This is a genomic window from Streptomyces sp. NPDC057617 (assembly GCF_042800555.1).
Classification (GTDB): Bacteria; Actinomycetota; Actinomycetes; order Streptomycetales; family Streptomycetaceae; genus Streptomyces.
Genome location: NZ_JBHVGV010000001.1, coordinates 619,801 through 732,279, shown reverse-complemented (window position 1 = coordinate 732,279; position 112,479 = coordinate 619,801). Strand labels below are relative to the sequence as shown.

Annotated in this window: 102 protein-coding genes and 1 pseudogene (1 of these 103 only partly in view); 60 read left to right on the top strand and 43 right to left on the bottom strand. The window is 71.3% G+C overall.

Annotation, left to right across the window (positions count from 1 at the left end; genetic code table 11):
* Window positions 1–233: the 5' end (the start) of a 4-hydroxy-3-methylbut-2-enyl diphosphate reductase gene (ispH, locus tag ACFU9P_RS03330; protein ID WP_384077511.1), read on the bottom strand. The gene continues 1,084 nt to the left of window position 1, outside the view; only the first 233 of its 1,317 coding nucleotides appear in the window; its start codon is at window positions 231–233; its stop codon lies off the left edge, out of view.
* Window positions 234–588: 355 nt separating this feature from the next.
* Here ispH and ACFU9P_RS03325 point away from each other — a divergent pair, with 355 nt between their 5' ends.
* Window positions 589–2,001: a tol-pal system YbgF family protein gene (locus tag ACFU9P_RS03325; protein ID WP_384077509.1), complete on the top strand. Its 1,413-nt coding sequence runs from the start codon at window positions 589–591 to the stop codon at window positions 1,999–2,001.
* Between the two features lie 82 nt (window positions 2,002–2,083).
* Here the strand turns inward: ACFU9P_RS03325 and ACFU9P_RS03320 are convergent, their stop codons facing one another.
* On the bottom strand, window positions 2,084–2,623 hold the full coding sequence (locus ACFU9P_RS03320; RefSeq protein ID WP_384077507.1) for a DUF4142 domain-containing protein: 540 nt from the start codon (window positions 2,621–2,623) through the stop codon (window positions 2,084–2,086).
* A gap of 324 nt (window positions 2,624–2,947) precedes the next feature.
* On the opposite strand from ACFU9P_RS03320, the gene ACFU9P_RS03315 reads away from it, so the two are divergent.
* The gene (locus ACFU9P_RS03315) at window positions 2,948–4,312 is read left to right on the top strand and encodes a cytochrome P450 (RefSeq protein WP_384077505.1); all 1,365 of its coding nucleotides are present in this window, start codon (window positions 2,948–2,950) and stop codon (window positions 4,310–4,312) included.
* A 33-nt stretch (window positions 4,313–4,345) separates the two neighbouring features.
* Window positions 4,346–5,434 (top strand): pentalenene synthase, encoded by a 1,089-nt coding sequence (locus tag ACFU9P_RS03310; RefSeq protein WP_384077503.1) that lies wholly within the window; start codon window positions 4,346–4,348, stop codon window positions 5,432–5,434.
* Between the two features lie 69 nt (window positions 5,435–5,503).
* Here ACFU9P_RS03310 and ACFU9P_RS03305 read toward each other — a convergent pair whose 3' ends face one another.
* Window positions 5,504–7,006, bottom strand: coding sequence for an aldehyde dehydrogenase family protein (locus tag ACFU9P_RS03305; RefSeq protein ID WP_384077501.1), 1,503 nt, complete (start codon window positions 7,004–7,006; stop codon window positions 5,504–5,506).
* Between the two features lie 117 nt (window positions 7,007–7,123).
* On the opposite strand from ACFU9P_RS03305, the gene ACFU9P_RS03300 reads away from it, so the two are divergent.
* Window positions 7,124–8,728 (top strand): GMC family oxidoreductase, encoded by a 1,605-nt coding sequence (locus tag ACFU9P_RS03300; protein WP_384077500.1) that lies wholly within the window; start codon window positions 7,124–7,126, stop codon window positions 8,726–8,728.
* Between the two features lie 28 nt (window positions 8,729–8,756).
* Here ACFU9P_RS03300 and pgm read toward each other — a convergent pair whose 3' ends face one another.
* Window positions 8,757–10,397 carry a phosphoglucomutase (alpha-D-glucose-1,6-bisphosphate-dependent) gene (pgm, locus tag ACFU9P_RS03295; RefSeq protein ID WP_384077498.1) on the bottom strand — a complete coding sequence of 547 codons (1,641 nt, stop codon included), beginning with the start codon at window positions 10,395–10,397 and terminating at the stop codon, window positions 8,757–8,759.
* A gap of 234 nt (window positions 10,398–10,631) precedes the next feature.
* Window positions 10,632–10,724: pseudogene (locus ACFU9P_RS03290) on the bottom strand (chitin-binding protein); the annotation flags it as partial.
* 518 nt (window positions 10,725–11,242) lie between these two features.
* On the opposite strand from ACFU9P_RS03290, the gene ACFU9P_RS03285 reads away from it, so the two are divergent.
* Window positions 11,243–12,823: a M1 family metallopeptidase gene (locus ACFU9P_RS03285; RefSeq protein WP_384077496.1), complete on the top strand. Its 1,581-nt coding sequence runs from the start codon at window positions 11,243–11,245 to the stop codon at window positions 12,821–12,823.
* Window positions 12,824–12,886: 63 nt separating this feature from the next.
* Here the strand turns inward: ACFU9P_RS03285 and ACFU9P_RS03280 are convergent, their stop codons facing one another.
* Window positions 12,887–13,453: an inositol oxygenase family protein gene (locus ACFU9P_RS03280; protein WP_376374669.1), complete on the bottom strand. Its 567-nt coding sequence runs from the start codon at window positions 13,451–13,453 to the stop codon at window positions 12,887–12,889.
* 223 nt (window positions 13,454–13,676) lie between these two features.
* Here ACFU9P_RS03280 and ACFU9P_RS03275 point away from each other — a divergent pair, with 223 nt between their 5' ends.
* Both ACFU9P_RS03275 and ACFU9P_RS03270 read left to right on the top strand, forming a co-directional pair.
* On the top strand, window positions 13,677–14,060 hold the full coding sequence (locus tag ACFU9P_RS03275; RefSeq protein WP_376374672.1) for a luciferase family protein: 384 nt from the start codon (window positions 13,677–13,679) through the stop codon (window positions 14,058–14,060).
* Window positions 14,061–14,186: 126 nt separating this feature from the next.
* Window positions 14,187–14,390: an antitoxin gene (locus ACFU9P_RS03270; RefSeq protein ID WP_376374675.1), complete on the top strand. Its 204-nt coding sequence runs from the start codon at window positions 14,187–14,189 to the stop codon at window positions 14,388–14,390.
* A 50-nt stretch (window positions 14,391–14,440) separates the two neighbouring features.
* Here ACFU9P_RS03270 and ACFU9P_RS03265 read toward each other — a convergent pair whose 3' ends face one another.
* Window positions 14,441–15,103, bottom strand: a complete 663-nt coding sequence (locus tag ACFU9P_RS03265) for an endonuclease (protein ID WP_384077494.1) — start codon at window positions 15,101–15,103, stop codon at window positions 14,441–14,443.
* Between the two features lie 250 nt (window positions 15,104–15,353).
* Between ACFU9P_RS03265 and ACFU9P_RS03260 the strand changes: the two genes are divergently transcribed.
* Entirely contained in the window at window positions 15,354–16,574 is a 1,221-nt protein-coding gene (locus tag ACFU9P_RS03260; RefSeq protein ID WP_384077492.1) for an SGNH/GDSL hydrolase family protein, read from the top strand.
* A gap of 80 nt (window positions 16,575–16,654) precedes the next feature.
* Here the strand turns inward: ACFU9P_RS03260 and ACFU9P_RS03255 are convergent, their stop codons facing one another.
* Both ACFU9P_RS03255 and ACFU9P_RS03250 read right to left on the bottom strand, forming a co-directional pair.
* Window positions 16,655–17,554, bottom strand: coding sequence for a hypothetical protein (locus tag ACFU9P_RS03255; RefSeq protein ID WP_384077490.1), 900 nt, complete (start codon window positions 17,552–17,554; stop codon window positions 16,655–16,657).
* Window positions 17,551–18,561, bottom strand: coding sequence for an SPFH domain-containing protein (locus ACFU9P_RS03250; RefSeq protein WP_384077488.1), 1,011 nt, complete (start codon window positions 18,559–18,561; stop codon window positions 17,551–17,553). The genes ACFU9P_RS03255 and ACFU9P_RS03250 overlap by 4 nt, the downstream gene beginning before the upstream one ends.
* Before the next feature lie 215 nt (window positions 18,562–18,776).
* On the opposite strand from ACFU9P_RS03250, the gene ACFU9P_RS03245 reads away from it, so the two are divergent.
* Window positions 18,777–19,325 (top strand): DoxX family protein, encoded by a 549-nt coding sequence (locus ACFU9P_RS03245; protein ID WP_384077486.1) that lies wholly within the window; start codon window positions 18,777–18,779, stop codon window positions 19,323–19,325.
* 18 nt (window positions 19,326–19,343) lie between these two features.
* Here ACFU9P_RS03245 and ACFU9P_RS03240 read toward each other — a convergent pair whose 3' ends face one another.
* Window positions 19,344–20,543: a PP2C family protein-serine/threonine phosphatase gene (locus ACFU9P_RS03240; protein ID WP_384077484.1), complete on the bottom strand. Its 1,200-nt coding sequence runs from the start codon at window positions 20,541–20,543 to the stop codon at window positions 19,344–19,346.
* A 226-nt stretch (window positions 20,544–20,769) separates the two neighbouring features.
* Between ACFU9P_RS03240 and ACFU9P_RS03235 the strand changes: the two genes are divergently transcribed.
* Together ACFU9P_RS03235 and ACFU9P_RS03230 are read left to right on the top strand one after the other, a co-directional pair.
* Window positions 20,770–21,156, top strand: a complete 387-nt coding sequence (locus tag ACFU9P_RS03235; protein ID WP_384077481.1) for a GNAT family N-acetyltransferase — start codon at window positions 20,770–20,772, stop codon at window positions 21,154–21,156.
* A gap of 76 nt (window positions 21,157–21,232) precedes the next feature.
* A complete protein-coding gene (locus ACFU9P_RS03230; RefSeq protein WP_384077479.1) occupies window positions 21,233–21,862 on the top strand; it encodes an aspartate/glutamate racemase family protein in 630 nt (209 codons plus the stop codon).
* A 483-nt stretch (window positions 21,863–22,345) separates the two neighbouring features.
* Here ACFU9P_RS03230 and gndA read toward each other — a convergent pair whose 3' ends face one another.
* On the bottom strand, window positions 22,346–23,785 hold the full coding sequence (gene gndA / locus ACFU9P_RS03225; protein ID WP_376374700.1) for an NADP-dependent phosphogluconate dehydrogenase: 1,440 nt from the start codon (window positions 23,783–23,785) through the stop codon (window positions 22,346–22,348).
* Window positions 23,786–24,247: 462 nt separating this feature from the next.
* Between gndA and ACFU9P_RS03220 the strand changes: the two genes are divergently transcribed.
* From ACFU9P_RS03220 to ACFU9P_RS03195, 6 genes are read left to right on the top strand one after another with little or no spacing between them, the layout of a single operon-like run.
* Window positions 24,248–25,009, top strand: coding sequence for a DeoR/GlpR family DNA-binding transcription regulator (locus ACFU9P_RS03220; RefSeq protein WP_046502102.1), 762 nt, complete (start codon window positions 24,248–24,250; stop codon window positions 25,007–25,009).
* 53 nt (window positions 25,010–25,062) lie between these two features.
* A complete protein-coding gene (locus ACFU9P_RS03215) occupies window positions 25,063–26,451 on the top strand; it encodes an ABC transporter substrate-binding protein (RefSeq protein WP_384077476.1) in 1,389 nt (462 codons plus the stop codon).
* Entirely contained in the window at window positions 26,448–27,431 is a 984-nt protein-coding gene (locus ACFU9P_RS03210) for a carbohydrate ABC transporter permease (RefSeq protein ID WP_376374707.1), read from the top strand. The genes ACFU9P_RS03215 and ACFU9P_RS03210 overlap by 4 nt, the downstream gene beginning before the upstream one ends.
* Window positions 27,428–28,327: a carbohydrate ABC transporter permease gene (locus tag ACFU9P_RS03205; protein WP_376374710.1), complete on the top strand. Its 900-nt coding sequence runs from the start codon at window positions 27,428–27,430 to the stop codon at window positions 28,325–28,327. Before ACFU9P_RS03210 ends, ACFU9P_RS03205 begins: the two co-directional genes overlap by 4 nt.
* Window positions 28,327–29,316, top strand: a complete 990-nt coding sequence (locus ACFU9P_RS03200) for a zinc-dependent alcohol dehydrogenase family protein (RefSeq protein WP_376374712.1) — start codon at window positions 28,327–28,329, stop codon at window positions 29,314–29,316. The genes ACFU9P_RS03205 and ACFU9P_RS03200 overlap by 1 nt, the downstream gene beginning before the upstream one ends.
* 35 nt (window positions 29,317–29,351) lie before the next feature.
* On the top strand, window positions 29,352–30,248 hold the full coding sequence (locus ACFU9P_RS03195) for a PfkB family carbohydrate kinase (RefSeq protein ID WP_384077907.1): 897 nt from the start codon (window positions 29,352–29,354) through the stop codon (window positions 30,246–30,248).
* An 87-nt stretch (window positions 30,249–30,335) separates the two neighbouring features.
* Here the strand turns inward: ACFU9P_RS03195 and ACFU9P_RS03190 are convergent, their stop codons facing one another.
* From ACFU9P_RS03190 to ACFU9P_RS03175, 4 genes are read right to left on the bottom strand one after another with little or no spacing between them, the layout of a single operon-like run.
* On the bottom strand, window positions 30,336–31,691 hold the full coding sequence (locus ACFU9P_RS03190; RefSeq protein WP_384077473.1) for a GH1 family beta-glucosidase: 1,356 nt from the start codon (window positions 31,689–31,691) through the stop codon (window positions 30,336–30,338).
* A 20-nt stretch (window positions 31,692–31,711) separates the two neighbouring features.
* Complete coding sequence (locus ACFU9P_RS03185) at window positions 31,712–32,572, bottom strand: carbohydrate ABC transporter permease (RefSeq protein WP_376374717.1); 861 nt, start codon at window positions 32,570–32,572, stop codon at window positions 31,712–31,714.
* Complete coding sequence (locus tag ACFU9P_RS03180) at window positions 32,565–33,575, bottom strand: carbohydrate ABC transporter permease (RefSeq protein WP_376374720.1); 1,011 nt, start codon at window positions 33,573–33,575, stop codon at window positions 32,565–32,567. Before ACFU9P_RS03180 ends, ACFU9P_RS03185 begins: the two co-directional genes overlap by 8 nt.
* 10 nt (window positions 33,576–33,585) lie before the next feature.
* Window positions 33,586–34,896, bottom strand: a complete 1,311-nt coding sequence (locus ACFU9P_RS03175) for an ABC transporter substrate-binding protein (RefSeq protein WP_376374723.1) — start codon at window positions 34,894–34,896, stop codon at window positions 33,586–33,588.
* A gap of 142 nt (window positions 34,897–35,038) precedes the next feature.
* On the opposite strand from ACFU9P_RS03175, the gene ACFU9P_RS03170 reads away from it, so the two are divergent.
* Entirely contained in the window at window positions 35,039–36,379 is a 1,341-nt protein-coding gene (locus ACFU9P_RS03170; protein WP_376374726.1) for an ROK family protein, read from the top strand.
* A gap of 183 nt (window positions 36,380–36,562) precedes the next feature.
* Here ACFU9P_RS03170 and ACFU9P_RS03165 read toward each other — a convergent pair whose 3' ends face one another.
* Complete coding sequence (locus ACFU9P_RS03165) at window positions 36,563–37,690, bottom strand: LacI family DNA-binding transcriptional regulator (protein ID WP_376374729.1); 1,128 nt, start codon at window positions 37,688–37,690, stop codon at window positions 36,563–36,565.
* Between the two features lie 182 nt (window positions 37,691–37,872).
* On the opposite strand from ACFU9P_RS03165, the gene ACFU9P_RS03160 reads away from it, so the two are divergent.
* Complete coding sequence (locus ACFU9P_RS03160; protein WP_384077470.1) at window positions 37,873–39,225, top strand: transglycosylase family protein; 1,353 nt, start codon at window positions 37,873–37,875, stop codon at window positions 39,223–39,225.
* Here ACFU9P_RS03160 and ACFU9P_RS03155 read toward each other — a convergent pair.
* Window positions 39,106–40,149 (bottom strand): DMT family transporter, encoded by a 1,044-nt coding sequence (locus tag ACFU9P_RS03155; protein ID WP_384077468.1) that lies wholly within the window; start codon window positions 40,147–40,149, stop codon window positions 39,106–39,108. The genes ACFU9P_RS03160 and ACFU9P_RS03155 overlap by 120 nt on opposite strands.
* Window positions 40,150–40,289: 140 nt before the next feature.
* Here ACFU9P_RS03155 and ACFU9P_RS03150 point away from each other — a divergent pair, with 140 nt between their 5' ends.
* The 3 genes from ACFU9P_RS03150 to glgC are packed head-to-tail and all read left to right on the top strand — an operon-like array spanning window position 40,290 to window position 43,574.
* Window positions 40,290–41,075, top strand: a complete 786-nt coding sequence (locus tag ACFU9P_RS03150; protein WP_384077466.1) for a (2Fe-2S)-binding protein — start codon at window positions 40,290–40,292, stop codon at window positions 41,073–41,075.
* A gap of 50 nt (window positions 41,076–41,125) precedes the next feature.
* On the top strand, window positions 41,126–42,310 hold the full coding sequence (gene glgA, locus ACFU9P_RS03145) for a glycogen synthase (protein WP_384077464.1): 1,185 nt from the start codon (window positions 41,126–41,128) through the stop codon (window positions 42,308–42,310).
* A 46-nt stretch (window positions 42,311–42,356) separates the two neighbouring features.
* Window positions 42,357–43,574, top strand: coding sequence for a glucose-1-phosphate adenylyltransferase (gene glgC / locus ACFU9P_RS03140; RefSeq protein WP_384077462.1), 1,218 nt, complete (start codon window positions 42,357–42,359; stop codon window positions 43,572–43,574).
* Between the two features lie 53 nt (window positions 43,575–43,627).
* On the opposite strand, the gene ACFU9P_RS03135 is transcribed toward glgC, so the two are convergent.
* From ACFU9P_RS03135 to ACFU9P_RS03115, 5 genes are all read right to left on the bottom strand, one after another.
* The gene (locus tag ACFU9P_RS03135) at window positions 43,628–44,608 is read right to left on the bottom strand and encodes an ABC transporter permease (RefSeq protein WP_384077906.1); all 981 of its coding nucleotides are present in this window, start codon (window positions 44,606–44,608) and stop codon (window positions 43,628–43,630) included.
* A 50-nt stretch (window positions 44,609–44,658) separates the two neighbouring features.
* Window positions 44,659–45,627: an ABC transporter permease gene (locus ACFU9P_RS03130; protein ID WP_384077460.1), complete on the bottom strand. Its 969-nt coding sequence runs from the start codon at window positions 45,625–45,627 to the stop codon at window positions 44,659–44,661.
* A complete protein-coding gene (locus ACFU9P_RS03125; RefSeq protein ID WP_384077459.1) occupies window positions 45,624–47,183 on the bottom strand; it encodes a sugar ABC transporter ATP-binding protein in 1,560 nt (519 codons plus the stop codon). The genes ACFU9P_RS03130 and ACFU9P_RS03125 overlap by 4 nt, the downstream gene beginning before the upstream one ends.
* A 1-nt stretch (window position 47,184) precedes the next feature.
* A complete protein-coding gene (locus ACFU9P_RS03120) occupies window positions 47,185–48,279 on the bottom strand; it encodes an ABC transporter substrate-binding protein (protein WP_384077457.1) in 1,095 nt (364 codons plus the stop codon).
* Window positions 48,280–48,480: 201 nt separating this feature from the next.
* Entirely contained in the window at window positions 48,481–49,506 is a 1,026-nt protein-coding gene (locus ACFU9P_RS03115; protein WP_384077456.1) for a LacI family DNA-binding transcriptional regulator, read from the bottom strand.
* Window positions 49,507–49,711: 205 nt separating this feature from the next.
* On the opposite strand from ACFU9P_RS03115, the gene ACFU9P_RS03110 reads away from it, so the two are divergent.
* From ACFU9P_RS03110 to ACFU9P_RS03090, 5 genes are all read left to right on the top strand, one after another.
* Window positions 49,712–52,303, top strand: a complete 2,592-nt coding sequence (locus ACFU9P_RS03110) for a PA14 domain-containing protein (RefSeq protein WP_384077454.1) — start codon at window positions 49,712–49,714, stop codon at window positions 52,301–52,303.
* A gap of 288 nt (window positions 52,304–52,591) precedes the next feature.
* Window positions 52,592–53,512 carry an NADP-dependent oxidoreductase gene (locus tag ACFU9P_RS03105; protein ID WP_376374870.1) on the top strand — a complete coding sequence of 307 codons (921 nt, stop codon included), beginning with the start codon at window positions 52,592–52,594 and terminating at the stop codon, window positions 53,510–53,512.
* Between the two features lie 29 nt (window positions 53,513–53,541).
* Entirely contained in the window at window positions 53,542–54,321 is a 780-nt protein-coding gene (locus tag ACFU9P_RS03100) for a GNAT family N-acetyltransferase (RefSeq protein ID WP_376374873.1), read from the top strand.
* A gap of 156 nt (window positions 54,322–54,477) precedes the next feature.
* Complete coding sequence (locus ACFU9P_RS03095; protein WP_384077452.1) at window positions 54,478–55,986, top strand: SDR family NAD(P)-dependent oxidoreductase; 1,509 nt, start codon at window positions 54,478–54,480, stop codon at window positions 55,984–55,986.
* Between the two features lie 281 nt (window positions 55,987–56,267).
* Window positions 56,268–56,438 carry a hypothetical protein gene (locus ACFU9P_RS03090; RefSeq protein WP_217305439.1) on the top strand — a complete coding sequence of 57 codons (171 nt, stop codon included), beginning with the start codon at window positions 56,268–56,270 and terminating at the stop codon, window positions 56,436–56,438.
* 49 nt (window positions 56,439–56,487) lie between these two features.
* Here the strand turns inward: ACFU9P_RS03090 and ACFU9P_RS03085 are convergent, their stop codons facing one another.
* Window positions 56,488–57,024: a DUF1990 family protein gene (locus ACFU9P_RS03085; protein ID WP_384077450.1), complete on the bottom strand. Its 537-nt coding sequence runs from the start codon at window positions 57,022–57,024 to the stop codon at window positions 56,488–56,490.
* Window positions 57,025–57,346: 322 nt separating this feature from the next.
* On the opposite strand from ACFU9P_RS03085, the gene ACFU9P_RS03080 reads away from it, so the two are divergent.
* The 6 genes from ACFU9P_RS03080 to ACFU9P_RS03055 all read left to right on the top strand — a co-directional run bounded on the left by ACFU9P_RS03080 (window position 57,347) and on the right by ACFU9P_RS03055 (window position 64,572).
* Entirely contained in the window at window positions 57,347–58,462 is a 1,116-nt protein-coding gene (locus ACFU9P_RS03080; RefSeq protein WP_376374767.1) for a DUF6777 domain-containing protein, read from the top strand.
* Between the two features lie 70 nt (window positions 58,463–58,532).
* Entirely contained in the window at window positions 58,533–60,605 is a 2,073-nt protein-coding gene (locus ACFU9P_RS03075; RefSeq protein ID WP_384077448.1) for a SpoIIE family protein phosphatase, read from the top strand.
* A gap of 153 nt (window positions 60,606–60,758) precedes the next feature.
* Entirely contained in the window at window positions 60,759–62,150 is a 1,392-nt protein-coding gene (locus tag ACFU9P_RS03070) for a wax ester/triacylglycerol synthase family O-acyltransferase (protein WP_376374773.1), read from the top strand.
* Between the two features lie 155 nt (window positions 62,151–62,305).
* Complete coding sequence (locus ACFU9P_RS03065) at window positions 62,306–63,325, top strand: aldo/keto reductase (protein ID WP_376374876.1); 1,020 nt, start codon at window positions 62,306–62,308, stop codon at window positions 63,323–63,325.
* Window positions 63,322–63,633, top strand: a complete 312-nt coding sequence (locus ACFU9P_RS03060) for an L-rhamnose mutarotase (protein ID WP_376374776.1) — start codon at window positions 63,322–63,324, stop codon at window positions 63,631–63,633. The genes ACFU9P_RS03065 and ACFU9P_RS03060 overlap by 4 nt, the downstream gene beginning before the upstream one ends.
* Window positions 63,634–63,639: 6 nt before the next feature.
* Window positions 63,640–64,572, top strand: a complete 933-nt coding sequence (locus ACFU9P_RS03055; protein WP_384077446.1) for an amidohydrolase family protein — start codon at window positions 63,640–63,642, stop codon at window positions 64,570–64,572.
* Between the two features lie 182 nt (window positions 64,573–64,754).
* On the opposite strand, the gene ACFU9P_RS03050 is transcribed toward ACFU9P_RS03055, so the two are convergent.
* Window positions 64,755–65,462, bottom strand: a complete 708-nt coding sequence (locus ACFU9P_RS03050; protein ID WP_376374781.1) for an alpha/beta hydrolase — start codon at window positions 65,460–65,462, stop codon at window positions 64,755–64,757.
* A gap of 116 nt (window positions 65,463–65,578) precedes the next feature.
* Between ACFU9P_RS03050 and ACFU9P_RS03045 the strand changes: the two genes are divergently transcribed.
* On the top strand, window positions 65,579–66,457 hold the full coding sequence (locus tag ACFU9P_RS03045; protein WP_384077444.1) for an Fpg/Nei family DNA glycosylase: 879 nt from the start codon (window positions 65,579–65,581) through the stop codon (window positions 66,455–66,457).
* Between the two features lie 90 nt (window positions 66,458–66,547).
* Here the strand turns inward: ACFU9P_RS03045 and ACFU9P_RS03040 are convergent, their stop codons facing one another.
* Window positions 66,548–67,252: a zf-HC2 domain-containing protein gene (locus ACFU9P_RS03040; RefSeq protein ID WP_384077442.1), complete on the bottom strand. Its 705-nt coding sequence runs from the start codon at window positions 67,250–67,252 to the stop codon at window positions 66,548–66,550.
* Window positions 67,253–67,508: 256 nt separating this feature from the next.
* Here ACFU9P_RS03040 and ACFU9P_RS03035 point away from each other — a divergent pair, with 256 nt between their 5' ends.
* From ACFU9P_RS03035 to ACFU9P_RS03020, 4 genes are all read left to right on the top strand, one after another.
* Entirely contained in the window at window positions 67,509–68,258 is a 750-nt protein-coding gene (locus ACFU9P_RS03035) for a LytR/AlgR family response regulator transcription factor (RefSeq protein ID WP_376374789.1), read from the top strand.
* 146 nt (window positions 68,259–68,404) lie between these two features.
* Window positions 68,405–68,776 carry a hypothetical protein gene (locus ACFU9P_RS03030; protein ID WP_376374792.1) on the top strand — a complete coding sequence of 124 codons (372 nt, stop codon included), beginning with the start codon at window positions 68,405–68,407 and terminating at the stop codon, window positions 68,774–68,776.
* Window positions 68,773–70,362 carry a cation acetate symporter gene (locus tag ACFU9P_RS03025; RefSeq protein ID WP_384077440.1) on the top strand — a complete coding sequence of 530 codons (1,590 nt, stop codon included), beginning with the start codon at window positions 68,773–68,775 and terminating at the stop codon, window positions 70,360–70,362. Before ACFU9P_RS03030 ends, ACFU9P_RS03025 begins: the two co-directional genes overlap by 4 nt.
* Window positions 70,359–71,549, top strand: a complete 1,191-nt coding sequence (locus tag ACFU9P_RS03020) for a sensor histidine kinase (protein WP_384077438.1) — start codon at window positions 70,359–70,361, stop codon at window positions 71,547–71,549. Before ACFU9P_RS03025 ends, ACFU9P_RS03020 begins: the two co-directional genes overlap by 4 nt.
* 29 nt (window positions 71,550–71,578) lie before the next feature.
* On the opposite strand, the gene ACFU9P_RS03015 is transcribed toward ACFU9P_RS03020, so the two are convergent.
* Window positions 71,579–72,109 carry a hypothetical protein gene (locus ACFU9P_RS03015; RefSeq protein ID WP_384077436.1) on the bottom strand — a complete coding sequence of 177 codons (531 nt, stop codon included), beginning with the start codon at window positions 72,107–72,109 and terminating at the stop codon, window positions 71,579–71,581.
* 109 nt (window positions 72,110–72,218) lie between these two features.
* Between ACFU9P_RS03015 and ACFU9P_RS03010 the strand changes: the two genes are divergently transcribed.
* A complete protein-coding gene (locus tag ACFU9P_RS03010) occupies window positions 72,219–72,536 on the top strand; it encodes a zf-HC2 domain-containing protein (RefSeq protein ID WP_384077434.1) in 318 nt (105 codons plus the stop codon).
* On the opposite strand, the gene ACFU9P_RS03005 is transcribed toward ACFU9P_RS03010, so the two are convergent.
* Window positions 72,473–73,051 (bottom strand): sigma-70 family RNA polymerase sigma factor, encoded by a 579-nt coding sequence (locus ACFU9P_RS03005; RefSeq protein WP_376374804.1) that lies wholly within the window; start codon window positions 73,049–73,051, stop codon window positions 72,473–72,475. The genes ACFU9P_RS03010 and ACFU9P_RS03005 overlap by 64 nt on opposite strands.
* A gap of 285 nt (window positions 73,052–73,336) precedes the next feature.
* On the opposite strand from ACFU9P_RS03005, the gene ACFU9P_RS03000 reads away from it, so the two are divergent.
* Window positions 73,337–74,521: a CapA family protein gene (locus tag ACFU9P_RS03000; RefSeq protein ID WP_384077433.1), complete on the top strand. Its 1,185-nt coding sequence runs from the start codon at window positions 73,337–73,339 to the stop codon at window positions 74,519–74,521.
* A gap of 140 nt (window positions 74,522–74,661) precedes the next feature.
* Here ACFU9P_RS03000 and ACFU9P_RS02995 read toward each other — a convergent pair whose 3' ends face one another.
* Window positions 74,662–75,120 (bottom strand): universal stress protein, encoded by a 459-nt coding sequence (locus ACFU9P_RS02995; protein WP_376374809.1) that lies wholly within the window; start codon window positions 75,118–75,120, stop codon window positions 74,662–74,664.
* Window positions 75,121–75,335: 215 nt separating this feature from the next.
* On the opposite strand from ACFU9P_RS02995, the gene ACFU9P_RS02990 reads away from it, so the two are divergent.
* Window positions 75,336–76,196, top strand: a complete 861-nt coding sequence (locus ACFU9P_RS02990; protein WP_376374812.1) for a polysaccharide deacetylase family protein — start codon at window positions 75,336–75,338, stop codon at window positions 76,194–76,196.
* Between the two features lie 117 nt (window positions 76,197–76,313).
* On the opposite strand, the gene ACFU9P_RS02985 is transcribed toward ACFU9P_RS02990, so the two are convergent.
* Window positions 76,314–76,973, bottom strand: a complete 660-nt coding sequence (locus ACFU9P_RS02985) for a class F sortase (protein ID WP_384077431.1) — start codon at window positions 76,971–76,973, stop codon at window positions 76,314–76,316.
* Window positions 76,974–77,284: 311 nt separating this feature from the next.
* Here ACFU9P_RS02985 and ACFU9P_RS02980 point away from each other — a divergent pair, with 311 nt between their 5' ends.
* Complete coding sequence (locus tag ACFU9P_RS02980) at window positions 77,285–77,770, top strand: hypothetical protein (RefSeq protein WP_376374818.1); 486 nt, start codon at window positions 77,285–77,287, stop codon at window positions 77,768–77,770.
* Window positions 77,771–77,916: 146 nt separating this feature from the next.
* Here ACFU9P_RS02980 and ACFU9P_RS02975 read toward each other — a convergent pair whose 3' ends face one another.
* From ACFU9P_RS02975 to ACFU9P_RS02965, 3 genes are all read right to left on the bottom strand, one after another.
* Complete coding sequence (locus ACFU9P_RS02975; protein WP_376374822.1) at window positions 77,917–78,474, bottom strand: hypothetical protein; 558 nt, start codon at window positions 78,472–78,474, stop codon at window positions 77,917–77,919.
* A gap of 190 nt (window positions 78,475–78,664) precedes the next feature.
* Complete coding sequence (locus ACFU9P_RS02970) at window positions 78,665–79,429, bottom strand: hypothetical protein (RefSeq protein WP_376374827.1); 765 nt, start codon at window positions 79,427–79,429, stop codon at window positions 78,665–78,667.
* Between the two features lie 111 nt (window positions 79,430–79,540).
* Window positions 79,541–79,909: a hypothetical protein gene (locus ACFU9P_RS02965; RefSeq protein WP_384077428.1), complete on the bottom strand. Its 369-nt coding sequence runs from the start codon at window positions 79,907–79,909 to the stop codon at window positions 79,541–79,543.
* A gap of 366 nt (window positions 79,910–80,275) precedes the next feature.
* Here ACFU9P_RS02965 and ACFU9P_RS02960 point away from each other — a divergent pair, with 366 nt between their 5' ends.
* The 3 genes from ACFU9P_RS02960 (at window position 80,276) to ACFU9P_RS02950 (ending at window position 84,579) form a co-directional block, all read left to right on the top strand.
* Window positions 80,276–81,226: an SCO0930 family lipoprotein gene (locus ACFU9P_RS02960; protein WP_376374832.1), complete on the top strand. Its 951-nt coding sequence runs from the start codon at window positions 80,276–80,278 to the stop codon at window positions 81,224–81,226.
* Between the two features lie 372 nt (window positions 81,227–81,598).
* Window positions 81,599–82,411 (top strand): SAM-dependent methyltransferase, encoded by an 813-nt coding sequence (locus ACFU9P_RS02955; RefSeq protein ID WP_384077426.1) that lies wholly within the window; start codon window positions 81,599–81,601, stop codon window positions 82,409–82,411.
* Window positions 82,408–84,579 carry a putative bifunctional diguanylate cyclase/phosphodiesterase gene (locus ACFU9P_RS02950; RefSeq protein ID WP_376384945.1) on the top strand — a complete coding sequence of 724 codons (2,172 nt, stop codon included), beginning with the start codon at window positions 82,408–82,410 and terminating at the stop codon, window positions 84,577–84,579. Before ACFU9P_RS02955 ends, ACFU9P_RS02950 begins: the two co-directional genes overlap by 4 nt.
* Here the strand turns inward: ACFU9P_RS02950 and ACFU9P_RS02945 are convergent.
* Window positions 84,549–85,541: a LysR family transcriptional regulator gene (locus tag ACFU9P_RS02945; protein ID WP_384077424.1), complete on the bottom strand. Its 993-nt coding sequence runs from the start codon at window positions 85,539–85,541 to the stop codon at window positions 84,549–84,551. The genes ACFU9P_RS02950 and ACFU9P_RS02945 overlap by 31 nt on opposite strands.
* Window positions 85,542–85,637: 96 nt before the next feature.
* Between ACFU9P_RS02945 and ACFU9P_RS02940 the strand changes: the two genes are divergently transcribed.
* From ACFU9P_RS02940 to ACFU9P_RS02930, 3 genes are read left to right on the top strand one after another with little or no spacing between them, the layout of a single operon-like run.
* The gene (locus ACFU9P_RS02940) at window positions 85,638–86,348 is read left to right on the top strand and encodes a succinate dehydrogenase (RefSeq protein ID WP_384077422.1); all 711 of its coding nucleotides are present in this window, start codon (window positions 85,638–85,640) and stop codon (window positions 86,346–86,348) included.
* 2 nt (window positions 86,349–86,350) lie between these two features.
* Window positions 86,351–88,387 (top strand): fumarate reductase/succinate dehydrogenase flavoprotein subunit, encoded by a 2,037-nt coding sequence (locus tag ACFU9P_RS02935; RefSeq protein ID WP_384077420.1) that lies wholly within the window; start codon window positions 86,351–86,353, stop codon window positions 88,385–88,387.
* On the top strand, window positions 88,384–89,130 hold the full coding sequence (locus tag ACFU9P_RS02930; protein ID WP_217305413.1) for a succinate dehydrogenase/fumarate reductase iron-sulfur subunit: 747 nt from the start codon (window positions 88,384–88,386) through the stop codon (window positions 89,128–89,130). The genes ACFU9P_RS02935 and ACFU9P_RS02930 overlap by 4 nt, the downstream gene beginning before the upstream one ends.
* A gap of 11 nt (window positions 89,131–89,141) precedes the next feature.
* Here the strand turns inward: ACFU9P_RS02930 and ACFU9P_RS02925 are convergent, their stop codons facing one another.
* From ACFU9P_RS02925 to ACFU9P_RS02910, 4 genes are all read right to left on the bottom strand, one after another.
* Window positions 89,142–90,164 (bottom strand): MsnO8 family LLM class oxidoreductase, encoded by a 1,023-nt coding sequence (locus ACFU9P_RS02925; RefSeq protein WP_384077418.1) that lies wholly within the window; start codon window positions 90,162–90,164, stop codon window positions 89,142–89,144.
* Window positions 90,165–90,280: 116 nt separating this feature from the next.
* The gene (locus tag ACFU9P_RS02920) at window positions 90,281–90,514 is read right to left on the bottom strand and encodes a dodecin (protein WP_376384931.1); all 234 of its coding nucleotides are present in this window, start codon (window positions 90,512–90,514) and stop codon (window positions 90,281–90,283) included.
* A gap of 17 nt (window positions 90,515–90,531) precedes the next feature.
* On the bottom strand, window positions 90,532–91,308 hold the full coding sequence (locus ACFU9P_RS02915) for a GntR family transcriptional regulator (protein ID WP_384077905.1): 777 nt from the start codon (window positions 91,306–91,308) through the stop codon (window positions 90,532–90,534).
* A gap of 95 nt (window positions 91,309–91,403) precedes the next feature.
* On the bottom strand, window positions 91,404–92,261 hold the full coding sequence (locus ACFU9P_RS02910; RefSeq protein ID WP_384077416.1) for a GntR family transcriptional regulator: 858 nt from the start codon (window positions 92,259–92,261) through the stop codon (window positions 91,404–91,406).
* Between the two features lie 247 nt (window positions 92,262–92,508).
* On the opposite strand from ACFU9P_RS02910, the gene ACFU9P_RS02905 reads away from it, so the two are divergent.
* The 8 genes from ACFU9P_RS02905 to ACFU9P_RS02870 all read left to right on the top strand — a co-directional run bounded on the left by ACFU9P_RS02905 (window position 92,509) and on the right by ACFU9P_RS02870 (window position 102,243).
* Window positions 92,509–93,756, top strand: coding sequence for an extracellular solute-binding protein (locus tag ACFU9P_RS02905; RefSeq protein ID WP_384077414.1), 1,248 nt, complete (start codon window positions 92,509–92,511; stop codon window positions 93,754–93,756).
* Entirely contained in the window at window positions 93,753–94,685 is a 933-nt protein-coding gene (locus ACFU9P_RS02900; protein WP_384077412.1) for a carbohydrate ABC transporter permease, read from the top strand. Before ACFU9P_RS02905 ends, ACFU9P_RS02900 begins: the two co-directional genes overlap by 4 nt.
* A 113-nt stretch (window positions 94,686–94,798) precedes the next feature.
* On the top strand, window positions 94,799–95,548 hold the full coding sequence (locus ACFU9P_RS02895; protein ID WP_376384957.1) for a carbohydrate ABC transporter permease: 750 nt from the start codon (window positions 94,799–94,801) through the stop codon (window positions 95,546–95,548).
* 13 nt (window positions 95,549–95,561) lie between these two features.
* On the top strand, window positions 95,562–97,169 hold the full coding sequence (locus tag ACFU9P_RS02890; RefSeq protein ID WP_384077410.1) for a beta-N-acetylhexosaminidase: 1,608 nt from the start codon (window positions 95,562–95,564) through the stop codon (window positions 97,167–97,169).
* Window positions 97,166–98,668: a cellulose binding domain-containing protein gene (locus ACFU9P_RS02885; RefSeq protein ID WP_384077408.1), complete on the top strand. Its 1,503-nt coding sequence runs from the start codon at window positions 97,166–97,168 to the stop codon at window positions 98,666–98,668. Before ACFU9P_RS02890 ends, ACFU9P_RS02885 begins: the two co-directional genes overlap by 4 nt.
* A 191-nt stretch (window positions 98,669–98,859) precedes the next feature.
* Complete coding sequence (locus ACFU9P_RS02880; RefSeq protein WP_376384917.1) at window positions 98,860–100,110, top strand: extracellular solute-binding protein; 1,251 nt, start codon at window positions 98,860–98,862, stop codon at window positions 100,108–100,110.
* Between the two features lie 247 nt (window positions 100,111–100,357).
* The gene (locus ACFU9P_RS02875; RefSeq protein WP_376384914.1) at window positions 100,358–101,170 is read left to right on the top strand and encodes a GNAT family N-acetyltransferase; all 813 of its coding nucleotides are present in this window, start codon (window positions 100,358–100,360) and stop codon (window positions 101,168–101,170) included.
* The gene (locus ACFU9P_RS02870) at window positions 101,167–102,243 is read left to right on the top strand and encodes a 1-acyl-sn-glycerol-3-phosphate acyltransferase (protein WP_384077406.1); all 1,077 of its coding nucleotides are present in this window, start codon (window positions 101,167–101,169) and stop codon (window positions 102,241–102,243) included. The genes ACFU9P_RS02875 and ACFU9P_RS02870 overlap by 4 nt, the downstream gene beginning before the upstream one ends.
* Here the strand turns inward: ACFU9P_RS02870 and egtD are convergent.
* Genes egtD through egtA form a run of 4 tightly spaced genes read right to left on the bottom strand, consistent with a single transcriptional unit; the run spans window position 102,138 to window position 106,579 of the window.
* Window positions 102,138–103,100, bottom strand: a complete 963-nt coding sequence (egtD, locus tag ACFU9P_RS02865; protein ID WP_384077405.1) for an L-histidine N(alpha)-methyltransferase — start codon at window positions 103,098–103,100, stop codon at window positions 102,138–102,140. The genes ACFU9P_RS02870 and egtD overlap by 106 nt on opposite strands.
* Window positions 103,097–103,852, bottom strand: coding sequence for an ergothioneine biosynthesis protein EgtC (gene egtC, locus ACFU9P_RS02860; RefSeq protein ID WP_376384906.1), 756 nt, complete (start codon window positions 103,850–103,852; stop codon window positions 103,097–103,099). The genes egtD and egtC overlap by 4 nt, the downstream gene beginning before the upstream one ends.
* The gene (gene egtB, locus ACFU9P_RS02855) at window positions 103,852–105,309 is read right to left on the bottom strand and encodes an ergothioneine biosynthesis protein EgtB (RefSeq protein WP_384077402.1); all 1,458 of its coding nucleotides are present in this window, start codon (window positions 105,307–105,309) and stop codon (window positions 103,852–103,854) included. The genes egtC and egtB overlap by 1 nt, the downstream gene beginning before the upstream one ends.
* Window positions 105,281–106,579 (bottom strand): ergothioneine biosynthesis glutamate--cysteine ligase EgtA, encoded by a 1,299-nt coding sequence (gene egtA, locus ACFU9P_RS02850; RefSeq protein WP_384077400.1) that lies wholly within the window; start codon window positions 106,577–106,579, stop codon window positions 105,281–105,283. Before egtA ends, egtB begins: the two co-directional genes overlap by 29 nt.
* Window positions 106,580–106,913: 334 nt before the next feature.
* On the opposite strand from egtA, the gene ACFU9P_RS02845 reads away from it, so the two are divergent.
* Complete coding sequence (locus ACFU9P_RS02845) at window positions 106,914–107,786, top strand: TIGR02452 family protein (RefSeq protein WP_384077398.1); 873 nt, start codon at window positions 106,914–106,916, stop codon at window positions 107,784–107,786.
* A 50-nt stretch (window positions 107,787–107,836) separates the two neighbouring features.
* Here the strand turns inward: ACFU9P_RS02845 and ACFU9P_RS02840 are convergent, their stop codons facing one another.
* Entirely contained in the window at window positions 107,837–108,304 is a 468-nt protein-coding gene (locus ACFU9P_RS02840; protein WP_384077396.1) for a type II toxin-antitoxin system PemK/MazF family toxin, read from the bottom strand.
* A 122-nt stretch (window positions 108,305–108,426) separates the two neighbouring features.
* Here ACFU9P_RS02840 and ACFU9P_RS02835 point away from each other — a divergent pair, with 122 nt between their 5' ends.
* Window positions 108,427–108,696, top strand: a complete 270-nt coding sequence (locus ACFU9P_RS02835) for a hypothetical protein (protein WP_376384891.1) — start codon at window positions 108,427–108,429, stop codon at window positions 108,694–108,696.
* A 201-nt stretch (window positions 108,697–108,897) separates the two neighbouring features.
* Entirely contained in the window at window positions 108,898–110,334 is a 1,437-nt protein-coding gene (locus ACFU9P_RS02830; RefSeq protein ID WP_384077394.1) for an aldehyde dehydrogenase family protein, read from the top strand.
* A gap of 52 nt (window positions 110,335–110,386) precedes the next feature.
* Here the strand turns inward: ACFU9P_RS02830 and trxA are convergent, their stop codons facing one another.
* A complete protein-coding gene (gene trxA, locus ACFU9P_RS02825) occupies window positions 110,387–110,773 on the bottom strand; it encodes a thioredoxin (protein WP_046494236.1) in 387 nt (128 codons plus the stop codon).
* 130 nt (window positions 110,774–110,903) lie between these two features.
* Here trxA and ACFU9P_RS02820 point away from each other — a divergent pair, with 130 nt between their 5' ends.
* Window positions 110,904–112,346 (top strand): dihydrolipoyl dehydrogenase family protein, encoded by a 1,443-nt coding sequence (locus ACFU9P_RS02820; RefSeq protein WP_384077392.1) that lies wholly within the window; start codon window positions 110,904–110,906, stop codon window positions 112,344–112,346.
* The last annotated feature ends 133 nt before the right edge of the window (window positions 112,347–112,479 follow it).

Here is a 112,479-nt window from a genome sequence, read left to right as displayed (position 1 = left end):
CCGGAAGCCCCGGAGCCGCCGCCGGTGTCGTCGGCGACGGTGAGTTCGGCCGTACGCGCCCGGATGCCCTTCCTGGTCAGGCTGCCCAGGAGCAGGGGCGCTCCGCGACAGGGCACCAACAGGCCGCCGTGCAGCCGGAGCCGGTCGGCCACCAGCACACCGCCGCCCGCGGGCCTGATCACATTCATCGGGTGGAAGTGCGGGACGCCGTCGCGCACAGCCGCTTCACTCATCTGCCTCTTCCGTCCGTCGAACGAATACATTCCGGATTGACATCACCGCAGGCCGGCGGCAGACGTCCCACCCAGGACCGCAGCGGTGGTACGACCAGGCGCCGGGCCAGGGCCAGTTGGTCCTCGGCGGACCGCCGCCCGGCCTTCGTCGCGCCGGTCACATCCGTCATCTCCGCGCCCCCTCGGGATCCACCGCCGGCCTGTCGCCGTCCGGTCCAGGTCCATTAACCGGCGTCCGGAAGGGTGTGAAGGGCCGTACGGGACGGCGGGTGCGTGAACGCGTTGCACGCGCCTGTACAGACGCTGGGCCACAGTGAACAATGCGACAGATCCACCTCCACGGACACTTGCCCCCATGAAGGAGATCGATGAGCAAATGCCGCGCAAAAGTCCCAATTCCCGGCTCGCGGCCCTGCTGACGGAGACGGGCATGAGCGGCGCGGAACTGGCCCGCGATGTGAACGCGCTGGGCGCCGCGCAGGGCCGGACCCTCCGTTACGACCGGACCTCGGTGGCCCACTGGCTCGGCGGGTCCCGGCCGCGCCCGCCGGTGCCCGATCTGGTGGCCCAGGCGCTGAGCCGTCGTACCGCCCGTCTGGTCACGGCCGAGGACACCGGTCTCGCCCAACCGGTGCCCGTCGCCCCCTGGTTCGCCCGCCTCGGCGCGGCCGGTCCCGATGCCCGGCTGGCCGTGCTCTGCCGCTCCGAGTCCGACCCCGGACGCCGTGGCCCGCTGCTGCGCTCGTCCTACGTACTGAGCGACCCCATGCCGGCCGACCGGACGTCACGGCGCCCCGACCGGGTGCCGCCGCGCCCCGCGCAGGCCACGGCCGGGGGCGGCGGGCGGACAGGTCCCCCGGCCACCGCGGCCACGGCGCAGACACTCGATGTCGTCGCCCGGCTGTTCACCTCGCTCTCCGGCGCGCACGGCGGCGGTCACGCCCGTACCGCCCTGGCCGCCTATCTCGCCGACGACGCGTGCGCCCTGCTGGCCGCGCCCGCCACCACCGCGGTCCACAGGGACCTGCTGGTCGGTACGGCGCGCCTGACCCACATCCTCGGCACCATGACCACCGACGCGGGCCACCACGGGCTGGCCCAGCGCTACTACCGGACCGCCATCGACCTCGCCCACGAGAGCGGCGAGAACACCACCGCCGCCATCACCCTGCGCGCCCTGAGCACCCAGGCGACGCTGCTCGGCCACCCGCACCACGCCCACCAGTTGGCCGAGGCCGCCATCGACACCGCGGGCCGTACCCCGGACCCCGCGGTACGCGCCTTCGTACACGCCCAGCGCGCCCTGACCCATGCCCATGAGCACCGGCGCCGGGAGGCGCTCGCGGATCTCACCGCGGCGGAGAGCGCCCATGACCGGGCGTCAAGTCCGCCGGGCCCGTTCACCGCCTATCCGCGTGCGGGGCTCGACTATCTGAAGGCCGAGGTGCTTCTGGCGCTGAAGGAGCCCGAGCAGGCACTGACCGCCCTGCGGGACGCCGTACGGCACCGCTCCGCGACCCAGCACAAGAGTTACGCCCTCACGCACGGACTGCTTGCTGAAACCTTACTGCGCATCGGTCATCTGGAGGCCGCCTGCACCCACTGGAACCAGTTCCTCGACCACTACCCCCATCTGCGCTCCGCCCAGGCCCGCCAGGCCCTCGACCGTCTCTCCGGCGCCCTCGCCCCGCACGGCGCCCAGCGACAGGCGGCGGCGGTCCGCAAGCGTGCGGGGGCATTTCTGAAGGCGGGCGACGGCATCTACTGAGCAGCTCGCCCAGCGCAGGTCAAAGGCGGTGCCGGCAGCCTCCGGCACCGCCTTTCCGCTGCGGCGGATCCACCAACGGGCGTTACGACGGGTCGATTTCGGCCTCGCAGGCGCGGATCAGCGCGAGGTGCGTGGCGACGACGGGACGCGCGGCCGCGGCCGCCGCTCGCACTTCGGCGTTCCCGCCCGTCTTGACCTCGGTGTCGATCAGGGCCAGCGCCCCGATGTGGCTGGTGGCCTGGTCGGCCAGCCAGGAGGTGTCGTACGCGTGTGTGCCCGCCTTGGCCTGTATGGCGGCAAGGTCCTCCTCCTGCGCCGCGGAGAGCCCGGCCGGGAGGGTGACGCCGAGTTTGCCCGCCAGCGCGATCACACCGGCGTCGAGCTTTCTGTGGTCGCGCACGATTCGCGCGCCGACGCTTTTCGTACAGGCCGCCCTGGCGTTCTTGCCCGCGTCCTCTCCTGCCGCGATCTCCGCCAGGTTCGCCTGGTGGATCGTCGTGAGAAAGGGCGCGTCGGTCGCGGCAGGGGTCTCGGCCGGGGCCGCCGCGAACGCGGACGGCGCGGATATGGCGGTCAGTGCCACGAGTATCGCGGCGGCGGCCATACGTCGTACAGCAGTCATCTGCGTCGCTCCCTTCGCCCGGTCCGGGGCACACGGAGATCGGCGTCGGACCGGTTTCTGAACGGGCACGCGAGTCGGTGTCCGGGTGATGATGCTTTCCCTCGCCACAGGGCGTGGTCACACAATCACTCTTTCCTCACACCAATGGCCGCCGCGTGTCGGCTTGCAAGCTCGGACGGTGGCGGTGGCGGAGCCGGTCAGGACAAGGCGTTCAACGCGTTCACTCCGTCGCGGCGGTCACGGGGTGGTGCTGTCCGTGGCCGCCGCGCAGCCTGCTGTACGGCTGCGGCGGGCCAGGGATCCGCCACCTACGGGAGGATGACCATGAGCAAGGAGACACGGGCTCTGCCGGTCCGGGCGGCCGGCCTGGCTTCCGTTCCCGTCGCACCGGGCGGGCTCCCGGTCCTCGGCCACGCGCTGTCCCTGTGGCGGCACCCACTGGAATTCCTGCGGGGCCTGTCATCGGCCGGCGACCTCGTCCGGATCGACATCGGAACCCTCCCGGTCTGCTGTGTCACACGTGCCGACCTGGTCCACGATCTCCTGGTCACCAAAGCACGCAGTTTCGAGAAGGGCCGGTTCTTCGACCGGCTCCGTCCGCTCGCCGGGGACGGTTTGGCGACCGCCTCCACGGAAGTCCACCGCTCGCACCGCGGACTTGTGCGGCCGAGCTTCCACCACGACCGGATCGCGGACTACACGGCCATCATGTCCCGGCGAACCGCGGCACTGACCGAATCATGGCGCCCGGGCGAGACCGTTGCGCTGGACGAGGTGTTCTGTGGCCTGGTCGGTGCCATCATGGCCGAGGCCATGTTCTCCGCGCCGCTCGGCCGGCAGGCCGAACTCGCCGTGCGCCGTGACGGCCCCGTCATCTTCGACAACCTGCTCGTCCGGACCCTGTTGCCACGCTTCCTGGACCGTGTCCCGGTCCCCGCCAACCGCAGGTTCAACGCCGCTTCCCGCCGTATGCGCACGGTCATCGACGAGGTGATCCGCGCCTACCGGGCCGACGGCCGCGATCACGGCGACCTGCTCTCCGCCCTGATGCTCGCGCGGGACGCCGATACCGGCCGGGCCCTCGACGACCTTGAGATCAGGGACGAACTCGTCACGATCCTGATCGGCGGAATCGAGGGGACCGCGGCCACCCTCGCCTGGATCTTCCACGAACTCGGCCGGCTGCCCGAGGCGGCGAGGCGGGTCCGGGAGGAGGCCCGGGAGGCCGCGCCTTCCGGGCTCATCCGCCATCAGGACCTGGGGCGTCTCGAATACACCGGCCGCGTCGTCGACGAGGCGCTGCGCTTGAAGGGAGTCCCTTTCCTGATGCGCCGCGCCGTCGAGCCCGTGGAGATCGACGGCGTCCGTCTCCCGGCCGGGACGGAGGTCGGGTTCAGCCTTCACGCCCTGCACCGGGACCCTCGTCTGTTTCCCGATCCCGAGCGCTTCGACCCCGACCGCTGGCTGCCGGAACGGCGGCACTCCCGCCCCCGGCACGTGTTCATGCCGTTCGGAGCGGGCAGCCGCAAATGCGTCGGTGACGTGTTCGCCCGTACGGAGATGATCACCGTTGCCGCCACCGTCCTCGCCCGCTGGGATGTCCGGCCCGTGCCCGGCCACACGGTCCGGGAGGTCACCTCGGCCGTGATCCGGCCCAACCGGTTGCCCGTGACGGTCGAGCCCGCCTGACCCGTATCCGGCGAAGAGAGAAGGCCGGTCCGTATGCAGGACAACAACAGCGTTTCCGCTGCCGGCGAATTTCCGTCCGAGGAGCGGCCGCCCGGCAGGATCGAGTTCGACATCCCGTTCCCGCCCCGGATGAATCCGCACCTGGCGCGGGCGAACACCCATCTCATCTCCTGGCTCACGGACTTCGACCTGCTGCGCAGTCCGGAGGCCACCGAGCATTTCCTGTCGTGGCGGCCCGCGGAACTGCCCGCCCGCTGGTATCCCGACGCGTTGGCGGACGATCTCGAATTCGCCACCGACCTGCTGGGCTGGCTCATGCTCCTGGACGATCAATTCGACGGGGACGTGGGTCACCGGCCCGACGCCGTCACCCGGATCCTGGCCCCCCTGACCGGAGTGTTCGACCGGCGTCAGGGCGACTGCCACGCTCCCCCTCCCGGCTCGTCGTCGGCCGCCAGGAACGCCCTGGCCGACCTGTGGGCCCGGGAACAGACAGGGATGAGCACCGAGTGGAAGGAGCGGGCGGCCCGGAACTGGCGCGATTACCTGATGTCCTTCGTCTCCGAGGCGGACAACCGCCGCAAGGGCCATGTCCCGGACACGGCCGAATACCTCGCGCTGAGAAACAGGACAGGCATCATGTATGTGCTGCTGGACGCGGCCGAGCGTACAGGCCGGTACGAGGTCCCCCCGCCGATCTACCACAGCGGGCCCTTCCAGGAGATGTACGGGTTGACCGTGCTGGTCGCCGGTATCGTCAACGACCTGCTGGGACTTGAGAAGGAAGAAGCGCGCGGCGATCCCCACAATCTCGTCCTCGTGCTCCAGCACCAGTGGTCCTGCCCCCGCCCGCAGGCCCTCGCGCGCGCCGTGCGCATGATCCGGGAGTGGACCGATCGGTTCCTGCGGCTCGAAGCGCGGATACCCGGCGTCTGCGACCGGTTGGGCATCGCTCCCGCTGATCGCACCGACGGATACAGGCTGATCGCGGACATGCGCGCCGCGATGCGTGCCAGCTACGACTGGTGCGCCGTCAGCAACCGCTACTCCGCGGAATCCATCGCCCTTCTGAGCGCATCGGGATGCCTCGACGACATCGTCACCGCCCCGCCCGCGCGATGACACCGCGGGGCCGGAAGATGAGCCCGTACGGCATCGCCGCCCGGCTCGTCAGCACCACCGGCCCGTCGGTCAGAAACGGAGATAGACGTTCTTGGGCTGGGTGTATTCGAGGAGTTCCTCGATGCCTTCCTCCCGGCCGACCCCCGAGTTCTTGACGCCGCCGAAGGCGGTGCCGGGCAGGTGCGCGGCGCTGGAGTTGACCCAGAGATAACCGGTCCGCAGATCGCGGGCCGCCGCCATGGCGGTACGGAGACTGGTCGTCCAGACCGCGGCCGTCAGCCCGTACGGCAGCGCGTTCGCCTGGGCGATCGCCTCGTCGTAGCTGTCGAACGGCGCCGCGACCAGCACCGGGCCGAAGATCTCCTCGCTGAACAGCGGGCCGGTCGCGCCCGAGGGCGCGGAGAAGAGCGTGGGCGGTACGAAGAAGCCCGGGCCGTCCGGGATCTTGCCGCCGGTGATCAGTTCCAGCGCGGGATCCGCCAGGCCCGCCCGGATATAGCCCGTCACCTTGCGGTACTGGTTCGCCGAGGCCAGCGGCCCCATCTCCGTGTCGGGCAGCCGCGGGTCGCCCATCCGGATCCGGTCCATCCGCCGGCCGACCTCGCCGACCACCCGGTCGTACACCGACCGGTGGACCAGCAGCCGTGACGTCGATCCGCAGGACTGGCCCTGCCAGGTGAAGTTCATTCCCCGTACGGCACTGTCGGCGGCCTCGTCCAGATCGGCGTCCGCGAAGACGATCAGCGGGTTCTTCCCGCCGAGTTCCAGCGTGACCTTCTTGACCGCGGTGCTCGCGGCCCTGGCCTGGATCCCGCGGCCGACCACGTCCGAGCCGGTGAAGGCGATACGCGGCACATCCGGATGGGTCACCAGCCGGTCCCCGGCCACCCCGCCCAGTCCGGTGACGACATTCAGCACACCGTCCGGCACGACGGCCGCCGCCAGTTCGCCCAGCCGCAGCGCCGACAGGGAGGTCGCCTCGGCCGGTTTCAGGACCACGGAGTTGCCGGCCAGCAGCGGGGCCGCGATCCTGGCCGCGGCGAACATCAGCGGATGGTTGAACGGTACGATCCGGCCCACCACCCCGAACGGATCCCGCAGCGTGAAGTCCATCGCGTTCCGGTCGGCCATCGGGATGGTCTCGCCGCGGAGCTGGAGCGCGAGGCCCGCGAAGTAGCGGAGCTGCGCCACCGCGATCCGGACATCGTTCCGCATCATCGTCACCGGACTGCCGTAGTCCATGGTGTCGATCCAGGCCAGCTCCTCACCGTTCGCCTCGATCGCGTCGGCGAAATCCCCCAGCACGCGCGCACGGTCCGTGATGGACATGGCCGCCCAGCCCGGCGCCGCCGCGCGCGCCGCGTCGACCGCGGCATCCACATCGGTTGCGTCACCCTGGGGGAAGCGGGCGATCGTGCTCGTGTCGGCCGGGTTCACGACATCGAGCGTCGCGCCCGAGGCGGCATCGGTGAGTTCGCCGCCGATCAGCATGCGCCAGTGGCGGTCGGCGATCTCGTCGACGCCGGGGATCGTGCCCGTACCGGAGGCTTCGCCGCGTGTTCGGGTGCTCATCGGCCGTTCCTCTCCCAGAGGAGGCGGTTAACCCATTTTGCCCCTTTTTAGTACCCTGCGGTTGATGGGGCGAACCGCAACCGCACGGGGAGCCGCAGTCGCGCAAGGGAATCCGCAGTGGACCTGTACGACGTCATCGTGGTGGGTGGGGGCACGGCCGGCTGTGTGCTGGCCGCGCGGCTGTCGGAGGACGCCGCTTGCCGCGTACTCCTGCTGGAGGCCGGCAGCCGAAGGCCGCTGGAGACCGCGCCGTCGACCTGGCCGGCGCTCCAGGGGACATCGGCGGACTGGGCCGGTGTCTCGGTGACGCAGTCCGCGACCGGCACGACCATTCCCTGGCCGCGCGGGCGTGGCCTCGGCGGATCCTCCGCCATCAACGGCATGTGCTTCCTCCGCGGTCACCGCACCGGTTACGACGCGTGGCCCGCGGCCGGCGCCACCGGCTGGGGATTCGACGATCTGCTGCCGTATCTGAAGCGCAGCGAGCACGCCGAGGGGCGCGATCCTGCCGTACGGGGCGTCGGCGGACCCCTGACGGTGAGCCCCGCGGAATCACGGCATCCGGTCGCGTGGGCAGGGCTGGCGGCGGCGGCCGAGACCGGCTACCCGCTCGCGGCCGACATCAACAGCGGACTGGAGCGCGGCTTCGGCTGGGCGGATCTCAATATCGTCGGCGGCAGACGGCAGAGTGCCGCCGACGCCTATCTCGCGCCGGTGCTGCGCCGCCCCAACCTCCGGGTGGTGACGGAGGCGCTGGCCCATCGGGTCCTGGTGGAGGACGGGCGCTGTACGGGGGTGGAGTACGGCGTCGGCGCCGAGGTGTTCCGGGCCGGATGCCGGGGAGAAGTCGTGCTGACCGCGGGCACGGTGGGATCTGCGCAGCTCCTGATGCAGTCGGGCATCGGGCCGCCGGACCATCTCCGCCGGGTGGGGATCGAGGTCGTCCTGGACCTTCCCGGGGTCGGGGCGAATCTCCAGGACCACCCCCGGTCGACCGTCGTCTACAGCCCGGCGCGGACGATTCCGGCCGGGGTGAACAACCACGCGGAAGTGATCGGTCTCGTACGCGGCGACCCCGCCCAGAACGCCGCCGCCGGCCGGGACGAGCCGGATGTCCCGGGCGCGGCGGACGTACCGTACCTCCAGTTCCAGGTCATGGACATTCCGTACTACGCCCCCGCGCTGCCGCCCCGGCTGCCCGATCCCGGGCAGGGCATCTCCATCGCCTTCTCGGCGGTGGCGCCCCGCAGCCGCGGTTCCGTGCGGCTGGCCGGTGCCCAGCCGGGGACGCCGCCCCGGCTGGACCCGGACTACTACGGCGACCCCCGCGACCTGGAGGCCATGGCCGCCGCGCTGCGGATCGCCCGCGCGATCGGACGCGCCCGCGCCCTGGACACCTGGCGCGGGGAGGAGGTCCTGCCCGGGCCCGGAGTACGGGACGACGACGGCGACGCCGTACGCGCCTATCTGTACGCGAGCCTGCGGACGTACTCGCACCAGGTGGGCACCTGCAAAATCGGTACGGACGAGATGGCCGTCGTCGACACGGAGCTGAGGGTGCGCGGGATCGGCGGACTGCGGGTGGCCGACGCCTCGGTGATGCCGACGATCGTGTCCGCCAACACCGTGGCCACCGTCTTCGCGATCGCCGAACGAGCGGCGGACCTCCTCCGGCACACCCCGCAGCGGAACCGGCAGGCCCCGCGGCGGAACGCCGGCTGACGCCCGCAGCCCGCCCTTCCGCCGCGCCTCAGCCGCCCAGCGCGCTCGCCACGACCCCCTTCGCCTCCTCCTGGACCTGTCCCAGGTGGTCGGACCCGAGGAAGGACTCCGCGTAGATCTTGTAGACGTCCTCGGTGCCCGAGGGGCGGGCCGCGAACCAGGCGTTCTCGGCGATCACCTTGATACCGCCGATCGGCGCCCCGTTGCCGGGTGCCTCGGTCAGCACCGAGGTGACCGGCTCACCCGCGAGGGTGGCCGCCGTGACCTGCTCGGGCGAGAGGCGTGCCAGCACCGACTTCTCCGCCGGGGTGGCGGGCGCATCGATACGGGCGTAAGCGGGCGCTCCGAACCGGCCGGTGAGCGCCGCGTAGTGCTCGGACGGCGTACGGCCGGTGACCGCGAGGATCTCCGAGGCCAGCAGGGCCAGGATGATGCCGTCCTTGTCGGTCGTCCACACCGAGCCGTCCCGCCGCAGGAAGGACGCCCCGGCCGACTCCTCCCCGCCGAAGCCCAGCGAGCCGTCGGACAGCCCGGCCACGAACCACTTGAAACCGACGGGCACTTCGACCAGTTCGCGCCCGAGATCCGCGGCGACCCGGTCGATCATCCCGGACGACACCAGCGTCTTGCCGATGCCCGCCCCGGCCGGCCAGCGCTCGCGGTGGGCGTAGAGATAGGCGATGGCGGCGGCGAGATAGTGGTTGGGGTTCATCAGCCCGGCGTCCGGGGTGACGATGCCGTGCCGGTCGGCGTCGGCGTCGTTGCCGGTGGCGATCGCGTACTCGTCGCGCCGGTCGATCAGCGAGGCCATGGCGTACGGCGACGAGCAGTCCATCCGGATCTTCCCGTCCCAGTCCAGCGTCATGAAGCGCCACGTGGGGTCGGCCAGCGGATTGACCACGGTCAGATCGAGCCGGTGCTGCTCGGCGATCCGGCCCCAGTACGCGACCGACGCCCCGCCCAGCGGGTCCGCGCCGATCCGCACCCCGGCCGAGCGCACCGCGTCCAGGTCCAGCACGGCCGGCAGGTCGGTCACATAAGCGCCGAGGAAGTCGTACCGTCCGGTCGTCGGCGCGGCCAGGGCGCGGGCGTACGGGATCCTCCGTACGTCCTTGAGCCCGCCCGCGATGATCTCGTTGGCCCGGTCCTGGATCCAGCCGGTCGCCTCGGAACCGGCCGGGCCGCCGCTCGGCGGGTTGTACTTGAAACCTCCGTCCGCGGGCGGGTTGTGGGACGGCGTGACCACTACACCGTCGGCGAGCCCCGAGGAGCGGCCGCGGTTGTGGGCGAGGATGGCGTGCGACACGGCCGGGGTGGGGGTGAAGCCGTCCGTGCTGTCGATGAGGACGGTCACCTCGTTGGCGGCGAAGACCTCGATGGCGGTCACCCGGGCCGGCTCGGACAGTGCGTGGGTGTCGGCGCCCAGGAAGAGCGGGCCCGTGGTGCCCTGTGCGGCGCGGTACTCGCAGATCGCCTGGCTGGTCGCGGCGATGTGGGCCTCGTTGAAGGCGGTGGCGAGGGACGACCCGCGGTGCCCGGAGGTGCCGAACGCCACGCGCTGGGCCGGCTCGGCCGGGTCCGGGCGCAGTGCGTAGTACGCGGTCACCAGCCGGGCGACATCGATGAGGTCCTCCGGCCGGGCCGGCTGTCCCGCTCGTTCGTGCGGCATCTGCCCACTCCTCCAGGTCGGTTGGTGCGATCGGTTCCCCGGCCCATTTTCCCGGGCCGCCGGAGCGCGCCGCGAGCGCCCCGCCGTACCGGAGCCCCTGGCGGCGTTACGGTGTCTGCATCAGCAACATCAGCAACCGGGACCGCCGCCCGGCGCCACTGTGGCTGACCGTCGCGCCGGGCTGTGCCCCGTTGCCGTTGAATTCGGCGACCCGTCTGTCCGCCGACGAAATAAGCCCTTGGAGTCGTCGTCGAGTTCGGCGAATCGCGAGTTTCCGCCGCCGCAACTGGTCAGCCCCTTGGGGCATTCCACGCTCTGCGGTTCGTACCTGCTGGGCGCCGGACGCCGCCGGAGGCGTTGCGACCGGAAAGGTCTCGACCACTTGGACCGGACCGTACCGGTCGAGGTTTCCTCCTCAAGGGCCTTGCGGCAAAGGCCAGTTGGGGCCGGAGAGCGGTGGCCGGGCGGATCTGGCCGGCGTTGGCTCCGTAACACCTGTCACAGGCCTGTCACAGGGCCGTCCTGACACCGTCCCGGGCAGGACTCCGAGGACCGCTCCCGATGCGCCCCGGCGTCGGCTCCGGGGCCGGTCCGGGGCCCGATCACGGTTGTTCTCCCGCTGATTCGAGACGTCGAAATGTCCGGAGCGGCCCTCCGCGTGGGCAGTTGACGTGGTCATCCACCGCGTCGATCATGCTGATCAGGTCGCACTTGCGGCAGGGCCGGACACGGTCCGGCAGCCGTAACGCCTGAGGTCACGGGGGAGAGTCACAGTGGTCGCGGAGGCATGCCTCCGCCCGGCCGCCGGGACTTCACGCCCTCATGGAACGAACCGAAAGAGAAACATGCGATACCGCACCCGAGTGACGGCACCGGCGGCCGCGCTCCTCGGCACCACAGCAGCTCTCGCCCTCTCCCCGGCCGCGTCGGCCGCGGCGCGCACACGGACCGCCGAAGGCCAGGACGCCAGAGGCCTCAGAACGGGCGGGACCCCCGGCGGCGACAGCCTGGGCGACCCCGTCTACCCGGTGCTCGGCAACACCGGTTACCGCGTCTCCGCCTATCTCCTGGACTTCACCTACCGCGCCGACACCCGGCTCGTCGACGCGAGCGTCACGGTCACCGCGTACGCCACGCAGGATCTCTCCCTCTTCTCCCTCGACGCGGTCGGCTTCGAGGTCCGCCGGGTCCGGGTGGGCGGCCACGAGGCGGTCTTCGAACAGCGGCCCGAGAAGCTGGTCGTCACCCCGCCGTACCGGCTGGCGGACCGCGCGAAGTTCACCGTACGGGTCGACTACACCGCCGATCCCCGCAAGCTCCCGTTCCCGTACAACGGCTGGGTGCCCACGCCCGACGGCTTCGCGGTGGCCGGGCAGCCGGATCTCGCGCGTACGGTCTTCCCCTGCAACGACCACCCCAGCGACAAGGCCGACTTCACCTTCCGTATCACCGCGCCCGAGGCGCTGACGGCCGTGGCGACCGGTTCGCTGGTCTCCACCAGGACCGCGAACGGCACCACCACCGTCACATACCACTCGCGCGAGCCGCTCGCCACCGAGCTGATCCAGGTCACCGTGGGCGACTACCAGGTGATCGAGCGGCCCGGCCCGAGCGGGCTGCGGCTGCGCGATGTCGTACCGACCGCACGGGCCGCGGCACTTGAGCCGGCTCTCTCTCTGACGCCCAATCAGATCACCTGGCTGGAGCAGCGGCTGGGCCGCTTCCCCCTGGAGACGTACGGCATCCTCCCGGCCAACACCGACGATCCGAACGCCTTCGACTTCACCGGTCTGGAGACCCAGACTCTCACCATCTACAAGCCGAACTACCTTCTCCAGGCGGAGAATCTGATCGGCTCGCACATGATGCACGAGCTGGTCCACACCTGGTTCGGCAATCTCGTCTCGCCCGCCACCTGGGCCGACCTCTGGCTCAACGAGGGGCACGCGGACTACTACGGGCTGCTGTACCGGTACGAGCGCGGCTGGCCCGACTCGATCGGCCTGACCAGCATGGAAGCCCGGATGAAGGACGTCTACTCGCGGGGCGACCAGTGGCGCCAGGACGCGGGCCCGGTCGCCTCGCCCACGGCGGCCACCCTCTTCCACAGCCAGCGCTACACCGGCGGCGTGCTGGTGCTGTACGCGCTGTGGACGCTGGTCGGCGAGGAGGTCTTCAGCCGTATCGAGCACACCTTCCTCGACCGGTACCGCAACAGCCACGCGTCCACCGACCAGTACATCGCGGTGGCCTCCGAGGTGTCGGGGCAGGACCTGACCGGCTTCCTCACCGAGTGGCTGTACGGCACGAAGACGCCCAGGATGCCCGGACACCCGGACTGGACCGTCACCCCGCCCACGGGCTCCACCGCCCGCCGTCAGCTCCTCCGCGCCCCGAAGGACCAGGGCAGCGCGACGCTCTCGTAGCGCAAGGACGCCGGGGCCCGGACACCGTCCGGGTTCCCGGCACCGTAAGTCATCGGACGCGGGCTAGAACGGCGAGCGCGCTCCCACGTGGTGGTGGCCGGCCGCGACCGATTCGAGGACCGGCCGCCAGTCGTCCAGGATCCCCGCGTCCAAACCGACGGCCCTGCCTTCCTCGTCGGCCCGGCGCAGTCGTACCGCGTCCTCGGCCATCGGGTCGAGCGCGAAGGCCTCCGCCTCCGCCCGGGTCATCGGCCCGCCCTGGCGCAGCAGGGTCCGCGCGCTGTGCTCGGGGAGCGTGTGCCACGGCTCCATCGCGGCCAGATACCGCTTCGCGGACACATGGAGCTGTACGAGCCTGGCCACCCGGTGGCCGAGCAGCGGGCGTACGGCGTCGGCGGCCCGGCCGGCGTGCCCCACGTCGTCACCGGGCAGCAGGAGATGGCCGAGATCGTGGACCAGACCCGCGATCTGGAGTTCCTTGTCGGCGGGGTGACGGCGGCGCAGCAGGGCGGCCGTCTGCAGGGCGTGCTCATGGAGATCGACGGACTCGGCGCCGCCGCCGGGGAAGTCCCGGACGCCCCGGCACGCGTGGAGGAGATCCATCAGCTCGTCGACCGAGTTCGCAGCCATGGTGGCCCTTTCCCGTTCTGAAACGTCCGCCGTCGCCAACTGCCCCCGCCCTGCCGAGGAGATCACGAAGGGGTGAACGGGCCGCCGGACGGAGCGTTGAACACGTGGCGAACAAAAGCCGTCAGCCCGTGGCCTGCGCGGCGGCGCGGGCCGCCGGAAAAATGGAGCACTCTTTGTTCAGTGTTCTACTGTGCGGCGACTCGGCATACGGCACGCTGAGAGCATGAACGCTGCCAGACATGCCGGCGAACGGCTGATGACCTGGCCGGGTCTCAGCGGTGGCCGGGCCTATTGCGGCACAGATTCCTGCGTACGCGCGGGAACACGGGACATCGTCCACTTCCACGGCGAAAACGAAGCGGATGTGCACCTCACCCACGCCATGATCGCCAAGCTCCGCCCCGCGCTCAAGAGGTCCACCGCCCTCCGGTTGCGTGCCGGATGCGGCTGGGTGACCGTACGGCTCGACACCGGCGCCGACATCGATCTGCTGGCCACTCTGGTCAGCGCGGCGCTGCTGGCCGCGGGGGCGCTGCCCGAGGTGGACGGAACGGAGGCCCTGAGCGATCCGTGCACGCGGCAGCGCGCGCTCTCCTCCTCGCACTGACGGCCGTCCGACGGCCGTTTCTTGCCGCCGCTGTCGCGTACCGGCGCGGATGCGGGATCTGCGGATGCGGGATCGCCGGGCAGCGGTGAAGGTGGACATGAGTCCGTTCCGAGCGAGGAGCCGAACATGTCGATGCTCGACAAACTGAAGGGCCTCATCAAGGGGCATGAGGGCGCGGTCCGCCAGGGGGTGGAGAAGGCCGGCGACGCGGTCGACCGGAAGACCGGGAACAAGTACCAGTCACAGGTCGACACCGCGCAGAAGAAGATCAACGAGCGGCTCGGCACCGACAAGCCGCCGTCGTCCGGCCCTCGGCCGCCCAACTCCTGACGTGCCGTCGGATGTCCTGACCGCCAACTGCCCTTCTCCGTAGCGGCCGTTCATGACGTGCTCTGCGCGCCCGTCCCTTGCGCGCCCGTCCTGGGCCGTTCGAGAGCCGCCCGTACCATCGCCGCGGCGAAGACGGCGGGATCGGTGTGACCGGTCAGCCGGGCCAGCGCCCCGGGCTCGTCGGGGAGTCCGCGCCTGCGCGCTCCCTGGAGAGCCTTCTTGTCCAGATACGGGGCGACCTCCGGCCAGACGCCCTGGACCTCGCGCAGAAAGATGTCCACGCCGACCGGGCCCAGCCCTGGCACCTGGCGCAGCAGTGAGCGCAGTCTGTCGATGTTCCCGCCCGCCTCGGCGCGGAGGCGGCGCAGATCGCCGTGGTACTTGTCGAGCAGCAGCTCGGCGCCCGCGCCGAGCTGGGCGGAGGTGCGCTCGTCGTAACGGCGGTAGCCGCCCCTGCCCAGCGCGTCCACCCGCTCCTGCCAGGTGGCGTCCGCCATCCGCCGCGCGTCGCGGAACCCGGCCTCGGAGAGCGCGCGGGAACTGGCGACCGCGGTGTCACTGCGGATCCGCGCGCTCAACAGACAGGACAGCACCAGCAGTTGGTAGAGCGGCTGGGGTGTGTCACGGAGATGGATGTGCGCCTGGTCGGCGTAGGTCCGGCCATGGGTGGCGAGCAGCTTTCGTACGGTCTCGCGATCGCTGGTGTCCGGCACGACGCGCCTCCTCCGTGCGGCGGATGTCGCGGGCACCGGCTCCGGTCCCTCCCCGCCCGGGCCGTGGAGCCCCGCACTTCCATTGTGACTCCGGGCGCCGCCGGTCGCATCGTCCGGACACCACGGCGACACGGCGCGCACACGACGGCGACACCGCGCGCGTTCGAACATTGAACCGGAAGCGCTTTCTGTCCGTGTCCATCTATGTCATGGGCACGACTATCGTCGTCACGAGAGGGTCCAACCCGCAATGAACAGACCGGTGTTACCCCTTCGCGCTCCCGGCGCGATCGCCGTCATCACCCTCGCTCTCGCGCTCGCCACCGTTCTCGCGGCACCCACCGCCACCGCCGCCCGTCCCGCCACCACCTCCGTGGTCACCTGGGGCGCCAGCGCCGACCGGCTGGACGCCGCCGTCTCCGACCGCAGCCACCGGATCGTCGTGCACACCAGTGCCGGCGGCAGCGCGCTGCGGATCCGGCTCTCCAACGCCTTCGGCGAACAGCCGGTGACCTTCGGCCGCGCCTACGCCGGCGTACGGGCCTCCGGCGCCGCCGTGGCCCCCGGCACCAACCGCGCGCTGTCCTTCGGCGGCGCCGCCTCCGTCACCGTGCCGCCGGGCGGCTCCGTCTACAGCGACCCGCTGCCGGGCACCGTACGCCCGCAGTCCGATCTCGCGATCAGTGTGTACGTACAGAACGCGGCCGGTACGGCCACCGGCCACCGGATGGGGCACCAGACCTCGTACATCGCGCCCGCCGGTGACCACACGGCCGCGGAGGCCGCCACCGCGTACACCCAGCAGACCGGCTTCCGCTACTACCTCGACGCGGTCGTGGTCGACGCGCCGCGCGGCACCGGGGCGGTCGTGGCGCTGGGTGACTCGATCACCGACGGCGCCAGCTCGACCGCGAACACCAACCGCCGCTGGCCCGACTTCCTCGCGGGCCGGCTGGGCGCCGACCCCGGCACCACGCTCAAGGGCGTCGCCAACGAGGGGATCTCCGGCAACAAGGTGCTCTCGGACGGCGCCGGGGTCAGCGCGCTGAAGCGGCTGGACCGGGACGTCCTGTCGCAGCGCGGCCTGCGTACGGTGATCCTGCTCGAAGGCGTCAACGACATCAAGGCCAACCCCGCGCCCACGGCCGCCCAACTCATCGACGGATACCGGCAGATCATCGACCGGAGCCATGCCGCCGGTGTCTGTGTGGTCGGCGCGACCGTCATGCCGTACGAGGGCTGGGGGGAGTGGAACGCCGGCGGTGAGGCGGTCCGCCAGCAGGTCAACTCCTTCATCCGCGGCGGGGCGTTCGACGCGGTCGTCGACTTCGACGCGGTGGTCAAGGACCCGGCGGCCCCGGCGAAGATCCTGCCCGCGTACGACAGCGGGGACCATCTCCACCCGAACGACGCGGGGATGAAGGTCATGGCCGACGCCATCGATCTGGCCGGCCTGCGCTGCAACCGGTAACACCCTTGGTGCGCCAGGGGGTCGGGGGCCTTCCACCGCGGAGCTCTCCCGCCTCCTGGCGCACCCGCTGCCGCCGGTGGTCAGCCCAGCAGCCGCAGGGAGGTCGGGGATCTGCCCACACGGACGGTCTGACCCCATGTCAGCTCCAGGGCATCGCTCTCCATCCCGTCCCCAAAGGCGACCAGCCGGTCCGACTCGACGGTGAGCCGCAGCCGTTCCGTGGCGGTCAGCACCCCTTCCACCAGCGAGGTGCCGGTGGCCGGGGAGGGCCAGGCCTCCCGTACGTACCAGAGCAGCCGGGGCTCCGCCGGGCCCGGGAGCGGCGGCCCGCCACCCCGTTCGCGCCGCAGTGAGCCGAGCCAGCCGGTGGCGCCCGTACCGGTGCCGACCAGCACCCCCGACGACGCCTGGGCCTCGGCCGGAGCGCTCTCGTCGTCGGGGCCGAGACGGTAGCGGGCGGTCTGGTGGCCCGGTCGGCCGAGATAGATCTCGTTCAGCGCGAGCAGCCGCTGGGCGTCGTCGGTGACCGCCTCCACCATGGTCAGTTCGTCCACGGAGCCGGCGCCGGCGGTGGCCGCCCGCAGCAGCGCGGGCGCGTCGGCGGCGCGGTGGCGCACCAGCACACCGGGGTTGCGCCCGGGGTCCGTGTCGATGCCCACCACCGGCTGGCCGGACAGATACTTGGCCGCGTTGGCGACCAGACCGTCCTGGCCCACCACGACCACCACATCCTCGGGAGCGAAGAGGAACCGGTCCAGATCGGCGCGCTCCACCCGGGCCTGCCGCCACAGCGGAGGCACCGCCGCCGCCACCTCGGCCAGCGCCCGGCGCGCCCGGTGGTGCCGCTCCGCGACCTCCTCCACGGACCGGCCGCGCGAGGAGAGGAAGAAGGCGGCCTGGCCGTGGGTGCCGTGCCGGGCGAGCAGCTCCTCGTACTCACTGGTGCGGTGCACCAGCACCGCGCGCGGCGCCAGGCTCACGCCTCGTCCACGCCGGGGCGGCCCAGCCTGGCCAGCAGACCGGTGAGCACGTCGGGGGAGAGGGTGACGCTCTCGACGCGCGGCAGGTTCTCGGCGAGGCGGGTGGCGGCCAGCGCGTGCAGGGTGGCGGCCTCGACCTCGGCGTGCACCCGGAGCCAGGCGGACTGGGCGGCGGCGCGTGCCTCGCCCGTCTCGCGCGCGGCCTCGGCCCCGGCCCTGGCGAGCCGTACGGTACGGAGGGCCTCGGCCTCCGCCCGTATCGCGTCGGCGGCGGCACTCTCCTCGGCCTCGCGGCGGGCGTTGGTGCCGTGCTGCTCGACCAGCCGCTCCTCCCTGCGGGCCAGTTCGATCCTGCTCGCGAGTTCGTTCTCGGCGATGGTCCGCTCGCGCTCGACGGCCACGGCCCTGCGCTCATAGGTGGCGCGGTCCGCCTCCTGCTGGATCTGCTCGCGGGCGGGGGTACGCAGCGCGCGCTCCACCTCGGGCTCGGGGCGGATGGCGACGACGCGTACGGCCACCACCTCGATCCCGGTGGCGGGCAGCCGCGGTTCCGTGCCGAGGCCCTCGGAGATCCGCTCGCGCACCGACGCCACACCGTCCGAGAGAGCCGCCGAGAGCGGGGTACGGGCCAGTACGTCGAGGGCGTGCTGCTGAGCGGTCTCGGTGAGCAGGGTGGCGATCTGCTCCAGCGGCGCGCCGCGCCAGGCGCCGGTGTCCGGGTCGATGGAGAAGTCGATACGGGTGGCGGCGGTGGCGGGTTCGCTGATCCGGTAGGTCACGGTGGACTGCACCGTGACGTCCTGGAAGTCGGCGGTACGCGCGTGGAAGGCCATCGCCAACTCGCGGTCGTCGACCGGGACTTCGGAGAGCGCGGCGGTGAGCGCACGGAACCAGAAGCTCAGCCCGGGGCCGTCGTGGACGAGCTTGCCGCGCCGGTGGTGGCGGACATGGGCGGTGGGCGCGGAGCGGAGATGGCGCCGGCCGAAGCGGCGGGTGATGTCGGCCATGGAAAGGGACCCCCTCTTTTTCGTCATGGCGACGATATTGGGCCGGTCTGTTTATCGTCAAGGTGACGTGAGTGGGTGGCCGGCCTGGCATGTGCGACCCGTACGGCCCAGCAACGCTGCCCCTTGGTGCGACGGGCCGCCGAGAGTGGAGTCGTACGTCCGTACCCCCTTGGTCATCTCTCGACGTCGATTCCCCCGATCTTCCGGAGCCCGCCATGACGACCTGTGTGAACCGTCACGACCTCGGTCTGCTCGCCCTGCGGCTCGGCATCGGAGCCGTGCTTGTCGCCCATGGCAGCCAGAAACTCTTCGGCTGGTTCGGCGGCGGCGGGATCGAGGGGACCGCACAGGGCATGGAGGCGATGGGCTACCGGCCCGGCAAACCCAGCGCGGTGGCCTCCGGACTCGCCGAGGCCGGCGGCGGTCTGCTGCTGGCGCTGGGGCTGGCCGCCCCGGCGGCCGGAGCGGCGGCGGCCGGCGGGATGGCGGGGGCATCGGCGGTGCATGTGCCCAACGGCTTCTTCGGCCAGTCGGGCGGCTTCGAATTCCCCGGCTTCCTCGGCTGGACGGCGGCGTCCCTCGGCCTCATGGGCGCGGGCCGCTACTCCCTGGACCACGCCACCCGCCACTGCCTGGACCGGCCCTGGATGGTCCCGGCGGCCTTCGCGGTCAGCGCGGCGGCGGCGGCCGCGGTCATCGGGAAACGGGCGAAGGCGATGGCGGCGTCCCGGGAGTCCGAGGAGCCCGCCCTGAACGGTGCCTGACCGGTGGACGGGCGTGGCCTATGACTTCGTCGGCTGCGCCGTCGGTTCCCGCAGGCGTTCCATCGCGACGAGTGCCACGTCGTCCTGCAGTTGGCCGTTCACATGCTCCAGCAGGTCCTTCATCAGAACGTCCAGGAGCTGATCGGGTTCGCACCAGCGCAGTCGGCCGACACGGTCGTACGCCGGGTAGAACGTGCCGGTGGCATCGCGGGCTTCGAGCAGGCCGTCGGTGTGGAGCAGGAGTGTTTCCCCGGGCTCCAGCCGGAAGACATCGAGGTGGTATTCCTCGGCCGGGCCGGCCAGGCCGAGGGGCGGCGCGGGCTGTGCCGAGCGCAGGGTCTCGGCCGGGCCGCCACGGGAGCGAAGGGGCGGCGGGTGGCCGCAACTGATCATCCGGACCACAGGGAGGTCGTCGGGCACCTCGACCAGCAGGACGGTGATGAACCGTTCACCGCTGTCGCGGTCGGCCGCGCTGACCTCCTTGAGATGCCTGCGGACACTGCCTTCCAGCGAGGCGACCAGCTCCGGCAGGGTGGCGGCCCGGTGCGCGGCCTCCCGGAAGGCTCCCAGCACCGTGGCGGCGTCGTCGACCGCCGGAAGCCCGTGGCCCCGTACATCCCCGATGATGAGCCGGACCGCGTCCGGGATCCGTGCCACCGCGTACAGATCGCCGCCGATCTGTGCCTGGGCCGCCGCCGAGCGGTACACCGACGCGATCCGCAGCCGTCCGATCCGGCGGGGAAGAGGGCGCAGCACCGCGCGCTGCACCGTGTCGGAGACGGACCGGACCTGGTTGAACGCCTTCGTGTCCAGCCCGCGCAGATACCAGAAGAGCAGGACCAGGCCGCAGACCACGAGCTGATCGATCACATGGATGGGCAGGATCGCCGAGTTCAGCAGGCCGTCCCGGATGTCCAGAGAGACCCCGGCCACACACGAGACCGATGTGATGACCCCCGTGACACCGGGGCCCGCGAGTCCCGCGGTCATCGCGGGGACGGCCACCAGGAGCGAGGCGAGATGGATCTCGGGAGGAACGAGGAAACCCGTCACCGTGACCGTGCACAGCACGGCCACCGGAAGCAACTTGGGCGCCTGCGACAGCGATCTCATGACCGCCGACTGCTGGGCCGCCGTACCGCCGGGCATCCGCAAACGGCTGGTTGTGGCAGCCTCGATGAGCCGCGCCAGACCGGCGGGGATATGTTTCGGCTTCATCCGGCGGAGTGCTTCCATGGCTTGCCTGTGCTTGAGCGGTGTGTCCGACGGGCGACAGACGTTCGCGGGCGCTGCCGGTGTCCGGTGCTTCCCTGCGGCCCAGGTCCGGCCGTGATTGGTGAAGGATAGTACAGAAATGCACTTTTCCGGGTTATATTCCGCAGGCTGGACGCCCATGTCGGTCCCGGCGACCGCGTGGTCGCACCGATTCAGGGAGAGCACTCTCATGTCAGATCTCGACATCCGCGACAACCGGTCCGAGGGCCGGCTGGAGGCGTACCAGGACGGACGGGTGGTCGGCTCGATCGTCTATCTCACGCTCGACGCCGCCGACGTCCCGCCCGCGCTGGTCGCGGTGCACACCGTGGTGGAGCAGGGGCACGAGGGCAAGGGCATCGCGGGCGCGCTGGTGCGGGAGCTGTACGCGATGGCCGGGCGCGAGGGCGTCCCCGTCGTGCCGGTCTGCCCGTACGCCGCGCGGTGGGCCCAGCGCCATCCCGAGGAGGCCCCGGCGGCCCCGGCCGATGTGGTCAGGGCCGCCACGGAGGGACTCAAGGACGCTCTGGACTCCCGTGAGGGCGAAGGCCAGGACGGAGGAGGCGCGGGCGCCTGACCGATGCCGCTGTCCGTTCCGGCGTGCTTTGCCCGGTCAGGTGGAGAATGCCGGTCGCGGTACTAGCATCGCGATCATGCTGACTCTGCTCCATACCTCCCCGGTCCATGTCCCGGTCTTCGACGCCCTGCGGGACACGGAACACCCCGGACTCGCCCTCCGCCATGTCGTCGACGAGTCCCTGCTCACCAGGGCGCGGGCCGAGGGCCCGGAATCCGTGGCCCAGGACATCGCGGCGGCGCTCGCCCCCGCCGTTGCCGAGGGCACGACCGCCGTGCTCTGCACCTGCTCGACCATCGGCGAGGTCGCGGAGAAGACCAGCGCGGTCCTCGGTGTGCCCGTGCTGCGGGTCGACCGGCCGATGGCCGCAGCCGCTGCCGCGGCCGGCCGGGTCGTCGTGGTCGCCGCGCTGGAGAGCACACTGGAACCGACGGCCGCGCTGATCCGCCAGGAGGCGGCGGGGCGCCCGGTCGATCTGCGCATGGTGCTGGTCGAGGGCGCCTGGGAGCGCTTCGAGGCGGGCGACCGCGACGCCTATCTGGACATGGTGGCCGCCGCGGTCGACGGGGTCTCCGGAGCGGATGTGGTCGTACTGGCCCAGGCCTCGATGGCCGACGCGGCCGACCGTACGACCTGCGCGATCCCGGTGTTCTCCAGCCCGCGCCCGGGACTGAACGCCGCGGCCGCGGCCGCCGCCGCGATCTGACGCCGGTCCGGCCGGGCGGTACGGAAAACCTCCCGGGTGCCCCCAGCGACACCGCGCGTTCGCCGGGCGCGCACCGGTGGCGGAGCGCGCGTGGACCCGGCGCGCGGGGGCACGCGCACCGGGAGAGAGTGAGAACGCAGGACGCCCGCACTCCTGGAGGCAAGGCCATGACCAGCCCGAACCCCGACCCCGTACACCCCGACCCGGTACCGCCCACGCCCACCCCGCGGCCCGGACCACCGGGCCCCGGGCCCGACCCGGTGCCACCGGCGCCGCCGCCGATGCCCACACCGCCGCCGCACCCGACGCCCCCGCCCGGCCCCGGTCCCGTACCCACGCCGGACCCGATCCCGAGCCCGCCGCCACCGGGCCCCGGCCCCGTACCGCCGCCGGAGCCGGAACCCTCACCCGGGCCGCTGGGACGGCGCCCGCCGACGAGGACCTGACGGACCCCGGCGGCGAGGCCTCAACAGAGGCAGAGCCCTAGGCCGAGACCTCCGAGCGGTCGCCGCCCCACAGCGTGTGGAACGAGCCCTCGCGGTCCGTGCGCCGGTAGGTGTGCGCACCGAAGAAGTCCCGCTGCCCCTGCGTGAGCGCGGCGGGCAGCCGCTCCGCGCGCAGCGCGTCGTAGTACGAGAGCGCCGCCGCGAAGCCCGGCGTCGGCACGCCCTGGTGCACGGCCGTGGCGACGACCGCGCGCCAGTCCTCCTGCGCCGCGCCGATCTCCTCGGCGAACTGCTTGTCGGAGAGCAGGCTCGGCAGGTCGCGCTGGGTGTCGTACGCCTCGCGGATCCGGTCCAGGAACGCGGCCCGGATGATGCACCCCGCCCGCCAGATCGCGGCGACGGAACCGAGGTCGATGTTCCAGCCGTACTCCTCGCTGCCCGCCTGGATCTGGTGGAAGCCCTGGGTGTACGAGACGATCTTCGACGCGTACAGCGCCTGCTCGACCTGGTCGGCGAAGCGCGCCGCGTCCGCCTCGGAGAGCGGCGCCGCCGTCGGCCCCGGCAGCGAGCGGGAGGCCTCGCGCAGCCCGGCGTGCCCGGAGAGCGAGCGTGCGAAGACCGCCTCGGCGATACCGGAGACCGGCACCCCCAGATCGAGGGCGATCTGCACGGTCCAGCGGCCGGTGCCCTTCTGCTCGGCCTGGTCGGTCACGATGTCCACGAACGGCTTCCCGGTCGCCGCGTCCGTATGGGCGAGCACCTCGGCCGTGATCTCGATCAGATACGAGTCGAGCCGCCCGGTGTTCCAGGACCTGAAGGTCTCCGCGATCTTCGCGGGGGAGTAGCCGGCCACGGACCGCAGCAGGTGGTACGCCTCGGCGATGAGCTGCATATCGGCGTACTCGATGCCGTTGTGCACCATCTTCACGAAGTGGCCCGCACCGTCCGGACCGATATGGGTCACGCACGGCGCGCCGTCGGGCGCCTTCGCCGCGATCCGCTCCAGCAGCGGGCCGAGCGAGGCGTACGACTCGGCGGAGCCGCCCGGCATGATGCTCGGACCGTGCAGCGCGCCCTCCTCGCCGCCCGAGATGCCCACACCGACGAAGTGGATTCCGCGCTCGCGCAGCTCCCGCTCCCGGCGCCGGGTGTCGGCGAAGTGCGCGTTGCCGCCGTCGATGATGACATCGCCCTCTTCGAGCAGCGGGGCGAACTCGTCGATCACGGCATCCGTCGGACCACCGGCCTTCACCATGATGATCAGCCGGCGCGGGCGCTCCAGCGCCGCGACGAAGTCCGCCGCGGACTCGGCGGCGATGAAGGTGCCCTCGTCCCCGAACTCGTCCACCAGGGCACGCGTCTTCGACACGGTGCGGTTGTGCACCGCGACCGTGAGGCCGTTGCGGGCGAAGTTCCGGGCGAGGTTGCGGCCCATCACCGCGAGCCCCGTGACACCGATCTGGGCTGTTCCACTCATGTCGTGTGCTCCTGGGTATCCGTCGGATGCGCCGCGCGCCACCGGTGAGTCCCGCCGGGAAGCGGTACGTACGGCGGAGCGCGGCCGTTCATCAATCGTCAAGCGGGCCCGGACCGTGCGCATTTCCGGGCCTGTCGCATCGTGCCGTAGTTCTCCGCGTGAGCGCGAGGCGCGCTGTGCGCAGGTGTGACCGGGCTTCCGAATGCCCGCTCCGGTCACGGGAAAAGCGTGTACCGCACCGGGCGCCGAACGGGCGCGTACCGGGCACCAATCGGGCAGCGGCCCGGATGGTTGAACCCCCGATTGCCGAAGTGACCAGGGTAAACGTTCTTGGTGAAACGGGCATGAACGGGCACAGCCAATGTTGCGAAGAAGCTGGTGGCGCCGGGTCCCTTGCTTGTACAAACGACGCATGAGCCCGAACGGGTGCTGAGCCGCAGCAAAGCAGGGAAGTGTGTGGTCGTGGACACCGACGAGCGCCGACGAGAAATCCTTGAGATCGCCCGACGAGACGGGTCGGTGGAGGTCACCGCGCTGGCGGGGAGACTCCGGGTCGCCAAGGAGACGGTACGGCGCGACCTGCACGCCCTGGAGGAACACGGACTCGTACGGCGCACCCACGGCGGCGCCTATCCGGTGGAGAGCGCCGGGTTCGAGACCACCCTCGCCGTACGGACCACCCGGCTCGTCCCCCAGAAGTCACGGATCGCAGTGGCCGCGGCCGATCTCCTCGGAGACGCCGAGACGGTCTTCGTCGACGAGGGCTTCACCCCCCAGCTCGTGGCCGAGGCGCTGCCCCGGGACCGCCCGCTGACGGTGGTCACCGCCTCCCTCGCGGTGGCGACCGCGCTCGCGGACGCCGAGAAGATCGCCGTACTGCTGCTCGGCGGCCGGGTCCGGGGCTCCACCATGGCCACGGTCGACCACTGGACCACCCGGATGCTCTCCGAGTTCGTCATCGACCTGGCGTACGTCGGAGCGAACGGCATATCCCGCGAGTACGGTCTCACCACCCCCGACCCCGCGGTCAGCGAGGTGAAGGCGCAGGCCATGCGGAGCGCCCGGCGACGGGTCTTCGCCGGGATCCACACCAAGTTCGGCGCGGTCAGCTTCTGCCGCTTCGCCGAGGTCGGTGACTTCGAGTCGATCGTCACGGACGCGGGGCTGCCCTCGGCCGAGGCCCAGCGGTACTCACTGCTCGGGCCGCAGGTCATCCGGGTCTGATCCGGTCCTGCCCGCACATTTTTTCGAAACCCGCAATCCCAGGAGAGAACGCCATGCCCCTCCAGCCACTTCAGCCCCTCCAGCAACGACGGCGTCGCGGAAGCCGAAGCGGGATCCAAGCCGCGGTCGCGAGCGCGGCCCTGATGGCCCTGCTCGCGGGGTGCAGCGGCGCGGGCGGCACCTCCTCCTCGGACGGTGACACGCTCAATGTGCTGATGGTGAACAACCCGCAGATGGTCGAGTTGCAGAAGCTCACCGCGGACAACTTCACCAAGGACACCGGGATCAAGGTCAACTTCACCGTCCTGCCCGAGAACGACGTCCGCGACAAGATCACCCAGGACTTCTCCAACCAGGCTGGTCAGTACGACGTAGCCACCATCAGCAATTTCGAGGTGCCCTTCTACGCCAAGAACGGCTGGCTCCACTCGCTCGACGAGTACTCCGCCAAGGACAAGGCCTTCGACCAGGCCGACATACTCAAGCCGCTCCAGGAGTCCCTCACCGCCGAGGACGGCAAGCTCTACGGTGAGCCCTTCTACGGCGAGTCGTCCTTCCTGATGTACCGCAAGGACGTCTTCGCGGCGAAGAACCTGACGATGCCCGCGAAGCCCACCTGGGCGCAGGTCGCCGATCTCGCCGCCAAGGTGGACGGCGCGCAGAAGAACATGCGGGGCATCTGTCTGCGCGGACTGCCCGGCTGGGGCGAGGTCATCGCCCCGCTGACCACGGTCGTCAACACCATGGGCGGCACCTGGTTCACCAAGGACTGGGAGGCGCAGCTCACCTCGCCCGAGTTCACCAAGGCCACCAATTTCTATGTCGACCTGGTGCGCAACCACGGCCAGGCGGGCGCGCCGCAGTCCGGCTACGCCGAGTGCCTCAACAACATGACGCAGGGCAACTCGGCCATGTGGTACGACGCCACCGCCGGCGCCGGATCGCTGGAGGCCAAGGACTCCCCGGTCAAGGGCAAGATCGGCTACGTACCGGCCCCCGTCGACAAGACCGAGAGCTCCGGCTGGCTCTACACCTGGGCCTGGGGCATGCAGAAGGCCTCCACCAAGACCGAGAGCGCCTGGAAGTTCATCTCCTGGGCCTCCAGCAAGGAGTACGAGAACCTCGTCGGCGAGAAGATCGGCTGGGCCAACGTCCCCGCGGGCAAGCGCGCCTCGACCTACGCCAACCCCGACTATCTGAAGGACGCGGCGGCGTTCGCCGAGGTCACCAAGCAGGCCATCGCCAGCGCGAACCCGCGTGACCCGGGCACCCAGCCGCGGCCGACCGTCGGTATCCAGTTCGTCGACATCCCCGAGTTCACCGACCTGGGCACCAAGGTCTCCCAGGAGATCAGCGCCGCCATCGCCGGCAAGAAGTCGGTCGCCGACGCGCTGAAGACCTCGCAGGCTCTCGCCGAGAAGGTAGGCAAGGAGCAGCAGTGAGCACCTCCCTCGGTACTGCCCCCCTCTCCCCGGCCGGCGCGTCGCGCCCCGGAGCGCCCCGGCGCGCCGGCCGGGGGGCCGCCGGCCGGGCCCGCGCCTGGGCCACCCGGGCCCCGCTGCTGCCCGCACTGATCTTCCTGGTCGCGGTCACCCAGTTGCCGTTCGTGGCGACCCTGGTGATCTCGCTCTTCGACTGGAACTCGCTGGCCCCCGACGAGCGCGGCTTCGCCGGACTCTCCAACTACGGCTCGGTGTTCTCCGACGAGAGCCTGCGCGAATCGGTGTTCACCACGGTCCTGCTCACCGCGAGCGTTGTGATCGTCAGTGTGATCCTCGGGCTGCTGCTGGCCCTGCTGCTGGACCGTAAATTCTTCGGCCGCGGCTTTGTCCGTACGCTGCTGATCACCCCGTTCCTGCTGGTCCCGGTCTCGGCGGCGCTGCTGTGGAAGCACGCGCTCTACAACCCCGAGTACGGCCTGTTCAACGGGGCCTGGGCCTGGTTCACCGGACTCTTCGGGGTCTCCAGCCCGGCCCAGCCGGACTGGATCTCCGACATGCCGCTGATCGCGGTCGAGGCGGCCCTCGTCTGGCAGTGGACGCCGTTCATGATGCTCATCCTGCTCGCCGGACTCCAGAGCAGGCCCGCCGAGATCATCGAGGCCGCCAAGCTCGACGGCGCCACCACCTGGCAGACGTTCCGCTATCTCACACTGCCGCATCTGCGCCGCTATCTGGAGCTGGGCGTGCTGCTCGGCTCGATCTACATCGTGCAGAACTTCGACGCGGTCTTCACCCTCACCTCGGGCGGGCTCGGCACCGCGAACCTCCCGTACACCATCTACCAGACCTTCTACCAGGCTCACGAGTACGGACTGGCCTCCGCCGCCGGAGTCGTCGTGGTCATCGGCACGATCGTGATCGCGACCTTCGCCCTGCGTGTGGTCTCGTCCCTCTTCAGTGAGGAGGCGAACCGCGCATGAGCGCACTCTCCGCCCCGCACGCCGCACCGGTCGCCCGGCCCAGGATCGATCCGTACGCACCCGCCGCCCGGCGGGCCAGGCGGCGCTCCGCCGGGCTCGGGCTGCTGGCCTGGATCGTCGGGATCGTCTTCTGTCTGCCGGCGCTGTGGATGCTGCTCACCTCCTTCCACTCGGAGGCGGACGCGGCGACCAACCCGCCGTCCTTCGCCGCCGGACTGACCCTCGACAGCTACCGGGTCTTCTTCGGCGCCGACGGCGGCGCGAGCCCCTGGCCGCCGCTGATCAACTCGCTGACCGCGTCCCTGTTCTCCACGGTGTTCGTGCTCGTCCTGGCACTGCCCGCGGCGTACGCGCTCTCCATCAAGCGGGTGGAGAAGTGGACGGACGTGATGTTCTTCTTCCTCTCCACGAAGATGCTGCCGGTCGTCGCCGGACTGCTGCCGGTGTACCTCTTCGCGAAGAACACCGGGATGCTCGACAACATCTGGCTGCTCGTCATCCTCTACACCTCGATGAATCTGCCCATCGCGGTGTGGATGATGCAGTCCTTCCTCGCGGACGTGCCGGTCTCCATCATCGAGGCCGCACAGGTGGACGGCGCCCGGCTGCCGACCGTACTGGCGCGGGTGGTGGCCCCGGTCGCCGCGCCGGGCATCGCGGCCACCGCGCTGATCTGCTTCATCTTCAGTTGGAACGAGCTGCTCTTCGCCCGGGTGCTCACCGGGGTGACGGCCCAGACCGCACCTGTTTTCCTGACGGGCTTCGTCACCAGCCAGGGCCTCTTCCTCGCCCAGCTCTGCGCGGCGTCCGTCGTCGTCTCCCTTCCGGTGCTCGCCGCCGGTTTCGCCGCCCAGGACAAGCTGGTCCAGGGCCTTTCTCTTGGAGCTGTTAAGTAATGAGGGCAGCGATCGTCGAAGCCGTCGGCAAGGTCTCCGTCACGACGGTGCCCGACCCCGCCCCGGGCCCCCGGGACGTGGTCGTGTCCGTCGCGTCGTGCGGCCTCTGCGGCACCGATCTGCACATTCTCCAGGGTGAGTTCGCGCCCACCCTGCCGATCGTGCCCGGCCACGAGTTCGCGGGCGAGATCGTGGAGATCGGCTCCGACGTCACTGAACTGGCCGTCGGCGACAAGGTCGCCGTCGACCCTTCGCTCTACTGCCACGAGTGCCGCTACTGCCGCGCCGGACGGGGAAACCTGTGCGACCGGTGGAACGCGATCGGGGTCAGCAAGCCGGGCGGCGCCGCCGAGTTCGCGGTCGCGCCGGTGGCCAACTGCGTCAAGCTGCCCGACCACATCGACGTACGGGACGCGGCGCTGATCGAGCCGCTGTCCTGCGCGGTCCGCGGTTATGACGTGCTCAGCTCCACCCTCGGCGCCGAGGTGCTGATCTACGGCTCCGGCACCATGGGTCTGATGATGCTGGAACTCGCCAAGCGGACCGGCGCCGCCGCCGTGGACGTCCTGGACATCAACCCGGACCGGCTGGCGACCGCCGCCAAGCTGGGCTGCTCGCGCTCCGCCGCCTCGGCCGACGAGTTCGACCGGCCGCGCGGCTGGGACGTCGTCATCGACGCCACCGGCAACGCCGCGGCCATCCAGGACGGGATCGGCCGGGTCGCCAAGGGCGGCACCTTCCTCCAGTTCGGTGTCTCCGACTACGCGACGAAGGCGGTCATCGAGCCGTACCGCATCTACAACCAGGAGATCACCATCACCGGCTCCATGGCGGTGCTGCACAGCTACGAGCGGGCCGCCGCGCTGTTCGCCGCCGGGGTGCTCGACCCCGCGGTCTTCATCAGCGACCGGCTGCCGCTGGAGGAGTACCCGCAGGCGATCGAGCGGTTCAAGGCGGGCATCGGGCGCAAGATCGTGGTCGAGCCGTGAGCGGAGCCGCCGTGCGGCCGGGCGCCGTCCTGGTGATGGGGGAGGCGCTCATCGACCTCGTACCGGCACCGGGGGAGCCGCGGACGTACCACGCCGAACCGGGCGGGGCACCCGCCAATGTCGCGGCCGGACTGGCCAGGCTCGGTACGCCGAGCTGGTTCGCGGGCGCGCTCGGCGGCGACGGCTTCGCGCGGATGATCGAGGAGCGGCTGGTCTCGGCCGGTACCGAACTCGGCCTGTGCGCGCGCTCGGAGCTGCCCACCACGCTCGCGGTCGCCGACCCGGGTCCGGACGGCACCAGCTACCACTTCCACCTCCAGGACACGGCGACGTTCCGGCTGCCGGACCACGCGGGCGAGGTGGAGCGCTTCGCGGCGGTGTACGCGGGCGGGGTCGCGGCGGTCGTCGAACCGGCCGCCGAGGCCGTCGCGTCCACCGCGCGCGCCGCCGCCGGGCACACCCTGCTGGTGGTGGACCCCAATGTGCGCGAGGACCGGACGATCGACCCGGAGGCGGGCGGGCGGCGGCTGCGCGAACTGTGCGGACTGGCGCAGGTGATCAAGGCCAGTGACGAGGACGTGGCACGGCTCTGGCCCGGCGCGGACCCCGACGAGACCTGCCGGCGGCTGGCGGGGGAGGGCCGACTGGTGGTGCTCACCAGAGGCGCCAGGGGCAGTACGGGCTACGCCGGATCCGCCGAGCCGGTGTCCGTACCGGCGGTGCCGGTCGAGGTGGTCAACACCATCGGCGCGGGCGACGCCTTCATGTCGGGCGTTCTCAACTGGCTGACCACGACCGGCGCTCACCGCGACGGGGGCGCCGACGCGCTCTCGCGCGACCAGGTGACACGGATGCTGGGCTTTGCCTCGCAAGTGGCCGCCTCGGTCTGTGCCCAGACCGGTACGGAACCCTCGATACCCGCCAGTATCTGAGCGGTTGAGCGTACCCGCCGCGGCCGGGGCCACCGTCCGACCTCCCCAGGACGGTGGCCCCGGCCGTTCACGGCGTGTGAGAGTGCGTCAGGCGGCCCCGCCGGTCCCGCCGTTGGCCGCGCGGATGATGTCCGCGTAGTGGTGGCCGCTGCCCTTGATGGTGCGGCGCTGCGTCTCGTAGTCCACGTGGACCAGACCGAACCGCTTGTCGTAGCCGTACGCCCACTCGAAGTTGTCCATCAGCGACCAGGCGAAGTAGCCGGCGAGCGGCGCGCCCTTCTCCACCGCCCGCGCGCAGGCCGCGAGATGCTCGTCCAGATAGAGGGAGCGCTCCGGGTCGTCGACGGTGCCGTCCGCCCGTATGGTGTCGGGGAAGGCCGAGCCGTTCTCGGTGACGAAGATACGGCGCGCGCCGTACTCGTCCTTCAGGCGCAGCAGAAGCTGCTCCAGACCGTCGGCGTGCACCTCCCAGCCCATGTGGGTGTGGCGGGCGCCCTCCACGTCGACCTGGCGCGCGAAGGGGGCGGGCCCGGTCGGGTCGTCCTGGACGATCTGGCGGAAGTAGTAGTTCAGTCCCAGCCAGTCCAGCGGCGTCGCGATGGTCTCCAGGTCGCCGGGGCGCTGCGGCAGGTCCACTCCGTACACGTCGAGCATGTCCTGCGGGTAGCCGCGGCCGTGGATCGGGTCCAGCCACCAGCGGTTGGTGTGCCCGTCGGCGCGAACGGCCGCCGCGCGGTCCGCGTCGCTGTCGCTCGCCGGCTCGATCGGGCTGAGGTTGTTGACGATGCCGACCCGGGCGTCCGAGGAGGCCGCGCGGATCGCCTGCACGGCGAGACCGTGCCCGAGGTGCAGATGGTACGAGGCGCGCACCGCGGCCGTGAGGTCCTTCAGCCCGGGAGCCATCGAGCCTTCGAGGTGGCCGATCCAGGACGAGCAGAGCGGCTCGTTGAGGGTCGCCCAGTCCTTCACCCGGTCACCGAGCCGCTCGGCGACGGCCGAGGCGTACGCGGCGAAGTGCTCGGCGGTGTCGCGCGAGGGCCAGCCGCCGCGGTCCTGGAGGATCTGCGGCAGGTCCCAGTGGTAGAGCGTGGCGAACGGGGTGATGCCCGCCTCCAGCAGCCCGTCCACCAGCCGGTCGTAGAAGGCGAGTCCCTTCTCGTTCACCGGTCCGTCGCCGCCGGGCACGATCCGCGGCCAGGCGATCGAGAACCGGTACGCGTCCACGCCGAGCTGCTTCATCAGCCCGATGTCCTCGGGCACCCGGTGGTAGTGGTCGCAGGCCACATCGCCGGTGTCCCCGTTGTCGATGGTGCCGGGCGTGTGCGAGAACGTGTCCCAGATCGAGGGGGTGCGGCCGTCCTCGGCCACGGCTCCCTCGATCTGGTACGCGGCGGTGGCGACGCCCCAGGTGAAATCGGCCGGAAGGGCGTTGAGGTCGTTCACGGACTGCCTTTCTGAAGTGGTCACTTGACGGCGCCCGCGGTGAGGCCGGCGACGAGATAGCGCTGGAGGAGAAGGAACCCGACGACCACGGGCACGCTGACGACCAGCGAGGCGGCCATGATCTGGTTCCAGTAGACGTCGTTCTGAGTGGCGTACCCCTGGAGGCCGACGGCCAGGGTCCTGGTGGTGTCGTTGGTCATGACCGAGGCGAAGAGGACCTCGCCCCAGGCCGTCATGAACGCGTAGACGGCGACGGCGACGATGCCGGGCACCGCGGCGGGCACCACGACGCGGAACAGCGCCCGGATGGGCCCGCAGCCGTCCACCATGGCGGCCTCGTCCAGCTCCCTGGGGATCGAGTCGAAGTACCCGATCAGCATCCAGATGGAGAACGGCAGCGAGAACGTCAGATAGGTGAGGATCAGGCCGCCGCGCGAGCCGTACAGCTCGACGCCCGTGGTGTTCCCGATGTTCACGAAGATCAGGAACAGCGGGAGCAGGAAGAGAATGCCGGGGAACATCTGGGTGGACAGCACCGTGACGGTGAAGACCCGCTTGCCGCGGAACCGGTAGCGGCTCACCGCGTACGCCGCGAACACCGCGATCACCACCGAGAGCACGGTCGCCGAACCCGCCACGATCAGCGAGTTGACGAAGTACTTGGCCAGCGGAACGGTCGACCAGATGTCGATGTACGGACGGATCGTGAAGTTCGCCGGGAACCACTCGAAGGTGCCCGACACATCTTCCAGCGGCTTGAGCGAGCTGCTGACCATCACATAGACGGGCAGCAGCGCGAAGGCCGCCAGCAGCGTCAGTACGACGCGGCGCGTCCAGACGAACGACTGCGGCGGTGCGATGGGAGACCTGGGCCTAGCCATTCGAGCCCTTCCTTCCCCGTGAGGTGAGGAGCAGATAGACCGCCGTGACGACCAGCAGGAAGAGCAGCAGCAGTACGGACATCGCGGAGCCGGAACCGAAGTTCCAGGTGACGAAGGACGACTGGTAGATATGGATCGAGATCAGATCCGCCGCTTCCGGTGCCGACTTGCCGAACAGCACATAGGGCGTGTTGAAGTCGTTGAACGTCCAGAGGAACAGGACGAGCACCAGCACCTGGTTGACCGGGCGCAGCGACGGCAGGGTGATCTTGCGGATCTGCTGCCAGATGCCCGCCCCGTCGATGGAGGCGGCCTCGTACAGATCGCGCGGGATGTTCTGGAGCGCGGCCATCAGCATCAGGAACGCGAAGGGCCAGGACTTCCAGAGCGAGACGACGACCAGCGCGATGAAGCTGTTGTTGCCGATCAGCCAGAACGACGGTTTGTCGGTGAGGCCGAGCTGGTCGTGCAGGACGTGATTGATGATGCCGTTGTCGTGCTGGAACATGAACGCCCAGGTGATGACCGCCGCGTAGACGGGCAGGGCGTACGGCACCAGGAAGATCGTGCGCAGTACGTTCCGGCCGCGGAAGTTCTCCTGGAGCATGATCGCCGCCGTCACCCCGAAGAGCCAGGACAGTCCGACGGAGAGCACGGTGAAGGCGCAGGTCACCAGGAACGAGTGGAGCAGCGCCTGCCCGATGGGGGCGTCGAAATCGATGGCGATCTTGTAGTTGTCGAAACCGGCGGAGGGCGAATTGCCCCAGTTCCGGATGAAGAACTGGGTGAGCTGCCGGAAGCTCACCCAGATCCCGATCACCATCGGGATGATGTGGATGAGCAGTTCGAGCACTACCGCGGGCAGCAGCAGGAGATAGGGCAGACCGCCCTGACGGATCCGGTCGGGGATGCGCAGCGGACGGCGTCCGCGCGCACCCCCTTTGTCCGTCTTCTCCGGATTGCCCGCCTTGTGCCCACTGCTGGGTGTCACGGTGGCGGTCATGGGAAGAGCCTCACTGCGCCATCTGCTGCTGGGCCTTGGTCAGGGCCGCCTTGACGGATTCGGTGGTCACCGGCTTGCCGGCCGCCGCGTCGGCCCACAGGCCCTTGACGGCCGCACCGACGGTCGTCTCGAACTGCGACTCGTTCGCGACCTGGGGGAGCGGGGCGGCGCTGGTGGAGAGCGTGTCGCGGAGGACCTTCAGGTCGGGCGCGGCGAACGCGGCGTCGGACTGCGCGGCCTTTACGGGCGGGATCGCGCCGAAGGTCTTGTTGAGCAGCTTCTGCTCGTCGTCGCTCGTCATGAACTTCACGAACTTCTTGGCGCCGTCGACGTTCTTGGTGTTCTTGAACACCGCGATGTTGATGCCCGCGACCATGGAGTTGGTCTGGGTGCCGGAGCCCGGGGCGCCGGACTGGACCGGAACGGGGGCGACGCCCCAGTCCTCGGGCTTCATGCCCTGCGAGGCGAAGGTCGAGGCCGCGGCCTGCCACAGCACCATGGCGGTCTTGCCCTTGGAGAAGTCCTGGAGGGACTGGTTCTGGGCGTACTCCGCGTTGCCCGGAGCGATGATCTTGTCCTTGGCCATGAAGTCGATGTACTGCTTCACAGCGGCGACCGCGCCGTCGGAGGTGAAGGTCGGCTTGCCCTCCTTGTCGAAGAAGTCGACGCCGTGCTGCTTACCGAGGGCAAAGACCTGGTGGATGTTGTTGGAGTTGTTGCCGCCCTCCGCGCCCAGCGCCCACTTGCCGTCCTTGGAGATCTTCTTGCCGTCCGCGACCAACTGGTCCCAGGTGGCGGGCGGCTGGGTGATGCCGGCGTCGGCGAACATCTTCTTGTTGTAGTAGAGCGCGTACGCCAGCGAGTACAGCGGCACGGCGGCGGGGTCCTGACCCTCCGCACCGGCCGAGGCGACCGCCGACTCGACGAAGCGGTCCCGGCCGCCGATCGCGTCGAAGTTCTTCTGGTCCCACGGCAGCAGCGCGCCCGTGGCCTGCAGCGAGGCCGACCAGGTGTTGCCGATGTTCAGCACGTCGGGGCCCTGACCCGAGGCGGTGGCGGCGAGGATCCGGTTGAGCAGATCGGACCAGGGGATGACTTCGAGCTTGACCTTGATCCCGGTCTGCTGCTCGAACTTCTTCAGTTCGGGCGTGAGTATCTTCTTGTCCGCCTCGATGTTGGGCCCCTGGTTGGATGCCCAGTATGTCAGGGTTTTGGGCGATTCGTTACTTCCGCCGTCACTGGAGGAACCGCCGCCGCAGCCGGTGACGGCCGTGAGGGCGCTGACGATGGCGACTGCTGCTGCGGCTCTGATGGTGCGCATGTGGGATGGCCCCTTTCCGGGGGTGGCAGCGTTCGAGAGTCGAACGGCCTCCATGACTTAATTTATGACGTGATTTAAGAGGTGAGGGAAGGTCGCGTCAAGGTTTGTGACCGGGGTATGTTGCGTCCACGGAAGGAGCACCATGGGAGAGCGCGGCAGACGGACGGTGCGTGACCTGCGAAGGGACAACCGTGCCAGGGTTGTACAACGGTTGTATTTCGACGGTCCGCTCAGCCGCCAGGAACTCGGTTCCGCCACCGGGCTGAGTTCAGGCTCTATCAGCAACGTCGTTGCCGAACTCGCCGCCGAGGGCCTTCTGGAGGAGGCCGGAGTGGTCGACTCGGACGGCGGCAGACCCCGTACGCTGCTGCGCGTCGCCCCCGGCGGCGGACTGCTCATCGGCATCGACATCGGCGAGACCCGGGTCCGGGTCGAGCTGTTCGACCTGTCCCTCACGGAACTGGCCCGCACCGACCGGCTGCTGGCCCAGCACGGTTACGATGTCGAACGCATCGTCTCCCATGTCCGTACCGGCGTCGCCGACGTACTGCGCGACGCGGGCGCCGACTCCGGGCAGCTCCTCGGCATCGGCATCGGGGTCCCCGGGATCATCGAGCGCGGCGGCCGGGACGGGGCCGTGGTGCACGGGCAGACCATCGGCTGGACCGCGGTGCCCTTCGAGCGGCTGCTGCGCGAGGTCCTCGACGTACCGTCCGAAGTGCCGCTGTTCATCGACAACGGAGCCAAGACCCTCGGCCAGGCCGAGATGTGGTTCGGCGGCGGCCGGGGCGCCGGTACGGCCGCGATCGCGCTCATCGGCTCCGGTGTCGGCGCAAGCGTCATCCACGGCGGCGCGCTGGTCGAGGAGAGCGGCCGGGGCAGCGCGCTCGAATGGGGCCACACCACTGTGCACATGCGGGGCCGCCGCTGCCGCTGCGGCTCCATCGGCTGTCTGGAGGCGTACGCCGGGGCGGAGGCGATGCGCGAGCGCTGGTACGAGGCGGGCGGGCCGCTCCCGGACGACGCGGACGACGAGACCGCGCTGGCCGCGCTGCTCGAAGCGGCCTTCCCTGGCCCCGACGGGCCCGCGCCCGACCCGGTGGCGGTGTCCCTGCTCGACGACACCGCGGAGTGTCTGGGGGCGGCCGTCGCCGATCTGACCAACCTCTTCCTGCCCGACCGCATCCTGCTCGGCGGATGGGCGGGGCTGCTGATCGGGCCGCATCTGCTGCCAGCGATCCGGCGGCACGCGGAGGCGTACGCGCTGACGCACGCGGCGGCCCGCACCACGATCGAGCTGGGGCGGCTCGGCCCGGACGCGGTCACGGTGGGCGCGGCGACACTGCCGCTCGCGGCGTTCCTGGCCCGCGGCGGCAGCCGCCCCCGCGTCCCGGGCCCGGCCGCGGAACCGGACCCGGGCGGAGTCTCGGCCCAGCGCCGCTGGCGCCGCGCGTCGACGCCGACGGGCGGCACTCCCGGGTGAGACGGGGACGTACGGGATGCTCGCGGCCCGGGCGCCGACCGGACGGCCCCGCTCGTCCCGTCCGCCGGGACCGCGGAACCGGGGGGTCCGGTGACGCTTCGCGGCCACGGCGCCGCCGGACGGCCCCGGTGCTGCCCCTGGCGGCGGCTTTCCGCGCCCGCCGCGCCCGCCGGACCGTACCCGTCAGGCCGAGTCCCGTACCACCAGGGACGGTTCGAAGATCACCGAGGTGACCGCGCGGTCCGAGCCGGACAGGCGGTCCAGCAGCAGGCGGGCCATCTCCGCCGCCATCTCCTCCACCGGCTGCCGGATCGTCGTCAGCGGCGGCCGGCACGCCAGCGCCGCGCTGCTGTCGTCGAAGCCGACCACCGCGACATCCTCCGGCACCCGTCTGCCGTGCTCGCGCAGCACATGGCACGCGCCCACCGCCATCAGATCGTTCGCCGCGAACACCCCGTCCAGATCCGGGTGTTCGGCGAGCAGCCGCTCCATCGCGCTCTCGCCGGTCTCCTGGGTGAACCGTCCCTCGGCGATGGGGATGTACGGATGGCCGTGCCGCGCCATCGTGTCCCGGAAGCCCGCGAGCCGGTCCTGGCACGCTGGTACGTCCAGCGGCCCGGTGATGGTGGCGATGCGCCGGCAGCCGCGCGCCAGCAGATGCTCGGCCGCCAGCCGCGCGCCGTCCTGGTGGGCGAGATCGACGTAGCTGATACGGGCGGGCCGCGCGGGCCGCGCGTACAGCACGGCGGGCAGCCCCGCGTCCGTGATCAGCTCCGGCAGCGGATCCTCGGCATGCGTCGACACGACGAGCGCGCCGTCCGCGCTGCCCTGCCGGAGGTATGAGACGACCTCGTCGCGGGAGCGGGAGGTCTCGGCGAACATCAGGACCGGATACATTCCGCGCGGCCGCAGATAGTTGACGACTCCTGTCACCACCCGGCCGAAGAACGGGTCGGCGAAGACCCCGGCCGTGAAGGAGTTGTTGGCGCTGTCCGCCTCGGCGTCCCCGTCGCCCTCCGCCGAGCCCGGGGCGGTGACGGCCGGAGTGGTCGCCGAGCCGTCGGACGAGTCGTCCCCCGCCCCCGAGACCACCAGCGCGATCGCGTCCGCGCGCCGGGTGACCAGGGAGCGCGCCGCGCGGTTGGGCGTGTAGCCGGTCGCGGCCACCGCCTGCCGTACGGACTCCTGTATCACCGGGTCGACATTCCGGACACCGTTGACGACCCGCGAGACCGTCGCGCGCGACACACCGGCGGCTCGCGCCACATCCTCCAGGGTGGGCGCTCCGGCCGGTCTCGGGTCTTCCGTCATGCACCTATTTATAGCAGCAGCGGAGAGCGCTCTCCGTGGTCTTCGCTGGTGAGCGCGGTGATGGCCCCGATTCCGGGGAACCGGGCGCCGGTCGCCGGTAGTTGAGGTCTTGTCACGGTCCGTGCCCAGCCCGTAAGTTGTCCGCTTGCGACGTGTCCTACAGCCAGTGGGGGAGCCCAGTCATGGCCGCAACCGGTCGGCACCGCAGGTACCAGCCGAGTCGTATCAACCGTGCGTCGCTGACCGTCACGGCGGGCGGCGCGGGGATGGCACTGCCGTTCATAGCGGCGGGGTCCGCGCACGGGGCGTCGGTCGACGTCTGGGAGAAGGTCGCCGCGTGCGAGTCGACCAACAACTGGCAGATCAACACCGGTAACGGCTATTACGGCGGGCTCCAGTTCAGCCAGTCCACCTGGGAGGCGTACGGCGGCGAGCGGTACGCCCCGCGCGCCGATCTCGCCACCAAGGACCAGCAGATCGCGATAGCCGAGAAGGTGCTCAAGGGGCAGGGCCCCGGAGCCTGGCCCTCCTGCTCGCCCGGCGCGGGCCTGACCCGCGGCGGCGACTCGCCGGACATCGCCCCGGACCGCGCCCGTGACGGCGGTAACACGCCGAAGGCCGCGAGCGAGCGGACCAGCGGCCCGGTCCAGGCGAAGGCCGGACAGAGCACGAAGACCGAGCAGAGCCGGCCCAAGAAGGCGTCCCCCACCACCGTCCCGACACAGCGCGAGGGTTACACCGTCGCGCGCGGTGACTCGCTCTCCGCGATCGCCGTCGAGGAGTCCGTCAAGGGCGGCTGGCAGCGGCTGTACGAGGAGAACCGCCGGCTCATCGGCAGCGACCCCGATCTGATCTTCCCCGGCCAGAAGCTCGTCCTTCATGTCCTCGCGCCCCCGAAGGGCAGCGCCACCACCGCACCGCCCAAGGACACGGCCAAGCCCGTACCGGCCGAGAAGCCCAAGCAGGCCGTCCAGGAGAAGAAGCAGGACAAGCCGCAGCAGGCCGCCAAGCCGAAGCAGACGGAGAAGAAGACCGAGCAGGCCGCGAAGCCCAAGCCCCAGCAGCAGGCGGCCAAGCCGAAGCCCAAGCCGCAGCAGGTCAAGGCGCCCGCCCGGGCCGAGAAGCCCTCCTCGGGCGCGGTCACGGCCCCGGTCTCCGCCTCCACCGGCACCCGGTACGGCCAGCCCGGCTCCTGGGCCAGCGGCTATCACACGGGCGTCGACTTCCCGGTCCCCACCGGCACTTCGGTCAAGGCCGTCGCCGCCGGGCATGTGGTCTCGGCCGGCTGGGCGGGCTCGTACGGCTACCAGGTCGTGATCCGGCACGCCGACGGCAAGTACAGCCAGTACGCGCATCTCTCCGCGCTCAATGTGCGCGAGGGCCAGCAGGTCAGCGGCGGCCAGCGGATCGCCAGGTCAGGGTCGACCGGTAACAGTACGGGGCCGCATCTCCATTTCGAGATGCGTACGGGGCCGGACTACGGCTCCGACATCGACCCGCTGGCTTACCTGCGGGCCGCGGGCATCCGCCTCTGAGGCACCTTCCAGGGCCGGGGCCACGGCATCGTCCGGGGCCCCGGCGGGACCGGGCACCGCGGCATGACCCGCCGGAGCTTCCGGGCCGCCCGTCGAGGACGCTTCGGGCCGCTCCATCGTGAGCAGCACCAGTCCGCCCGCCGCCACCGCGCCGAAGCCCAGCGCCAGCCCCGTACCGAGGAAGCCGTAGCGGAACTCCTCGCCGAAGAGCGTCAGCCCAACGGCCGCCGCCACCACCGGATTGACGACGGTCACCGTGGCCAGCGGGGCGGCCAGCCCGGCACCCCGGTAGGACGCCTGGGACAGCAGCAGCCCGCCGGCCCCGAGGACCGCGATCAGCAGCAGGCTCGGCACCTGCACGGCCGCGGTGTCCGAGGCCCAGTCCACCGTGACGGTCTTGGTGAAGACCGAGGAGATCCCGAACGCCACACTCGCCGCGGCCGCCAGCAGCACACTCCGTACCGCCGGCCGCCGCACCCACTGCGCGGCCAGGAACAGCACCGCCACCGCGCCGAGCGTGGCCGCGGCCAGGGCGAGCCGGTGCGGGCCGTCCAGCGACTGGGAGTCGCTGCCCGAGGTCAGGGCGAGCAGCCCCACCAGACCGGCGGTCGCCATGAGCGCGCCGCGCCAGGCGGTGCGCCCGGCCCTGCGGCCCACGAAGAGCGCGGCCAGCGGCAGCGCGAAGACGATGGTGAGCGCGCCCAGCGGCTGGACCAGGCTGAGCGGCCCGTACGCCAGCGCCGCTACATGGAGCACCCCGCCCAGACCGTTCAGTGCGACGGCCGCCCACCACACCCCGTGGTGCAGGGGCGCGTACGGGCGGTCGGGGGTGTGTGCCGCGACGCGCTCCTGGAGGATCGCGCCGATCGCGTACGCGAGGGCGGAGACCAGGGACAGCAGTACGGACAGCGCGAGGGCACTCATGCGCCCACGATCTCTCTTCCGGCTGTTTTCGGCGTCGTCCTGAAGAGGTCAATCCGGTGTACTGCTGTCGTAGTACGAGGTGGAGAGGGATGTCCTCCCATAGAGGTAATGTCACGGATGGTGATCGATGGGGGGACAGAGTGGATCAGCAGCACCGGGACCGGGCCGAGCACACACGTCCGGGCCGACCGGACTTCGCCCTTGTCGGCTCCGTCGGCGGCTTCTTCGCCCTGCGGACCGGTGCGCCCGGTCCCGCGCATGTCCCGCTCGCCTCGGTGTACGAGGGCGACCACCGCCCGCTGACGGCCCGGGTGGACACGGTCGCGGCCCGGCTGCGCGCCCCCGAGCGCCGGATCGCCGCCTCGATAGCGCAGCTCGGGCTCGCCGCCCGGCTCTGGTCGGTCGCGCTGGGTAGCGCCGTACTGGCAGATGCCGTCCCCGACCTGGACCCGCGCGAGCTGCTCTGGGACCCGGACCTCACCTCGCCCGACGATCTGGTCCTCACCGGGGACCCCGCCCGGCTCCGGACCCTGCCCGCCACCGCCGCGAGCGTGTGCGAGGCCGTGCAGTACGGCCATCTCGTCCCGCTCGCCGGTGCCCTGCGGCGCGACGGGCGGATCTCGCCGCGGCTGCTGTGGGGCAATGCCGGTTCCGCGCTCGCCGGAGCCGTCCGGGAGCTGAGCCGCTGGGGCGGGCGGAACGGCCGGCCCGAGGTGGCGGAGCGCGCCGGAGCCCTGGCAGCGGAGCTTTTCGGCCACCCGGACCTCCGTACCACCGGCACCTCCCTGGCCGGCGCGTTTCCGGTCGGATCCTTCCGGCGCCGGAGCTGCTGTCTCTACTACCGCTGCCCCGCGGGCGCCCTCTGCGGGGACTGTGTCTTCGACCGGCCACCGCCGCGGTCTTCCGCCCGGGCCGAATCCGGGTGACCATGTCAGGGCTGCGATCGCCGGGCGGGAACGCGAGAACGGGGGATGGCGTGAAAGTCGGCCTGCTCACACGCGAATATCCGCCGGACGTCTACGGCGGAGCGGGCGTCCATGTGGAATTCCTCGCCCGCGAACTGCGCTCCCTGACCGATCTCGAAGTGCACTGCTGGGCCGGGAGCGAAGACTCCGCACCGGCGCGGGAAGCGCGGGACGAGGGAGTGATCCGCCACCGCGCGGCCCCCGGACTCGACGGAGCCAACGACGCCCTGCGCACCTTCTCGGTGGACCTGTCCATGGCGGCGGCGCTCGACGGCTGCGAACTGGTCCACTCGCACACCTGGTACGCGAATCTCGCCGGGCACCTCGCCAAACTGCTCCACGGCATCCCCCATGTGGTGACCGCGCACTCCCTGGAGCCGCTGCGCCCCTGGAAGGCCGAGCAGCTCGGCGGCGGTTACGCCCTCTCCGGTTGGGCGGAGCGTACGGCCATCGAGGCCGCGGACGCCGTCGTCGCCGTCTCCCGGGGCATGCGCGACGACATCCTCGCCTGCTACCCCGCGCTCGACCCCGCCAGGGTGCGTGTCATCCACAACGGCATCGACACCCGCCTCTACCGCCCCGACCACGGCACCGCCGTACTGGAACGGATCGGACTCGACCCCGAGCGCCCCTTCGTCCTCTTCGTCGGCCGGATCACCCGCCAGAAGGGCGTCCCGCACCTGCTGCGCGCCGCCCGCGCGCTCGACCCCGGCGCGCAGCTCGTGCTCTGCGCGGGCGCGCCCGACACACCGGAGATCGGCCGGGAGTTCCGTGAGCTGGTCGAGGAGCTGGGCAGGACCAGGGACGGTGTGCACTGGATCCCGGAGATGCTGCCGCGCCCCGAGGTGATCCAGCTCCTCACCCACGCCACGGTGTTCGTCTGCCCCTCGGTGTACGAGCCGCTCGGCATCGTCAATCTGGAGGCCATGGCCTGCGGCACCGCAGTGGTCGCCTCGGCGGTCGGCGGTATCCCCGAGGTGGTGGACGACGGGGGTACGGGGCTGCTCGTACCGTACGACGAACGCCACCCGGAGGCCTTCGAGTCGGGCCTCACCGAGGCCCTCAACCGGGTGCTCGACGAGCCCGAGTCGGCGGCCCGCATGGGGGCGGCGGGCCGGGAGCGCGCGGTGAGCGACTTCGGCTGGGACCGGGTCGCCCGGCGTACGTTCGAGCTGTACGAGGAGCTTCTCAAGTAGTCCGGACAGTGCCCGGACGACCAGAACCCGAACAGAGGGAGCGGCGATGCGTGGCGGACCTTCGGTACTCGGGATCGTCCTGGCGGGCGGGGAGGGCAAACGCCTGATGCCGCTCACCGCGGACCGGGCCAAGCCGGCGGTGACCTTCGGCGGTACGTACCGTCTCGTCGACTTCGTGCTGTCGAACCTGGTGAACGGCGACATCCTGCGGATCTGTGTACTGACGCAGTACAAGTCGCACTCGCTGGACCGGCATGTGAGCACCACCTGGCGGATGTCCAGTCTGCTCGGGAACTATGTGACCCCCGTGCCCGCGCAGCAGCGGCTCGGCCCGCGCTGGTATCTGGGCAGCGCCGACGCGATCCTCCAGTCCCTCAACCTCGTCCATGACGAACAGCCGGACTACATCGCGGTGTTCGGGGCCGACCATGTGTACCGGATGGATCCGCGTCAGATGCTCAAGCAGCACATCGAGAACGGCGCGGGCGTCACCGTCGCGGGGATCAGGGTGCCGCGCGCGGAGGCCTCGTCCTTCGGAGTCATCACGCCCGCCACGGACGGCACCCAGGTCGAACGGTTCCTGGAGAAGCCGGCCGATCCGCCGGGGCTGCCCGGCGACCCCGAGCGGGTCTTCGCCTCGATGGGCAACTATCTCTTCACCACCAAGGTCCTCGTCGACGCGCTGCACCGGGACGCCGAGGACGAGAACTCGGTGCACGACATGGGCGGTTCGATCCTGCCCATGCTCACCGAGCGGGGCATGGCCCAGGTCTACGACTTCCAGGACAACCATGTGCCGGGGGAGACGCCCCGCGAGCACGGCTACTGGCGCGATGTGGGCACCCTCGACTCGTACTACGACGCGCACATGGACCTGATCTCCGACCAGCCGGTCTTCCGGCTCGACAACCGCCGCTGGCCCATCTACACCCACCCCGGCCAGCTTCCGCCCGCGCGGTTCGTGTCGGGCGGCATCGCGAGCGAGTCGGTGGTCGGGCCGGGCTGTGTCATCCGAGGCCAGGTCACCCGGTCCGTGCTCTCCCCGGGCGTGGTGGTGGCGGAGGGCGCGGTGGTGCAGGGCTCGGTGCTGCACGACAACGTACGGATCGGGCGGGGCGCGGTGGTGCGCGGCTCGATCCTCGACAAGAACGTGGATGTCCCGCCCGGCGCGACGATCGGTGTCAACCCGGTCCGCGACCGGGAGCTGTACACCGTCTCGCCGAACGGGATCATCGCGCTGGGCAAGGGGCAGCGGGTGTTCTGACCGTACGGCCTGACGCGGCGCCCCCGGTCGTACGGCCGGCGTGCCCCGTACGGTCAGAGCATCCGGCGCCGCCGGCCCAGCCAGGTCTGGGCGATCACCACCACCGCCAGGAACGCGCCGCTGACGACCTGTTGGTACGCCGAGTCCAGCGAGCCGATCTGGTTGATGACGTTCTGGATGACCTTCAGCAGCAGCACCCCCACCAGCGACCCGCTGATGAAACCGAAACCGCCGGTCAGCAGGGTGCCGCCGATGACCACCGCGGAGATCGCCTCCAGCTCCATACCGGCGCCCAGAATGGTCACCCCGGAGACCAGCCAGGCCGCGTTCAGCGCACCCGCCAGCCCGGCACAGAGCCCGGACAGGGTGTAGACGGCGATCTTCGTACGGGCCACCGGGGCGCCCATCAGGGCCGCCGCGTCCTCGTTGCCGCCGACCGCGTACACGTACTGCCCGAACCGGCTCCGGCGCAACGCGACCGCCCCGAGCACGAAGAGCGCCACCGTGATCCACACCGGGATGCCGATGCCCAGGAGCGTGTCCTGCCCGAGCCGGGCGAAGAAGGAGGTCTCGTCCACCAGATAGGTGGTCGACCCCTCGTCGGTGACCGACAGCAGCACACCGCGCGCCAGCAGCATCGCGGCCAGCGTCACGATGAACGGCGCCAGCCGCGCCCGGGCTATCAGCAGCCCGTTGACCAGGCCGATCACTCCGCACACCGCGAGCGGCAGCAGCAGGGCGACGGCCGTGCCGTACCGGGAACCCCAGGCGGCGAGCACCCCGCCGAGCGCGAACAGCGAGCCCACCGAGAGATCGATACCGCCGGTGATGATCACAAAGGTCATGCCGAGGGCGACGACGGCGAGGAACGCCGAGGAGACCGCCATGTTCTCCAGATTGTCGCCGGTCGCGAAGGTGTCGAAGCCGATCGAGGCGGCGACGGCCACAAGGATCAGAGTGACGAGCGCGCCGTGCCGCTGCGCCAGAGCGCTGAGCCGCTCGGCCCGGCCCGCACCGAGCGGCTCCTCGGCCATCGGCACCGAACCGGCCCCGGTCTCGACGGAGTTGCCTGTCTCCACCGTGGTCACCGCTTCCCCCGTTCCCGAGCCGCGTACACCGCGAGCACGATCACCACGGCCTGGGCGATCTGTGTCCAGGACGGCGGCAGATCGTGCTTGATGAGCGTGGCCGTGAGCAGCTGGATCAGTACGGCGCCCGCCACCGTGCCGCCGATCCTGATCCGCCCGCCGCTCAGCGGGGTGCCGCCGACCACCACGGCGGTGATCGCGGACAGCTCCATCAGCGTCCCCAGCGAGGTCGGATCGCTCGCCTGGAGCCGGGCGGTGGCCAGTGCCCCCGCCACTGCGGCGAGCACGCCCGAGCAGATGTAGACCGTGATCAGCACCCGGCGGACCGGGAGCCCGGCGAGCTTGGCGGCCGGCCGGCTGTCGCCGATCGCGAGGAGCTGCCGGCCGAAAGTGGTGCGCCGTACGGTGAACGCGACGGCCAGCGCCAGCGCGGCGGCGATCAGCGCCGGGTACGGGACGCCGAGCAGATCGCCCGAGCCCAGCGAGGCCATTCCCGGGTCCCGGACGTCCTTGAGTTGGGGGAGCAGTACGAGCGCGAGCCCGCGGCCCGCGACCATCAGCGCCAGGGTCGCCACAATGGGCTGCACCCCGATGAAAGCGATCAGCGAACCGTTGGCCAGACCGACCGCGGCCCCGCCGATCAGGGCGACGATCAGCGCGACCCAGGGGCCGTAGCCGAGATAGAGCGAGAGCAGCGAGGTCGACAGCGCCATCACCGAGCCGACCGACAGATCGACCCCCTCACTGCCGATGGCAAGCGCCATGCCGAGCGCCACGATCAGGACGGGGGCGACCTGGACGGCCTGGGTACGGAAGTTCTCGGCGGAGAGGAAGTGCGGGGTGAAGAGGACGTTGGCCAGCAGCAGGACGGCCACGCCGGCATAGACGCCGTACTCCTGAAGGAACGTCAGAAGCCTTGCGCGGTCGAGGGTTTCGCGCCTGGGCGCGGCCAGATCAGTTGTCATGTTCCTTCCCCTCCGGCCCCGCGCGGGACTCCGGCGTGCTCCGGCGCTCCGGCCGGCTCCGGGGCCCGGGCGTCTTCCGCGGCGATCGCGCGCAGCAGCCGCTCCTCCGTCACCTCGGTCCCGGTCAGCTCCGCCACCACCGCGCCGTCCTTGAGGACCACGACCCGGTCCGAGCCCTCGATCAGCTCCTCCATGTCGGAGGAGATCAGCACCACCCCGAGCCCCTCGTCCGCGAGTTCGTCGATCAGCCGCCGCACCTCGGCCTTCGCGCCGACATCGATGCCCCGGGTGGGTTCGTCCAGCAGCATCACCTTGGGCCGCATGGCGAGCCAGCGGGCGAGCAGCACCTTCTGCTGATTGCCCCCGGACAGCTCGCCCACCTTCTGGTGCGTCCCGGCGGTCTTGATCCGCAGCCGTTTCACAAAGGTGTCCACGACCCGGTCGACCCTGGCGTCGTCGACCAGGCCGAAGCGGGCCAGTCCCGGCAGCGCGGCCAGGGCGATGTTCTCCCGTACGGAGAGCCCGGGCACGATGCCCTCGGCCTTGCGGTCCTCGGGCAGCATGCTGATGCCCGCCCTGATCGCGGCGGGCGTGGAGCCGGTCCGTACGGGAAGTCCCGCCACCAGCACCTGCCCGCTGTCGGGCGGCAGCGCCCCGGCGATGGCCCGGGCGGTCTCGCTGCGGCCGGAGCCGAGCAGCCCGCCGAGCCCCACCACCTCGCCGGGCCGCACCGCCAGCGACACCCCGTGCAGGGAGTGACGTACCGTCAGATCCCTTGCTTCGAGCACCGGTTCACCTCCGGTCGCGCGCGCCTCGGTGGTCGCGGCGCGCGCCTCACCCAGCTCGCGGCCCAGCATCAGCGACACCAGGCTCAGCCGGTCGAGATCCGCGAGGAGTCCGGTGTGCACCCGCTTGCCGTCGCGCAGCACGGTGACCGTGTCGCAGACCTCGTACAGCTCGTCGAGCCGGTGGCTGACATAGATCACCGCGATCCCGCGCTCCTTGAGCGCCCTGATCACCCCGAACAGGGTCCGGACCTCACGCGGTTCGAGTGAGGAGGTCGGTTCGTCCATCACCACCAGCCGCGCGTCCGCCGCCATGGCCCGCGCCAGTGCCACCATCTGCTGGGCGCCGACTCCGAGCGAACGCAAGGGCCTTCGTACATCGACCCGCAGGCCCAGCGCGCGCAGCGCCTCGTCCGCCTCCCGGTGCATCCGGCCGAAGTCGATCAGCCCGAGCCGGCCCCGGGGCTCGCGCCCGAGGAAGAGATTGCGCGCCACGCTCATCAGCGGGACGAGATTGACCTCCTGGTAGATCGTGGAGATCCCGGCGTGCTGGGCCTCCAGCGGGGTGGCGAACCGTACCTGCCTGCCCTGGAACACGATCTCGCCCGAGTCCGGCCGGTACACCCCGGTGAGCAGCTTGATCAGGGTGGACTTGCCGGCGCCGTTCTCCCCGATCAGCGCGTGGACCTCGCCGGGCCCGACGGAGAGGTCCACCCCGTCCAGGGCCCGGGCGCCCGGAAAGGTCTTGGTCAGACCGGTCACCGACAGCATGTCAGTAGGCCTTGTTCAGACCGGACTCGGCGTTCTCCTCGGTGTACGCGCTGTCCTGGATGACGATGTCCTGGGCGACCTCCTCGCCCTTGGTGAAGGCGTCGAGGGTCTGGAAGGCGAGCGGTCCGAAGCGCGGGTTGGACTCGATGACCCCGGAGATCCAGCCGTCGACGATGCCCCGCACCGCGTTGCGCGTCCCGTCCACCGTCACGATCTTGACGTCCCCGGGCTTCTTGCCCGCGCCCTTCAGGGCGTTGACCGCGCCGAGGCCCATCTCGTCGTTCTCGGCGTAGATCCCGGTGATGTCCGGGTTGGACTGGATGAGCTGCTCGGTGACCTGCTGGCCCTTCTCGCGGGCGAACTCGCCGGTCTGCTCGAACACCACCTTGAGGCCCGGGGCCTCGGCCGCGATCCGGTCCTTGAACCCCTTGGTGCGCTCGGTGGTGACATTGTTCCCGGCGGCGCCCAGCAGAATGGCGACCTCGCCCTTGCCGCCCGTCGCCTCGATCATCCGGTCCGCCGCCCGCTCGCCCTGCTCGATGAAGTCCGAGCCGATGAAGCTCACATAGTCCTCGCACGGCGTCGCGTTGATCTTCCGGTCGACGGTCACGATCGGGATGTTCTTCGCGGCCGCGGCGCGCAGCACCGGGCCCCAGCCGTCCGAGTTGAGCGGGGCGATCACCAGCAGATCGGCGCCCTTGGCGATCAGGTCCTGCACATCGCTGATCTGCTTGGAGAACTGGCTCTGCGCGTTGGCGGTGAGCAGCTTGACGCCCCGCTTCTCCGCCTCGGCCTTGATGGAGGCGGTCTCGGCGATCCGGAAGGGGTTGGCCTCCTTCTCGGACTGGGAGAATCCGACGGTGGCGGTGGCGAGATCGCTCTTCTCGCCGCCGAACCGGTCGATGGCGCAGGTCTCGGCGTTCCCGGCGCTGGGAGTGGCGACCACCTGGCCCGCGCCGCTGTCGTCGGCGGAGGAGGACGTGTCACCGGCGGCGTCGTCCTCGGACTTCGCGCATCCGCTGAGCGCGAGAGCGGCGGTGAGAGCGGCGGCGAGCACGGTCGTGGTCGTGTGGCGGCGGACGGCGGAAGACTTCATGGCGGAACCCCATCTCGGCGCGGCCCCGGCGCGCTGAGCGCCCACGGGAGGTCAACTCGTACGGTCGATCGGTGCGTTGAGAGTGCGTTGAGGTGCGTGGAGAGTGTTCGGAAGGCTTTTTACATCGTTGTACGAGACCTGTAAAGCCCTCCTGCCACAACAGCCCGCCGGTCCGCGCTCATGGCCGGCCGACGCCCTGTGTCAGACAGGGCCGAGGGTGCTCTCCCGCTCCACCAGGGTGAAATCCGCGCGGATTTCACGTGCTGAGGCGGCTTCCGATGCCTCCGCGCCGCCCCGCAGCCGCTCCACCACCGACTGCACCGCGAGCCTGGCGATGGTGTGCTTGTCCGGGGAGATCGTGGTCAGGGTGACCGTGCCGTAGCGGCCCTCGGTGATGTCGTCGAAGCCGACCACCGCCACATCCTCCGGCACCCGCAGCCCGCGCTCCGACAGCACCCGCATCGCCCCGATGGCGATCAGGTCGTTGTACGCGAAGACCGCGTCCGGCAGCGCCCCGGAGTCCAGCAGCCGCGCCATCGCGGCCGCGCCGTCCGCGTGGTCCCAGCCGCCCGTCGGGGCGACCAGCGAGTCCGGTGCGGGCACCCCGGCCGCCGTCAACTCCGTACGCCAGCCCCGCAGCCGGAGCTGCGACGGCTCGTTGACCCGGTCCGTACGGGCGCCGAGGAACGCGATTCTGGAGCGGCCGAGGTCCAGCAGATGCCGGACCGCGGTCCTGGCCGCCGCGACATTGTCGATCGCGATGTGGTCGTACGGCAGGTCGTACTCCCGCTCGCCGAGCAGCACCAGCGGCGCGTCGTGGTCGCGGCCGAGCAGATCCTCCGGCTCCAGCTCGATGGGGCTCAGGATCAGCCCGTCGATGACCCGCGCCCGGAACCCCTGGCTGACCAGGATCTCCTGCTCGCGGCGGCCCCCGGTGTGGTCGAGCAGCACGGTGTACTCGTGCTCCGCGGCCACATCGATCACCGCGCCCGCCAGCTCGGCGAAGTACGGGTTGCCCAGCTCGGGCACGGCCAGCGCGAGAATGCCCGTACGCCCCTTGCGCAGATGACGGGCCGTCAGATTGGGGCGGTAGCCCAGCTCGTCGATCGCCCGCTGGACCCGCTCCCGCATCGCCGGTGTCACATGACGGTAGTTGTTGACCACGTTCGACACGGTCTTGATGGAGACGCCCGCGCGCTCCGCGACATCCTTGAGGCTGACGTTCATCGGCATTCCCCTCCGGGACGGCCCCCGAGGATCCGCCCCCGCCCATTTTGTACAACGTTATATATGGCGCCGATCCGCACTCCGTCAGGACCCTGGACAGCGGACGAACGGCATGCTGTCATGCCAACTGCCGTTCCTTCCAACGTTGTACAGAGTGTCGTAACGAGCCGCAACGAGCCGCCACCCTCAGCTTCAAGGAGGACTTGTGCGCATCCGAAGAAAACTGGCCCTCTTGCTCGCCGCCGTTCTCGGCGTCGCGGGACTCACCGCGGTCCCGGCCGCCTCGGCCGCCGACGACGGCGATCCCGCCGAGGCCCGTGGCCTCAAGGGCGAGTACTACACCCAGTCCGCCCCGGGAGCCTTCGACTTCCATGAACTCAAGGCCACCGCCTTCGACCCCGCCATCGACTTCGGCAACCTCGAACCACGACTCACCGCCACCACCGGACGGGCGGACGATGTCACCGTCCGCTGGACCGGGAAGATCGTGCCGGAGACCAGCGGCGCGCACACCTTCTCCATCATCGGCGACAACGGCTTCCGGCTCTGGATCGACGGCCGGCTCGCCATCGACCACTGGGTCGACGACTGGGACAAGGAACAGACCGCGCAGCCCATCGAACTGACGGCGGGTCAGGCCTACGACATCAAGGTGGAGTACTTCGAGCACTACGGCGGCTCGAATCTGCACCTCAGGTGGACCGAGCCCGGCGGTACGAAGCGGCCGGTGCCCCAGTCCGCCTTCCGGCTCCCGGACGGCTTCGCGTACGACGGAGCCCTCGCCGCCACCGTACTGCCCGACGGCCGCACCCTCCGTCTCGACTTCGCCCAGCGCCTCGCCAGGCCGCCCGCCGGCCTCACCGCCCATCTCGGCGCGGTCATCGGCGGCGCCGTCTGGCCGCTGGGCCCGGTCAGGAGCGACCCCGCGGACGCCCGGCGGCTGCTGGTGAGCCTCAAGGAACCGGTCGTCGGCAAGGGCGGCACCGCCGATGTGCGGTACGACGGCACGGGCGGGCTCGCGGCGAAGGAGGGCAAGCCCGTCGCGGCCTTCTGGAGCAGCGGACCCAACACCTCCACACACGAGCTGAGCACCCCCTGGGCCAAGGACGTGCGCCCCGGCAACGCCCATCCCGAGTACCCCAGGCCCCAGTTGACCCGCGACGCCTGGCAGAACCTCAACGGGCGCTGGGAGTTCGCCGCCGCCGAGGAGGGCGAACACCCGCCCGTCGGCAGGACGCTCCCCGAGCGCATCCTCGTTCCGTACCCCGTCGAGTCACAGCTCTCCGGTGTCGAGCGGCACGAGGACCGGATGTGGTACCGCCGTACGTTCACCGTCCCGCAGGGCTGGCGGATCGGTGACGGCAAACGGCTCCAGCTCAACTTCGACGCCGTCGACTGGAAGGCCGAGGTGTATGTCAACGGCACCAAGGTCACCGAACACAAGGGCGGGTACGACCGGTTCAGCGCCGATGTCACCGACGCGCTCAAGCCCGGCCGCACCCAGGAGCTGATCGTCGGCGTCTACGATCCCACCGACGCCGCCGAGGGTGAAAACCCGCCGATGGGCAAACAGCGCCTCGACCCCAGTGGCATCTGGTACACCGCGTCCTCCGGCATCTGGCAGACCGTCTGGATGGAGCCCGTCGCACCCGACCACGCGGACTCGATCGAGCTGACCCCCGATGTGGCGGGGGAGCGGCTGGCCGTCGAGGTGCGCGGGATACGGGACGGGGTGCCGGTCACGGCCACCGCGTACGCGGGCGGGCGCAAGGTCGGCACCGCCACCGGCCGCACCGGCGAGCCGCTGAGCGTGCCCGTCCGTGATCCACGGCTCTGGTCGCCCGACGACCCGTATCTCTACCGGCTGGAGGTGACCGCCGGCGCGGACCGGATAGGCAGCTACTTCGGTATGCGCTCGATCGCCGTCGAAACGGTCGACGGCGCCCCGCGCACGGTCCTGAACGGTGAGCCGGTCTTCCTGATGGCCACGCTCGACCAGGGCTTCTGGCCGGACGGGCTGCACACCGCGCCCACCGACGAGGCACTCGCGTACGACCTGAAGGCGCACAAGCGGCTCGGCTTCAACTCCGTGCGCAAGCACATCAAGGTCGAACCCGACCGCTGGTTCTACTGGGCCGACCGGCTCGGTCTGCTGGTCTGGCAGGACATGCCGGCGATGAACACGATCAATCCGGACGCGGAGTCCCGGGCCCAGTACGAGCACGAGATGAAGGAGATGATCGACCAGCACGCGAGCAGCCCCTCGGTGATCATGTGGGTCACCTTCAACGAGGGCTGGGGCCAGTACGACCAGGCGCGCGTCGCCGACCAGGCCAAGGCATGGGACCCGACCCGGCTGATCAACAACATGAGCGGTCTCAACTGCTGCGGCGCGGTCGACGGGGGCAACGGCGACATCGCCGACGCGCACGGCTATCCGAGCGCCCAACTGCCCGCGCCCGACGGCAGAAGGGCCCTGGTGAGCGGCGAGTACGGCGGCCTGGGGCTCGCGGTGCCCGGCCACGCGTGGCCCGTGCAGCACACCTATGTCGGGGTCGACCAGGCCGCGTACACGGACGAGTATCTGGCGCAGCTCGACAACGTCAGATCGCTGGCCTGCCGGGGGAGCAACGGCGCGGTCTACACCCAGATCAGCGATGTGGAGGGTGAGTTGAACGGACTGCTCACCTATGACCGTACGGTGCTGAAGCCGGACGCGGAGCGGCTCAGGGCGGCGCACGAGGCGCTGATACGGGACGCCTCCGACCCGGCGTCGATGGAGTGCGCGGGATCTTGACGGCTGCCTGCTGAACCGGCTGCCTCTTGAACCGGGTGCTTCCTGAACCGGGTGCTTCCGGAACCGGCTGAACGGCCCTGGTACGCCCGCGCGTTGGGCGGACCGGGGCCGCTTCGGTTTCCTCACCGGCCGGCCCTCCGCACTCACGGACCGTAGCGGTCCTCGGGGAGACCACCCTTCCCGGTCGGCCGTGGGAATAGTGATCAGGCCCGCCGCCTTGCACTGTCTGTTGTGCCGGGCGGCGGCCCGGTGTGATCGGTAGGAACGAGGAGTCCCATGCCCAAGGCCATCTCCAAGGCGTATGTCTACACCCGGCACGGCGGTCCGGAGGTGGAGACCTTCGCCGACCTGCCCGTTCCCAGCCCCGGCCCCGGACAGCTCCTGGTGGCGGTCCGCGCGGCCGGCGTGAACCCCGTCGACTGGAAGCTGCGCAACGGCTATGTCCGGCCCGGCTCCGCGCCCGCCGAACTGCCCGCCGTCCTCGGCAGCGAGGCGGCCGGCGTGGTCGAGGCGACAGGACCCGGTGTGGAGGGCTTCGCGGTCGGCGACGCGGTCTTCGGCTCCACCCTCACCGGCGGTTACGCGGAGTACACCCTGCTGCCGGTCGCGGTCACCGCGCGCAAGCCCGACGCTCTCCCGTTCACGGACGCGGCCACGCTGCCGGTCGCGGCGGCCACCGCGTACGACGGACTGCGCCAGGCGGACCTCGCGCCCGGCGCCACGCTGCTGATCACCGGCGTCGGCGGGGGAGTGGGCGTGGCCGCGGCGCAGATCGCGCGCGGCCTCGGCATCCGGGTCGTCGGCACCGCGAGCGAGGGCAAGAAGGACTTCGTCGAGTCCCTGGGCGCCGTCCACGTCCCGCCGGGCCCCGGCCTCGCGGAGCGCGTACGGGCCGCGGCGCCGGACGGGATCGACGCGGTCCTGGACCTGGTCGGCGGCGACGATCTGCGGGCCGTGGCCGAGCTGGTGGCGGACCGTACGAAACTGATCAGCGCGGCCGACAAGGGCACGGTGCCCCAACTAGGCGGCGCGGCGCTGGTACGGGCCCGTACGGCGGAGGTCCTCGACGAGGTTGCCGAGCTGGTCCTGAACGGCACCCTGAACCCGTATGTGACCCGGACCTTCCCGCTGGACCGCGCCGACGAGGCACTGCGCGCGGTGGAGGAAGGCCATGTCCGCGGAAAGATAGTGATCGAGGTCGCCGCGTGAGCCCCCGTCCCCGTTCGGCCGACCGTCAGATCGCCGGCTCCCGGGCCGGAGACCCCTGGTCCGACGGCCCCGAACCGTCCCCTCACCCCCTCGACAACCCCGCCCGTTCCGCGCTGACCGGTCCGCAGGCGCACTTCGCCGAGCGGCGCGGCCGGCTGCTGCGGTACCAGCCCGAGGTGTCGGTCTGGGTGGCGCTGCCCGGCACCGGCGAAGGTCCCACCGCCGAGGACTGGGCCGACGCTGCCGCGCTCGCCGGGCCCGGCGCGATCATCGGGCTCGCGGGCTACGGCGGGTCCTCGCCCGACGGCTGGGAGGTCACCTTCCGAGCCGATGGTGTCCAGCTCGTGGACGCCGGGGTGGCCGCGGCACCGGACGAGGAGGCCGTACGCCTCGGCCCCGCCGATGTGCCCGAGATGCTCGACCTGGTCGAACGCACCCAGCCGGGCCCCTTCATGAGCCGCACCGTCGAGATGGGCACCTATCTCGGCATCCGCCGCGGCGGCGCCCTTGTCGCGATGGCGGGCGAGCGGATGCGCCCGCCGGGCTGGTCCGAGATCAGCGCGGTGTGCACCGACCCGGATTTCCGCGGCCAGGGACTCGCGGCCCGGCTCGTCCTCGCCGTCTCCCACCACATCCGCGCCCGCGGCGAGACCCCGTTCCTGCACGCCGCCGCGAGCAATACGAACGCCATCAGGCTCTACGAATCGCTGGGCTTCCGCCTCCGCAGGAAGATCACGTTCCTGGCATTGCGCGTCCCGGAGACCCCGGAGGAGGGCGACCGGCGGCCGAGCGCCGGACAAGCCGGATAAGATAGCGGGATTTTGTTGACACCCGGCCCGTCGGTATGCTCCTGACCTGCGGGGATGCTCGCGACGGCGAAAAACGCCCCCACGCGGGACTCCGGCGCGGGAGTGAGCACTCCGGTGTACGAGTGAGCTACGAGCGATCGAGGAACGGCAGCGGCGATGACGGTGACAGAGGGCGGCCCCGCGCACGGCGAGAGCCCGGCGTACGGCGGGATTCCGGCGCAGGGCGGGGACCCGTCGTACGGTCCCGGCATCGACCCCGAGCGCATGGCCGTCTGCCTGAGCGTGCTCGGCGAACTCGACCGGCTGGATGTCGACCACCCCGACGCGATCGCGGTCCGGCGCGCCACCGCCGGTGTCTACCGGACCGTGAAGCAGCGCCGCCGCCAGGAGCGCAGGGCCGCCAAGACCGCCCATGACAAGGCCGTCACCGAGGCCACCGCCACCGGCTCCGCCGAGCGCATCGACGACGAGACCCAGGGCCTGCTCCCCTCCTCCTCGGTCACCGGCGAGATCGCGGGCATACTCCAGCGCCCGCGCTCCTGCTACATCTGCAAGACCCGCTACACCGAGGTCGACGCCTTCTACCACCAGCTCTGCCAGCCCTGCGCCGCCGAGAACCGCGCCCGCCGCGACGCCCGTACGGATCTGACGGGCAAGCGCGCGCTGCTCACCGGCGGCCGGGCCAAGATCGGGATGTACATCGCCCTGCGGCTGCTGCGCGACGGCGCCCACACCACCATCACCACCCGCTTCCCCGGTGACGCCGTACGCCGCTTCAAGGCGATGCCGGACAGCGACGAATGGATCCACCGGCTCAAGATCGTCGGCATCGATCTGCGCGACCCCGCACAGGTAGTGGCCCTCGCCGACTCCGTCGCCGCAGAAGGCCCGCTGGACATCCTGATCAACAACGCCGCCCAGACCGTACGCCGCTCCCCGCAGGCGTACAGCGAACTCCTCGCCGCCGAGTCCGCGCCCCTGCCCGCCGGTGAACTCCCGGCCTCCCAGGTCATCGGCGCCTTCGGCAGCGGCGCCCAGGCCGTCCTGCCCGCCGCGGGCAGCGAGGCCCTGAGCGCCTCCGACATCACCTCGCTCGCCCTGGTCGGCGGCTCCGCGAGCCTCGCCAGGATCGAGGCCGGTACGGCGATCGACGCCGGCGGGCTCGTACCCGATCTGCACGACACCAACAGCTGGGTGCAGACCGTCTCCGAGGTCGATCCGGTCGAGCTGCTCGAAGTCCAGCTCTGCAACTCCACCGCACCGTTCATCCTGATCAGCAGGCTCCGCCGGGCGATGGCGGCCACCGCGGCCCGGCGCGCCTACGTGGTGAACGTGTCCGCGATGGAGGGCGTCTTCAGCCGTGGCTACAAGGGCGCCGGTCACCCGCACACCAATATGGCCAAGGCCGCGCTGAACATGCTCACCCGTACCAGCGCCCAGGAGATGTTCGAGTCGCACGGCATCCTGATGACCGCCGTCGACACCGGCTGGATCACCGACGAGCGCCCGCACCCGGACAAGATGCGTCTCGCCGACGAGGGCTTCCACGCCCCGCTCGATCTGATCGACGGAGCCGCGCGGGTGTACGACCCGATCGTGCGCGGCGAGACCGGCGAGGACCTCTACGGCTGCTTCCTCAAGGATTACGCGCCCGCCAACTGGTGACGGGCACCGACCGGTACAGGCACTGAGCGGTAGCGGGTAATTCCGGGCAATCGGCAACTCGTAATCGGCCGTTTGCTCGAAATCTCACCCGAACGTGAACCCGATGGAGCGGGCAGGCGCTCATTTGGTTACTCTGGGAGGTACGCACGGCCACGCAGGGGATACATCCCCGACGGCCGCGCGGGGACAGGCCCTCTACCACGGCCGCGGTCCCGTCAACGAAACGGCGCCACCGCGACGAATGCCCTGTCCCAGAGTTACGCGACACAGAGGAGCGCGCGGTGACACCAGAAACGACCAAGCGGGAAAAGAGACCGGCGAAGACCTCCGAGCCCAAGCAAGGCCCGGAGAAGATCGGGAACCTCGAAGTGTGGGCCAGGTCCGCCCCCATCCGGCTCGCCGGATACGAGGACGACCTCGCGGAGCCGCACATCCTGCCGGGTATCGACTGAGGAACACCGGCCGTCCCGTACCCCTGGGACCCCAGGGGTACGGGACGCTTCATTCGCTGGACTGGGAGGCTGCGGCGATCCGGCGCAGCGTGCGGCCGAGCCAGCGTGCGTACCCGAGCTGGAGCACTGGCACCAGCGGGCCCGCGAGCCGGGTGTACCACCGGGCCGGCCGGCTGAACGCCATCACCGTGAACCACACCGAGCCGTCCTCCCGCAGCTCGACGACAAAGGACTCCTCGCCGCACTCCGGATGCCCGGCCACGGTTCCGTAGCCGAATCCGGTGCGGTCCTTCTCGTACGCCGTCCACACCACCCGGCACGGAGCCCTCAGCCGCAGCGGGCCCAGCCCGGCCGAGACCTCCACGGCGGTGCCCGGTTCGGCCCAGGGGGATCCGGCCCGTACCCGCACGCCCGAGCGGCGGTGCAGGGCCCAGGTGGTGACCGCGGCTCCGGCGGCGTCGAAGACCGGGCGGCCCCGGCCGATCCTGGTGCGGTGGTGGAGGTGGTGGTATCCGTCGGGCAGCGGACCGAGCCGGGTCGCGCCGGTCTCCTCGTAGCTGAGGCCGAGGGCATCGACGGGCTTCATACGGCGCTCTCCTCGGCGAGTGGACGCCACCGGCGGCGTAGTGGGGAGCGATCCGGTACGAGAGGTGCGTACGGCGGCCCGGACGGACGCGGCCCAGGGGGTGCGGCCGACGGTGTGCCGACCACTCCCACCACGCTGACCAGCGAGGACATCGTCCACCACCCCCGTACTTGAACACGTTCAAGTCTCCTGATCACCCTAGTGCCACCCCCTGAACGCGTTCAAGTCCCGGATGCGCCGCGCCTGTTCCCGCTTGCGGGGCGGTGAGTGATCCGGCAGACATGAAGAGGTCATTCATGGATGAAACAGGCGGGAGATTCCGGTGCGCTCACCCAACCGTCGTCGGCATGCCACGCTTGCCGCGCTGACCGCCGGCATTCTGATCACGGCGGGGTGCGGCGGGGACGGCGGCGGACAGGCGGGTCCCCAGAGCAACGAGCTGTACTTCCAGCCGGTCATGGACCGGGGCCCCGACCCCTTCACCGAGTCCACCGCCATCGCCCCGCCCAGGACCGGGACCAAGAGCCGGGCGGTGGCCAGCCCCCAGCCGCGCGGGGGCGACTCGTACAACGCGCACAACGAGAACAGCTCGGGACGGACGGCGCGCGCCCTGCCGGGCTCCACCCCCGGCCTCTACAGCGGCACCCAGGCCAACGCCAGTTGCGATGTCGACCGGCAGCTCGGCCTTCTTACGGAGGAGCCCGCCAAGGCCGCCGCCTTCGCCAAGGGCGCTCGGGTCAGCCGGGACTCCGTGACGCGGTTCCTGCACGGCCTGACCCCCGTTTTCCTGCGCGCCGACGTACGGATGACGAACCACGCCTACCGCGGCGGCGCCCCGGTCGAGTTCCAGTCCGTACTCCAGGCGGGCACCCCGGTACTGGTGGACAGCCACGGCCTGCCGAGAGTGCGCTGCACCAGCGGCAGCCCGCTGCGCCCGCCCATCGTGGCCCAGGGCTCGATGATCCATCGCGGGACACCGTGGCGCGGCTACCGGCCCGAGCGGGTCGTCGTCATCGACCGCACCACCCAGCCCCTGAGCAGCCTGATCCTGGTCGACATGGCCAGCCGTGAGTGGATCGAGCGGCTGACCGGCACCCGCGGGGAGGCCGACGGGAGCCCCGGGGTCGTCCCGGCGTACGGGCCGGACGCCGACATCACCGATCCGGACGAGGTGAAGACACCGGCGCAGCCCACCGCCGCCGCGGTTCCCCCCGCACCTCCCGCCGGACCCCCCGCGCCCGCGGCCCCGCCCGGACCGCCGGGCGTGTCGTCGGGACGTGGCGAGCCGCTGCTCCCGCCCCGGTCCGAGCCGGAGCCGCAGTCCGAGGACATGCCCGATCTGCTGCCCGACGGCGGGTCCGGCGACGGGCCGCTCCCGGACCCCGACGACGTCCGGATCGACAACCTGCTGATCGGTCCCGTCTCGCTCCAGGAGTGAGGGCTTGACCGCCCCGGGGTGGCCACTTGGACCGCTCGAATAATCTGACAATTGATGACAAAGTGTCTGCATGGCTGAACGGGCAGCGGGTCCCCTGTCGCTTCCCGGCGACTGGCCCGCCCAGCCGGACCTCAGCCTCTCCCTGAACGGGATGGGCACCTTCGACTGGGACCTCGCCAGCGGGCTGCTGTATCTGGACGCCCAGGCCCTCGACGTGTTCGACACCGGACCCGACGAGTACGACGGCCGGCCCACGGGCCTGGCGGACAGGGTCCCGCCCGACGAGGGAGCGCGGCTGGACGCGGTGATCGCGCGGGCGCTCGGCGACGGCAGCACCGGCTACGGCGCGTACTTCCGGCGCCGCCGGCGCGACGGCACCCTGCGCTGGACCCACACGCAGGGCAGTATCCGCCGCGACGACGAGGGCCACGCGGTGCGGGTCATCGGTATCGTCCGCGACGCCGTCCAGGAGCTGGCCGACTCCACCGCGCGGCGCGAACTCGCCGCGGTACGCCGGGTGCAGACCACCGTCGTCGAGAACACCACCGCCGCGCTCGCCCACGCCAGGACCGTCCAGGACGTCATCGACGTACTGACGGAGTCCGGCGGCCTGGCGCACCTCGGTGCGAACGGCCTGGTCATGGGTCTGCTGGAAGCGGGGCGCATCCGGCTGGTCGCCGAGCGGCCCGAGGGCGTCCAGGTGCCGGACGTGCGCGTGACACGGACCGACGAGGAATACCCGCTGAACGAGGTGGTACGGACGCTCGCCCCGCGCTTCGTGGAGTCCCCCGGGGAGTTCGCCCTGTCCTATCCGGACCTCTGGTCGCGCATCAGCGGCTTCGGTATCAACGCCGCCGCCTTTCTGCCGCTGATCGCGCAGGCCCGGCCGATCGGGGCGCTGGGGCTGCTCTACCGCGACAAGGAGGGCTTCACCGCTGAGGACCGCAATCTGCTGGTGGCCCTCGGCAGCGGCATCGCCCAGAGCCTTCAGCGCGCCGTCCTCTACGAGCAGGACCACGATCTGGCGGAGGGGCTCCAGCAGGCGATGCTTCCGCGCCGTATCCCCGCCGTGCCCGGCGCGGAGATCGCGGTGCGCTACCGCTCGGCTCGGCTCGGCAGGGACATCGGGGGCGACTGGTACGACATCATCCCGCTGCCCGGCGGGCGGGTCGGAGCGGTCATCGGCGATGTGCAGGGCCATGACACCCATGCCGCCGCCGTGATGGGACAGCTCCGTATCGTGCTGCGCGCGTACGCCGCGGAGGGGCACCCGCCGGCCACCGTGATGGCGCGGGCCTCGGTCTTCCTGCACGAGCTGGACACCGACCGCTTCGCCACCTGCACCTACGCGGAGGCCGATCTGTCGACCGGGACGGTCCGGCTCGTACGGGCCGGGCATATCGACCCGCTGCTCAGGGACGCCGACGGCTCCTGCAGAAGACTGCCCGTGCCGGGCGGGATGCCGCTGGGGCTCTCGGCGTTCTTCGGGTGGCTCGACTATCCGGTCGAGACCCTCGAACTCGACCCCGGCCAGACCCTGATGCTGTACACCGACGGTCTGGTGGAGCTGCCCGGCACGGATCTGGACGACGGGATGGGGCATCTCGCCGGGCTGGTACGGGACGGACCGCACGATCTCCAGCTCCTGGCCGACCGGCTCTGCGCGGTCATGGACGAGCGGGGCGGTGACGACGACGGCGCCGTCCTGCTGCTGCGGCGCGGCGGCGCCCGCGCCCCGAGCCCCGGCGGGCGGCTCCAGCAGCGGGTCGCGCGGGGCGACCCGGAGGCGCTGACCACCGCACGGCACATGATCCGGGCGGCGGTGGGCGCCTGGGGGGCCAGGGCCCGCGCGGACGAGATCGAACTGGCCGCCGACGAGCTGATCACCAACGCGCTGATGCACACCGGGAACGGGGCGGTCGTGAACGTACGGGTCCTGTCGGGTGCGGAACGGCGCCTGCGGGTCGAGGTCGAGGACCGCTCAAGCACCCTGCCGCACCGCCGCGACGCCGGGGAGTCGGGCGTGTCCGGGCGCGGGCTGCTCCTGGTGGACCTGCTCTCGGACGCCTGGGGGGTGGAGTCGCGCGGCAGCGGCAAATGCGTCTGGTGCGAATTCGTCGTCCCTGACCGGCCGTCACCCTGAGCTGCCGCTGAGCGGGCATCACCCCGGATTTCCGTCACACTGTGCGATATGGGTCGTTAACCGCCTGTGAAGTGATCGTACTTGACCGTAACCGACCAATTGGTGAGGGGCTGTGCCCGTGCAGCGCCTCGCCCCCTAGGACCTGGGGTTCCCTTGACCACCGAGCTGCTGGCACCTATCGATCTGGCTTTCTGGCATCTCGAATCCGCCGACCATCCCATGCACCTCGGCGCGCTCGCCCTCTTCACCGCCGCGCCCGGTGCGGTGGCCGGCGCGGGACTGCTGGAGCTGCTCGCCGCCCGCGCCGCCGCCATTCCCCGGCTGCGGATGCGGGTACGGGACGTCTGGCTCCCGGTCGGCGGCGCCGCCTGGGCCGCCGACAAGGACTTCGACGTACGGCGGCATGTGCGGCGGCTGCGGCTGCCCGCGGGGGAGTTCGCGGCGCAGGCCGCCCGGTTGGCCGGCGAGCTGATGGAACGCCCACTGGAGCGCGGTATCCCGCCCTGGGAGATGTACGTCCTGACGCCCGGCGGGCGGGACGCGGTGGCGCCGCGCAAGGGCCGGGGGGCCTGCCCCTTCGCCGTCCTGGTGAAGCTCCACCACGCCCTCGCCGACGGGATGCGCGCCGTCGCCATCGGCGCGGGCATCTTCGACCAGATCGCCGACGCCCGGGCCGCCGGGGTCCGCCGGGTCAGGCCGGTGCCGCCCCGGTCCTGGCTGCCCGGGCCCTGGCAGGTGGCGGGCCTGGCCAGGGGCCGGATCGAGGAGCTGGGCCGCGCGGTCGGCATCGGCGCCTCGGTCGTACGGGCCAGCCGGCTCGACCCGCGCGGAACGCCCGCCCTGACCGCCGGATCCAGCGGTACGCGGCGGCTCGCCACCGCCGTGCTCGATCTGGAGGACGTCCAGCGGATCCGCAGGGCCGCCGGCGGCACCGCCAACGACGTACTGCTCGCGACGGTGGCCGGGGCGCTGCGGCGCTGGATGCTCGAACGGGGCGAGCGGCTGCCCGCCGCGTCCCCGCGCGCCCTCGTACCGGTCACCCGGCGCCGCCCCGGCAGCCCGCCCGGCTCCGGCAACCGGCTCTCCGCATACCTCCTCGGCCTCCCGGTCGGCGAGGCCGATCCCCGGGCCCGGCTCGCACGGGTCCGCCGGGCCATGGACCGAAACAAGTCGGCGGGCCCCTCGCGCGGCGCGGGCGCGGTCGCCGTACTCGCCGACCAACTGCCGCCGCTGGCCCACCGGCTCGGGGCGCCGCTGGCGGGCAGCGCCGCCAGGATGCTCTTCGACATCCTGGTGACGAGCGTGCCGCTGCCGCGCTCGACCCTCTCGCTGGGCGGCTGCCCGCTGCGCGAGGTGTATCCGATGGCGCCGCTGGCGCGCGGCCAGTCCCTGGCGGTGGCGCTGACCACCTATGGCGGGCGGGTCCATGTGGGACTGGTCGCCGACGGCAAGGCCGTACCGGACCTGGACCGGCTGGCGCGCGGGACGACCGACGAACTGGCAGAGCTGCTGCGGGCCACCAGGGAGATCAGGCCGGGCCGCTAGACGTACCCGCCCTAGGCGATAGGTCGGACAGTTCATTCAACAAGAACCACAGAAAGCTGACCCGGAGGTGTTGACGGCACTCAGTCATCCGATGAATATTCGTCGTGATCGACGCCAGATCGGATGGCGTCGGCGCGGCGGGAGGCGGCGGCGGTATGCGGCACACGACGCTCGGACGCGGTGCGGTCCGGGTGACCGGACTGTCCTTCGGGGCGGCCGGGATCGGCAATCTCTACACCCCGGTCGAACCGGACGACGCCAGGGCGGCCGTCGACGCCGCCTGGGACGCGGGCATCCGGTACTTCGACACGGCACCGCACTACGGCCTCGGGCTCTCCGAACGGCGGCTCGGCGAAGCGCTGCGGGACCGGCCGCGCGACACGTACGCCATCTCCACCAAGGTCGGCCGGCTGCTGGAACCCGTCCCCGGTGACGGCCCGGCCGGTGACGATCTGGCCCATGGCTTCGCCGTACCGGCCACCCATCGCCGCGTCTGGGACTTCAGCGCCGACGGCGTGCTCCGCAGCATCGAGGCCAGCCTGGAGCGGCTGGGGCTCGACCTGCTCGACATCGTCTATCTGCACGACCCGGACGACCATGCCGAGGAGGCCTTCGAGCAGGCCTATCCGGCGCTGGAGCGGCTGCGCGCCGAAGGGGTCGTGGGCGCCATCGGCGCCGGGATGAACCAGACCGCGATGCTCACCCGCTTTCTCCGCGACACCGACGCCGATGTCGTCCTGTGCGCGGGCCGCTTCACCCTGCTCGACCAGTCGGCGCTGACCGAACTGCTGCCCGAGGCCGTCGCGCGCGGCAGGAGCGTGGTGGTCGGCGGGGTCTTCAACTCCGGGCTGCTCGCCGATCCGCGCCCCGGCGCGACCTACGACTACGCCGCGGCGCCGCCCGACCTGCTCGACCGCGCCCTGAGGATGGACGCGGTGACACGGCGGTACGGGGTGCCTCTGCGCGCCGCGGCCCTGCACTACCCGCTGCGCCATCCGGCCGTCGCCAGTGTCCTGGTGGGCACCCGGTCGGCGGCGGAGGTACGGGACGCGGCCGAACTGGCCGCCCGTACCGTCCCCGAGGACCTGTGGGCCGAGCTGCGCGCCGAGGGACTGCTCGGCGGGGAGCCGGGCGCCGAGGGTCTGCTTGCCGGGAACAACGGGGTGGTGTCATGAGGGTCGCCCTGCACACCACGGTCCGCGCCGACCGGATCGAGGAGTACGAGGCCGCGCACCGCGAGGTACCCGCCGAACTCACCGCCGCGATCCGCGCCGCGGGCGCCACCTCCTGGACGATCTGGCGCAGCGGTACGGATCTCTTCCATCTGCTGGAATGCGAGGACTATCCGCGCCTGCTCGCCGAGCTGGACCGGCTGCCGGTCAATACGGCCTGGCAGGCGAGGATGGCCGGACTGCTCGATGTCCCGCACGACTACTCCGCGGGCGGCGCCGATGCCGCGCTGCCCGTCGTCTGGGAGCTGTGACCGCCGATGACACCGCCGAACACCGCGGGTGCCACGAACGCCCCGGGTGCCACGAACACCGCGGGTGCCACGGATGCCGCTGATGCCGTGAGCACCGCGGGCGTCGTGGACGCCCATCACCACATCTGGGACCTGTCCGTACGCGACCAGGACTGGATCACCGGCCCGGCCCTGACGCCGATCCGCCGGAACTTCACCCTCGACGATCTTGAGCCGGAGGCGCGCGCCGCCGGAGTGACGGCCACGGTGCTCGTCCAGACCATCTGTGTTCCCGAGGAGACTCCCGAATTCCTCGCCGCCGCCGACGGCAGTGAGCTGGTCGCGGGCGTCGTCGGCTGGACCGACCTCACCGCGCCCGGGATCGCCGACACCCTCGCCGCGCTGCGTGAACTGCCGGGCGGCGACCGGCTCGTGGGGATCCGCCACCAGGTGCAGGGCGAGTCCGACCCGCGCTGGCTGCTGCGCCCGGACGTGCAGCGCGGGCTCGCGGCGATCGCCGCCGCCGGGCTCGTGTACGACCTGGTCGTCCTCCCGCAGCAGTTGCCCGCGGCGGCGGTCGCGGCCGAACTGCTGCCGGACCTCACCTTCGTCCTCGACCACCTCGGCAAGCCGCCGATCGCCTCCGGCGGTCTCGACCCGTGGGCCGACCACGTCAGGACGCTCGCCGCCCGGCCCAACACCGTCTGCAAGCTCTCCGGCATGGTCACCGAGGCCGACTGGGACTCCTGGACGGCCAACGGCCTCCGCCCGTACGCGGACACCGTCCTCGACGCCTTCGGCCCCGGCCGGCTGATGTTCGGCTCCGACTGGCCGGTGTGCCGGCTGGCTGCCACGTACGGCGAAGTGCTGGACGCGGCGCGAGTGGTGACGAACGCCCTGAGCGAGCCCGAGCGCGAGCAGATCTTCAGCGCCACGGCACGCCGCGTGTACGGCCTCTGAGACGGGGCGGCGGACCGTACGAGCCGCCGCCCCGCGCCCGGCGGCTCGTCACGGGCTGAGGCCGTGCCGGGGCCGTAACAGGCCCCGGACCGGGCTCGTCACGGGCTTCGGGCGGACCGGCCCGGGGCGCCCCGCCGCCGTACAGGGCCCGTACCAGGTCCCGGACAGCGCGCGCGGTCCCGTCACGGGCTCTGGACCGGGTCCGACCCCGCGTGGGCCCTGCGCACCGCCTCCGGGTACGGGTCCATGCCCAGCAGCGCCGTCACCGAGCCGGTGGTCAGACGGTGCCAGGTGGCCGCCCGGCGGAGCATCGCGTGGTCGCCGCCGGGCAGCAGGACCGCGCAGGCCTCCGCGCCCGCCGCCCGTGCGCGGGCCGCCAGTTCGACGGTCTCGCACGGGTCCGTCACCCGGTCGCGGTCGCCGTGCAGCAGCACCGCGCGGCGGCCCGCGAGCTGCTCGACCGGCTCGCCCCGGGGACACCAGGGCGCCAGCCCCACCACCCCGCTGACCCGGTCGTGCCCCGCGACCGCCAGGGCCGCCCGGCCGCCCATCGAGTGCCCCACGAGCACCACCGGCACCGGCCCCGCCAGCTCCTCCAGCTCGTCGAGCGCCCGGAGCGCGTCACGGGCCGCGTCGGCGCGCCCGCCGTTCCACCCCTGGTACCGGTAGCGCACCCGGCCCACCACCACGTCGTACCCGTCCGTGGCCCGCAGCACCGCCCGGCTGAAGGGCCACATCCGTACCCCCGGCGGATTGATCCGGCCCGGCGGCCGCTCGCTCTTCGAACGTCCGCCGTGCAGCACCAGGACGGCGGCACGGGGCCGCGCCGAGGTCCTGTCGAGGACCAGCGCGGACTGGACGGCGGCGGCTCGGCGGTCGCTCACGGGCATGCGGGGCCTTTCTTCCGGCGGACGGGGTCATGGGCCGACCCCTCGTGTGGTGACACCTGCCCCGTCGGTGCGGGGCTCACTGGGCGGTCGTACGGGGACTGCGGCACGCTGGACGCATGCCGGAAGTACCCGAGGTCGAAGCGCTGCGCGAGTTTCTCGACGGCCGGCTCGTGGGCAGGGAGATCGTCCGCGTCCTGCCTCTGACGGTCAATGTCCTGAAGACCTACGATCCGCCGCTCTCCGCCCTGGAGGGCACGGCGGTCAGGTCCGTCGCCCGCCACGGCAAGTATCTCGACATCGCCGCGGCCGGCACCGGCGGCGACGGCCCGCTGCATCTCGCCGTGCATCTCGCCCGCGCGGGCTGGCTGCGCTGGAAGGACTCGTTCCCTCCGCAGCCGCCACGGCCCGGCAAGGGACCGCTCGCGCTGCGGGTCGTCCTCGCCGGCGGGGACGGATTCGATCTGACCGAGGCGGGCACCACCAAGCGCCTCGCCGTCCATCTCGTACGCGACCCGGCCGATGTCCCCGGGATCGCCTCGCTCGGCCCCGATCCGCTCGACGGCTCCTTCGACCGCGCCGCGTTCGCCCGGCTCCTCGCCGGTGAGCGGCGCCAGATCAAGGGCGCGCTGCGGGACCAGCGCCTGATCGCGGGGATCGGCAACGCCTACAGCGACGAGATCCTGCATGCCGCCAAGATGTCCCCGTTCAAACCGGTCAGGAATCTCTCCGAGGACGAGATCACCCTCCTCTACGAAGCCCTGCGCACCACGCTGCGCGAGGCCGTCGAACGCTCGCGCGGGGTGGCCGCGGGGCGGCTCAAGGCGGAGAAGAAAACCGGGCTGCGGGTGCACGGCCGGACCGGGGAGGCCTGTCCGGTCTGCGGCGACACCATCCGGGAGGTCTCCTTCAACGATTCCTCGCTCCAGTACTGCCCCACCTGCCAGACCGGCGGCAAACCGCTCGCCGACCGCCGGATGTCCCGCCTCCTCAAGTGATCCGCCTTCCCGCCCGGCGCAGCGGCGCCGTACCGACGAAGCAACGTGGCACTGATGGAGCAACGCGGCCCGCCCGCGAAACGTGCCCGCTCAGCCGCCGGTCCCGCCCGGCCCGCCGGCCTGGGCCCTGTCCCGCCCGCCGATCGTCACCAGCCGCCGTCCGTCCGCCGCCCGCACCTCGAAGTGGTCGATCTGGCCCGGCCGCAGCGCCGCCCCGCCCCGGGTGACCAGCGCCTCGCCGTCCCCGGCGGGCGCGGCCCAGGTCGTCACCGTCTCCCGCGAGCCGTCCACCCCCACCGCGACCAGCGCGCAGACCCCGGAAGCGCCCGGCCGTACCAGTTCGAGGCCGACATCCGTGCCCCAGCCCGTCTCCGCCGCCGTCACCACGGCCGCCGTGCCCGTGGCCCGGTCGGTGGCGGTCCACCGTACGGTCTGCACGGCGCCCTGGGCCGCGCCCGGGGCGGTACGGAGCACCGCGAGCGGACCGCCCACCACGAGCACCGCCGCCGCGGCCACCAGCGCGAGCCGCCGCCCCCGTCGGCCACGCCGCCCGGCGGCGGTGCGCTTGAGTAGCCCGGCCAGCAGCTCCGGGTCGGCGGCGGTGAACGGCGCCACTCCGGGCGGGGTGCGCCGCGCGTACTCGTCGAGCTGCGCCCGTACCCCGCCGAGATCGGCGAGCAGCAGGGTGCACCGCGGACAGTCCATGAGGTGGTCCTCGAAGCGGAACGCGTCCGGGGGGTCGAGCACGCCCAGCGTGTAGGCGCCCACATCACGATGGAGGTCCAAGGTCCGCATGATGTCTGGTACGGACCGGAGCGCGGATTCATTCAAGCGGGGAAGCCATTGTGTGGGCTGGGCCGTGTCTGCCACATGGCGTCGTCCGCCCGGAGGGCGGGGCTCGCGGCGGCTGGTGCGTGCGATCGCAAGGCGGAGGATCGCTCTCGTACTGGACGTACTTGAGCGACTCCGACAACGCGGCGAGCGTGCGTGCCAGGCGTCGCGAGCCAGACGGGATGTGGCAGACACGGCCCAGGACCTACACTCCGGCGTCATGCTGCGCGTACTGGCTGTCGACGACGAGGAACCGGCCCTCGAAGAGCTGCTCTATCTGCTCAGGGCCGACCCCCGGATCCGCAGCGCCGAGGGCGCGACCAGCGCGACGGGAGCCCTGCGCCGGATCGGTGACGCGCTCGACGCGGGCCCCGACGGCTCCGCCGCCGTCGATGTGGTCTTCCTCGACATCCATATGGCCGGGCTGACCGGGCTCGATGTCGCCAAGCTGCTGGCGGGGTTCGCCGAGCCGCCGCTGATCGTCTTCGTCACCGCCCATGAGGGCTTCGCCGTCCAGGCCTTCGATCTGAAGGCCGTCGACTATGTCCTCAAACCGGTCCGCAGGGAGCGGCTCGCCGAGGCCGTGCGCCGGGTCGCGGAACTGGTGGGGGAGCGCGGCCCCGCGCAGACCCCCGCCGCCGACCAGATCCCCGTCGAACTCGGCGGTGTGATCCGCTTCGTCGCCGTCGACGACATCGCGTACGCCGAGGCGCAGGGCGACTACGCCAGACTGCACACCGACAACGGCAGCCATCTCGTACGGATCCCGCTCACCACCCTGGAGGAGCGCTGGCGGGCCCGCGGTTTCGTACGGATCCACCGCCGCCATCTCGTCGCGCTGGCGCGGATCGACGAACTGCGGCTGGACGCGGGCGCGATGAGCGTCCGCGTCGGGGACGCGGAGCTGGCCGTGAGCCGCCGCCACGCCCGCGCTCTGCGGGACCTTCTGATGCGGCAGGGCGGGCGCTGACGATACCGCCGGGGCAGGCGCTGACCAGGGCCTTCCCCCGGGATCGCGGGTCTGCGTACACTCCGGGCCCTACTGTCGGACACAGTGGTCCGGCAGGCGCGGTGTCACGCGGCGGAGCCGCGGGACACGACGGGGGAGGAGAGACCATGACCGGCGATTCCCGGCAGCCCGCGCCGCGGCGCGAGGTCGTCACCGGTGAACCCCGTCGCGTACGGCCGCTGCCCCGCTACCGCGCCCAGGCGGAGATCGAGGAGCAGACCGCGCTCGGCGACGCCTATGTCCGCTCCCTGATGCGGGGTCAGCTCCGCACCGGGCTCACGGCGTTCGCCGTACTCGCCCTGGTCGTCGGCACTCTGCCGCTCGCCTTCGCGGCGCTGCGTGACGCGACGGCGGTATGGGTGGTGCTCGGCTTCGCCGCCTATCCGCTGCTCACCCTGCTCGCCTGGTGGTACGTACGCCGCGCCGAGCGCAACGAGCGTGACTTCGCCCGGCTGGTGAAGGGCCGGCCCGTTCCGTGAACCAGAGCTATACCGTGACCGCGGTCGCCCTCGTCGTCCTCGCGACCGTCCTCGTCGGCGGCTTCGGGCTGCGGATCTCCCGTACCACCTCCGACTTCTATGTCGCCTCCCGCACGGTCGGGCCCGGGCTCAACGCCGCCGCGATCAGCGGTGAATACCTGTCCGCCGCCTCCTTCCTCGGGGTGGCGGGACTGGTGCTGCTGCACGGCCCCGACATGCTCTGGTATCCGGTCGGCTACACCGCCGGCTATCTGGTGCTGCTGGTCTTCGTCGCCGCCCCGCTGCGCCGCTCCGGGGCGTACACCCTCCCCGACTTCGCCGAGGGCCGGCTCGAATCCCGCGCGGTGCGCCGGCTCGTCAGTGTGTTCGTGGCCGGGGCGGGCTGGCTCTATCTGGTGCCCCAACTCCAGGGCGCCGGGCTGACCTTGACGATCCTGACCGGGGCGCCCGACTGGTTCGGCGGGGTGCTGGTCGCACTGGTCGTGGTGGTCGCGGTGGCGGCGGGCGGGATGCGCAGCATCACCTTCGTCCAGGCCTTCCAGTACTGGCTCAAGCTCACCGCGCTGCTCGTACCGGCGCTGTTCCTGCTGCTGGCCTGGCAGGGCGACGGCCGGCCGCGCGTCGATCTCGACATGGCGAGCGCCGTCGCGGGCCGCGCCGACCATCCGCTCTACGCGACCTACGGACTGATCGTGGCGACCTTCCTCGGCACCATGGGCCTGCCCCATGTCGTCGTCCGCTTCTACACCAGCCCCAACGGCCGGGCGGCCCGCCGCACCACCCTCTTCGTGCTGGCCCTGATCGGCGCGTTCTATCTGCTGCCGCCCGTGTACGGCGCGCTCGGCAGGCTCTACGTACCCGAACTGCCCTACGGTACGAACGCCGACGCCGCCGTCCTGCTGCTGCCGGAGCGCGCGATCGGCGGTCTGGGCGGGGCGCTGCTGGGCGCGCTGGTCGCGGGCGGGGCGTTCGCGGCGTTCCTGTCCACCGCCTCCGGGCTGACCATGGCGGTCGCGGGGGTCCTCACCCAGGATGTCCTTCCGTCGCGCGGTGTACGGCACTTCAGGCTGGCCACCCCGCTCGCCATGGCGGTACCGCTCGGTGGGTCGCTGCTGGTCAGGGGGATGCCGGTGGCGGACTCGGTGGCGATGGCGTTCGCGGTCTCCGCGTCGTCGTTCTGTCCGCTGCTGGTGCTGGGGATCTGGTGGCGGCGGCTCACCCCGCCAGGGGCGATCGCGGGGCTGCTGCTGGGGGGCGGTCTGTCGTTCGCCGCCACGGTGGTCACGGTGAGCGGGACGGTACGGTCGGGCTGGCCGCACGCGCTGCTGGCCTGGCCCGCCGTGTGGTCGGTGCCGGTGGGCTTTCTCGCGATGATCCTGGTGTCCCTGGCCACCCGGAGCCGGATACCGCCCGGCACCAACGCCGCCATGGCGCGCTTCCACCTCCCGGAGGCCCTGATGCCGGGCGCCCGCGGCGAAGTGGGCGAGGCCGGTGGCGCCGGCGGTACGGGTGGCCCTGGCCGTACGAGCGGTCCTGGTCGTACGGGCGGTCCCGGGCGTACGGGCCACAAGGGAGGCGTCCGATGAGCGGAGCCGCCCTCGCCGTACTGATCGTCCTCGGCCCGCTGCTGCTCGCGGGCGGCTTCCTCCTCGGCCGCCGTACCGCCCGCCCCGAGCGGACCAGTGATGTCGGCACCCCCGTCGAGCACGCCACCTTCGAGACCCTGCACACCGCCTCGCTCGCCACCCCGCCGCTCAGGGCCGGGCTGACCGAGGAGAGCGCGCGCAAGGCGGCCCGCAGGCTCCGCTCCCTGCTCGGCACCGACGCCCTCTGTCTCACCGACCGGGAGCGGGTCCTCGCCTGGGACGGCCTGGGCGAGCACCACGGCAAGCATGTGATGGACCATGTCCAGGGGCTGCTGGGCAGTGGCCGCGACACCGCCTTCGCCAGCGGCTGCGGCGATCTCGACTGCCCGCTGCGCTGGGGCGTGGCGGCCCCGCTCACCGTCGACCACCGGGTGCTCGGCACCCTCGTCGCCTACGCGCCCCGGGAGTCGGCGGTGCTGGCCCGGGCGGCCGGAGAGGTCGCCCGCTGGGTCTCCGTGCAGCTCGAACTCGCGGAGCTGGACCGCTCCCGCACCCGGCTGATCGAGGCCGAGATCAAGGCCCTGCGCGCCCAGATCTCCCCGCACTTCATCTTCAACTCCCTCGCCGCCATCGCCTCGTTCGTCCGCACCGATCCCGAGCGCGCCCGTGAACTCCTGCTGGAGTTCGCCGACTTCACCCGCTACTCGTTCCGCAGGCACGGCGACTTCACCACCCTGGCCGACGAACTGCACTCGATCGACCAGTATCTGGCGCTGGTACGCGCCCGGTTCGGCGAGCGGCTCTCCGTCACCCTCCAGGTCGCGCCCGAGGTCCTGCCCGTCGCGATGCCGTTCCTCTGCCTCCAGCCGCTGGTCGAGAACGCGGTCAAGCACGGCCTCGAAGGAGCGGTCACCACCAGCCGTATCACCATCAGCGCGCTCGACGCCGGGGCCGAGGCCGAGGTGGTCATCGAGGACGACGGGGTCGGCATGGAGCCCGACCGGCTGCGCCGGATCCTGCGCGGCGAGGGCGGCGCGTCCACCGGGATCGGCCTGCTCAATGTGGACGAGCGGCTGCGCCAGGTGTACGGGGACGAGTACGGCCTGGTCATCGAGACCGGCGTGGACGCCGGGATGAAGATCACCGTACGGATCCCCAAGTACCGCGCGGGCGTGCACGGGACCTGAGATGTCCGGGCCATACCGCACTTGGGTTTTCAGTACAGATGGGTGGCCAGATGCCCCAGCGGAAGCCCGAGCTGCCAGGCCGGTGTCCACACCTGCGGCCCTTCCGTCTCCCCGGCCGGGCCGGTGTCCCCGCCCGGGGACCGGTCGGCGCGCGCGGGACCCATGGCGTCGAGATCGGCCGCCAGCAGCTCCGTCTCCTCCAGCCACCGCCAGGCGGCACCCGCCAGCTCCAGATCCGGATCGCAGTTCCGCGAGCCGGACTCGAAGGCCGCCGCCTCCAGTCGGTCCAGCCGGGCGCAGACCCAGTCGCGCCAGCTCGTTCCGTACGCCGTCAGTGAGCGCCACTCGTCCATCCGGGCCACGACGCGGGGGCCCGCCACCGGTCCTTCGGAGAGAAAGATGGTCAGGGCCAGCGCGTCCCGGCCGGCCCGGTACTCCAGAGTCGTGGGCGGCATCAGATCGCCGGTGCGCAGCAGCTCGTCGGCGATGTACTCGGCGTACATCCAAGCCATGGGCACCAGCAGACCGCCACCCGCCCCTTCGGTACATTCCGGACGCATTGCTTTTCCGCCTTCCTTTCCCCGAAGCCTCCTTCAGGGAGCATTGAACCGGCGGCGGCCGCCCCGCGTGGCCAGAAGGGCAGGATCGGACGGCGGACGGGAGCGGATTGTGACGGGTGTGGCCGGCGGTGCCGCGGACGGCGGTGGAACGGGGGATTCCGGCGAGGGGGCGGCCGGTTCCGGCCGCTGCCCCGGTCCGTCGCGCCCGGAGCCGGGGCCGGGTCCGCGGGGGCCGGTGGGCCCGGAGCCGCGGGGTCCGCATGTGCGCGGGCTGCTCGGTGCCTATGTGCTCGGGGCGCTGGCGCCGGCGGAGGACCGGCGCGTCGCGGACCATCTCGCCGGCTGCGACCCGTGCGGCGCGGCCTACCTGGAGGTGGCCGACACGCCGTCGCTCCTCGCGCTCTGCGACGAGGACGACCTGCTGTAGCCGGGCAGCGAGCGGCCCAGCGCCCGTAGCGCGTAGTACGAGCGGGACTTGACCGTGCCCTCCGGTATCCCCAGCGCCCGCGCCGTCTCGTGCACGCTCAGCCCGCGGAAGTAGATCTGCACCAGCACCGCGCGGTGCTCCTGGCTCAGCGTCTTCACGGCCTCCCGTACGTCGAGCACCGCGACCGCGCTCTCCGTGGGGTCCTCCGGGTCGGGCGTGGCCGCGAGTATTCCGTCGCTGACCTCGAAGGGCCGGGCCAGCCGCGACCTGCGGGCGTCGATCGCCAGCCTGCGGCCGACGGTGAACAGCCAGGGCCGCATGGAGTCGAAGGGCCCGTCGAAGGCCTCGGGGTGCTGCCAGGCCCGTACGAGCGTCTCCTGCACCAGATCCTCGGCGCGCTGGCGGTCCCCGTGGGTCAGGCCCAGCAGGAAGTTCAGCAGGGCGGGTCCGTGCGCGCGCTGGAGCTCCGCCAGTGCCCGCTCGTCGGTCGTCTCCGTGGCCGTCGCGGTGGTCATCGTGAACGCCCTTTCCCGTCGGGGTCGCTGTGCTGCGGAGGGGCCGCCGCCCAGGTCCTGTCCGGCCGTATCCGAGCGCATGGCGGCGTCGAGGGACAGACGGAGCGCAGGGCTCTGCGACGAGCGGTCGCTCACTGCGGCGAGTGGTGCGGTGAACGGTCGGGTGGCGGCGTTCGGTCCCTTTCCTTCACCTTGTCGGCCTGGTGACTTGACATCCATTTATATGACTATATGGATTCATTGCGTTGATATCACCGAATGATCCCCTGAAGACGGAGTACGGCCATGACCAAGCGCATGCGACAGGGAGCGGTCGCCGCCGCCGCGGTGCTCCTCGGAACCGCGGCAGCCTGCGCGGGACCCGAGCGGCCCCCCACCCCCGACCGGCCGCCGCACCACGGCCCCGCCGCGGACGGCGCCGCTCCGCACCGCGGATTCACCCTCGTCGCCTCGGGCGATGTCCTTCCGCACGACTCCGTCATCGACCAGGGGGAGTCCGACGCGGAGGGCGAGGGCTATGACTTCGCGCCGATGTTCGCCGCCGTGAAGCCGGTCGTCTCGGGCGCGGACGTGGCGATCTGCCACATGGAGACGGTGTACGGCGAGGAGGGCGGCCCGTACAGCGGCTATCCGTCCTTCGTGTCCCCGCCGGAGATCGCCCAGGGCCTCAAGGACACCGGCTACGACTCGTGCTCCACCGCCTCGAACCACAGCCTGGACGACGGGGCCGACGGCGTACGCCGTACCCTCGACGCCCTCGACAAGGCGGGCGTCCGGCACGCGGGCTCGGCCCGCTCGGTCGCCGAGTCCATGCGCCCGGCCCTGATGAAGGCGGGCGGTGCGAAGATCGCCCAGCTCGCGTACACCTTCGGCACCAACGACAACCCGTTCCCCGAGGACCAGCCCTGGGCGGTCGGTCTCATCGACGACGAGCAGATCGTCGCCGACGCCCGCGCGGCCCGGAGCGCCGGGGCCGATGTCGTCGTGGTGAGCCTGCACTGGGGCACGGAGTGGCAGACCGAGCCCGACGAGGAGCAGCTCGCCCTGGGCAAGAAGCTCACCGCCTCCCGCAGCGGCGGCCGGCCCGACATCGATCTGATCCTCGGCACCCACGCGCATGTCCCGCAGCCGTACGAGAAGGTCAACGGCACCTGGATCATCTACGGGATGGGCGACCAGGTCGCCGGCACGATGACCAATGACGGCGGCGAGCTGGACGACCGCGGCAACCACGGCTCGATCGGGCGCTTCACCTTCGCGCCGCCCGCGGAGAAGGGCGGGCGCTGGCAGGTGAAGAAAGCCGAGTTCATCCCGCAGATGATGGACCTGGACACCCTGCGGGTGGTCAATCTGCCGGAGGCGGTACGGCGCGATCCCGGGCGGGAGGACTACCGCGAGATCCAGTCGGACATCAGCGAGGCGGTCCTCAGCCGCGGCGCGAAGGCGGCCGGGCTGAGGATGGGCCGCTGACACGGCGGGAATCGCCCGCCCGGCGACCAGGAACACAGCACCGGCCCGTCCGGCGATCGGAGGACATCGCTACCGCGGAGAAGCCCCTCAGCGTCTCGCTGAGGGGCTTCTCCGGGTCTCGGGTCCGGTCCTGCGGGGTCCTACGGGACGACTGTCACCGGCCAGCGGCCCGACTTGACCAGCCGTACCGCCACCGAGCCGATGATCCGGTGCCCCGCCGACTCCGAGGCGCCCACCACCACCGCGTCGGCCTTCAGCTCGTCGGCCGCGGTGACCAGCCCGTTGTACGGGTCGCCATGGAAGGTGTGGAACTCCCAGCGGACGTCCCAGACATCCTTGACCCGCTCTATCGCCTCCCGGATCTCCTGCATGAGTTCCTCGGCGATCTCGCTGGTCGTGTCCGAGACCGGGGCGCCCAGGGCCGCGCCCGCCGCGAGCACCGGCTGTACGTAGACGATGGCGAGCAGCGCGTTCTGCCGGCGGGCGAGACCGCCGGCGTACGAAGCCGCGCGGAACGAGGACTTCGACCCGTCCACACCGACGACGATCACCTTCGGGCCGTCGGTGCCGCGTTCGAATCTGGTGGGCTGCTGGGTCACGGACGCAGGCTATCCGTTTCCGGTGACGGGGGCGCATGGGGGAGGCCCCTGTGATCGGCCGCGATTGTGGCCGGACCGGGCATCCGTGAGAGACTTTCGCTCCCTTTGACACGCGGTGTCCTGGGCCGTGACGGTGCTCATCCCATCGGGTGCTTTCATCCGGCTTCGGGGTGTTGCTGAGCGGTGGGAACCATCCGCCGTGCGAGCCATTGGTCATGAAAAAGGATCAGATGATTCCAGGGCGGCGAGCTGTCCTGCGGGTCGCCGCCTGCCTCGGCGCCGCCCTCGTCGCCCGGATGTTCACCGCGGGCCAGGCCCAGACGCCCGGCCCCCCTGTGGTCCCGGCCCCGCAGGCGGGTGCCAAGGACGCCGTGGAGGCGGCGGGCGCGAAGGCGAGCCCCCCGCTCAAGCCCTCCGCGTACCGGCTCCAGCCCATGACCGAGGGCCCCCCGCTCGGCTTGCGCAGAGCCTCGCCGCCGGTACGCAAGAAACCCCTCCTGAACCTGCCCGAACTGGGCAGGAGCATGGTGCTCACCTTCGACGACGGACCCGACCCCCGCTACACCCCGGGCATCCTGCGCACCCTGCGCACCTATGACGTCCGGGCGATGTTCTTCGTCTGCGGCGGGCAGGCCGAGGAGTACCCGGATCTGCTGCGGGAGATCGCCGACGACGGGCATGTGGTGTGCAACCACACCTGGAGCCATCCGCTCATGCCCAGTCTGCGGCCGTCGAGTATCCGCAAGGAGATGGGCAGGACCAGCGAGGTGATCGAGGAGATCGTCGGCACCGCGCCGCTCTGGTACCGGGCACCGTACGGCGCCTGGAACAAGCACTCCTTCGAGATCGGCGCCGAACTGGGCATGGAACCCCTCGCCTGGACCGTCGACACCCTTGACTGGAACACCCCGGGCACGAAGTCGATCGTCGACAAGGTGCTGGACGGCGCGGGCCCGGGGGTGGTGGTGCTGTCGCACGACGCGGGCGGCAACCGCTCGCAGAGCGTGGCGGCTCTCCGTACCTATCTGCCCAAGCTGCTGAAGAGCGGCTACCGCATCGCGGTGCCGCACCGATGAGGGACGCCCGCCCGGGCGGGCGGCGGGAGATACGCACCGTACGTACCGATGGGCCGGCCGGCCCGAGTGAGCCGGCCGGCCCCATTTGTTTCCCCTCCCGGGGCCGTGCCGGAGCCGTCAGCGCGTCCCGATCAGGCGGGCGAAGACGACGACATTGCCCGCGTACCCGGCGGACTTCGAGTAGCCGCCGCCGCAGGTGATCACCCGCAGCTCGGCATGGCCGGTGTCGCCGTAGACCCGGGCGCCGGGGAAGCCGTTCTTGGCGAAGACCTCGACCCCGTAGATCTCGAACACCGCGGTCCGGTTGTCGAACCGGGTCACCTCGATGTGCTGGCCCTTCTCCAGCGAACCGAGTGCGTAGAAGACGGCCGGTCCCGCCTGGTTGTCGACATGGCCCACGACCACCGAGGTGCCGCGCTGGCCCGGCGCGATGCCGTTCTGGTACCAGCCGGCGAGATTGGGGTCCCGCGGCGGCGGGGCCGCGATCCAGCCGTCCGAGTCGAGCCCGACATCGACGACCGGGGTGTCGACCTTGATCGCCGGGATCCGCAGCCGCGCCATCGGGGCGTACGGCAGGGGCTTCACGATCGGCATCGTGTGCGCGGCCGCCGCGGCCGGGTCCGGACGCCCGAGACCGGCCGCCGATGCGGGCTGCGGCGGCCCCAGCGAGACATCCAGTCCGTTGCGCATCAGGGCGATACCGGTGAGCATGACGAGAGCCAGAACGCCCCAGGGCGACCGCAGTCTCGACTCCGGAGCGTAATGGGCCTTGGCCATAGTTCTCCCTTCGTGGGGGTCTGCTCGCACGGTAAGCGCGCGGGTCCCGGTCCGCGATCAGAGGCGGGCGAACGGGTGGCGGGACCCCCCGCGCTGACCCATCCGAGTAATCGGCATATAAAAACTTCTGACGGTCGGTGACCTGCGCCTCCATCGGGCCTGGCGCCTTCCGGTCGGCGTGTCGGCTCACCGGGGTGGACCAGTGCCGAAGTGCGGCGATGGGGTTGCGCGGTGATGGTTCGTCATGGAAGGCGTACTCGTCGAATCTCCCGGAGCACCGCTTTGGGGCGTCTTCCGCTGGAGGTTCAACGATGCGTGCTTCACGCGCTCTCGCGGTGTCCGCGGCCGCCTGCGCGGCCGTGGCGCTCTCCGCCCCACTGGCCGCCGCCACGGACGGTCCGAGGAATGTCACCGTCAACCCGTTCTCGGTCCATCAGGGCGGCAGGATCGAGATCACCGTCCAGGGCTGCGGCCACGGCGGGACTGTCACGTCCAACGCCTTCCGGCGGGTCGAGCTGTCGGTCAATCCGTCGGGGCACTCCAGGGCAGTGGCGCGGATCCACGACGATGCCACTCCCGGCCGCTACAACCTCGCCGTCAAGTGCAGCGACAACAACCGGGTCGAGACCCACCAGTTCGAGGTGCTCGCGGGGCGCGGCGCACTCGGCGGGCTCGGCGGTTCCATCGGCCCCAGCTCCACGGAGATGGCGGTCGGCGGCGGGCTGGTCGCCACGGCGGCCGTCGGTGGTTCCCTGTTCGTCGCGCGCCGCCGTCGGCTCACCGGTGCGGGGGTCTGACCGGCCCTACGGTCCGGTCCTCGCGGGGGCCGGAGCGCCCCGCATGCCCGTCGCCCCGAGTCCAGGCGGAGGACTCGGGGCGACGGGATTCCTGGCTGCCTTCCCGGCGGAGGAGTGGGTACGGGACGGTTCCGGCCGGTGTGCGGTCAGTGGCCACGGTGCTCCGCGCGCCGCCGGATGGCGTAGACGGTCCCCGTGATGCCGGCCACCACCAGCGCCGTACCGGTGACGATCTCGGCCATGTTCATTCCGCCGATGCTGCCGCCGAGGCCGCCCCTGACACCTCCGGGCGAGCTGACGGTGCCCGCGGGCGCCGGTACGGCCGCGGTGGTTCCCGTGGTCCCCGTGGGGACCGGTACGGGGGCCGGTGTCCTGGCGGAGTTGGAGACGGCGACGGTGGTCTTCGCCGAGACGCCGTTGCAGGTGAAGGTCACCTCGTAGCGGGCGCCCGCCTTGGCGTCCCAGTCGACGGTGGCCGTCGCCGTGCGGCCGGAGGGGATGGTGACGGTGTCGAAGACCCCGGAGGAGGCGGTGGCGGGCGTGCTGCACTTGGTGACGGCCAGCGTCACCCGGCCACCGGGCGCGACCGTGGACGGGGTGATGCTGTATCCGAACGGCGCGTCGGCGGCGACGGCGGCAGGTGCGGTCAGGGCGAATGCGGCCACTCCCAGCAGAGCGGCGGACGCGGCACGTATCGCTCGCATGGTGAATCCTCCGGGTCCCGGGGAGCAGCGGCGGAACCGGTTTCCGCATATGTCGGCGAATGCTCCTCGTTGCCAGAAACGCTAAGAGCGCGTTATCACACTCGCGATCGCTGGCGGGCGAATGGGGCACGGGTGTCCCTCGTACGGCGGACACCCGTGTCCGATACGGCCCCCTTGACGGCCGGTGCCCTCAGCCTCCTGCCTGCGGGAACAGATCCAGGAACGGTGCCGCGGTCGCGGCGATCCCGCGGCCGTACGGCGCGTCGAAATCCCAGATGAGGAAGAGCAGGAAGGCGATCAGCGCGCTGAAGAGCCCCGCCAGCAGCAGTTCACGGAACGTACGGCGGATCTGGAGCACGAAGATCAGCCCCACCGTGACCACCGCGCCGGTGATCAGACCGAACCAGACCACCCATGGCATCGTCGCCCCCGCGTTCCCCCCACGCGCCCCTCTGGCGTCGTCGGCGGCGGCCACCTCGTCCACCAGCGGCTGGTACGCCTGCCCCTCCAGCTCGGTCTTCGGGGCGTACTGCGTGACATCGCGCCGCAGTTGGTCGAACAGCCGGGTGCCCTCCGCGCTGAGGGCCTCGTGCTCGGCCATGTACGGCCACTCGCGGTGGACGACATACGAGACGTACGCGTCGACGTCGTCGCGGATCCGGTCCCTGACCACGGCCGGGTAGACCTGGACCCGCTGCCGGATCTCGTGCAGGGACTGGGCCTCCTGGCGTACCGACTCCTGGGCGGCGCTGCGCCCCTCCCAGACACCGGCGATCGCCAGGCCCAGCACGATCGCGTAGATCACGCCGATCATCATCGTCATGTACTCCATGACGTCCGGTGTCCCGGAGGGATCGTCGTCGTCAGGGATACGGCGGTTGTTGATGACGACGATGGTGAGGACGACCGCGCAGGCGGCGGCCATCGCGATGCTCAGGACGAGCCATTCCGACATGGATTCTCCGTGGATCAGCGGGAGCGGGGACGCAGGACGGCGACGGCCAGGACGGCGGGGGCCGTGATCAGGAGCATCAGCGAGACCAAGGAGGGCCCGCCGCCGGGCTGGTCACGGGTCGCCTTGCGGTACGCGGGCAGGGGCACCCGGGACGGCGAGGGGCTCGCCGAGGGCGTCGGCGGCGGCTTCGGGGACGGCCGTACCGGGCTCGGCGCCGGCTTCCGTACGGGCACGGGCGCCGGCGGAACCGGCCGTGGCGTCCTGGCAGCGGGCCGGACGGGCACCGGCTTCGGCGTGACACTCGGGGCCGGCGGAGGCGTCGGCTTCGGCGTCGGCCGGGGCGTCGGTGTCGGCGGGGCGGGCGGCTCCGGAGGCGTGGGCGTGGGCGTCGGAGGCGGCGGCGATGGCGAGGGCGAGGGAGATGGCGAAGGCGACGGTGTGGGCGGCTCCGGGGACGGCGAAGGTGTCGGCGTCGGGCAATGGCGGCCGCCGACCGACACGGACACCACGAGATGGTGCCCATGGGGCCCCACCGAGGCGTACACGCAGGTATGCGCCGCGGCCGGCGTGGGCACGGCCGACAGCCATATGAGTGCGACGGCAGCCGACAGCCGTCCGACGAGCGATCCATACACGGCAGGAGCCTGTTCCCCGGCCGGCCGCGGCACGCCGGAACGCACTCGGATTCGCCCGTTTGGGGGATTTGGGCTCCAGCACGTTTGAGTGCCGGAAGTTTTTTCAAGCCGCGTTGAACGCTGCGGTGCACCCGGCCCGTACTAAGGGCCATGAACGGCGCACCCGGGCGCAGCAAACGGATCAACTGGCTTACGAGCAACGGGAGTTGACATGAACACCTGGCGGAACGCCTCGCTCGCGGTGACCGCGGCGGCCGTACTGGCCCTGACGACGGCGTGCGGTCAGGAGCAGGGCACCGACACCGGCCTGTCCGTCGGCGCCGCCAAGCCGGCCGACGCCGGCTACGGAGCGGACAGCGGCTACGGCGCCGACACGGGCGCCGCGGTGGCCAAGAAGGCGGGTCAGCTCGCCGTGTGGGACAGCAAGGAACTCGGCGAAGTCGTCACCGACAGCGAGGGGTTCACGCTCTACCGCTTCGACAAGGACACGGCCGAGCCGCCCACCTCGAACTGCGAGGGCGACTGTGCCACCGCCTGGCCCGTGGTCTCCCCGGACGGAGCCAAGGCGGCGCCCGGCACCGACCCCGAGCTGCTCGGCGAGATCACCCGCGCCGACGGCACCAAGCAGCTCACCATCGCGGGCTGGCCGATGTACCGGTACGCCAAGGACACCAGCCCCGGCGACGCCAACGGCCAGGGTGTGGGCGGCACTTGGTTCGCCTCTGCCCCCGACGGCAAGAAGGCCGCCCCCGCCGACGCCTCCGGTGCGGGCTCGGACGACGAGGTGACCGCCGGTGATCTCCCGGGCCTGTCCGTCCGCAAGGACCCCAAGCTCGGCGACATCGTGGTGGATTCACAGGGAATGACGGTGTACCGGTTCAAGAAGGACACCGCGTGGCCGATGTCGACGGCCTGCACCGGCGAGTGCCTGGACAAGTGGCCGGTCGTCGAGCCCGTCGACAAGAATGACACCGAAGGCATCACCAAGAAGGGCTTCGTGACCTTCGACAGGCCCGATGGAATCAAGCAGCAGACCATGGACTGCTGGCCGCTCTACACCTTCAGCGGCGACGCAAAGCCGGGCGACACCAATGGCCAGGGCGTGGGCGGCACCTGGTACGCGGTTTCCCCGAATGCCAAGCTGGTCGGAGCACCCAAGTAGTCCCCACACCGTGCTCCGGCCCCACCGGTCCGCCGTCGCGCCCCTCCCGCGCGACGGCGGACCTTAGGGCCTCTCGTTTGGGTCTGGCTGGGCTCGCGTGCCCTGGCACCGCGCCTCGCGGCGTTGTCGTCAGTCGACGACGCTCCGCGTCGCCTCCCTCCTCCGCCTTGCGATCCACGGCACCAGACCCCGCTCCCTGATCCAGCCAGACCCAAACGAAAGGCCCTAGCCGCACGTGCCGTCGGCCTGTGACCAAGAACGGACCGCTAATTTCCGTTTGGGCTCGCTCTCTTGGCGGTCGATCAGTAGCCTCGGCTCGAACAACCGGCCAGGTACTTGGCCGCGACCCGTGGCTACGTGTTGGAGACATCGATGGAGCGTCCCGCCTGGGCCCCGCGAGGCATCGACATATCGGTGCCGAGCGTTTCCCGCATTTACGACTACTATCTGGGCGGTTCGTACAATTTCGAGGTGGACAGGGAAGCCGCGCGCAAGGCAATGGGGTTCATGCCGGGGCTGCCCAAGATCATGAAGGCGAACCGGGCGTTCATGCGCCGCGCTGTCGAATTCGCGCTGGCCGAAGGCGTCTCGCAGTTTCTCGACATCGGTTCCGGCATTCCCACCTTCGGTAATGTCCATGAAGTCACCCAGACCGCGCACCCCGAAGCCCGGGTCCTTTATGTCGACCACGACCCCGTCGCCGTCGCCCACAGCAGGGCGGTGCTCGAAGGCAACGGGAACGCCGCCGTCGTGAGCGCAGATCTCCGCAAGCCCGGACAGATCCTCACCAGCCCCGAGGCACGCCAACTCCTCGACCCCGAGCAGCCGGTGGCCCTGCTGCTCGTCGCCGTCCTGCACTTCCTGGAGGACGCGGACGACCCGTACGGCGCGGTGGCCGAGCTGCGCGACGCGCTCGCGCCCGGCAGTCTGCTCGTCCTCACCCACGCCTCGTACGACCGCCTTCCGGTGTCGCGCGAGCAGGCGGGCGGCGCCGTCGATGTCTACCGGGACATCCGCAGTCCGCTGGTGATGCGGAGCCGTGAGGAGACCGCCCGGTTCTTCGACGGCTTCGAACTCGTCGAGCCCGGTCTGGTGGCCATGCCCGAGTGGCGCCCCGAATGCCCCGTCGCCCAGGAGGACCCGTACGCCTTCGCGGGCTTCGCCGGAGTGGGACGCAAGGCGTGATGGTGCCGTCGCAGCCGGCGGGCTCCGCGGCGGACCCGGACGGCCCGGAAGACAGACTCAGACGGTTCGCCACGATCTGGAGCCGGGCGGTCTTCCCCGCCGCGGCCACGTCCCTGACCCGCCCCGAGTTCGAGACCCAACTGACGCCCCTGGCCCGGGAGCTGAAGGACGCGCTGCACGCGCGCCCCTTCGACACCGCGCCCGCGGCCCGCGTCGGCGCCGCCCTGGTGGCCGCGCACTGCACCGACCCCGAGGTGCTCACCCGTACCCTCGGCGTTGTCGACTCGTACCTGGTCCTGTACTGCGGTACGGACGAGCTGCCCGGCGAGGAGAGCCGGGCCCGCTGCGCCCGCCTCCAGCACTCCCTCGCCGCGGGCTTCGCCCAGGCGCTGCGCGAGCGCACCCTCGCCGAGCAGGAGGCCATCGCCCGCTCCGCGCTCTCCGCGCGTAGCCACGCCGAGGAGGCGCTGCACGCCACCGAGACGCGCTTCCGCGCGGTGTTCGAGGGCGCGGCCTTCGGCATCGGCATCGCCGACCTCGACGGCAATGTGCTGGAGGTTAACGACACCCTCACCGAGATGTTCGGCGGACTCGAACACCATGTCCGCAGCAGGAATGTGAGCGAGTGGGGCCACCCCGAGGACGTACCGCACTTCTGGCGGATGTACGGCGAGCTGGTCCGCGGCGAGCGCGAGCACTTCCGCGCCGAGAAGCCCTTCTACCGCAATGACGGCACCGTCCTCTGGACCAATCTGACGGTCTCGCTGCTCCGCGACGCCGAGGGCGCCCCGCAGTACCAGCTCGCGCTGATGGAGGACACCACCGAGCGGCGGCTGCTCAATCTGCGGCTGCGGTACGAGGCCACACACGACGCCCTGACCGGACTGCCCAACCGGACCCTGTTCTTCGAGCGTCTTGAGAAGACGCTCTCCGCCGCCGAGAGCGCCCGCTTCGGCCTCTGCTACCTCGATCTCGACGGCTTCAAGGCGATCAACGACAGCCTCGGCCACGCCTCGGGCGACCGGCTGCTGGTCGAGGTCGCGGACCGGCTCCAGAGCTGCGCGACCGCGCCCGGCGAGATGGTGGCCCGGATCGGCGGCGACGAGTTCGTGGCGCTGACGACGGGACCGGACACCGAGCGCGCGGTGGCCGATCTCGCCTCCCGGATCCTGGGCGCGCTGGCCACCCCGATCCTGCTGGACGGCCGGGAGTTCACCGTACGGGGCAGTATCGGCATCGTGGAGGGGCTCGCCGCCGAACACAGCCCCGCCGAGGTGCTGCGCAGCGCGGACATCACCATGTACCGGGCCAAGGCGGCGGGCGGCAACCGCTACGAGCTGGCCGACCCGGAGGCCGACGCCCGCGCCATCACCCGGCACGGACTGACGACCGCGCTGCCGGCCGCCCTGGAGCGCGGTGAGTTCTTCATCGAGTACCAGCCGCTGGTCCATCTCGACGACGGGACGGTGCACGGCGCGGAGGCGCTGGTGCGCTGGTCGCATCCGCAGCACGGAGTGCTCGGCCCCGACCGGTTCATCCCGCTCGCCGAGCACACCGGGCTGATCGTGCCGCTCGGGCGCTGGGTGCTGGAACAGTCCGTACGGCAGGCCATGTTCTGGCACCAGACGCGCCCCGCGGGCACACTCGGCGGCCCGCTGCGCATCAATGTGAACCTCTCCCCGGCCCAGCTCCACCACCCCGGCCTCGTCGCCGACACGGTGGAGGTGCTGGAGCGGATCGGTCTGCCGCCGGGCTCGCTCTGTCTGGAGGTGACCGAGTCGGCGCTGATCGGCGCCGACGAGGACCTGCTCAAGCCGCTGCGCCAGCTCGCAGAGATGGGTGTCGACATCGCGCTCGACGACTTCGGGACCGGCTACTCGAACCTGGCCAATCTGCGCAGGCTGCCGGTGAGCGTCCTCAAGCTCGACCGCTCCTTCACCCAGGGGATGCAGCAGCATCCGGCGGACCCGGTCGATCTGAAGATCGTGGAGGGGATCGTCTCGCTCGCGCACAGCCTGGAACTGGCGGTCACGGTCGAGGGGGTGGAGACCGGGGCACAGGCGGAGCATCTGCGGCGGCTCGGCTGCGACACCGCGCAGGGCTGGTACTACGCCAGGCCGGGGCCGCCCGAGCAGCTTCACACGCTGTCGCTCGCGGACGCGGTCTGAGCGGGCGCGGTCTGACCGGACGTCGTCCGAGCTGACGCGGACGGGCCGGGGGTACGAGACGTGCTCCGGGCCCGTCCGAGGGTGGCGGTCTGCGTGGCCAGCAGCACCTTCTGGAGTTCGCGGGCGGCGCGCGGCGGGGCGACATCGCTGCGGTGGGCGAGCGCGATCGTACGGCGGAGCCCCGGCCTCGCCAGCGCCGTGACCCGCAGATCGCGCGCCCGCGCCGCCACCATGCTCGGTACGACCGCCAGGCCGAGTCCGGCCCGTACAAAACCGAGGACGGCGTCCATCTCGCCGCCCTCCACGGTGAACGACGGCTCGAATCCGGCGGCCCGGCAGGCCGCCACGGTCAGCTCGCGCAGGTCGTAGCCGTGCCGGAACATCACCAGCGGCTCGCCCTCCAGATCGGCGATCCTGAGCGGGCGGTCCGGGGGCGCGACGGCGGCCGACGAGACCACCACCAGGTCCTCGTGCAGCAGCTCGACCGTGGTCAGCGCGGGGGACGCGGACGGCAGGGGCAGCACCACCAGCGCCAGATCCAGTGCGCCGCGCGCCAGCTCCCGTACCAGATCGTGCGAGCCGCTCTCCTCGATCAGCAACTGGATGCCCGGATGCAGATCGTGGAAGGTGCGCAGCACATCGGGCAGCAGGCCCGTGCACACACTGGGTGTCGCGCCCAGCCTGACCCGGCCGCGCCGCAACTGCGCCAGCTCCTGCACCTCGTGCCGGGCGGTCTCGGTGTCGGCCAGGATCCGCCGGGCCAGCGGCAGCAGCGCCTCGCCCGCGTCGGTGAGCGCGACATTGCCCCGGGCACGGCTGAACAGCTCGGCCCCCAGCTCCTTCTCCAGCGCCCTGATCTGCTGCGAGAGGGACGGCTGCGAGACATGGACCCGCTCGGCGGCGCGGGTGAAGTGCCGGGTCTCGGCGACGGCCACGAAGTAGAGGAGCTGCTGGAACTGCATGGAAGCCAGAATAGATCGCGCGATAGGCACGGGCTATGGAGATGAGCCGGACCATGTCTTGGACCACTCGGCTTCCCCCCGCCTAGCGTGCTGTACATGGCGCTGGCAACGCGGGGGACGGACCAACGGCCGTCCATGACCCGCACCCTCTGGGGATCCACGATCGGAAAGAAAACGGTCATGGCCGTAAGCGGCCTGATCATGCTCGGCTATCTGGTCGCGCACATGCTGGGCAATCTCAAGATCTTCTTCGGGCCGCCCGAGTTCAACGGGTACGCGCACTGGCTGCGCACCCTGGGCGAGCCCGTCCTGCACTACGAGTGGGCGCTGTGGATCGTCCGTACGGTCCTGGTCGTCGCCGTCGTGCTGCACGCGGTCTGCGCGTACCAGCTCAGCCGCCGCGACATCGCCGCCCGTCCGAGCAAGTACGTGCACAAGCGCCCGCGCGCCGGCTATGCCACGAGGACCATGCGCTGGGGCGGGATCATCCTCGGCCTGTTCATCGTCTGGCACATCCTCGATCTGACGACCGGCACCGTGCACCCCGGGGGCTTCCAGCCCGGCCATCCGTACCAGAACGTCGTGGACACCTTCTCCACCTGGTACGGGAACGCCATCTACATCATCGCGATGCTCGCGCTCGGCCTGCACATCCAGCACGGCTTCTGGAGCGCCGCGCAGACCCTCGGCGCGGGCAGCGCCACCCGCGAACGCGCCCTGAAGACCACGGCCACCGCGCTGGCGGTGGCGCTGACCGCGGGCTTCATCGCCGTACCCGTCACCGTCATGACCGGAGTGGTGAGCTGAGCATGGACACAAGCCGTGAGCAGAGCCTGAACGAACCCGCCGCGCCTGCCGCACCCGCTGGACCCACTGAATCCCCTGAACCTGTCCACTACGCCGACTACGCGCACTACACCGTCGGCGAGCCCGTCACCGACACCAAGGCGCCGGACGGGCCCATCGCCGAGCGCTGGAACCGGCGCCGTTTCGAAGCGAAGCTGGTGAACCCCGCCAACCGCCGCAAGCACACCGTGATCGTCGTCGGTACGGGTCTGGCGGGCGGCGCCGCGGGCGCCACCCTCGCCGAACAGGGCTATCACGTCGTCCAGTTCTGCTATCAGGACTCACCACGCCGCGCCCACTCCATCGCCGCGCAGGGCGGTATCAACGCCGCCAAGAACTACCGCAACGACGGCGACTCCATCCAGCGGCTCTTCTACGACACCGTGAAGGGCGGCGACTTCCGGGCCCGCGAGTCCAATGTGCACCGGCTCGCCGAGGTCTCGGTCGAGATCATCGACCAGTGCGTCGCCCAGGGCGTCCCCTTCGCCCGGGAGTACGGCGGACTCCTCGACACCCGCTCCTTCGGCGGCGTCCAGGTCTCCCGTACGTTCTACGCGCGCGGCCAGACGGGCCAGCAGCTCCTGCTCGGTGCCTACCAGGCGCTGTCCCGGCAGATAGCGGCGGGCGCCGTCGAGATGCATCCGCGCACCGAGATGCTCGACCTGATCGTCGTCGACGGCCGGGCCCGCGGCATCGTCGCCCGCGACCTCGTCTCCGGCAAGATCTCCACCTACTTCGCGGACGCCGTCGTCCTCGCCTCGGGCGGCTACGGCAATGTCTTCTATCTCTCGACCAACGCCAAGAACAGCAACGCCACCGCGGTCTGGCGCGCCCACCGGCGCGGTGCCCACTTCGCCAACCCCTGCTTCACCCAGATCCACCCCACCTGCATCCCGCGCTCCGGCGACCACCAGTCCAAGCTCACCCTGATGAGCGAGTCGCTCCGCAACGACGGCCGGATCTGGGTGCCCCTCGCGCGCGGCGACCGGCGCCCGCCGGCCGAGATCCCCGAGGCCGAGCGGGACTACTACCTGGAGCGGATCTACCCCTCCTTCGGCAATCTCGTCCCCCGCGACATCGCCTCGCGCGCCGCGAAGAACGTCTGTGACGAAGGGCGCGGGGTCGGCCCCGGCGGCCAGGGCGTCTATCTGGACTTCGCCGACGCCATCGCCAGGCTCGGCCGCAAGGCCGTCGAGGAGAAGTACGGCAATCTCTTCGAGATGTACGAGCGGATCACCGCCGAGGACCCGTACGAAGTGCCCATGCGCATCTACCCGGCGATCCACTACACCATGGGCGGGCTGTGGGTCGACTACGACCTCCAGACCACCGTGCCGGGCCTGTTCGCGATCGGCGAGGCCAACTTCTCCGACCACGGAGCCAACCGGCTCGGCGCGTCCGCGCTGATGCAGGGGCTGGCCGACGGCTACTTCGTCCTGCCGTCCACCATCAACGACTACCTCGCCCGCAATCCGCGCCACGAGGAGATCGACGACAGCCATCCGGAGGTCGCCGAGGCCGTCGCCGACACCGAGGACCGGCTGCGGCTGCTGCTCGCCGTGGACGGCGACCGTACGCCCGACTCGTTCCACAAGGAGATCGGCGAACTGCTCTGGGACCACTGCGGTATGGCGCGGACCGAGGAAGGCCTGCGCAAGGCGCTCGACCGGATCCCGCAGATCCGCGAGGAGTTCTGGCGCCGGATCAAGGTGCCGGGCACCGGCGAACAGCTCAACCAGGCGCTGGAGAAGGCCAATCGCATCGTCGACTATCTGGAACTGGCCGAGCTGATGTGCCTCGACGCGCTGCACCGTACGGAGTCCTGCGGCGGCCACTTCCGCGAGGAGTCGCAGACCGAGGGCGGCGAGGCGGCCCGCCGCGACGACGCGTTCTCGTACGCCGCCGCCTGGGAGTTCGCCGGGACCGGCGCCGCGCCCGTCCTGCACAAGGAAGACCTCGTCTTCGAGTACGTCCACCCCACCCAGCGGAGCTACGCATGAGGCTCACCCTGCGCGTCTGGCGCCAGCCGGACGCGGACACCCCCGGTGCCATGGTCACCTACGGCATCGACGGCATCTCCGAGGACATGTCGTTCCTGGAGATGCTCGACACGCTCAACGAGGAGCTGATCCTCGCGGGCGACGAGCCGGTCGCCTTCGACCACGACTGCCGTGAGGGTATCTGCGGCGCCTGCGGAGTGGTCATCAACGGCGACGCGCACGGCCCCGAGCGCACCACCACCTGCCAGCTCCATATGCGGCACTTCAAGGACGGCGACACCATCGATGTCGAGCCCTGGCGGGCCGGGGCGTTCCCGGTGGTCAAGGACCTGGTGGTGGACCGTTCCGCCTTCGACCGGATCATCGGCGCCGGCGGCTACATCACCGCCCCGACCGGCTCCGCCCCCGAGGCCCATGCCACCCCGGTGCCCAAGCCCGCCGCCGACTTCGCCTTCGAACACGCCGAGTGCATCGGCTGCGGCGCCTGTGTCGCGGCCTGCCCCAACGGTTCGGCGATGCTCTTCACCTCGGCCAAGGTCAACCACCTCAACACCCTTCCGCAGGGCGCCCCCGAGCGCGAGACCCGGGTCCTGGACATGGTCGCCACCATGGACGAGGAGGGCTTCGGCGGCTGCACCCTCACCGGTGAATGCGCCACGGCCTGCCCGAAGGGCATTCCGCTGCCGTCGATCGCGGCGATGAACAAGGAATGGCTGAGGGCGGCCCGCAAGGTCTCACGCTGACAGGGCAGGTCTCACGCTGACACACGCGGGGGCCGCAGACCCAGGAGGGCCGCCAGGCGCTCGTACGAGTCCAGCAGGGCGCCGCCGTCGTACGTACTGGTCGTGACCAGATACTCGTCGGCGGCGCTGCACGCCAGCAGCTTGTCCAGGCCGGCCGCCACCTCGTCCTCCGTCCCATGGAGCTGGCCGCGCCACGCCGTCTCGTACAGCGCCTGCTCCCGGGTGGTCATCGGGGTGGCGAGGACGGTGTCGACGGGGACGAGCGGCGGGAACGAGCCGTGGGTGCGGGAGTACGCGGTGGACCACGCCTCCGGGAGCAGCAGCCGGCGGGCCTCCTCGGTGGTGGGCGCGACCGCGACCGTACCGGAGAGCACCACATAGGGGCGCTCGCTCCAGACGGAGGGGCGGAAGTCCTCGCGGTACATGTCGATCGCCCGCAGCATCGCGTCCTCGCCCCGCGCCGGCGCGATGACCAGCGGCAGCCCGGCCTCGGCGGCGACCCGGGCGCCCTTTCCGGTGGCCAGTACGAAGGCGGGCGGGCGCAGCCCCTCGGCGGGCAGGGCATGGACCTGGGGATGAGCGCTCTGGGTGCCGGTGAAGTAGCCGAGCAGCTCGGTGAGCCGGCCGGGGAAGTCGTCGGCGTCCCGCTTGTCCCGGCCCAGCGCCGCGCGTATCCCGTCGGTGAATCCCACGGAACGGCCGAGCCCCATGTCGATCCGGCCGGGGAAGAGCGACTCCAGCACCCCGAACTGTTCGGCGACCACCAGCGGTTGATGGTTGGGCAGCATGACGCCGCCGGTGCCGACGCGGATGGCGGAGGTCGCGGCGGCGACGGCGGCCGCCAGCACGGTCGGCGCGGACCCCGCGACGCCCGGCACGCTGTGGTGCTCGGACACCCAGAAGCGGTGGTAGCCGAGCGCCTCGATCCGCTGGGCGAACCGTACGGTGTCGCGCAGCGCGAGGGGGGCGGCCTGGCCGTGCCGGGTGCGGGAGCGGTCGAGTACGGAGAACGGGATGCGGGCGATGCTGCTCACGCATGATGTAACACGCGGCCCGGGCCAGGATTCCCGGGGGCGGTGTCCTCAAGCGCCGGGCAGGCTCCTGCGCTGTGTCCTCGATCGCCGGACGGGCTCATTCCGAGCCCCCGCGCTCACTCGTCGCCTTCGAGACGGAACCCGACCTTCAGGCCCACCTGGAAGTGCTCGATGTCGCCGTCCTCGATATGGCCGCGTACCTCCGTCACCTCGAACCAGTCCAGGCCCCGCAGGGTCTGGGCCGCGCGGTTGATGCCATTGCGGATCGCGTCGTCGATGCCCTCGTGCGACGTGCCGTAGATCTCGGTGACCCGGTAGGTGTGGTGGGGGTGGTGGTTGTGGTGGGACATGGGCTCGCCCTCCTCCCTCACTCCACCGTGCCCCACCACGCCGCGCTCCGCGAGGCGTCCGCGTCCGGTGCCGGGCGGTCCCCGGCCGCGCCGCCCAGCGCCAGCCGCGAGACGATGCGGTAGCGGTCGCCGCGGTAGAGGGAGCGTACGTACTCGACGGGCTGGCCCGAGGCGTCCGAGGTGATCCGGTCGAAGAGCAGCGCGGGCGAGAGCACCGGCACCCCCAGCAGCTCCGCCTCGTCCTCGCTGAGCACGGTCGGCTCGATCGACTGCACGGCCTCGGCCATCCTGATCCGCCGCTCCTCACGCAGATACGCGTAGAACCCGGACTCCATCCGCTCCGGTGTCAGCCCGGGCACCAGCTCGGCGGGGATATGGAGATACTCCAGGGCGACAGGACCGCCGTCCACGAACCGCAGCCGCGCCACATACACCACCTCGGCGGCGGGCGACATCCGCAGCCTGCGCCCCACCCGGGCGCCCGCCCCGGCCGTACGGAACTCCAGCACCCGGGCCGACCAGGCCCCCGGCGCCCGGGGCGCCGAGGCCGAGCGGTCCTCGGCGACCAGCTCCTGGGTGATCTTCGCGGGCGCCACGAACATGCCGCGGCCGTGCTCGCGGACCAGCAGTCCGGTGGCGACGAGTTCGTCCACCGCCGTCCGCAGGGTGGGGCGTGAGACCCCCAGCTCCGCGCAGAGCGTGCGCTCGGACGGGATGGCCTCGCCCGGCCGCCGTGTGTCGACAAGACCGAGCAGATACTCCCGTACCCGCTCCCGCTTGAGCACCGGATGCACCGGCGGTACGGGGTGCACCGGCTGGTCCGGCCGCTCCGGGTGAGGGGTACGGGTCTCGCGCACGGGCCCTCCCGGTGAGCCGTCGGAAGCTGCGGTCAGTATGCATCACCCGTCGTGGACGAGGTGATGATGCCGTCGTGGGCGAAATCGCCCGGCGGAATGCCCGGATGGTGGCCGTCCTGCCGGGAGCGGGCCGGCCCGGTGCCCAGGGCCAGCCGGGAGACGATCCGGTAGCGGTCGCCCCGGTACAGGGAGTGGACGTACTCGACGGGGCGGCCCGAGGTGTCGAGCGTGAGGCGTTCGATCAGCAGGGCGGGGGAGAGCACCGGCACCCCGAGGACCTCGGCCTCGGACTCGCTGACCACCGTCGGTTCGATCGACTGGGTGGCCTCGTGCACGGAGAGCTGGTGATGCTCCCTCAAGTGGTCGTACAGCTCGCCCGATTCGAGTTCCTGCGGGGTCAGCGCCGGGGCGAGTTCCGCGGGGATGTGGAGATGCTCGATGGCGATGGGGGAGCCGTCGACCAGCCGCAGCCGGGCGATGTAGATCAGCTCGGCGGCGGGGGAGACGCGCAGTTTGCGGCCGATCCTGGCGCCCGCCCGGAAGGTCGTACGTTCCAGGATGCGGCTCGACCAGGTGCCGGAGGCGCGGGGGACGACGAACGCCGTGTCCTCCGGGGTGAGTTCCTGGGTGATCTTGGCGGGGGCGACGAACATCCCGCGGCCGTGCTCCCGTACGAGCTGTCCGGTGGCGACGAGTTCGTCGACGGCGGTGCGCAAGGTGGGGCGGGAGACACCGAGTTCGGCGCAGAGGGCGCGCTCGGAGGGGATCGCGTCCCCCGGGCTGCCCGCCTCGATCAGACCGAGCAGATGCTCCCGTACCCGCTCGCGCTTGAGCACCGCACCCGACGGGCCACCTGACGGGCCCCCCGACGAGCCGCTCCCCATGGGCATGACCTCTTCCGTCCCTTGTGCTCTGTCCCCGATGACCCCGATACGACCCTGACTGGTCATATGACCCGGACGGGGCAACTGGTAAACACCATCGTAACCAAGCGCGCCATGATCCCTGCGACAGTTCCCACCACACCCGCCAACAGCGCCTGCTTTCCGGGGGCTTGACGCCGACATTGGTCCATGCCACCTTCTGCTCACACACCTTACCACTTGACCAATTGGTAAATCCCTATCGAGGTGGCCCGTGAAGATCCGCTTCATCGCCGGTTCCGCAGCGCTCGCCGCGGCCCTGGCCCTCAGCGCGTGCAGCTCCTCCCCGGGCGCCGGCGCCGGTCCGGAGAGACTCACCGTCTGGATCATGAAGGACAGCGTCACCGAGGACTTCCTCAGCCGCTTCACCGAGGACTTCGAGCGGCAGCACAAGGACATCGCCCTGGACATCCAGATCCAGGAGTGGGACGGCATAGGCGAGAAGGTCACCGCGGCCCTCGCCAGCACCGACGCCCCCGATGTGATCGAGGTCGGCAATACACAGGTCGCCCAGTACGCCGCCAGCGGCGGGGTCAAGGACCTCACCGACCGTACGGAGGAGCTGTCCGGCAAGGACTGGCTGCCGGGGCTGGCCGGACCGGGGAAGATCGACGGCAAGCAGTACGGCATCCCCTGGTACGCGGCCAACCGGGTCGTCCTCTACCACAAGGACCATTTCGCCAAGGCCGGTATCACCACCCCGCCGGCCACCCAGGACGCCTGGCTCGCCGACACGGCGAAGCTCAACAAGGGCGGGATCCAGGGCATCTATCTCCCGGGCCAGAACTGGTACACCCTCGCCGGCTTCATCTGGGACGAGGGCGGCGATCTCGCGACCCGGTCCGGCGGACAGTGGAAAGGCACGCTCGACACCCCGGGGGCCCTCGCCGGAATGGACTTCTACCGGCGCCTCCAGGCCCTGGGCAAGGGCCCCAAGGACTCCGACGAGGCCAAGCCCCCGCAGGCCGAGGTCTTCGCCAAGGGCGATGTCGCCCAGATCATCTCCGTCCCCGGCGGAGCGAAGATCATCGAGGAGACCAATCCGGCCCTCAAGGGAAAGATCGGCTTCTTCCCCGTGCCGGGCAAGACCGCCAACAAGCCGGGCGCGGTCTTCACCGGCGGTTCCGATCTGATCGTGCCGGAGGCGTCCGCCCACCAGGACGCCGCCTATGAGGTGATCAAGGCCCTCACCGGCGACACCTGGCAGACCGACATGGCCAAGACCATGAGCTATGTCCCCAACAGGACCTCCCTCGCGGGGGCCGTCGCCGGCAGCGAGTCCACCGCCGCCATGGCCGCGGGCGCCGCACAGGGCCGTGCCACCCCCAACTCCCCGCAGTGGGCGGCGGTCGAGGCCACCAATCCGATCAAGCAGTACATGACCGCCGTACTCACCGGAACCGACCCGGTGAAGGCCGCGAAGGACGCGTCGGACAGCATCACCAGGACCCTCGGCTCATGAGTACGGCCGGCACGGCCCGCACGGCCCCCGAGGCCGGCCGGGTCCCCGGGGCGCTCTGGCCGTATCTGCTGATCGCGCCCACCGTGCTCGGCACCGCCTATCTGCTCGTCTACCCCCTCGTCCGCAATCTGGTCATCTCGTTCCAGACCTACGGCATGGGCGAACTCATCCGCGGCGGCGCCCCGTTCGCCGGGCTCGCCAACTACCGGGAGATCCTGGCCGACCCCGTCTTCTGGGAGGTCGTACGGCGGACCTTCTGGTGGACCGCGGTCAATGTCGTCCTGATCATGGTGCTGGCCACGCTCATCGCGCTGATGCTCCAGCAGCTCGGCCGGCGGACCCGGCTGCTGGTGATGAGCGGACTGGTGCTCGCCTGGGCCAGTCCGGTCATCGCCACCACCACCGTCTTCCAGTGGCTTTTCTCGTCCCGGCTCGGAGTGGTCAACTGGCTGCTCGTACGGCTCGGATTCGACTCGTACGAGAACTACTCCTGGTTCGCCGACGGCAGCGCGACCTTCGCAGTCCTGGTCCTGCTGGTCGTCTGGCAGTCCGTGCCGTTCGCCGCCATCACCCTGCACGCCGCGCTGCTCACCGTACCCGCGGAGCTGTACGAGTCGGCGCGGCTGGACGGCGCGGGCGCGGCCCGGATCTTCCGCTCGGTCACCCTGCCCGTGCTGCGGCCCCTCTTCGCGCTGGTGCTCTGCCTCGAAGTCATCTGGGTCTTCCGGTGCTTCGCCCAGATCTGGGCGATCAGCAAGGGCGGCCCGGGCGACGCGACGACCACCCTGCCCGTCTACGCGTACCGGATCGCCCAGTCCCTGCACCGCTACGACCTGGGAGCGGCGGCGTCCACCCTCACCGTGCTGCTGCTCGTCGGGGTGCTCGTCGTCTACTTCCGCCAGATGTTCCGGCAGGAGGGCGAGCTGTGAGCCCTGCCCGCCGGACCTCCCGGAGCGTGTCGCACCGCGCCCGGATACGCCGGATTCCGCTGCACGCCGCCGCGCTGCTGGTCTTCGTCCTCTCGGTCTTCCCCGTCTACTGGATGGTGCTGACCGCTTTCAAGCCGACCCGGGACATCCAGTCCGAGACCCCGCTCTTCCTGCCGGTCTCGGTCACCCTCGACCACTTCACCAAGGCGGTCGGCGCGGACGGATTCTGGCTCTTCTGGCGCAACAGCCTTGTCATCACCGCCAGTTCCGTACTGCTGGCCCTGATCGTCGCGCTCGCCGCCGCGTTCGCCGTGGCCCGGCTGCGCTGGAAGGGCCGCCGCGGCTTCATCCTCATGGTCTTCATCGCCCAAGTCGCGCCCTGGGAAGCGCTGTTGATCCCCATGTACGTCATCGCCCGCGACACCGGCATGCTCGACAGGCTGTCGATGCTCACTCTGATCTACTTCATGATCACCCTGCCCTTCACCATCGTCACGCTGCGCGGCTTCCTCACCGCCATCCCGGTCGAACTGGAGGAGGCCGCCCAGGTCGACGGCTGCACCCGCGCCGCCGCCTTCCGCCGGGTCACCCTGCCGCTGCTCGCCCCGGGACTGCTCGCCACCTCGCTGTTCGGGTTCATCACGGCCTGGAACGAGTTCGCCTTCGCCAACATGCTGATCATCAAGAACCAGGACGACCGCACCCTGCCCGTCTGGCTGTCCTCGTTCTCCAATGTCTTCGGCACCGACTGGGGCGCCACCATGGCCGCCTCCACTCTCTTCGCCCTGCCCGTCCTGGTGCTCTTCCTGGTCCTCCAGGGACGGGTCGCCGCCGGGATGACCAGCGGCGCCGTCAAGGGATAGGGGACCACCGCCCATGACCACCACCCCCGTGGCCGGCCCCACGACCGCCGCCCACCGCGCCGGACTCCAGCTCGTACCCCGGCCCTCCCAACTCGCCCCGCTTCCCGGCAGGTTCGTCCTGGACGAGCACACCGGCATACGGGCCGCCCCGGGCGGCGCCTCGGCCGCCGCCGATCTGCTCCGTACGCTGCTCGCCCCCGCCACCGGACTCCCGCTGCCGCCCGCCGCCGACGGCCGGATCGTGTTCGTACTCGACCCCGCCCTCGGCGGACTCGGCCGGGAAGGATACGGCCTGACGGTCGGCGCCGACGCGATACTGCTGCGTGCCGGGGCCCAAGAGGGCCTGTCAAGAGGTGTCCAGACGATCCGTCAGCTCCTGCCGCCGCAGGCGCTGTCGCACCGACGGGTGCGCGGTACGGAGTGGGCGCTGCCCTGCGCACAGATCACCGACGTACCCCGCTTCGCCTGGCGCGGTGCGATGCTCGATGTGGCGCGGCGCTTCCGGCCGGTCTCCTTCCTGCGCCGGTTCACCGATCTGCTCGCCCTGCACAAGCTCAATGTGCTGCATCTCCATCTCACCGACGACCAGGGCTGGCGGATGCCCGTCGCCGCGTACCCGAAGCTCACCGAGGTGGGCGGGGAGCCGCACGGCGGGGCGTACACCCGCGAGGAGCTGACCGGCCTGGTCGCCTACGCGGCCGCCCGCGGTGTCACCGTCGTACCGGAGATCGAGATGCCCGGGCATGTACGGGCCGCGCTCGCCGCGTACCCCGGACTCGGCAACGTCCCCTCGCGCAGACTGACCGTCTGGGACCGCTGGGGCGTGTGCGAGAACGTCCTCGGCGTCCATGACCAGGTCCTCGACTTCTGCCGGGGCGTGCTGGACGAGGTCATGGACACGTTCCCCTCGCCGCATGTGCACATCGGCGGCGAGGAGTGCCCGACCACAGAGTGGCAGCGCTCGCCGGACGCGCGCCGGCGGGCCGAGGCCGAGGGGCTGTCCGGGCCCGAGGCGCTGCACGGCTGGTTCATGGGCCGGATCGGCGGCTTCCTCACCGAGAACGGCCGCCGGCCCCTCGGCTGGACCGAGACGGGCAGCGATCTGCCCGCCGGATTCACCGCCGTGCCCTGGCGGTCCGCCGAGCACGGGCTCACCGCCGCCCGCCGGGGCCAGGACGTCATCATGGCGCCGTACCGCTCCACCTATCTGGACTATCCGCAGAGCGAGCGCCCCGAGGAACCGCCGGGGCAGCCGGGCGGAGTGGTGTCGCTGCGCGATGTGTACGACCTCGAACCCGCGCCCGCCGGCTGGGAACCGGCCGCGGCGGCCCGGGTCCTGGGCACCCAGGCGCAGCTCTGGAGCGAGTACGTCCCCACCGCCGCGCACGCCGAGTATCTGGCCTTTCCCCGGCTCTGCGCGCTCGCCGAGACGGCCTGGTCCCCGCACCGGGACTGGCCGGGCTTCCAGCGGCGGCTCGCCCACCACAGAACCCGGCTCGACGCGCTCCGCGTACCGGGCCGGCCCCCGCACGGCCTCCCGCACAACCCCTCGTTCACCTTCCCGTCCCATTCCGGGCCGGCAGGACCATCAGGACCATCAGGAGAGGACACCGGTCGATGACCACACGAACGAGCACCCCCGAGTCGGCAGGCGGCACCCCGCCCACCGGTACCACCACCGCACTGCCTGGCACCCCCCGACGCGGGCGGGCCGCCGGGATACGGACCGTCACCGCCCTGGGCATGGCCGCCGCCCTGGGCTGCGCCGCGCTCACCGCGCTGCCGGCCGCCGCGGCCGACCCGTCGCTGAAGGTCCAGTACCGCCAGAGCTCCACCGGCTCGGACCAGGCCGAGCCGTGGTTCAAGGTGGTCAACACCTCGGGCTCCGCCGTGTCGCTGGGCACCGTGAAGATCCGCTACTACTTCAAGGCCGACGCGGGCGCCTCCTACACCTTCGCCTGTTCCTGGGCGGTGAAGGGCTGCGCCAACATCACCGGCGCCTTCGGCACCCTCTCCAGCCCCACCGCCACCGCGGACCGCTATCTGGAGATCGGCTTCACAGCGGGCGCGGGCTCCCTCGCCCCCGGCGCCGACACCGGTGACATGCAGCTCCGCTTCCACCGCTCCAACTGGGCGTCGCTCAACCAGAGCGACGACTACTCCTTCGGCCCGGCGCAGACCGCGTACGGCGACTGGACGAAGACCACCGCCACGGTCGGCGGCGCCCTGGTCTGGGGCACCGCCCCGGACGGCAATGACCCGGGCGACCCGACGGACCCGCCGACCGATCCCCCGACCGACCCGCCCACCGGAGGGGCCGCGCTCTTCGACGACTTCAACTACACCTCGTACACCGATCCGGCGCTCGCCTCCCACGGCTGGAGCGTGCGCGCCAACTCCGGCGGACCCGGGGTGCCGGGCGCCACCTGGGCGCCCGAGAACGTCACCTTCGCCAAGGAGGGGACCAACTCGCTGATGAACCTGGAGACTTCGACCGCTGGTACGAGCGGGACGACCGAGCAGACCGAGGTCCTCACCAGAGCGACGAAGTTCAAGAACGGCACCTACGCGGCCCGGGTGCGGTTCTCCGACACCCCCAGGTCCGGCCCGGACGGCGACCGTCTCGTCCAGACCTTCTTCACCATCAACGACCTCAAGGCCCCGATGGCCGACGACTACGCCGAGTACGACTTCGAGTATCTGCCCAACGGCGGCTGGGGCGAGCCCGCCAACATCCTTTACACCACGTCCTGGGAGACCTACCGGCCCGATCCCTGGGAGGCCGTCAACCAGCACTCCGAGTCCCGGGTCAGCTACGCCGGCTGGCACGATCTCGTGGTCACCATCGACAACAACGCCATCACCTACTACGTCGACGGCCAGACCTTCGGCACGCACGACGCCCGCTATCTGCCCGAGCGGCCCATGTCGATCAACTTCAACCAGTGGCTGATCGACCTGGCGGGCCAGACCAGCACCACACCGCGCGCGTACGACCAGAAGGTCGACTACGTCCTGCACGTCAAGGACCAGGTGCTGACCCCCGCTCAGGTCGCCGCGAAGGTGAACGCCTACCGTGCGGCCGGCACCGCCTTCGAGGACACGGTGCCCGCGAGCTGACATCACGGCGCCGGAGGACCGGGGCATCAGAGGAACGGGTGCCGTTCAGGCGCCCGTTCCTCTCCGTCTTCCTGGGGGACTTGACCCTCCTCTTGGTCCATACCAAAATCCCACACACCCGTGCGAACACCGTTCGCATCCCCCCACGTCGGGCTCTCTCTTCGTGCCGTCACGCCAGAAGGTTGACCTACGTGAAGAACCGATGTCTCGCCTGTTCCGTGGCGGTTGTCTCCTCCGTCGTGCTCGGCGGCTGCGGAGTGATGCCAGGTGGGGGCGGCTCCACCACGGTCACCGTCTGGCTGATGAAGGACAGCGTGTCCGACGACTTCCTCGAACGCTTTGTGAGCGACTACGAGAACGAGCACCCCTCCATCGAACTGGACATCAAGATCCAGGAGTGGACCGGGATAGGCGAGAAGGTGCTGGCCGCGCTGGACAGCCAGGACGCGCCGGACGTCATCGAGGTCGGCAACACCCAGGTCGCCCAGTACGCGGAGAGCGGGAATCTGCGCGACCTCACCCTGGAGTCCGTACGGGACCTCGGCAGCGAGGCATGGCTGCCCGGCCTCGCCCAGCCCGGCCAGATCAACGGCGCGCAGTTCGGCATCCCGTGGTACGCGGCCAACCGCGTCGTGATCTACAACACAGAACTCTTCGCGCTCGCCGGGATCGAGGAGCCGCCCAAGACCCGCGACGACTGGCTGGCCGACACCGAGAAGCTGAACCGCGGCAGCAACCAGGGCATCTATCTCGCGGGCCAGGACTGGTACACCCTCGCCGGGTTCATCTGGGACGAGGGCGGTGAACTGGCCGTCGAGACCGGCGGCGACTGGCAGGGCACGGTCGACTCGCCCGCCGCGCTCAGAGGCATGTCCTTCTACAAGGACCTCCAGGCGCTGGGCGACGGCCCCAAGAACTCCGACGAGGCCAAGCCCCCGCAGGCGGACGTCTTCGCCAGGGGCGATGTCGCGCAGATCATCTCCACCCCCAGCTCGGCCCGGCTCATCGAGGAGAAGAACCCGGAGCTGAAGGGCAAGCTCGGCTTCTTCCCCATCCCGGGCAAGACGGCCGACAAGCCCGGCGCGGTCTTCACCGGCGGCTCCGATCTGATCGTCCCGAAGAACTCCAGCCACCACTCGGCCGCCGTCGACGTGGTCAAGGCGCTGGCGGGCGAGAAGTGGCAGACGGATCTCGCGAGAACCATGAGCTATGTGCCGAACAAGGTGACACTTGCCCGTGTCATCCGCGGCGACGAGGGGACGGCCGCGATGGCCGAGGGGGCCGCGCGGGGCAGGGCCACCCCCAACTCCCCGCAGTGGGCGAGCGTCGAGGCGGACAACCCGATCAAGCCCTATATGACGGCCGTCCTGGAGGGCGCGGACCCCGAGGCGTCCGCGAAGGAAGCCGCGGAGCGCATCACCGCAGAACTGGTCTCGGGCTGAGCCACCGGTGACGGTGAGGGCTCAGGGGGCGCTCCACGGCGCCCGTACGTTACGGAGAGTCATGCGAGGGTTACGTATCGGTGCCGCTGTCACCCGCTCCGGTCCCCGGCATTCAACCGTCCCACATCCGCTCTCCGCCGTGTGGTCATGTCAAATCCAGCCGGTCACGGAAGAAACAAGGTGCCGGGCCCTACGCGCCAGCGTCGGACTCCGGCAGCCGCCTTCCCCACCGGCACAGGAGACAGCCATGTCCGCCATCGCACCCGCTCCGCTCACGACCGCACCGTCGCCCGTCGGCACATCCGCTCCCGCCGACGCCGAGACGCGCTATGTGGTCTCCCTCGCGCGCAACCAGGAGGACGTACGGGCCGCACAGCGGCTGCGCCACCTGGTCTTCGCCGGGGAGCTGGGCGCCCGTATCGAAGGACCGGAGCCCGGTCTGGACGTCGACGCCTTCGACGCCTACTGCGACCACCTGCTGGTACGGGAGGAGTCCACCGGCGAGGTCGTCGGGACGTACCGGCTGCTGCCGCCGGACCGGGCCAGGGAGGCGGGCCGGATCTACTCCGACAGCGAGTTCGACCTGTCCCGGCTCGCCCCGATCCGGGACGACCTCGTCGAGGTCGGCCGCTCCTGCGTCCACCCGCTGCACCGCACCGGCGGTGTCATCGCCCTGATCTGGGCCGGACTCGCCCGCTACATGGCCGACAGCGGCCACAACTGGCTGGCGGGCTGCTGCTCCGTCCCGCTCGCGGACGGCGGCGCCCTGGCGGCCTCCACCTGGGCCACCGTCAAGAACAAGAACCTCGCGCCCGAGGAGTACTGGGTCACCCCGCACCGGCTCTGGACCCCGGAGACCGAGGCCGCCCCCGGCTCCGCCGCCGACCTGCCGCCGCTGCTCCGCGGCTATCTGCGGCTCGGCGCCTGGGTGTGCGGCGCGCCCGCGCACGACCCGGACTTCGACTGCGCCGACCTGTACGTGCTGCTGTCGATGCGCCGTACCAACCCGCGCTACCTGCGACACTTCCTCTCCCTCGTACCGTCCGTACCGTCGGCATGAGCGCCTGGCTGCCCGTCGCGCCCTGCACCCCGCAGGGCTGCGCCACCCACAACGGCCCCGCCGTCGGCACGCTCACCGCGATCGGCCGGCTGCTGGCGGGCATCCCCGTCGTCCTGGCGGGGGTGGCGCTCACCCCGCTGGTCTCCCTGCTCGGCGGGGCGCACCGGGACCGGCTGACCCGGCTCTGGACCAGGACCCTGATCCGTGCCTTCGGACTGCGCGTCCGGATCGTGGGTGAGCCCGCGCCGCCGCGCGGCACCGGGATGCTGGTCGTCTCCAACCACATCTCCTGGCTGGACATACCCCTGCTCGCCGCCGTCTTCCCCGGGCGGATGCTGGCCAAGAAGGAGATCCGGGGCTGGCCGGTGATGGGCGCGATGGCGACCCTGGGCGGCACGATCTTCGTCGAGCGCGAGCGGCTGCGGGCGCTGCCCGGCACCGTACGGACCCTGGCCACCGCCATGGACGAGGGCTCGCGGGTCGTCGTCTTCCCCGAGGCCTGCACCTGGTGCGGCAAGGACCACGGCCGGTTCACCACGGCCGTCTTCCAGGCCGCCATGGACGCGGACGCCGATGTCCGGCCCGTACGGCTGACCTACCGCGGCCCCGACGGGGAGCCGTCCGGAGCGCCGGCCTTTGTGGGGGAGGACTCGCTGGGGGCGTCGCTGTGGCGGGTGGTGAAGGCCGAAGGGCTGACGGCGGAGATCGCGGTTCTGCCGGTGATCCCCGCCGGCCGCCACGCCGACCGCCGCTCGCTGTCTGTCGCGGCCAGGCTCGCGATCGCGCCCGACGGGGTCGTCACGCCCGACGCGCCTCCCCGGAGCACGGCCGGCCGGCGCGTCGGCGGCCGGCGCACCGGCGGCCGGAGCGTCAAAGCTCCGACCGCCTCAGCGCCGACCGTCCCGACTCCGGCTGTCCCGGTCCAGACCGCCGCGGCTGAGACGCCCGCGGCTCAGACCGTCCCCGCTCAGACCGCAGTCGCGAGCGAGAGCGCGAAGCGGCCCGCCTCGTCGGTCCACCAGTGCGCCAGTTCCATCCCGGCGGCGGAGAGTTCGGCGCGGATCCCGTCCTGACGGAACTTCGCCGAGACCTCCGTCCGTACCTCCTCACCGGCCTCGAAGTGCGTCACCAGATTCAGTTCGGGGATCTTCACGGTGAGGGCACGGCGCGCCCTCAGCCGCATCTCGATCCACTCGTGCTCCGCGTCCCAGAGCGCCACATGGTCGAAGTCGCGCGGATCGAAGTCGGCCCCCAGTTCCCGGTCGATGACGGAGAGGACGTTCTTGTTGAACGCCGCCGTCACCCCGGCCGTGTCGTCGTACGCCCTGACCAGGACGGACTCGTCCTTGACCAGGTCCGTACCGAGCAGCAGCGCGTCACCGGGCGCCAGCAGCGCCCGGACCGACGCCAGGAACACCGCGCGCTCGGCGGGCAGCAGATTGCCGATCGTGCCGCCCAGGAACGCGACCAGCCGGGGACCGGGGGTGGCGGGCAGGGAGAGCCCGCCGGTGAAGTCGGCGATCAGGGCGTGCACCCGGAGCCCCGGCCGCTCCGCGAGCAGCGCCTCCGCAGCTCCGGCCAGCGCGCTCTCGCTCACATCGACCGGTACATACACCTGGAGCGAGGTCAGCGCGTCGAGCAGATGCCGGGTCTTGTCGGACGATCCCGACCCCAGCTCGATCAGGGTGCGCGCCCCGGTCGCCGCCGCGATCGCGGGCCCGCGCGCCAGCAGGATCTCCCGCTCGGCGCGGGTCGGATAGTACTCGGGGAGCCGGGTGATCTCCTCGAACAGTGCGCTGCCCCGGGCGTCGTAGAACCACTTGGGAGGCAGTGTCTTGGGGGTACGGGTCAGCCCCTGGAGCACATCGGCGCGCAGCGCGGCGCCGGTGGCGTCCTCGGGCAGGGTGCGGGTGATGTCGTACGGGGTCACGCGGGTGGCTCCTTGAGAGGGGAGAGCAGAACATCGGCGCGGGTCGCCACGAGCAGCGTGCGGTCGGGGACCTCGTGCCAGCGCGGATCGTCGTCGTACGGCTCGGACGCCACCACCGTGCGCTCGCCCGGACCTGTGAGGTACCAGAGCGAGTCGCCCCAGGCGGTCGCCGCGATCCGGGCGCCGTCGGTGAGCAGCAGATTGAGCCGGGACGCGGGCGCGGCCGTGGCGATGTCGAGGACGGTGTCGGCGAGCGCCTGGCCCGGCTCGTCCCCGGCCCGCAGCCGGTGCAGCAGCAGCGCCCACAGCAGCGCGGAGTCGCTGCGGGCCGGCAGGGCGAGCAGTTCCTCCGCGGGCAGGGTCGCGGCCGGGGCCGCGACACTCGCGGGCCAGCCGGCTATGGAGCCGTTGTGCCCGAACAGCCAGGGCCCGGCGGCGAACGGCGCGGCCGCCGCCTCGCCGTCGGCGCCCGCCACTGTCGCGTCACGCACCGCGGCGAGCAGGGCGCCGGTACGGACGACCCGGGCCAGATCGGTGAAGCCGAGGTCGGCCCAGATGGGCAGGGCACGCCGGTAGCGGGCCGGCACCGGATCGCCCTCGGCGTACCATCCGACCCCGAAACCATCGGCGTTGACCGTCCCGTTCCGCTGGCGGCGCGGCGCCCACGACTGCCGGTGGAGCGCGTGCGGAGGCGCGAGCAGCACCTCGCCGAGCGCCACCGGCGGTCCCAGATAAGCGATCTGACGGCACATCAGGACTCTCCGGCGGAACGAGCGGCGGCCGTACGGTCGGCCGGGGCGGTACGGGCGGTGCGGAAGCCGGAGAAGATCTGGCGCCGCACCGGCAGGTCCCAGTTGCGGAAGGTGCCCCGGCAGGCCACCGGGTCCACCGCGAACGAACCGCCCCGGAGCACCTTGTGGGCGCTGCCGAAGAATACCTCCGAGTACTCGCGGTACGGGAAGGCGGCGAAGCCCGGATAGGGCAGGAAGTCGCTGGACGTCCACTCCCACACATCGCCGATCAACTGCCGTACCCCCAGCGGCGAGGCGCCCTGCGGATAGCTGCCCGCCGGGGCGGGCTGGAGATGGCGCTGGCCGAGGTTGGCCCGCTCCGGGGTGGCGTCCTCGTCGCCCCAGGGGTGGCGCAGCGACCGGCCGGAGACGGGATCGTGCCGCGCGGCCTTCTCCCACTCCTCCTCGCTCGGCAGCCGCCGCCCCGCCCACCGGGCGTACGCGTCGGCCTCGTACCAGCTCACATGGAGCACCGGCTCGGCCGGCGGTACCGGCTCCACCACACCGAAGCGGCGACGCAGCCACTGCCCGCCCTCGCGCCGCCAGAACAGCGGGGCACCGATGCCGTGTTCGCGGATCTGCGCCCATCCCTCCGGGGCCCACCAGCGCTCGTCCGTATAGCCGCCGTCCTCGATGAAGTGCAGATAGGCGCCATTGGTGACCGGCACGGTGTCGATGAAGAACGCGGGCACGAGCCGCTGATGCGCCGGGCGCTCATTGTCCAGCGCCCAGGGTTCGGTGGAGGTGCCCATGGTGAACGGACCGGCCGGTACGAGCACTTCGGCGGGCAGCCCCGCCGTGTCCCCGGCGGGCGGCGGGGGCGCGGTCAGCGCGGCCGGGCCCCTGCGCAGCTGGTGGGTGATGAGCATCGTCTCGTCGTGCTGCTGCTCGTGCTGGGCGATCATGCCGAAGGCGAAGCCCGCGTCCAGCAGCGGGGCGCCGTGCAGCGGGGTGCGCTCGATGACGTCCAGGACCCGGCCCCGTACGTCCGACGCGTACGCCCGTGCCTCGGCGGGCGCCAGCAGCGGCAGGGTGGGCCGGACCGAGCGGGGATGCTCGAAGGCGTCGTAGACCGAGTCGATCTCGGGGCGGATCGCCGCGCGGCCCGCGACGGTCCGCAGCAGCCACTGCTCCTCCTGGTTGCCGATGTGCGCCAGGTCCCAGACCAGCGGGGACATCAGCGGGGAGTGCTGCGCGGTCAGATCGTGGTCGTCGACGCACGAGGTGAGCAGCGCGGTACGGTCCCGGGCAGCGGTCAGCGCGTCCACGGCCAGGCGGCGCAACTGTTCGGCCGGTATTCCGGCGGCGCCCGTGCCCGTGGGGCTCGTCGCGGCCGGCCTCGCCCCGTCGCTGCCCGTCCCCGCGCCGCCCGTCCCCGCGCTGTCCGTCTCAGCCGTGTCCGTGGAGTCGGTGGTCATGTCCTGGATCCTTTCCGTTCAGTGAGACGCGCAGCTCGTCGGCGGGGCAGCGGCCCGGCACGACATAACGGTCGTTGAAAGCGGCGACGGCTTCCTGTACGGCCGGAGTGGCACCGATGCGCGGAAGTGCTTCCTGGGCGACGGCGAAGCAGGCCATCGCGGCGATATGCAGCTCGGGGTCGGCCAGTCCGTGCCGCGCGGCGTTGACCCAGAGCAGATTGCGCGGCGCGGGCAGCGAACCCGCTGTCTCCGCCAGCGGTTTGACGGTCCGGTAGACGGTCTCCGACGCCTCGGGATCGTCGAACAGCGCGGTGGTGACCGCGAGCGGCACCATCCAGCCGTCCTCCCCGGGCTGCGCGTCGATCATCCGCAGCTCAAGGTGGCCGCGCGGCCTGACCGGCGGAAAGAGGGTCGTGAGGTGGTAGTCGAGATCGGCGCGGACCGGCGGGCGCGGCAGCCCGGACCGGATCCAGTCGCGGAAGGTCAGCCCGTCGGGCACCGCCCAGGGCCCCTCGGGCGCCCGGATGCACATCACCGGCGCGTCCAGGGCGTGCGCGGCCCAGCCGGCCCGTGGCTCGTACCGCGCGGACGGCGCCGACGTACGGGGCGGGTCGAGCTGCGCCCACAGCGCCTGCCGGTTCGAGCGCCAGCCGGTCGGTCTGCGCTCCCGCATCGGTGAGTTGGCGAACGCGGCGACCAGCACCGCGCCCAGCAGATGGGCGAGCTGCCAGCGTCGGCCGTAGCCCAGAGGCCCCGGCTCCTCGTGGCCCGCGTCGAGACAGACCTGGATGGAGGCGGTGGACCGCATCATGGCGCGGCCGGCCGGACCGATCCGGTCGAGATAGGTCTCCATGGCGTCATAGCGCGGCTCGCGCAGCAGCCGGCCGGGAGAGTGCCAGGGGTCCTGGCCGAGACCCGCGAGGGTGAGTCCCGCCGTACGGAGCGCCGCCCTTACGAGGGCCAGATCCGCGGCGGTGGAGGTGATGCACTCCATCAGCGACGCGGCGGGCGCCGAACTGAGTTCGAGCTGGCCGCCGGGTTCGAAGGTGAGCGCCGATCGGAGGCGGAGGGTCCGCAGGCCGTCGAAGGCTTCACTGAGCCGACGGGCCGGGACGGGTCGTTCGGGGGAGTGCAGATCGTGCACGAGCCATTCCAGTTCCACCCCTACGGTGCGGGGCGGACCGGTCTTGAAACAGATACCGCGCAGTAGTTCCTCGGCGTCGTTCTCGCCGAGTACGGGTCCCTCGTCGGTGAAACTCTCGGGTGGCATGGCCGGATCCTCCTGTCGAAGACCTAGGGCCTTTCGTTTGGGTCTTGCTGGGCTCGCGTGCCCTGGCACCGCGCCTCGCCGCGTTGTCGTCAGTCGCCTACGCTCCGCGTGGGCTCCCTCCTCCGCCTTGCGATCCACGGCACCAGACCCCGCTCCCTGATCCAGCCAGACCCAAACGAAAGACCCTAGACCGGGACTCCACCCCGGGTCCGGGGCGAAGCGCTTCGTCCAACCTAAAGCCCCTGTCGCCGCTTCGCACAAGAGTGCCCTTGACGTCATCGTTTCGCCAGAAACGCAGTTGCCCCGCGTGAGACCGCTCACCCAGGATTCGCTTATGAGCGCACGGCTGCGGGGGATCGCGAAAGAAACCGAGGAGATCGTCCGAATGGGGAGATACCGTGCCCCCGATGGCCGGGACGTGGTGTTTCGCGCGGCCCTGGACGCCTCGCTGCACGGCACACGGATGTACGGACCGGGGCCGGTCGCGATTCCGGTCGTACCGGTGGCGGAGCGTACGGCGGACCATCGGACGGTCATCGAGGTGACCGGTGAGAGCAGCCTTGAGGCGGCCCGGCGGCTGACCGCCGAGGCGCCGGACGCGGCGGTACGGCCCGGCGGCACGGCAGGACCGGGCGCGGTGGCCGTGCTGAACTTCTCCTCCGCGCGCAATCCCGGCGGCGGCTATCTCAACGGTGCCCAGGCCCAGGAAGAGGCGCTCTGCCGGGCCTCCGCGCTCTACACCACCCTGCTGCGCGTACCGGAGTTCTACGCCCATCACCGCGCCGACCGCAGTCCCTTCTACACCGACCGTGTCATCCACTCACCGGGTGTACCGGTCTTCCGGGACGACAGGGGCGGCCTCCTCGGAACCCCGTACCACGTCGGCTTTCTGACGTCGGCCGCGCCCAACGCGGGCGTGATCGCCCGGCGCGCGCCCGACGAGGCGCACCGGATACCGGCCGCGCTCGCCGCGCGTGCCGAGCGGGTGCTGGAGACGGCGGTGGAGCGCGGCTACCGGCGGCTGGTGCTGGGCGCCTGGGGCTGCGGGGTGTTCCGCAACGATCCGGCGGTGGTCGCGGGGACCTTCCGCGCGCTGCTCACCGGGGAGGGCCGGTTCGCGGACCGCTTCGACGAGGTGGTGTTCGGGGTGCTGGACCGTACGGCGGGGGCGACCACGCTGGGCGCGTTCCGCGCGGCGTTCGCGTAGGCCCTCGCCGGGGTCGGCCGGCGCCGGCCTGGGTCGGCTCCGTGCCTTCGTCAGCTCCAGCCGTAACGTTCCCGCAGCCGGTTGACCACCAGATTGAACCGCCCCCGGTCCAGCGCGCACGCCTCCCGCCGCATCCCCTTCTCGTGGACCCGCAGCACCCGGTCGACATCCACCCAGGACTCGCGCCCCGCGCGGTCCCACGGGCCCACCCCGATCGGCACCCACTCGCGGTCGTGGTCGTGCCGCTTGCTGGAGAGCTGTACGGCGAGCAGCGTGCCCGCCGCCTCGCGCGCGACCACCAGCACCGGCCGGTCCTTGCCCCGCCCGTCGTTCTCCTCGTACGGCACCCAGGTCCAGACGATCTCGCCGGGGTCGGGGTCGCCGTCGTGCTCGGGCGCGTACGAGGTACGGACCGGGCCCACGGCGCGGGGGTCGGCCTCGGTGGTGGCGGTGGGACCGGTACGGCCCGGCAGGTCGTGGCCGGGCAGCTCGGCGTCGGTGTCGGGGAAGCGCGTCATGCGCACGACGGTAGAACGTCCGCCGCGCACCCCGGCGCCCGGGTCTCCCTGCGGCACACACCGGCCCGTCCGGCGCTTGAGGACGAAGTGCGCCCGGGCCGCGGCGTGGCTAGCGTCGGAGCATGCGCACCGTTCCGCAGCGCTTCGAGATCCTCCTCGTCGCCGAGTTCACCGAGGGCTCCGAAGGCCCGCCTTCCGCCGCCAACGCCCTGCGCTCGGCCGTCGTCGAGGCGACCGGCGACACGGGTGCCTCCGGCTATCCGCGCTATGCGGGCCACGGCATGGTCGCGGACATCGATCCCGAGACCTTCACCGTGGAGGCGCTGCTCGTCGACGGTGAGGAGCTGGACTACGGGCTGTCGGTCCGCGTGCTCCCCGTCGCACCTGTCTGAGCCCGGAATCCCCGCTCCGCTCCCGTACCCTCCCAGGCTCCAGGCCACAGGCCCCAGGCCCCAAGCGCCAGGCCCCAAACCACAGGACCGTCAGGACCGTTGACAGCGGTCGACGGCGGGCAGACACTCGGGTCCCGCCTGATGCGAACTGAAGTTCACCAGGCGAACGATCCTGCCTGTCATCGCCGTTGGAGACCTTCCATGCCCCTGCTCGATCCGAAGACCTGGCAGCCCGGCACGCTCTCCGGAGGTGAGTCGGCGGTCGTCGAGCCCGCCACCGGGGACACGCTCGGTACGGTCACGCTCGCGTCGCCCGAGGACATCGCGGCCGCCTCCGCGACCGCGGAGGCCGCGCAGCGGGGCTGGGCCGCGACCCCGTATCCGGTCAGGGCCGGCGTACTGCGGCGCGCGGGCGACCTGTTCGCCGCGCACGCGGACGAGCTGCGCCAGTGGCTGGTACGGGAGTCCGGCTCGGTGCCCGGCAAGGCGGACTTCGAACTGCGCATCGCCGCCCAGGAGTGCTACGAAGCCGCCGCCCTGGCCTCCCGGCCCACCGGCCAGGTGCTGCCCAGCGAGGAGCCCAGGTTCTCGTACACCCGCCGGGTCCCGGCCGGGGTCGTCGGTGTCATCGCGCCCTTCAACGTCCCGCTGGTCCTCGCTCTACGGTCCGTCGCACCGGCTCTCGCGCTCGGCAACGCCGTCCTGCTCAAGCCGGACCCGCGCACCGCGGTCTGCGGAGGGCTCGCTCTCGCCGCCGTCCTCGCCGAGGCGGGCCTGCCGGAAGGGCTGCTGCACATCCTGCCGGGCGGCGCGGCGGCCGGGCAGGCGCTCGTCGCCGACGAGCGGGTACGGGTGATCTCCTTCACCGGCTCGACGGGCGCGGGCCGCGCGGTCGGCGAGACCGCGGGCCGCCGCCTCAAGCGCGCCCATCTCGAACTGGGCGGCAACTCCGCGCTCGTCGTGCTCGCCGACGCCGACATCGAGGCGGCGGTCGCCCAGGCGTCCTGGGGCTCGTTCTTCCACCAGGGCCAGATCTGTATGACCACCGGCCGCCATCTCGTCCACGCCTCGCTGTACGAGGAGTACGTCGAACGGCTCGCCGCCCGGGCCGAATCGCTCACGGTCGGCGATCCGTACCGCGAGCAGGTCCAGCTCGGCCCGGTCATCGACACGGCCCAACTCACCAGGATCGACGCCCTGGTGAAGGAGAGCGCGGCCCGAGGGGCCAGGATCGCCGCGGGCGGCGGACACCAGGACCTGTTCTACCGGCCCACCGTGGTCGCCGACGCCGACGACCACACGCCCGCGTACACCGAGGAGGTGTTCGGACCCGTCGCGCCCGTACGGTTCTTCGCCACGCTCGACGAGGCCGCGGCGCTGGCGGCGGCCGGTCCGTACGGACTCTCGCTCGGCATCGTCACCCGGGACACCGCTCTCGGGCTCGAACTGGCGGATCGTATCCCCACCGGCATCGCCCACATCAACGACCAGACGGTCAATGACGAGGCGGTCGCCCCGTTCGGAGGCCTCGCCGCCTCGGGCACAGGTGCCCGGTTCGGCGGCGAGGCCAACCTGGACGCGTTCACCGAGCTGCGCTGGACGACCGTACGACGCGAACCGGCGGGGCATCCCTTCTGAGCTTCGGCGCGGCGACGGCCGCCGGATCCGGCGCGGCGAGGGCCACCGGGGATCAGGCGCTCTCGGCGCCCTTCGCCTTCGCCTCGGCCTCCGCGACCGACTTGCGCACCTCGTCCATGTCCAGCGCGCGCGCCTGGCCGATCACATCCTCCAGCGCCGTCTCGGGCAGCGCGCCCGGCTGCGCGAACACCGCCACATTGTCCCGGACGATCATCAGCGTAGGGATCGAGCGGATGTCGAAGGCGGCGGCCAGCTCCTGCTGCGCCTCCGTGTCGACCTTCGCGAAGACGAGGTCCTCGTGCCGCTCCGAGGCCTTCTCGTACACCGGGGCGAACTGGCGGCACGGACCGCACCAGGAAGCCCAGAAGTCGATCAGGATGAAGTCGTTCTCCGACACCGTCCGGTCGAAGTTCTCCTTGGTGAGTTCCACAGTGGCCATGTCCTGATACCTCTTCCTGACTCTGCGGGGGAAGCCGCCTGCGACAACCGCCGGTGACGGCGGCGTATTCCTGGAGCCCCTGCCCGAAGATCGTGTGGCCATGCGGCGGGCGCCCGACCAGACTGGCCCCATGACGGATGCGACAGATGCGATGGAGTACGACGTGGTGGTCCTGGGCGCGGGGCCGGTCGGCGAGAATGTCGCCGACCGCGCCAGGGCCGCCGGGCTGAGCACGGCGATCGTCGAGAGTGAACTGGTCGGCGGAGAATGTTCGTACTGGGCCTGTATGCCCAGCAAGGCGCTGCTGCGCCCGGTGATCGCGCGCGCCGAGGCACGCAGGGTGGCCGGGCTGCGCGAGGCGGCGAGCGGGCCGCTGGATGTGCAGGCCGTGCTGGCCCACCGTAACGAGTTCACCTCGAACTGGAAGGACGACGGCCAGGCCGGCTGGCTCGCCGGCATCGGCGCGGACCTGTACCGGGGCCATGGCCGACTGGACGGCAAGAGGCGGGTCGTCGTCACGGCCCCCGACGGCGAGTCGCGAGTGCTGAACGCCCGCCATGCCGTCGCCGTCTGTACGGGCAGCCGCGCACTCCTGCCCGATCTGCCGGGGCTCGCCGGTGCCAACCCCTGGACCAGCCGTGAGGCGACCGCCTCGCAGAGCGTTCCGGGGCGTCTGGTGGTCGTCGGCGGGGGAGTGGTGGGCGTGGAGATGGCCACCGCCTGGCGGGCGCTCGGCTCGGAGGTGACCCTGCTGGTGCGCGGCGCCGGGGTGCTGCCGAAGATGGAGCCGTTCGCCGGTGAGCTGGTCGTCGAGGCGCTGACCGAGGCGGGAGCCACGGTCCGTACGGGGGTCTCGCTCGCCGCGGTCGAGCGCGCGGGCGGGACCGGTCCGGTGACCGTGGTGCTGACCGACGGCGAGCGGATCGAGGCCGACGAAGTGCTCTTCGCCACCGGGCGGGCCCCGCGCACCGAGGACATCGGACTGGAGTCGGTCGGCCTCGAACCGGGGTCCTGGCTGACGGCCGACGACAGTTGCCTGGTCGAGGGCAGCGACTGGCTCTACGCGGTCGGCGATGTCAACCGCCGCGCGCTGCTGACCCATCAGGGCAAGTACCAGGCGCGGATCGCGGGCGCCGCCATCGCGGCCAGGGCCGAGGACTCGTCCGTACCGGTCTCCGCGCCCTGGGGCCCGTACGCCACGACCGCCGACCACGCCGCCGTACCGCAGGTCGTCTTCACCGACCCGGAGGTCGGCGCGGTCGGGCTCAGCCTGGCCGAGGCCGAGCGCGCGGGCCACCGGGTGCGCGCGGTCGACTACGAGATCGGCAATGTGTCCGGTGCCGCGCTCTACGTCGACGGGTACCACGGCCGTGCCCGCATGGTCGTCGACCTCGAACGCGAGATCCTGCGCGGTGTGACCTTCGTCGGTCCGGGTGTCGGCGAGCTGCTGCACTCGGCGACGATCGCGGTGGCCGGGGAGGTGCCGATCAGCCGGCTGTGGCACGCGGTTCCGTCGTATCCGACGATCAGCGAGGTGTGGCTGAGGCTGCTGGAGACCTACCGGGACGAGTGACCGCCGCCCCCGCTCGGGCGGCTCAGGTATACAACGTGGTGGGGGAAGCGCCCAGGGCGGCGGGGGGGAGGGTCGGTTTGGGAGACTCAACCCGATGGGGGTGTTTATGTAACCATCGAGCGTGGCTTTTTTG

Coding starts and splice junctions, on each gene's coding strand:
- ACFU9P_RS03325 (WP_384077509.1), top strand. CDS start 589: ATGAAGGAGATCGATGAGCAAATGCCGCGCAAAAGTCCCAATTCCCGG.
- ACFU9P_RS03320 (WP_384077507.1), bottom strand. CDS start 2,623: ATGACTGCTGTACGACGTATGGCCGCCGCCGCGATACTCGTGGCACTG.
- ACFU9P_RS03315 (WP_384077505.1), top strand. CDS start 2,948: ATGAGCAAGGAGACACGGGCTCTGCCGGTCCGGGCGGCCGGCCTGGCT.
- ACFU9P_RS03310 (WP_384077503.1), top strand. CDS start 4,346: ATGCAGGACAACAACAGCGTTTCCGCTGCCGGCGAATTTCCGTCCGAG.
- ACFU9P_RS03305 (WP_384077501.1), bottom strand. CDS start 7,006: ATGAGCACCCGAACACGCGGCGAAGCCTCCGGTACGGGCACGATCCCC.
- pgm (WP_384077498.1), bottom strand. CDS start 10,397: ATGCCGCACGAACGAGCGGGACAGCCGGCCCGGCCGGAGGACCTCATC.
- ACFU9P_RS03285 (WP_384077496.1), top strand. CDS start 11,243: ATGCGATACCGCACCCGAGTGACGGCACCGGCGGCCGCGCTCCTCGGC.
- ACFU9P_RS03280 (WP_376374669.1), bottom strand. CDS start 13,453: ATGGCTGCGAACTCGGTCGACGAGCTGATGGATCTCCTCCACGCGTGC.
- ACFU9P_RS03275 (WP_376374672.1), top strand. CDS start 13,677: ATGAACGCTGCCAGACATGCCGGCGAACGGCTGATGACCTGGCCGGGT.
- ACFU9P_RS03270 (WP_376374675.1), top strand. CDS start 14,187: ATGTCGATGCTCGACAAACTGAAGGGCCTCATCAAGGGGCATGAGGGC.
- ACFU9P_RS03260 (WP_384077492.1), top strand. CDS start 15,354: ATGAACAGACCGGTGTTACCCCTTCGCGCTCCCGGCGCGATCGCCGTC.
- ACFU9P_RS03250 (WP_384077488.1), bottom strand. CDS start 18,561: ATGGCCGACATCACCCGCCGCTTCGGCCGGCGCCATCTCCGCTCCGCG.
- ACFU9P_RS03245 (WP_384077486.1), top strand. CDS start 18,777: ATGACGACCTGTGTGAACCGTCACGACCTCGGTCTGCTCGCCCTGCGG.
- ACFU9P_RS03240 (WP_384077484.1), bottom strand. CDS start 20,543: ATGAAGCCGAAACATATCCCCGCCGGTCTGGCGCGGCTCATCGAGGCT.
- ACFU9P_RS03235 (WP_384077481.1), top strand. CDS start 20,770: ATGTCAGATCTCGACATCCGCGACAACCGGTCCGAGGGCCGGCTGGAG.
- ACFU9P_RS03230 (WP_384077479.1), top strand. CDS start 21,233: ATGCTGACTCTGCTCCATACCTCCCCGGTCCATGTCCCGGTCTTCGAC.
- gndA (WP_376374700.1), bottom strand. CDS start 23,785: ATGAGTGGAACAGCCCAGATCGGTGTCACGGGGCTCGCGGTGATGGGC.
- ACFU9P_RS03215 (WP_384077476.1), top strand. CDS start 25,063: ATGCCCCTCCAGCCACTTCAGCCCCTCCAGCAACGACGGCGTCGCGGA.
- ACFU9P_RS03205 (WP_376374710.1), top strand. CDS start 27,428: ATGAGCGCACTCTCCGCCCCGCACGCCGCACCGGTCGCCCGGCCCAGG.
- ACFU9P_RS03200 (WP_376374712.1), top strand. CDS start 28,327: ATGAGGGCAGCGATCGTCGAAGCCGTCGGCAAGGTCTCCGTCACGACG.
- ACFU9P_RS03195 (WP_384077907.1), top strand. CDS start 29,352: ATGGGGGAGGCGCTCATCGACCTCGTACCGGCACCGGGGGAGCCGCGG.
- ACFU9P_RS03185 (WP_376374717.1), bottom strand. CDS start 32,572: ATGGCTAGGCCCAGGTCTCCCATCGCACCGCCGCAGTCGTTCGTCTGG.
- ACFU9P_RS03180 (WP_376374720.1), bottom strand. CDS start 33,575: ATGACCGCCACCGTGACACCCAGCAGTGGGCACAAGGCGGGCAATCCG.
- ACFU9P_RS03175 (WP_376374723.1), bottom strand. CDS start 34,896: ATGCGCACCATCAGAGCCGCAGCAGCAGTCGCCATCGTCAGCGCCCTC.
- ACFU9P_RS03170 (WP_376374726.1), top strand. CDS start 35,039: ATGGGAGAGCGCGGCAGACGGACGGTGCGTGACCTGCGAAGGGACAAC.
- ACFU9P_RS03165 (WP_376374729.1), bottom strand. CDS start 37,690: ATGACGGAAGACCCGAGACCGGCCGGAGCGCCCACCCTGGAGGATGTG.
- ACFU9P_RS03160 (WP_384077470.1), top strand. CDS start 37,873: ATGGCCGCAACCGGTCGGCACCGCAGGTACCAGCCGAGTCGTATCAAC.
- ACFU9P_RS03155 (WP_384077468.1), bottom strand. CDS start 40,149: ATGAGTGCCCTCGCGCTGTCCGTACTGCTGTCCCTGGTCTCCGCCCTC.
- glgC (WP_384077462.1), top strand. CDS start 42,357: ATGCGTGGCGGACCTTCGGTACTCGGGATCGTCCTGGCGGGCGGGGAG.
- ACFU9P_RS03135 (WP_384077906.1), bottom strand. CDS start 44,608: ATGGCCGAGGAGCCGCTCGGTGCGGGCCGGGCCGAGCGGCTCAGCGCT.
- ACFU9P_RS03130 (WP_384077460.1), bottom strand. CDS start 45,627: ATGACAACTGATCTGGCCGCGCCCAGGCGCGAAACCCTCGACCGCGCA.
- ACFU9P_RS03125 (WP_384077459.1), bottom strand. CDS start 47,183: ATGCTGTCGGTGACCGGTCTGACCAAGACCTTTCCGGGCGCCCGGGCC.
- ACFU9P_RS03120 (WP_384077457.1), bottom strand. CDS start 48,279: ATGAAGTCTTCCGCCGTCCGCCGCCACACGACCACGACCGTGCTCGCC.
- ACFU9P_RS03115 (WP_384077456.1), bottom strand. CDS start 49,506: ATGAACGTCAGCCTCAAGGATGTCGCGGAGCGCGCGGGCGTCTCCATC.
- ACFU9P_RS03095 (WP_384077452.1), top strand. CDS start 54,478: ATGACGGTGACAGAGGGCGGCCCCGCGCACGGCGAGAGCCCGGCGTAC.
- ACFU9P_RS03085 (WP_384077450.1), bottom strand. CDS start 57,024: ATGAAGCCCGTCGATGCCCTCGGCCTCAGCTACGAGGAGACCGGCGCG.
- ACFU9P_RS03075 (WP_384077448.1), top strand. CDS start 58,533: ATGGCTGAACGGGCAGCGGGTCCCCTGTCGCTTCCCGGCGACTGGCCC.
- ACFU9P_RS03065 (WP_376374876.1), top strand. CDS start 62,306: ATGCGGCACACGACGCTCGGACGCGGTGCGGTCCGGGTGACCGGACTG.
- ACFU9P_RS03060 (WP_376374776.1), top strand. CDS start 63,322: ATGAGGGTCGCCCTGCACACCACGGTCCGCGCCGACCGGATCGAGGAG.
- ACFU9P_RS03055 (WP_384077446.1), top strand. CDS start 63,640: ATGACACCGCCGAACACCGCGGGTGCCACGAACGCCCCGGGTGCCACG.
- ACFU9P_RS03050 (WP_376374781.1), bottom strand. CDS start 65,462: ATGCCCGTGAGCGACCGCCGAGCCGCCGCCGTCCAGTCCGCGCTGGTC.
- ACFU9P_RS03045 (WP_384077444.1), top strand. CDS start 65,579: ATGCCGGAAGTACCCGAGGTCGAAGCGCTGCGCGAGTTTCTCGACGGC.
- ACFU9P_RS03040 (WP_384077442.1), bottom strand. CDS start 67,252: ATGCGGACCTTGGACCTCCATCGTGATGTGGGCGCCTACACGCTGGGC.
- ACFU9P_RS03035 (WP_376374789.1), top strand. CDS start 67,509: ATGCTGCGCGTACTGGCTGTCGACGACGAGGAACCGGCCCTCGAAGAG.
- ACFU9P_RS03030 (WP_376374792.1), top strand. CDS start 68,405: ATGACCGGCGATTCCCGGCAGCCCGCGCCGCGGCGCGAGGTCGTCACC.
- ACFU9P_RS03020 (WP_384077438.1), top strand. CDS start 70,359: ATGAGCGGAGCCGCCCTCGCCGTACTGATCGTCCTCGGCCCGCTGCTG.
- ACFU9P_RS03015 (WP_384077436.1), bottom strand. CDS start 72,109: ATGCGTCCGGAATGTACCGAAGGGGCGGGTGGCGGTCTGCTGGTGCCC.
- ACFU9P_RS03005 (WP_376374804.1), bottom strand. CDS start 73,051: ATGACCACCGCGACGGCCACGGAGACGACCGACGAGCGGGCACTGGCG.
- ACFU9P_RS03000 (WP_384077433.1), top strand. CDS start 73,337: ATGACCAAGCGCATGCGACAGGGAGCGGTCGCCGCCGCCGCGGTGCTC.
- ACFU9P_RS02990 (WP_376374812.1), top strand. CDS start 75,336: ATGAAAAAGGATCAGATGATTCCAGGGCGGCGAGCTGTCCTGCGGGTC.
- ACFU9P_RS02985 (WP_384077431.1), bottom strand. CDS start 76,973: ATGGCCAAGGCCCATTACGCTCCGGAGTCGAGACTGCGGTCGCCCTGG.
- ACFU9P_RS02980 (WP_376374818.1), top strand. CDS start 77,285: ATGCGTGCTTCACGCGCTCTCGCGGTGTCCGCGGCCGCCTGCGCGGCC.
- ACFU9P_RS02975 (WP_376374822.1), bottom strand. CDS start 78,474: ATGCGAGCGATACGTGCCGCGTCCGCCGCTCTGCTGGGAGTGGCCGCA.
- ACFU9P_RS02970 (WP_376374827.1), bottom strand. CDS start 79,429: ATGTCGGAATGGCTCGTCCTGAGCATCGCGATGGCCGCCGCCTGCGCG.
- ACFU9P_RS02960 (WP_376374832.1), top strand. CDS start 80,276: ATGAACACCTGGCGGAACGCCTCGCTCGCGGTGACCGCGGCGGCCGTA.
- ACFU9P_RS02955 (WP_384077426.1), top strand. CDS start 81,599: ATGGAGCGTCCCGCCTGGGCCCCGCGAGGCATCGACATATCGGTGCCG.
- ACFU9P_RS02945 (WP_384077424.1), bottom strand. CDS start 85,541: ATGCAGTTCCAGCAGCTCCTCTACTTCGTGGCCGTCGCCGAGACCCGG.
- ACFU9P_RS02940 (WP_384077422.1), top strand. CDS start 85,638: ATGGCGCTGGCAACGCGGGGGACGGACCAACGGCCGTCCATGACCCGC.
- ACFU9P_RS02935 (WP_384077420.1), top strand. CDS start 86,351: ATGGACACAAGCCGTGAGCAGAGCCTGAACGAACCCGCCGCGCCTGCC.
- ACFU9P_RS02930 (WP_217305413.1), top strand. CDS start 88,384: ATGAGGCTCACCCTGCGCGTCTGGCGCCAGCCGGACGCGGACACCCCC.
- ACFU9P_RS02920 (WP_376384931.1), bottom strand. CDS start 90,514: ATGTCCCACCACAACCACCACCCCCACCACACCTACCGGGTCACCGAG.
- ACFU9P_RS02910 (WP_384077416.1), bottom strand. CDS start 92,261: ATGCCCATGGGGAGCGGCTCGTCGGGGGGCCCGTCAGGTGGCCCGTCG.
- ACFU9P_RS02900 (WP_384077412.1), top strand. CDS start 93,753: ATGAGTACGGCCGGCACGGCCCGCACGGCCCCCGAGGCCGGCCGGGTC.
- ACFU9P_RS02895 (WP_376384957.1), top strand. CDS start 94,799: ATGGTGCTGACCGCTTTCAAGCCGACCCGGGACATCCAGTCCGAGACC.
- ACFU9P_RS02890 (WP_384077410.1), top strand. CDS start 95,562: ATGACCACCACCCCCGTGGCCGGCCCCACGACCGCCGCCCACCGCGCC.
- ACFU9P_RS02885 (WP_384077408.1), top strand. CDS start 97,166: ATGACCACACGAACGAGCACCCCCGAGTCGGCAGGCGGCACCCCGCCC.
- ACFU9P_RS02875 (WP_376384914.1), top strand. CDS start 100,358: ATGTCCGCCATCGCACCCGCTCCGCTCACGACCGCACCGTCGCCCGTC.
- ACFU9P_RS02870 (WP_384077406.1), top strand. CDS start 101,167: ATGAGCGCCTGGCTGCCCGTCGCGCCCTGCACCCCGCAGGGCTGCGCC.
- egtC (WP_376384906.1), bottom strand. CDS start 103,852: ATGTGCCGTCAGATCGCTTATCTGGGACCGCCGGTGGCGCTCGGCGAG.
- egtB (WP_384077402.1), bottom strand. CDS start 105,309: ATGACCACCGACTCCACGGACACGGCTGAGACGGACAGCGCGGGGACG.
- egtA (WP_384077400.1), bottom strand. CDS start 106,579: ATGCCACCCGAGAGTTTCACCGACGAGGGACCCGTACTCGGCGAGAAC.
- ACFU9P_RS02845 (WP_384077398.1), top strand. CDS start 106,914: ATGAGCGCACGGCTGCGGGGGATCGCGAAAGAAACCGAGGAGATCGTC.
- ACFU9P_RS02840 (WP_384077396.1), bottom strand. CDS start 108,304: ATGACGCGCTTCCCCGACACCGACGCCGAGCTGCCCGGCCACGACCTG.
- ACFU9P_RS02835 (WP_376384891.1), top strand. CDS start 108,427: ATGCGCACCGTTCCGCAGCGCTTCGAGATCCTCCTCGTCGCCGAGTTC.
- ACFU9P_RS02830 (WP_384077394.1), top strand. CDS start 108,898: ATGCCCCTGCTCGATCCGAAGACCTGGCAGCCCGGCACGCTCTCCGGA.
- trxA (WP_046494236.1), bottom strand. CDS start 110,773: ATGGCCACTGTGGAACTCACCAAGGAGAACTTCGACCGGACGGTGTCG.
- ACFU9P_RS02820 (WP_384077392.1), top strand. CDS start 110,904: ATGACGGATGCGACAGATGCGATGGAGTACGACGTGGTGGTCCTGGGC.